The 111598-nt window shown below is 70.4% G+C and carries 104 protein-coding genes, 15 tRNA genes and 3 pseudogenes (1 of these 122 cut by a window edge); 60 read left to right on the forward strand and 62 right to left on the reverse strand.

Going from position 1 to position 111598, the window contains the following annotated elements:
* Positions 1 to 421 precede the first annotated feature (421 nt).
* The gene (locus tag ACGFIQ_RS00005; protein ID WP_393236939.1) at positions 422 to 1678 is read right to left on the reverse strand and encodes a cellulose-binding domain-containing protein; all 1257 of its coding nucleotides are present in this window, start codon (positions 1676 to 1678) and stop codon (positions 422 to 424) included.
* 443 nt (positions 1679 to 2121) lie between these two features.
* Here ACGFIQ_RS00005 and ACGFIQ_RS00010 point away from each other — a divergent pair, with 443 nt between their 5' ends.
* The 4 genes from ACGFIQ_RS00010 to ACGFIQ_RS00025 all read left to right on the forward strand — a co-directional run bounded on the left by ACGFIQ_RS00010 (position 2122) and on the right by ACGFIQ_RS00025 (position 6528).
* A complete protein-coding gene (locus tag ACGFIQ_RS00010; protein ID WP_393236942.1) occupies positions 2122 to 4098 on the forward strand; it encodes a GTP-binding protein in 1977 nt (658 codons plus the stop codon).
* Positions 4099 to 4189: 91 nt separating this feature from the next.
* Positions 4190 to 4885, forward strand: coding sequence for an NADP-dependent oxidoreductase (locus ACGFIQ_RS00015; RefSeq protein WP_393236945.1), 696 nt, complete (start codon positions 4190 to 4192; stop codon positions 4883 to 4885).
* 42 nt (positions 4886 to 4927) lie between these two features.
* Positions 4928 to 5809, forward strand: a complete 882-nt coding sequence (locus ACGFIQ_RS00020) for a fructosamine kinase family protein (protein ID WP_393236948.1) — start codon at positions 4928 to 4930, stop codon at positions 5807 to 5809.
* A gap of 194 nt (positions 5810 to 6003) precedes the next feature.
* Complete coding sequence (locus tag ACGFIQ_RS00025; protein ID WP_393236951.1) at positions 6004 to 6528, forward strand: hypothetical protein; 525 nt, start codon at positions 6004 to 6006, stop codon at positions 6526 to 6528.
* 31 nt (positions 6529 to 6559) lie between these two features.
* Here ACGFIQ_RS00025 and ACGFIQ_RS00030 read toward each other — a convergent pair whose 3' ends face one another.
* Positions 6560 to 6859, reverse strand: a complete 300-nt coding sequence (locus ACGFIQ_RS00030; RefSeq protein ID WP_393236954.1) for a hypothetical protein — start codon at positions 6857 to 6859, stop codon at positions 6560 to 6562.
* A 13-nt stretch (positions 6860 to 6872) separates the two neighbouring features.
* Positions 6873 to 7790, reverse strand: coding sequence for an oxidoreductase (locus ACGFIQ_RS00035; RefSeq protein WP_393236957.1), 918 nt, complete (start codon positions 7788 to 7790; stop codon positions 6873 to 6875).
* 56 nt (positions 7791 to 7846) lie between these two features.
* On the opposite strand from ACGFIQ_RS00035, the gene ACGFIQ_RS00040 reads away from it, so the two are divergent.
* Positions 7847 to 8278: a MerR family transcriptional regulator gene (locus ACGFIQ_RS00040; RefSeq protein WP_393236960.1), complete on the forward strand. Its 432-nt coding sequence runs from the start codon at positions 7847 to 7849 to the stop codon at positions 8276 to 8278.
* A 118-nt stretch (positions 8279 to 8396) separates the two neighbouring features.
* Here ACGFIQ_RS00040 and ACGFIQ_RS00045 read toward each other — a convergent pair whose 3' ends face one another.
* The 6 genes and pseudogenes from ACGFIQ_RS00045 to ACGFIQ_RS00070 all read right to left on the reverse strand — a co-directional run bounded on the left by ACGFIQ_RS00045 (position 8397) and on the right by ACGFIQ_RS00070 (position 14076).
* The gene (locus ACGFIQ_RS00045; RefSeq protein ID WP_393236963.1) at positions 8397 to 9320 is read right to left on the reverse strand and encodes a hypothetical protein; all 924 of its coding nucleotides are present in this window, start codon (positions 9318 to 9320) and stop codon (positions 8397 to 8399) included.
* The gene (locus tag ACGFIQ_RS00050) at positions 9317 to 10417 is read right to left on the reverse strand and encodes a hypothetical protein (protein WP_393236966.1); all 1101 of its coding nucleotides are present in this window, start codon (positions 10415 to 10417) and stop codon (positions 9317 to 9319) included. Before ACGFIQ_RS00050 ends, ACGFIQ_RS00045 begins: the two co-directional genes overlap by 4 nt.
* Positions 10414 to 10860, reverse strand: coding sequence for a DUF4188 domain-containing protein (locus ACGFIQ_RS00055; RefSeq protein WP_393236968.1), 447 nt, complete (start codon positions 10858 to 10860; stop codon positions 10414 to 10416). Before ACGFIQ_RS00055 ends, ACGFIQ_RS00050 begins: the two co-directional genes overlap by 4 nt.
* Positions 10857 to 12395 carry a phenylacetate--CoA ligase family protein gene (locus ACGFIQ_RS00060; RefSeq protein WP_393236971.1) on the reverse strand — a complete coding sequence of 513 codons (1539 nt, stop codon included), beginning with the start codon at positions 12393 to 12395 and terminating at the stop codon, positions 10857 to 10859. Before ACGFIQ_RS00060 ends, ACGFIQ_RS00055 begins: the two co-directional genes overlap by 4 nt.
* Before the next feature lie 74 nt (positions 12396 to 12469).
* Positions 12470 to 12835, reverse strand: a pseudogene (locus ACGFIQ_RS00065) (glycosyl hydrolase 53 family protein); the annotation flags it as partial.
* Positions 12836 to 12885: 50 nt separating this feature from the next.
* The gene (locus ACGFIQ_RS00070) at positions 12886 to 14076 is read right to left on the reverse strand and encodes a cellulose binding domain-containing protein (RefSeq protein WP_393236974.1); all 1191 of its coding nucleotides are present in this window, start codon (positions 14074 to 14076) and stop codon (positions 12886 to 12888) included.
* Positions 14077 to 14293: 217 nt separating this feature from the next.
* Here ACGFIQ_RS00070 and ACGFIQ_RS00075 point away from each other — a divergent pair, with 217 nt between their 5' ends.
* From ACGFIQ_RS00075 to ACGFIQ_RS00085, 3 genes and pseudogenes are all read left to right on the forward strand, one after another.
* Positions 14294 to 16054, forward strand: a complete 1761-nt coding sequence (locus ACGFIQ_RS00075; protein ID WP_393236977.1) for a DUF1996 domain-containing protein — start codon at positions 14294 to 14296, stop codon at positions 16052 to 16054.
* A gap of 88 nt (positions 16055 to 16142) precedes the next feature.
* A pseudogene (locus tag ACGFIQ_RS00080) lies at positions 16143 to 16548 on the forward strand (SMI1/KNR4 family protein).
* A gap of 173 nt (positions 16549 to 16721) precedes the next feature.
* A complete protein-coding gene (locus ACGFIQ_RS00085; protein WP_393236980.1) occupies positions 16722 to 17549 on the forward strand; it encodes an SAM-dependent methyltransferase in 828 nt (275 codons plus the stop codon).
* 147 nt (positions 17550 to 17696) lie between these two features.
* Here ACGFIQ_RS00085 and ACGFIQ_RS00090 read toward each other — a convergent pair whose 3' ends face one another.
* From ACGFIQ_RS00090 to ACGFIQ_RS00100, 3 genes are all read right to left on the reverse strand, one after another.
* Complete coding sequence (locus tag ACGFIQ_RS00090) at positions 17697 to 18404, reverse strand: alpha/beta hydrolase (RefSeq protein WP_393236982.1); 708 nt, start codon at positions 18402 to 18404, stop codon at positions 17697 to 17699.
* A 290-nt stretch (positions 18405 to 18694) separates the two neighbouring features.
* On the reverse strand, positions 18695 to 19045 hold the full coding sequence (locus tag ACGFIQ_RS00095; RefSeq protein WP_393236985.1) for a hypothetical protein: 351 nt from the start codon (positions 19043 to 19045) through the stop codon (positions 18695 to 18697).
* Positions 19046 to 19268: 223 nt separating this feature from the next.
* Entirely contained in the window at positions 19269 to 20504 is a 1236-nt protein-coding gene (locus tag ACGFIQ_RS00100; RefSeq protein ID WP_393236987.1) for a low temperature requirement protein A, read from the reverse strand.
* A 492-nt stretch (positions 20505 to 20996) separates the two neighbouring features.
* On the opposite strand from ACGFIQ_RS00100, the gene ACGFIQ_RS00105 reads away from it, so the two are divergent.
* On the forward strand, positions 20997 to 22217 hold the full coding sequence (locus ACGFIQ_RS00105; protein WP_393236990.1) for a CynX/NimT family MFS transporter: 1221 nt from the start codon (positions 20997 to 20999) through the stop codon (positions 22215 to 22217).
* Positions 22218 to 22319: 102 nt separating this feature from the next.
* Here the strand turns inward: ACGFIQ_RS00105 and ACGFIQ_RS00110 are convergent, their stop codons facing one another.
* A complete protein-coding gene (locus ACGFIQ_RS00110) occupies positions 22320 to 22811 on the reverse strand; it encodes a TetR/AcrR family transcriptional regulator C-terminal domain-containing protein (protein WP_393236993.1) in 492 nt (163 codons plus the stop codon).
* Positions 22812 to 22819: 8 nt separating this feature from the next.
* Between ACGFIQ_RS00110 and ACGFIQ_RS00115 the strand changes: the two genes are divergently transcribed.
* Positions 22820 to 24178, forward strand: coding sequence for a serine hydrolase domain-containing protein (locus ACGFIQ_RS00115; RefSeq protein ID WP_393240199.1), 1359 nt, complete (start codon positions 22820 to 22822; stop codon positions 24176 to 24178).
* Positions 24179 to 24308: 130 nt separating this feature from the next.
* Here the strand turns inward: ACGFIQ_RS00115 and ACGFIQ_RS00120 are convergent, their stop codons facing one another.
* Together ACGFIQ_RS00120 and ACGFIQ_RS00125 are read right to left on the reverse strand one after the other, a co-directional pair.
* Complete coding sequence (locus tag ACGFIQ_RS00120) at positions 24309 to 24536, reverse strand: ferredoxin (protein WP_393236996.1); 228 nt, start codon at positions 24534 to 24536, stop codon at positions 24309 to 24311.
* Complete coding sequence (locus ACGFIQ_RS00125) at positions 24533 to 25762, reverse strand: cytochrome P450 (protein WP_393236999.1); 1230 nt, start codon at positions 25760 to 25762, stop codon at positions 24533 to 24535. Before ACGFIQ_RS00125 ends, ACGFIQ_RS00120 begins: the two co-directional genes overlap by 4 nt.
* A gap of 144 nt (positions 25763 to 25906) precedes the next feature.
* Between ACGFIQ_RS00125 and ACGFIQ_RS00130 the strand changes: the two genes are divergently transcribed.
* The gene (locus tag ACGFIQ_RS00130; RefSeq protein WP_393237002.1) at positions 25907 to 26086 is read left to right on the forward strand and encodes a hypothetical protein; all 180 of its coding nucleotides are present in this window, start codon (positions 25907 to 25909) and stop codon (positions 26084 to 26086) included.
* 31 nt (positions 26087 to 26117) lie between these two features.
* Here ACGFIQ_RS00130 and ACGFIQ_RS00135 read toward each other — a convergent pair.
* The 16 genes from ACGFIQ_RS00135 to ACGFIQ_RS00210 form a co-directional block, all read right to left on the reverse strand.
* Positions 26118 to 26188 (reverse strand) — tRNA-Cys (locus tag ACGFIQ_RS00135).
* Positions 26189 to 26197: 9 nt separating this feature from the next.
* A tRNA-Arg gene (locus tag ACGFIQ_RS00140) sits at positions 26198 to 26270 on the reverse strand.
* Between the two features lie 6 nt (positions 26271 to 26276).
* Positions 26277 to 26360 (reverse strand) — tRNA-Tyr (locus tag ACGFIQ_RS00145).
* A 3-nt stretch (positions 26361 to 26363) separates the two neighbouring features.
* A tRNA-His gene (locus ACGFIQ_RS00150) sits at positions 26364 to 26435 on the reverse strand.
* Positions 26436 to 26483: 48 nt separating this feature from the next.
* Positions 26484 to 26556 (reverse strand) — tRNA-Arg (locus tag ACGFIQ_RS00155).
* Between the two features lies 1 nt (position 26557).
* Positions 26558 to 26634 (reverse strand) — tRNA-Ile (locus tag ACGFIQ_RS00160).
* Position 26635: 1 nt separating this feature from the next.
* Positions 26636 to 26711: transfer RNA gene (locus ACGFIQ_RS00165), tRNA-Asp, on the reverse strand.
* A 101-nt stretch (positions 26712 to 26812) separates the two neighbouring features.
* A tRNA-Leu gene (locus ACGFIQ_RS00170) sits at positions 26813 to 26896 on the reverse strand.
* 1 nt (position 26897) lies between these two features.
* Positions 26898 to 26972 (reverse strand) — tRNA-Met (locus tag ACGFIQ_RS00175).
* A gap of 1 nt (position 26973) precedes the next feature.
* Positions 26974 to 27049, reverse strand: a tRNA-Leu gene (locus ACGFIQ_RS00180).
* A gap of 8 nt (positions 27050 to 27057) precedes the next feature.
* Positions 27058 to 27134 (reverse strand) — tRNA-Gln (locus ACGFIQ_RS00185).
* Between the two features lie 97 nt (positions 27135 to 27231).
* Positions 27232 to 27304 (reverse strand) — tRNA-Ala (locus tag ACGFIQ_RS00190).
* 1 nt (position 27305) lies between these two features.
* A tRNA-Pro gene (locus ACGFIQ_RS00195) sits at positions 27306 to 27381 on the reverse strand.
* 108 nt (positions 27382 to 27489) lie between these two features.
* Positions 27490 to 27562, reverse strand: a tRNA-Trp gene (locus ACGFIQ_RS00200).
* A gap of 73 nt (positions 27563 to 27635) precedes the next feature.
* Positions 27636 to 27767 (reverse strand): hypothetical protein, encoded by a 132-nt coding sequence (locus tag ACGFIQ_RS00205; protein ID WP_357065083.1) that lies wholly within the window; start codon positions 27765 to 27767, stop codon positions 27636 to 27638.
* Positions 27768 to 27980: 213 nt separating this feature from the next.
* Positions 27981 to 29441, reverse strand: coding sequence for an endo-1,4-beta-xylanase (locus ACGFIQ_RS00210; protein ID WP_393237006.1), 1461 nt, complete (start codon positions 29439 to 29441; stop codon positions 27981 to 27983).
* Positions 29442 to 29821: 380 nt separating this feature from the next.
* On the opposite strand from ACGFIQ_RS00210, the gene ACGFIQ_RS00215 reads away from it, so the two are divergent.
* Positions 29822 to 32098 (forward strand): glycoside hydrolase family 44 protein, encoded by a 2277-nt coding sequence (locus tag ACGFIQ_RS00215; protein WP_393237009.1) that lies wholly within the window; start codon positions 29822 to 29824, stop codon positions 32096 to 32098.
* Positions 32099 to 32203: 105 nt separating this feature from the next.
* Here the strand turns inward: ACGFIQ_RS00215 and ACGFIQ_RS00220 are convergent, their stop codons facing one another.
* On the reverse strand, positions 32204 to 32434 hold the full coding sequence (locus ACGFIQ_RS00220; RefSeq protein WP_393237012.1) for a hypothetical protein: 231 nt from the start codon (positions 32432 to 32434) through the stop codon (positions 32204 to 32206).
* A gap of 168 nt (positions 32435 to 32602) precedes the next feature.
* Between ACGFIQ_RS00220 and ACGFIQ_RS00225 the strand changes: the two genes are divergently transcribed.
* The 8 genes from ACGFIQ_RS00225 (at position 32603) to ACGFIQ_RS00260 (ending at position 43632) form a co-directional block, all read left to right on the forward strand.
* Complete coding sequence (locus ACGFIQ_RS00225; RefSeq protein WP_393237015.1) at positions 32603 to 33829, forward strand: sensor histidine kinase; 1227 nt, start codon at positions 32603 to 32605, stop codon at positions 33827 to 33829.
* A complete protein-coding gene (locus tag ACGFIQ_RS00230; RefSeq protein ID WP_393237018.1) occupies positions 33817 to 34473 on the forward strand; it encodes a response regulator in 657 nt (218 codons plus the stop codon). Before ACGFIQ_RS00225 ends, ACGFIQ_RS00230 begins: the two co-directional genes overlap by 13 nt.
* Positions 34474 to 34584: 111 nt before the next feature.
* Complete coding sequence (locus tag ACGFIQ_RS00235; RefSeq protein ID WP_393240202.1) at positions 34585 to 35346, forward strand: ABC transporter ATP-binding protein; 762 nt, start codon at positions 34585 to 34587, stop codon at positions 35344 to 35346.
* Positions 35343 to 37805 carry an FtsX-like permease family protein gene (locus ACGFIQ_RS00240; RefSeq protein WP_393237021.1) on the forward strand — a complete coding sequence of 821 codons (2463 nt, stop codon included), beginning with the start codon at positions 35343 to 35345 and terminating at the stop codon, positions 37803 to 37805. The genes ACGFIQ_RS00235 and ACGFIQ_RS00240 overlap by 4 nt, the downstream gene beginning before the upstream one ends.
* Positions 37806 to 38204: 399 nt before the next feature.
* Complete coding sequence (locus ACGFIQ_RS00245) at positions 38205 to 39455, forward strand: S1 family peptidase (protein ID WP_393237024.1); 1251 nt, start codon at positions 38205 to 38207, stop codon at positions 39453 to 39455.
* Positions 39456 to 39483: 28 nt separating this feature from the next.
* On the forward strand, positions 39484 to 40044 hold the full coding sequence (locus tag ACGFIQ_RS00250; RefSeq protein ID WP_393237027.1) for a hypothetical protein: 561 nt from the start codon (positions 39484 to 39486) through the stop codon (positions 40042 to 40044).
* An 871-nt stretch (positions 40045 to 40915) separates the two neighbouring features.
* Positions 40916 to 42313: an NB-ARC domain-containing protein gene (locus ACGFIQ_RS00255; protein WP_393237030.1), complete on the forward strand. Its 1398-nt coding sequence runs from the start codon at positions 40916 to 40918 to the stop codon at positions 42311 to 42313.
* A complete protein-coding gene (locus ACGFIQ_RS00260) occupies positions 42310 to 43632 on the forward strand; it encodes a tetratricopeptide repeat protein (RefSeq protein ID WP_393237033.1) in 1323 nt (440 codons plus the stop codon). The genes ACGFIQ_RS00255 and ACGFIQ_RS00260 overlap by 4 nt, the downstream gene beginning before the upstream one ends.
* A 142-nt stretch (positions 43633 to 43774) precedes the next feature.
* Here the strand turns inward: ACGFIQ_RS00260 and ACGFIQ_RS00265 are convergent, their stop codons facing one another.
* The 10 genes from ACGFIQ_RS00265 to ACGFIQ_RS00310 all read right to left on the reverse strand — a co-directional run bounded on the left by ACGFIQ_RS00265 (position 43775) and on the right by ACGFIQ_RS00310 (position 50763).
* Positions 43775 to 44416, reverse strand: a complete 642-nt coding sequence (locus ACGFIQ_RS00265; RefSeq protein WP_393237036.1) for an SIMPL domain-containing protein — start codon at positions 44414 to 44416, stop codon at positions 43775 to 43777.
* Positions 44417 to 44645: 229 nt separating this feature from the next.
* Positions 44646 to 45053, reverse strand: a complete 408-nt coding sequence (locus ACGFIQ_RS00270; RefSeq protein ID WP_393237039.1) for a nitroreductase family deazaflavin-dependent oxidoreductase — start codon at positions 45051 to 45053, stop codon at positions 44646 to 44648.
* Positions 45054 to 45211: 158 nt separating this feature from the next.
* Complete coding sequence (locus tag ACGFIQ_RS00275; protein WP_393237042.1) at positions 45212 to 45793, reverse strand: hypothetical protein; 582 nt, start codon at positions 45791 to 45793, stop codon at positions 45212 to 45214.
* Between the two features lie 105 nt (positions 45794 to 45898).
* Entirely contained in the window at positions 45899 to 46126 is a 228-nt protein-coding gene (locus ACGFIQ_RS00280) for a hypothetical protein (RefSeq protein ID WP_393237045.1), read from the reverse strand.
* Positions 46127 to 46511: 385 nt separating this feature from the next.
* Positions 46512 to 46700: a DUF397 domain-containing protein gene (locus tag ACGFIQ_RS00285; RefSeq protein WP_393237048.1), complete on the reverse strand. Its 189-nt coding sequence runs from the start codon at positions 46698 to 46700 to the stop codon at positions 46512 to 46514.
* Between the two features lie 216 nt (positions 46701 to 46916).
* Complete coding sequence (locus ACGFIQ_RS00290; protein WP_393237050.1) at positions 46917 to 47183, reverse strand: hypothetical protein; 267 nt, start codon at positions 47181 to 47183, stop codon at positions 46917 to 46919.
* Positions 47180 to 47344 (reverse strand): hypothetical protein, encoded by a 165-nt coding sequence (locus ACGFIQ_RS00295; RefSeq protein ID WP_393237053.1) that lies wholly within the window; start codon positions 47342 to 47344, stop codon positions 47180 to 47182. Before ACGFIQ_RS00295 ends, ACGFIQ_RS00290 begins: the two co-directional genes overlap by 4 nt.
* A gap of 133 nt (positions 47345 to 47477) precedes the next feature.
* Positions 47478 to 48674, reverse strand: coding sequence for a multiprotein-bridging factor 1 family protein (locus ACGFIQ_RS00300; RefSeq protein ID WP_393237056.1), 1197 nt, complete (start codon positions 48672 to 48674; stop codon positions 47478 to 47480).
* 260 nt (positions 48675 to 48934) lie between these two features.
* Positions 48935 to 49672, reverse strand: coding sequence for a CPBP family intramembrane glutamic endopeptidase (locus ACGFIQ_RS00305; protein ID WP_393237059.1), 738 nt, complete (start codon positions 49670 to 49672; stop codon positions 48935 to 48937).
* A 176-nt stretch (positions 49673 to 49848) separates the two neighbouring features.
* The gene (locus tag ACGFIQ_RS00310) at positions 49849 to 50763 is read right to left on the reverse strand and encodes an alpha/beta hydrolase (RefSeq protein WP_393237062.1); all 915 of its coding nucleotides are present in this window, start codon (positions 50761 to 50763) and stop codon (positions 49849 to 49851) included.
* A gap of 90 nt (positions 50764 to 50853) precedes the next feature.
* Between ACGFIQ_RS00310 and ACGFIQ_RS00315 the strand changes: the two genes are divergently transcribed.
* Both ACGFIQ_RS00315 and ACGFIQ_RS00320 read left to right on the forward strand, forming a co-directional pair.
* Entirely contained in the window at positions 50854 to 51423 is a 570-nt protein-coding gene (locus ACGFIQ_RS00315) for a helix-turn-helix domain-containing protein (protein ID WP_393237065.1), read from the forward strand.
* 116 nt (positions 51424 to 51539) lie between these two features.
* The gene (locus ACGFIQ_RS00320; protein ID WP_393237068.1) at positions 51540 to 52259 is read left to right on the forward strand and encodes a VOC family protein; all 720 of its coding nucleotides are present in this window, start codon (positions 51540 to 51542) and stop codon (positions 52257 to 52259) included.
* Between the two features lie 271 nt (positions 52260 to 52530).
* Here the strand turns inward: ACGFIQ_RS00320 and ACGFIQ_RS00325 are convergent, their stop codons facing one another.
* On the reverse strand, positions 52531 to 53154 hold the full coding sequence (locus ACGFIQ_RS00325) for a DinB family protein (RefSeq protein ID WP_393237072.1): 624 nt from the start codon (positions 53152 to 53154) through the stop codon (positions 52531 to 52533).
* A gap of 321 nt (positions 53155 to 53475) precedes the next feature.
* Here ACGFIQ_RS00325 and ACGFIQ_RS00330 point away from each other — a divergent pair, with 321 nt between their 5' ends.
* A complete protein-coding gene (locus ACGFIQ_RS00330; RefSeq protein ID WP_393237075.1) occupies positions 53476 to 54348 on the forward strand; it encodes a prephenate dehydrogenase in 873 nt (290 codons plus the stop codon).
* Between the two features lie 4 nt (positions 54349 to 54352).
* Positions 54353 to 54955 (forward strand): 4'-phosphopantetheinyl transferase superfamily protein, encoded by a 603-nt coding sequence (locus ACGFIQ_RS00335; protein WP_393237078.1) that lies wholly within the window; start codon positions 54353 to 54355, stop codon positions 54953 to 54955.
* Here ACGFIQ_RS00335 and ACGFIQ_RS00340 read toward each other — a convergent pair.
* Together ACGFIQ_RS00340 and ACGFIQ_RS00345 are read right to left on the reverse strand one after the other, a co-directional pair.
* Entirely contained in the window at positions 54947 to 55801 is an 855-nt protein-coding gene (locus ACGFIQ_RS00340; protein WP_393237080.1) for a MaoC/PaaZ C-terminal domain-containing protein, read from the reverse strand. The genes ACGFIQ_RS00335 and ACGFIQ_RS00340 overlap by 9 nt on opposite strands.
* An 85-nt stretch (positions 55802 to 55886) precedes the next feature.
* Positions 55887 to 56852, reverse strand: coding sequence for an alpha/beta hydrolase (locus tag ACGFIQ_RS00345; protein ID WP_393237083.1), 966 nt, complete (start codon positions 56850 to 56852; stop codon positions 55887 to 55889).
* Positions 56853 to 57168: 316 nt separating this feature from the next.
* Between ACGFIQ_RS00345 and ACGFIQ_RS00350 the strand changes: the two genes are divergently transcribed.
* From ACGFIQ_RS00350 to ACGFIQ_RS00435, 18 genes are all read left to right on the forward strand, one after another.
* The gene (locus ACGFIQ_RS00350) at positions 57169 to 58590 is read left to right on the forward strand and encodes a class I adenylate-forming enzyme family protein (RefSeq protein ID WP_393237086.1); all 1422 of its coding nucleotides are present in this window, start codon (positions 57169 to 57171) and stop codon (positions 58588 to 58590) included.
* Between the two features lie 97 nt (positions 58591 to 58687).
* Positions 58688 to 58939 (forward strand): acyl carrier protein, encoded by a 252-nt coding sequence (locus ACGFIQ_RS00355; protein WP_393237089.1) that lies wholly within the window; start codon positions 58688 to 58690, stop codon positions 58937 to 58939.
* Entirely contained in the window at positions 58936 to 59181 is a 246-nt protein-coding gene (locus ACGFIQ_RS00360) for a phosphopantetheine-binding protein (RefSeq protein ID WP_393237091.1), read from the forward strand. The genes ACGFIQ_RS00355 and ACGFIQ_RS00360 overlap by 4 nt, the downstream gene beginning before the upstream one ends.
* Positions 59178 to 60332, forward strand: coding sequence for a beta-ketoacyl synthase N-terminal-like domain-containing protein (locus ACGFIQ_RS00365; RefSeq protein ID WP_393237093.1), 1155 nt, complete (start codon positions 59178 to 59180; stop codon positions 60330 to 60332). The genes ACGFIQ_RS00360 and ACGFIQ_RS00365 overlap by 4 nt, the downstream gene beginning before the upstream one ends.
* A 47-nt stretch (positions 60333 to 60379) precedes the next feature.
* Positions 60380 to 60946, forward strand: coding sequence for a beta-ketoacyl synthase chain length factor (locus ACGFIQ_RS00370; RefSeq protein WP_393240205.1), 567 nt, complete (start codon positions 60380 to 60382; stop codon positions 60944 to 60946).
* A complete protein-coding gene (locus ACGFIQ_RS00375; RefSeq protein ID WP_393237096.1) occupies positions 60936 to 62579 on the forward strand; it encodes a class I adenylate-forming enzyme family protein in 1644 nt (547 codons plus the stop codon). The genes ACGFIQ_RS00370 and ACGFIQ_RS00375 overlap by 11 nt, the downstream gene beginning before the upstream one ends.
* On the forward strand, positions 62576 to 63847 hold the full coding sequence (locus tag ACGFIQ_RS00380) for a beta-ketoacyl-[acyl-carrier-protein] synthase family protein (RefSeq protein WP_393237099.1): 1272 nt from the start codon (positions 62576 to 62578) through the stop codon (positions 63845 to 63847). Before ACGFIQ_RS00375 ends, ACGFIQ_RS00380 begins: the two co-directional genes overlap by 4 nt.
* Before the next feature lie 37 nt (positions 63848 to 63884).
* The gene (hppD, locus tag ACGFIQ_RS00385) at positions 63885 to 64952 is read left to right on the forward strand and encodes a 4-hydroxyphenylpyruvate dioxygenase (RefSeq protein ID WP_393237102.1); all 1068 of its coding nucleotides are present in this window, start codon (positions 63885 to 63887) and stop codon (positions 64950 to 64952) included.
* 46 nt (positions 64953 to 64998) lie between these two features.
* Complete coding sequence (locus tag ACGFIQ_RS00390; RefSeq protein WP_357522343.1) at positions 64999 to 65910, forward strand: phytanoyl-CoA dioxygenase family protein; 912 nt, start codon at positions 64999 to 65001, stop codon at positions 65908 to 65910.
* A 9-nt stretch (positions 65911 to 65919) separates the two neighbouring features.
* Positions 65920 to 66813, forward strand: a complete 894-nt coding sequence (locus ACGFIQ_RS00395) for an alpha/beta hydrolase (protein ID WP_393237106.1) — start codon at positions 65920 to 65922, stop codon at positions 66811 to 66813.
* Between the two features lie 20 nt (positions 66814 to 66833).
* A complete protein-coding gene (menD, locus tag ACGFIQ_RS00400) occupies positions 66834 to 68495 on the forward strand; it encodes a 2-succinyl-5-enolpyruvyl-6-hydroxy-3-cyclohexene-1-carboxylic-acid synthase (protein ID WP_393237109.1) in 1662 nt (553 codons plus the stop codon).
* Positions 68496 to 68535: 40 nt separating this feature from the next.
* Entirely contained in the window at positions 68536 to 69603 is a 1068-nt protein-coding gene (locus ACGFIQ_RS00405) for a methyltransferase (protein ID WP_393237112.1), read from the forward strand.
* Between the two features lie 72 nt (positions 69604 to 69675).
* Positions 69676 to 70983: a PLP-dependent aminotransferase family protein gene (locus ACGFIQ_RS00410; RefSeq protein WP_393237115.1), complete on the forward strand. Its 1308-nt coding sequence runs from the start codon at positions 69676 to 69678 to the stop codon at positions 70981 to 70983.
* Positions 70980 to 72122 (forward strand): alpha-hydroxy acid oxidase, encoded by a 1143-nt coding sequence (locus tag ACGFIQ_RS00415; RefSeq protein ID WP_393237118.1) that lies wholly within the window; start codon positions 70980 to 70982, stop codon positions 72120 to 72122. Before ACGFIQ_RS00410 ends, ACGFIQ_RS00415 begins: the two co-directional genes overlap by 4 nt.
* A 3-nt stretch (positions 72123 to 72125) precedes the next feature.
* The gene (locus ACGFIQ_RS00420) at positions 72126 to 72941 is read left to right on the forward strand and encodes a maleylpyruvate isomerase N-terminal domain-containing protein (RefSeq protein WP_393237121.1); all 816 of its coding nucleotides are present in this window, start codon (positions 72126 to 72128) and stop codon (positions 72939 to 72941) included.
* Positions 72942 to 72994: 53 nt separating this feature from the next.
* Positions 72995 to 74845: an asparagine synthase (glutamine-hydrolyzing) gene (gene asnB / locus ACGFIQ_RS00425; protein WP_393237124.1), complete on the forward strand. Its 1851-nt coding sequence runs from the start codon at positions 72995 to 72997 to the stop codon at positions 74843 to 74845.
* Between the two features lie 256 nt (positions 74846 to 75101).
* Positions 75102 to 77033 (forward strand): FAD/NAD(P)-binding protein, encoded by a 1932-nt coding sequence (locus ACGFIQ_RS00430; RefSeq protein ID WP_393240207.1) that lies wholly within the window; start codon positions 75102 to 75104, stop codon positions 77031 to 77033.
* Positions 77026 to 78399 carry an adenylosuccinate lyase family protein gene (locus ACGFIQ_RS00435; protein ID WP_393237127.1) on the forward strand — a complete coding sequence of 458 codons (1374 nt, stop codon included), beginning with the start codon at positions 77026 to 77028 and terminating at the stop codon, positions 78397 to 78399. The genes ACGFIQ_RS00430 and ACGFIQ_RS00435 overlap by 8 nt, the downstream gene beginning before the upstream one ends.
* A 245-nt stretch (positions 78400 to 78644) precedes the next feature.
* Here ACGFIQ_RS00435 and ACGFIQ_RS00440 read toward each other — a convergent pair whose 3' ends face one another.
* Positions 78645 to 79703, reverse strand: coding sequence for an SdrD B-like domain-containing protein (locus tag ACGFIQ_RS00440; RefSeq protein WP_393237130.1), 1059 nt, complete (start codon positions 79701 to 79703; stop codon positions 78645 to 78647).
* A gap of 192 nt (positions 79704 to 79895) precedes the next feature.
* On the opposite strand from ACGFIQ_RS00440, the gene ACGFIQ_RS00445 reads away from it, so the two are divergent.
* Entirely contained in the window at positions 79896 to 82193 is a 2298-nt protein-coding gene (locus tag ACGFIQ_RS00445) for a tetratricopeptide repeat protein (protein WP_393237133.1), read from the forward strand.
* 5 nt (positions 82194 to 82198) lie between these two features.
* Here ACGFIQ_RS00445 and ACGFIQ_RS00450 read toward each other — a convergent pair whose 3' ends face one another.
* From ACGFIQ_RS00450 to ACGFIQ_RS00460, 3 genes are all read right to left on the reverse strand, one after another.
* Positions 82199 to 83068 (reverse strand): hypothetical protein, encoded by an 870-nt coding sequence (locus tag ACGFIQ_RS00450; protein WP_393237136.1) that lies wholly within the window; start codon positions 83066 to 83068, stop codon positions 82199 to 82201.
* A complete protein-coding gene (locus ACGFIQ_RS00455; protein WP_393237139.1) occupies positions 83053 to 83544 on the reverse strand; it encodes a peptidase inhibitor family I36 protein in 492 nt (163 codons plus the stop codon). Before ACGFIQ_RS00455 ends, ACGFIQ_RS00450 begins: the two co-directional genes overlap by 16 nt.
* Before the next feature lie 869 nt (positions 83545 to 84413).
* Complete coding sequence (locus ACGFIQ_RS00460) at positions 84414 to 85490, reverse strand: cellulose binding domain-containing protein (RefSeq protein ID WP_393237142.1); 1077 nt, start codon at positions 85488 to 85490, stop codon at positions 84414 to 84416.
* Positions 85491 to 85996: 506 nt separating this feature from the next.
* Here ACGFIQ_RS00460 and ACGFIQ_RS00465 point away from each other — a divergent pair.
* Both ACGFIQ_RS00465 and ACGFIQ_RS00470 read left to right on the forward strand, forming a co-directional pair.
* Positions 85997 to 86290 carry a GNAT family N-acetyltransferase gene (locus ACGFIQ_RS00465; RefSeq protein WP_393237145.1) on the forward strand — a complete coding sequence of 98 codons (294 nt, stop codon included), beginning with the start codon at positions 85997 to 85999 and terminating at the stop codon, positions 86288 to 86290.
* Positions 86291 to 86575: 285 nt separating this feature from the next.
* Entirely contained in the window at positions 86576 to 87073 is a 498-nt protein-coding gene (locus ACGFIQ_RS00470) for a hypothetical protein (RefSeq protein ID WP_393237148.1), read from the forward strand.
* A 179-nt stretch (positions 87074 to 87252) separates the two neighbouring features.
* Here ACGFIQ_RS00470 and ACGFIQ_RS00475 read toward each other — a convergent pair whose 3' ends face one another.
* Positions 87253 to 87837 carry an NADAR family protein gene (locus tag ACGFIQ_RS00475; RefSeq protein ID WP_393237151.1) on the reverse strand — a complete coding sequence of 195 codons (585 nt, stop codon included), beginning with the start codon at positions 87835 to 87837 and terminating at the stop codon, positions 87253 to 87255.
* A gap of 765 nt (positions 87838 to 88602) precedes the next feature.
* Between ACGFIQ_RS00475 and ACGFIQ_RS00480 the strand changes: the two genes are divergently transcribed.
* The 4 genes from ACGFIQ_RS00480 to ACGFIQ_RS00495 all read left to right on the forward strand — a co-directional run bounded on the left by ACGFIQ_RS00480 (position 88603) and on the right by ACGFIQ_RS00495 (position 91832).
* A complete protein-coding gene (locus ACGFIQ_RS00480) occupies positions 88603 to 88794 on the forward strand; it encodes a hypothetical protein (protein ID WP_393237155.1) in 192 nt (63 codons plus the stop codon).
* A gap of 671 nt (positions 88795 to 89465) precedes the next feature.
* Positions 89466 to 90005 (forward strand): RNA 2'-phosphotransferase, encoded by a 540-nt coding sequence (locus tag ACGFIQ_RS00485; protein WP_393237158.1) that lies wholly within the window; start codon positions 89466 to 89468, stop codon positions 90003 to 90005.
* Between the two features lie 199 nt (positions 90006 to 90204).
* Entirely contained in the window at positions 90205 to 90699 is a 495-nt protein-coding gene (locus ACGFIQ_RS00490; RefSeq protein WP_393237161.1) for a hypothetical protein, read from the forward strand.
* Positions 90700 to 90992: 293 nt separating this feature from the next.
* Positions 90993 to 91832 carry a DUF6308 family protein gene (locus tag ACGFIQ_RS00495; protein WP_393237164.1) on the forward strand — a complete coding sequence of 280 codons (840 nt, stop codon included), beginning with the start codon at positions 90993 to 90995 and terminating at the stop codon, positions 91830 to 91832.
* A gap of 586 nt (positions 91833 to 92418) precedes the next feature.
* Here the strand turns inward: ACGFIQ_RS00495 and ACGFIQ_RS00500 are convergent.
* A tRNA-Val gene (locus tag ACGFIQ_RS00500) sits at positions 92419 to 92490 on the reverse strand.
* A 50-nt stretch (positions 92491 to 92540) separates the two neighbouring features.
* Complete coding sequence (locus ACGFIQ_RS00505) at positions 92541 to 93023, reverse strand: TIGR02611 family protein (RefSeq protein WP_393237167.1); 483 nt, start codon at positions 93021 to 93023, stop codon at positions 92541 to 92543.
* Between the two features lie 369 nt (positions 93024 to 93392).
* On the opposite strand from ACGFIQ_RS00505, the gene ACGFIQ_RS00510 reads away from it, so the two are divergent.
* A complete protein-coding gene (locus ACGFIQ_RS00510; RefSeq protein ID WP_007457244.1) occupies positions 93393 to 93824 on the forward strand; it encodes an SsgA family sporulation/cell division regulator in 432 nt (143 codons plus the stop codon).
* 114 nt (positions 93825 to 93938) lie between these two features.
* Here ACGFIQ_RS00510 and ACGFIQ_RS00515 read toward each other — a convergent pair whose 3' ends face one another.
* Positions 93939 to 94715, reverse strand: coding sequence for a glucose 1-dehydrogenase (locus tag ACGFIQ_RS00515; RefSeq protein ID WP_357069990.1), 777 nt, complete (start codon positions 94713 to 94715; stop codon positions 93939 to 93941).
* A gap of 199 nt (positions 94716 to 94914) precedes the next feature.
* Here ACGFIQ_RS00515 and ACGFIQ_RS00520 point away from each other — a divergent pair, with 199 nt between their 5' ends.
* Complete coding sequence (locus tag ACGFIQ_RS00520; RefSeq protein WP_393237171.1) at positions 94915 to 95901, forward strand: helix-turn-helix transcriptional regulator; 987 nt, start codon at positions 94915 to 94917, stop codon at positions 95899 to 95901.
* 7 nt (positions 95902 to 95908) lie between these two features.
* Positions 95909 to 96364, forward strand: coding sequence for an Rrf2 family transcriptional regulator (locus ACGFIQ_RS00525; RefSeq protein ID WP_357069994.1), 456 nt, complete (start codon positions 95909 to 95911; stop codon positions 96362 to 96364).
* Between the two features lie 13 nt (positions 96365 to 96377).
* Here ACGFIQ_RS00525 and ACGFIQ_RS00530 read toward each other — a convergent pair whose 3' ends face one another.
* From ACGFIQ_RS00530 to ACGFIQ_RS00540, 3 genes are all read right to left on the reverse strand, one after another.
* A complete protein-coding gene (locus ACGFIQ_RS00530) occupies positions 96378 to 96989 on the reverse strand; it encodes a malonic semialdehyde reductase (RefSeq protein ID WP_393237174.1) in 612 nt (203 codons plus the stop codon).
* Complete coding sequence (locus tag ACGFIQ_RS00535; protein WP_393237177.1) at positions 96986 to 97555, reverse strand: flavin reductase family protein; 570 nt, start codon at positions 97553 to 97555, stop codon at positions 96986 to 96988. Before ACGFIQ_RS00535 ends, ACGFIQ_RS00530 begins: the two co-directional genes overlap by 4 nt.
* Positions 97556 to 97803: 248 nt before the next feature.
* On the reverse strand, positions 97804 to 97881 hold the full coding sequence (locus ACGFIQ_RS00540) for a putative leader peptide (RefSeq protein WP_350938629.1): 78 nt from the start codon (positions 97879 to 97881) through the stop codon (positions 97804 to 97806).
* A 247-nt stretch (positions 97882 to 98128) separates the two neighbouring features.
* On the opposite strand from ACGFIQ_RS00540, the gene ACGFIQ_RS00545 reads away from it, so the two are divergent.
* Positions 98129 to 98308 carry a DUF4236 domain-containing protein gene (locus ACGFIQ_RS00545; RefSeq protein WP_030333600.1) on the forward strand — a complete coding sequence of 60 codons (180 nt, stop codon included), beginning with the start codon at positions 98129 to 98131 and terminating at the stop codon, positions 98306 to 98308.
* A 54-nt stretch (positions 98309 to 98362) separates the two neighbouring features.
* On the opposite strand, the gene ACGFIQ_RS00550 is transcribed toward ACGFIQ_RS00545, so the two are convergent.
* Both ACGFIQ_RS00550 and ACGFIQ_RS00555 read right to left on the reverse strand, forming a co-directional pair.
* Positions 98363 to 99274: a hypothetical protein gene (locus tag ACGFIQ_RS00550; RefSeq protein WP_393237180.1), complete on the reverse strand. Its 912-nt coding sequence runs from the start codon at positions 99272 to 99274 to the stop codon at positions 98363 to 98365.
* A 25-nt stretch (positions 99275 to 99299) separates the two neighbouring features.
* Positions 99300 to 99821 (reverse strand): VOC family protein, encoded by a 522-nt coding sequence (locus tag ACGFIQ_RS00555; protein ID WP_393237182.1) that lies wholly within the window; start codon positions 99819 to 99821, stop codon positions 99300 to 99302.
* 49 nt (positions 99822 to 99870) lie between these two features.
* Between ACGFIQ_RS00555 and ACGFIQ_RS00560 the strand changes: the two genes are divergently transcribed.
* The gene (locus tag ACGFIQ_RS00560) at positions 99871 to 100332 is read left to right on the forward strand and encodes a MarR family winged helix-turn-helix transcriptional regulator (protein ID WP_393240211.1); all 462 of its coding nucleotides are present in this window, start codon (positions 99871 to 99873) and stop codon (positions 100330 to 100332) included.
* Positions 100333 to 100389: 57 nt separating this feature from the next.
* Positions 100390 to 102075 carry a tetratricopeptide repeat protein gene (locus tag ACGFIQ_RS00565; protein ID WP_393237185.1) on the forward strand — a complete coding sequence of 562 codons (1686 nt, stop codon included), beginning with the start codon at positions 100390 to 100392 and terminating at the stop codon, positions 102073 to 102075.
* Between the two features lie 10 nt (positions 102076 to 102085).
* Here the strand turns inward: ACGFIQ_RS00565 and ACGFIQ_RS00570 are convergent, their stop codons facing one another.
* Positions 102086 to 103450, reverse strand: coding sequence for an ATP-binding protein (locus ACGFIQ_RS00570; RefSeq protein WP_393240214.1), 1365 nt, complete (start codon positions 103448 to 103450; stop codon positions 102086 to 102088).
* Positions 103451 to 103524: 74 nt separating this feature from the next.
* On the reverse strand, positions 103525 to 104181 hold the full coding sequence (locus ACGFIQ_RS00575) for a response regulator transcription factor (protein WP_393237188.1): 657 nt from the start codon (positions 104179 to 104181) through the stop codon (positions 103525 to 103527).
* Between the two features lie 96 nt (positions 104182 to 104277).
* On the opposite strand from ACGFIQ_RS00575, the gene ACGFIQ_RS00580 reads away from it, so the two are divergent.
* A complete protein-coding gene (locus ACGFIQ_RS00580) occupies positions 104278 to 105405 on the forward strand; it encodes an outer membrane lipoprotein carrier protein LolA (protein ID WP_393237190.1) in 1128 nt (375 codons plus the stop codon).
* Between the two features lie 162 nt (positions 105406 to 105567).
* Here ACGFIQ_RS00580 and ACGFIQ_RS00585 read toward each other — a convergent pair whose 3' ends face one another.
* Entirely contained in the window at positions 105568 to 106194 is a 627-nt protein-coding gene (locus tag ACGFIQ_RS00585; protein ID WP_393237193.1) for an SGNH/GDSL hydrolase family protein, read from the reverse strand.
* A gap of 221 nt (positions 106195 to 106415) precedes the next feature.
* Between ACGFIQ_RS00585 and ACGFIQ_RS00590 the strand changes: the two genes are divergently transcribed.
* Positions 106416 to 108647 (forward strand): HelD family protein, encoded by a 2232-nt coding sequence (locus ACGFIQ_RS00590; RefSeq protein WP_393240216.1) that lies wholly within the window; start codon positions 106416 to 106418, stop codon positions 108645 to 108647.
* 62 nt (positions 108648 to 108709) lie between these two features.
* On the opposite strand, the gene ACGFIQ_RS00595 is transcribed toward ACGFIQ_RS00590, so the two are convergent.
* A complete protein-coding gene (locus ACGFIQ_RS00595; RefSeq protein WP_357522381.1) occupies positions 108710 to 109132 on the reverse strand; it encodes a hypothetical protein in 423 nt (140 codons plus the stop codon).
* 332 nt (positions 109133 to 109464) lie between these two features.
* Between ACGFIQ_RS00595 and ACGFIQ_RS00600 the strand changes: the two are divergent.
* The 3 genes and pseudogenes from ACGFIQ_RS00600 to ACGFIQ_RS00610 form a co-directional block, all read left to right on the forward strand.
* Positions 109465 to 110252: pseudogene (locus ACGFIQ_RS00600) on the forward strand (glycerophosphodiester phosphodiesterase family protein); the annotation flags it as partial.
* A 6-nt stretch (positions 110253 to 110258) separates the two neighbouring features.
* Positions 110259 to 111365, forward strand: coding sequence for a glycerophosphodiester phosphodiesterase family protein (locus ACGFIQ_RS00605; protein ID WP_393240219.1), 1107 nt, complete (start codon positions 110259 to 110261; stop codon positions 111363 to 111365).
* A 178-nt stretch (positions 111366 to 111543) separates the two neighbouring features.
* On the forward strand, positions 111544 to 111598 hold the start of the coding sequence (locus ACGFIQ_RS00610; RefSeq protein WP_393237196.1) for a hypothetical protein. It continues 323 nt past the right edge of the window; the window shows 55 of its 378 coding nt (coding positions 1-55); its start codon is at positions 111544 to 111546; its stop codon lies beyond the right edge, outside the window.

Raw genomic sequence — 111598 nt, forward strand, 5'->3', positions numbered from 1 at the left:
CGACTCCTACCAGGCCACACTCGACCTCGCCGAAACCCTCGACTGGCTCCGCGCCGTACCCGACCAAACCCCATGATCCGCCAAGTACGCCCTAGCGCAGTTCCGCGATCCTGGCCCGGGTGTTGGCGGGCGCCTCGGGGTGCCCGCGCTCGACGTCGGCCCGGACGTCGGCCACGGTCCGGCCGGCCAACTCTCACTACCGACTCCTGGACAGGGTGCACCGGGGCGAAGCCACCTGGCAGGACGTCGGCGAGACCCAGGACCGCTACGACAACCACTACGTGGACAGCCCGTTGTGGGCAGGCCGCCGCGGTTGACCACGAGCCGCGTGGGTGGTTCGTCGACCCCGAGGCGGCGACGAGAGGGTGCGGAGATCAGTCGTGGCGACGTTCCCCGCACCCTCCTTCCCGATGGCCAGAGGTCAGCAGCCGATCCGGCTGGACCCGATCGCGACGTCGTCGTACCAGAGGGTGTCGGCCCCGCCGCCGTAGCTCTCCCAGCCCAGCTTGAGGTCGGTGAGCTGCGGCCGCCAGGTGCGGTTGTACCACTGGCCGTCGATGTCGTGCGTCGGTACGCCGTCCGCGGTCAGCCCGGCGATGGCGGTGCCGTCCAGCCAGGTACGGAGCTGACCCGCCGAGCCGTCCACCATGAACTCCAGGCAGGCCCACCGGTTGGTGGGCAGCGGAACGCTCTGCGCCACCCCGGCGGGGCTCTGCTCCGGCAGAGTCGCGTCGTCGGAGGCACGGTTCCACTGCAGGGCGCCGTTCTGGCCGCCGATCCGCAGGTCCTTGTTGCCGTCGGCGGCGTCGGTCATCGCCATCATCGTGGTGTGCTCGGTCGGCTGGGCGGTGGTGTGGCGGACCCAGATCCGGCCGTACCGGACGCTGCCCACGCTGCCGAGATTCTTGGTGGAGCGGATGAAGACGTGGTTGCAGTAGCCGGCCGCGCCGTTGATCCGGACCGCCCGGCTGCCGCTGTGCGTGGTGGTCGTGTCGATGGTGGCCGTGCCGGCGCCGGAACAGTCCGGGCTCACCACGGTCCAGTCGCCGGACGGTGTCGAGCCGGTCTGGTTCTCGAAGCCGTCGCAGAGCACCGCTCCGGCGCACCCGGTCGGCGGCGGCGTGGTGGGCGGGGGCGTCGTCGGCGGTGGGGTGGTCGGCGGGGGCGTCGTCGGCGGTGGGGTTGTGGGCGGCGGTGTCGTCGGCGGCGCACTGGTCGGCGGGGGCGTCGTCGGCGGCGCGCTGGTGGGGGTCGGCCCGACGCCGTTGCACGGTACGCCGTTCAGGCTGAACCCGGTCGGCGCGCCGCCACTGGACCCGAACGTGCCCTGCACACCGAACTCGGTGGCACCGCCGGCCGGGATGCTGCCGTTGTACGACATGTTGCGGGCGGTCACCGTCGAGCCGGACTGGCTGACGGCGGCGTTCCAGCCGTTCGTGACGCGTTCGTCTCCGGCGTACGTCCAGGTGACCGTCCAACTGGAGACGGCGGTGTCGCCGGGTGACACCTTGATGTTGGCGGTGAATCCGCCGGACCACTGGTTGGGCGTGTAGTCGACCCGGCAGCCCTGGGCCGCCGCGGCGGGGCTGGTGAGCAGGGCCGTTCCGGTCGCGGTCACGGCTGCCAGCGCGGCGACGACCGCCAGGGTCGAAGCGCGGCGGGCGCGGAGAATCGTCATGGGAGGTCCTTCTGCCATCGAGCTGAACGGAGGCGGCACGGCGACGCGCGTCCTGGACGGACGCGGCACGGCAGTGCGCCCTGGGTGCGGCGCGGCGGTGCGCCACAACGGCTGGTCGGTGTGTACGACCGCGGTGCCCGGCTCGGGGTGGACCTGTCAGTCGCCGACGGCCCGGTCACCCGGACCCCGGCGGCGCCCACCCTCAATCTATTGATGGAAGACGATCTAATCAAGCGCCACCCGTCCGGGTGGGTGCCGGCCGGCTGACAGTTAACTCGGTGGACCGGCCGACCCCGGCCGTGTCAGCGTTGCCCGGAGACGGATCCGGGCCACCATCGGCCCGGCGCCACGACGGGCACGAACGACCGACGGGAGCACGGCGATGCGAGGACTCGAAATCTTCCCGCCCATCCGGACGCGAGCTTTCGAGGACCCGTCAGCCCATGCAGACCGTCAACCTTGGCATCGTCGCCCACGTCGACGCCGGTAAGACCAGCCTGACCGAACGCCTGCTGCACGCCACCGGCGCCATCGACCGGCTGGGCAGCGTCGATGCGGGCACCACCCAGACCGACACCGGTGAGATCGAACGCCGTCGGGGCATCACCATCCGCAGCGCCGTGGCCGCGTTCGGGCTGGGCGACCGCCAGGTCAACCTGCTCGACACCCCCGGGCACAGCGACTTCGTGGCCGAGGTCGAGCGCGCCCTCGGGGTGCTCGACGCGGCGATCCTGGTGCTGTCGGCCGTCGAGGGGGTGCAGCCGCACAGCCGGCGGATCATGCGGATCCTCCGGTCGCTCCGGCTACCCACGCTGATCTTCGTCAACAAGATCGACCGGGCCGGCGCCCGCCCCGAGGACGTGGTCGGGGACGTGCGCCGGCTGCTCACCCCGGCCGTCGCCCCGCTGGGCACGGTCCGCGCGCCCGGCACCCCCGAGGCCGCCTTCCGCCGTGACGATCCACGGTACGACCACGGCAGCGCCCACCGCCTCGCCGAGACCCTCGCCGAGCACGACGACGAGCTGCTGGCCGACCTGGTGGACGACCTGCCGCCCGACCCGGATCGAATCGACACGGTGCTTCGGGCGCAGGTCGCGGCCGGGCTGGTCCACCCGCTGTTGTTCGGCTCGGCGCTGTCCGGAGCCGGCGTACCGGACCTGCTGGACGCCATCGCGGTTCTGCTCCCGGCGTCGCCTCCCGCGGAGTCCGAGCCGCGGGCCCGGGTCTTCGCCATCGAACGCGACCCCGCCGGGGAACGGGTGGCGTACCTGCGGTCGTACGGCGGGCAACTCCGGGCACGCCAGCGGGTCGTCGCGTACCGCCGGGAGCCGGACGGGCGGACCACCACGACCCGCGCCCGGATCACCCGGCTCGACGTGATCGGCGCGGCCACCCACCACGCCCAGACCGGGGACGATCCGCCGGCCGCGCTGACCGCCGGGCACATCGCCCGGGTGGCCGGCCTGACCGGGGTACGCCTCGGCGACCAGCTCGGCAGCCCGGCCGGCCTCGACGGGCGGTCGCACTTCCCGGCGCCGACCCTGGAGGCGGTGGTCCGACCCCGCGACCCGGCCCGGACGCTGGCGCTGCACGCGGCGTTGCTGGACATCGCGGACACCGACCCGTTCATCCGGACCCGGGTGGCCCCGGACGGCGGCACGAGCGTGCTGCTCTACGGCGAGGTGCAGCGCGAGGTGCTGGCCGCCACGCTGGCCGAGACGTACGGGGTCGAGGCCGAGTTCGGGCCGGGCCGACTCATGCACGTCGAGCGGCCCACCGGCATCGGCACGGCGGTGGAGATCATCGGGCACGGCTTCCTCGGCACTGTCGGGTTCCGGGTCGAGCCCGACTCCGGGGTGCGCTACCGGCTGGAGGTCGAACTCGGCTCGCTGCCGCTGTCGTTCCACAAGGCCATCGAGGAGGCCACCCGGGCCGCTCTCGACCAGGGTCGGCACGGTTGGCCGGTCACCGACATCCGGGTCACCCTCACGCACAGCGGCTACTGGTCGCCGATCACCACGGCCGGGCACTTCCGCGATCTGGCGCCGTACGTCCTCATGCGGGCGCTCGCCGAGGCCGGCACCCGGGTCTTCGAGCCGTGTCGCCGGTTCGAGGCGGAGGTGCCGGCCGACCGGCTCGGCGCGGTCGCGGCGTACCTGGGGCGGCTCGGGGCCCGGATCGACGGCACCGACGAGATCGCGGCCGGCTGGCGGATCGGCGGGGTACTGCCGGCGCGGCTCGAGCCGGAGGCGCAGCGGCGGCTACCGGACCTGTCCAGCGGCGAGGGGCTGTGGTCGTCGACGCCCGGCGGGGACCGCCAGGTGTCCGGTGACCCGCCGTGCCGGCCCCGCACCGACGGCAACCCGTTCGACCGGGTGGAGTATCTGCGCTTCCTCGCCCAGCCACGCAACCGGTCCTGAAGCCGGGCCCTACGGGTGTGCTCCACCCACCTCGCGGGCGCGGCGAGCCGTGCCGAACCGCCGTTGGTAGGCGGCGGGACTGATCGTCCGCGTGCACGCCGCGGGCTTCACTCCCGGAGAGCTCGACTGGCCGGGGACGTGGTCCGACCGCGCCGGCCGCGATCGGACCCCCACCATCCCCGGGCACGAACTGTCCGGGGTCGTGGTCGAGCTCGGCTACGGCACGACCGGCCTCACCGTCGGCCAGCGGGTGTTCGGCCTGACCGACTGGGCCCGTAACGGATCCCTTGCCGAATACTCAGCGGTGGAGGCGCGCAACCTCGCCCCGCTCCCGGCCGGCATCGACCACACCGTGGCCGCGGCGCTGCCCATCTCCGGGCTGACCGCATGGCAGGGACTCTTCGACCACGCCCGCCTCACGACCGGCCAGACCGTCCTCATCCACGGCGCCGCGGGCGGCGTCGGCTCGATCGCCGTCCAACTCGCGCGAGAGGTCGGCGCCCACGTGATCGCGACCGGTCGGGCCGGCGACCGCACTGTCGCGCGCACTCTCGGCGCGCAGACCTTCGTGGACCCGGCCGCCGACGATCTGCGACACGTCGGCGAGGTGGACGTGGTGCTCCATGTCATCGGCGGCGACATCCCCTCGTCGGCGCGGTACGGCCACTTTCCGAAACGGCCGCCGCGTTCGCCCCCGACCGTCGTACACCCGGCAAGACGATCATCCAGCTCGGGGACGAACAGGAGACGCGTTCGCCAGAGTGAGGACGTGTCCCCTGGCACCTAGGATGGGGCGACCGAGCACGCCGACGGTGAGGGGTCCGGCCTGATGCGCTCGACGACGATCCTGCTGGAGCGCCTCCTCGAAGCCGGGATGCACGAGGTCGTCACGGTGCAGCCGGTGGCCGGTGGGCTCGCGGCGCTCGCGGGCATGGTCACCCGCCGGGACGCGCCGCCGGTGTTCGTCAAGGCGTTCGCCGACGAGCCGGACGACGGGGTCTTCCTCGCGGAGGCCGAAGGGCTGGTCGCCCTGCGCGAGCTCGGCGGCGTCGCGACACCCGAGGTGCTCCTGGCCGACCGTCGACTGCTCGTGTTGTCGGTGTTGCGGGAGCGGCCGCACAGCGAGAGCTTCTGGGAACGGCTCGCACACCTCCTGGCCGACATGCACCTGGGCACGACCCATCCTCGCTTCGGATGGCACCACGACAACTGGCTGGGCCGTCGCCGCCAGGTCAACACCTGGCAGGACGACGGCTACGCGTTCTTCGCGGAGCACCGGCTGCTTCGGTGGCTCGGGGAGCCTCGCGTGCGGGCGGCACTCGACGCCGGAGACCGGGCGGCACTGGAACGACTGTGTCACCGGCTGCCCGACCTGCTGCCGGTCCGGCCCGCGTGCCTGACACACGGCGACCTGTGGGTCCAGAACGTGCTGGCCACCCCGGACGGGCAACCCGCGCTGATCGACCCGGCGGTGTCGTACATGTGGGCCGAGGTCGACCTCGCCCACCTGTGGTCGACCTCGCCCCCGCCCGAGGCGCGACGGTTCTTCGAGGTCTACGCGGACCGGACCTCGCTCGACGGCGACTGGCGCGCCCGCATGCCGATCGTCCAGTTGCGACAGCACCTCGCCGTGCTGGCCCAGTTCGACGACGACTGGGGTGCGGCTGACCAGATCCGTGCCGTGCTCGCCCCGTTCCGGCCGCGATCCTGACCCGAGGCCCGACGAACTCCGCCCCACGCGAATCACTCATCCGCCCTCCCGAGCCTCGTCACCCTGCAAGGCACCGGATCGGCTCGCACGGTTACCGGTCGGCGCGACTTTGCTCGGCGAACCCCCGTCGTCGGCGGACGCCCCGGGCTGGCCGCGGGTTTCGCCGGCCGTCGCTTTCGGGTAGCGGATGGTTCATGAACCGTAATCTCGTCAAGGCTTTGCAGGTTGCCTGGGGGCTGCCGGAGTTCCGCAGCGGGTTGCGCCACCTCATCGACCTCGACGAGGTGGCGGTGCTGCTGGCCACGCTGTCCGCCGCGGATCACGATCGTGAGGTGGAGCGCAGCCTGTTGAGCCTGCTGCGGTCCGCCCTGGACACGATCGAGATCCGGGAAGCCGTGTTGCTGCTGCTGGAGCAGGACGAGGTACGCCGGCCACTCGTCGCCGCGGCGCTGGAGCCGCTTGCGGACAAGCCGGGTCAGGTCGCCGCCATCGCCTCCGCGGCCGAGGACCCCGCGGTACGGCGTGAGCTTCGGGCGGTGCTGGACAGCGCCAAGGTGCGCGAGCTGATGTGGCAGGCTGTCGACAACCAGGCGAGCGACAACCGTTTCGGCCTGATCCGCCAGGTGGCGGTGCTGTTCGTCAGGCACCCGAGCGTCCGACGCCTCGCCTGGGCCGCGCGTCGGCACGGCGTGTTGCGCGAACTACGCCGGAAACCCTGATCCGCGTCCACGCGCGATCGTGGTCGCCCCCTCATCGTGGGACGCCGAAGTGGTGGGTCAGCAAGGCGCGCAGCGTAGCGGCGTCCCCAGCGGACCAGGCGACGAAACAGTCGGGGCGTACCAGCATCGCGGTCGCGGTCGTGCCCTCCAGTGGGCCGGTGACCACGTCGACCCGGTCTCGCCACGGCGCGGCGACCCCGGCGTACACGCCCGTGGAGTCCAGGAGAACTGGCCGTCGTAGTAGACGCCGCGCAACGTGCCGCCCGGCGGGTCCGCCGCAGCCGGAGTGGCGCCGAGCGCGCCCGGCAGCACCGCGAGCACCCGTGGCCACGAACGGACGAGGCTCAGCCGACGAGGTCGAGGCCGGTCAGCTCAGCCGACAGCGCCCAGAGTCGGGCTGCCGCGCCGCTGTCGGTGGGGCTGCCGTCGGTGAGCTGGCAGTCCGCGCAGTGGTCGCCACCGTTGGTGTCGAGGTGAGGTGACGTGGCAGCCCAGACCTGGGTCGCCGCGCCCTGCTCGACGGTCTTGAACAGGCCCGGGGCGGGAGTCCCGTCCGCGTCGATCCAGCCGGCGGCGACCATCTCCTCGACGGCGAGGTGTCGTTGCAGGGGGGTGCGGACATAGCCGGGGTTGACCGAGAAGGCGCGGACGCCGTGCGGCCCGCCGAGCAGGTCGAGATGGCGGGCGAACAGGATGTTCGCGAGCTTGGACTGGGCGTAGGCCGCCCACTTGTCGTAGCCGCGCTCGAACTGCACGTCGTCCCACCGGATCCGCCACGACGGGTCGCGCCCGGAGGCGACCGAGACGACCCGAGCAGCGCCGGAGGCGGTGAGCGCGGGCCACAGCAGGTTCGTCAACGCGTAGTGGCCGAGGTGGTTGATCGCGAACTGCGCCTCCCAGCCGGGCCCAACCCGGGTCTGCGGGCAGGCCATGACCCCGGCACCCGCGATCAGGATGTCGAGGGAGCGATGGCGGCGGAGGAACCGTTCGGCGAACGCACGGACGGAGGCGAGGTCGGCGAGGTCGAGGTGACCGATCTCGACGTTGGCCGCGCCGGCGAGCGCCTGCCGCGCTGTTTCCGGCCTGCGGGCTGGAACGACGACCCGAGCCCCGGCTTGCGCGAGCGCGCGGGTCGTGGCGAGACCGAGGCCGGAGTAGCCGCCCGTGACGACGGCGGTCCTACCGCTGAGGTCCATTCCGGCGAGAACGTCTGCGGTCGTGCTGTGGGCGCCGAACATGGTGTGGGTCGTGTCGCTGGTCATGGCGCCGACGCTAGGTGCTAGACCGAGGTCCAGGTCAACGGACTACGGTCGGCACCATGGTGGACATCGGCCTGAGCATCGGACAGGTGGCGCAGCGCACCGGGTTGAGCGTGCACGCCCTGCGGCTCTACGAACGGGAGGGACTGTTCGCCAGCGAGGTGCGGCGTGACAGTGCCGGCCGACGTGTCTACAGCGCCTGGGACGTGGAGTGGGTGGCGAACTGCGTGAAGTTCCGGGCCTCCGGGATGCCACTCGCGACGATCAGCCGCCTCGCCCAGCTCGTTCGGGAGGGCACCGGCAACGAGGCGCAACGGCTCGAACTGTTGCGCGAACACCAGCGCCACATCACCGAGCAGCTCGCGCGTCTGACCGACTGCCTCGATCTCGTCAACGGCAAGGTGTCCAGCTACGAACGACACCTCGCCGACGGCGCTCGCGGCGATCCCTGGCAACAGCAACCCCAGCCCGCCGAGAGGACGGAAGGGTGACGAACCGCGTAGACGCCTGCGGGCCCGTCAGTTCCGACGTGGAGCCGAGGCGTTCGCCGCGAAACTCTGGGACGCGCGGGTCGGCACCACCCGTTACGCGTGCCAAGGTGCGACAGGGCTATTCCGGCTGAGCCGACAACTCCTCGCCGCGTCGGGCGGACCGGACCGGGACGGTGCGGGGTCGGCCGACCCGAAACACCGCGAGCGGTCGGCCGGCGACCCGTTCGGCGAGCCGACCGGCGGTCGCCGGGCAGTCGATGAGCTGGCTGAGCGGGTGGACCGCCAGGCCGTGCCGGGCGAGAGCCAGCCAGGTACGCAGCAGACGTCGACCCGCGCTGACCTGGTCTTCGCCATCGGCGGCGAGGAGGACCAGGACGCTGCCGTCGTAGCGCAACAGGCCGCGGCCGCTGGCGGCCAGCATCGCCGGCAGGCCCAGTCGGCGGGTGACCGGGTACGCGCGCAGCACGGCGGACAGGACGCGCGCTTCGGGCCGGGACAGGCTGAGCGCCCGGTCGGTGAGGCCGTCGAGGTGATATCGAGGATGGCGTGGGCTCAGGCGCAGCCAGTTCCGCAACTCGACGGCGACGGCAGGTGTGCCGAACATCCACCGGTCGGCGACGGCCAGGTCCGCCACGAGATCCCGGGTCGGGACGTGTGCGACACCCGGCTCGAGATCGGCGAGGACGGTGTCGTCGACGTACCCGGGTGCGTATGGACCACGGGCGACCCGGCGCGCCTCGATGTCGGCGATCGTGAACGGAGTCGCGTACCGATGTGTCGCGGGGAGCAGCCGTGGACCGGGCGCCACGGTGACGGTGAGACCGAGTTCGGCGGAGACGACGAGGCAGGTCTCGACGAACGCGCCGATGCCGAGGGCCAGGTCGCGCCCGGTCGGGTCGGAGTCGGGCAGGCGGCAGGCGGGATCGACGGCGATGGTGATCTCGTCGGTGTGGTACTCCGGTCGCCACGGCTGCGTGTTGTGTGCGCTCGGTGCCCGCCGGCAGATCGCCTCGGCGGCCCGTACCTGCTCGACCCAGCTCACACCGCGGTCCCTCGCTCGTAGAAGGTGTACCCGTGCAGTGGCCGTCCACCCGCGCGCCGGTACTGGGCGGCCGAGGCGAGGTTCGTCCGCTCGACGAAGGTGCTGCGCAGCGTCCGGTAGCCGTTGCGGGCGAGGTTGCGGTGCAACTCCCGGGACAGCAGCGTCAGGTACCCGTTGCCCTGCTCGTCGGGCACGGTCCCCTTGATGATGAGGACGGCGTCGCGTCGGTACCGGCCGCGGGTGGCGAGAAGCCGGAGCTGATTGAGTACGCCGAGCCGGCCGCCGACGCGCATGAGGTATTCGGAGATGTCCGGCACGGTGACGACGAACGCGACGGGTCGACCGGCCTTCTCCAACCAGAGCAGCAGCGCCTCGTCGAGCAGGAACGCCAGGCCGTCGGTCTGCTCCGCCAACTGCTCGGCGGAGATGTCGGTGTAGTAGCCCAACTGGGCGAAGCTCTCGTTGAGCATCCGGCGCAGGATCGGCAGTTGGCTGCGCAGGTGCCGCCGGGAGCCGTGCCGGATGACGAGCTGTTCGCTGCCGATCCGGGCGTCGTCGAAGGCGAATCCATGGTCGGCGTCGACGGCCGGCGACGCACCCGTGGCCGTACCGTCGAGGTCGACGAGCCAGGTGTCGGCCTCGAAGCGACGGTGGAAGCCGTGCCGCTCGTACATGTCCGGGTAGTAGGCGGGGTTCCACGCCGAGTCCACGAAGCCACGGTCGGCGAAGCCGGAGGTGATCACCCCTCCGGTCTGGTTGGGCAGCAGGGCCACCGGCCCGAACAGGTGTCGACCGTCGGCCCGGGCCTCGACCGCGTCCATGATGGCGGTGAAGACGTCGTCGTCGTCGACGAACTCGGTGTGCCCGAACAGCTGCCGCGGGCCGACCTTGGCGTCGAAGGGCGTACTGCGGTGCATGCTGGTGCGTCCCACGACCTCGCCGCGCCGGTCGCGGACCACGAACAGCTCGGCGGCGCCGCGGTGGGCCGCGATGACCGATGACACCAGGGGTACGTACCGGTCGGTCGGGTGGAGTCGGAGCGGGAAGTCGACGAAGGCCCGCAGGTCGGCCCGCGACCGCACGGGATCCAGTCTCATCCGCGGTGCACCGGCGGGCCGGACGTCTCCCGGGAGAGCGGGGTGAAGGTCGGTATGTGCGCCATGCCGTCCCCCTCGGCCCGCCAGATGCCGTTGCTGTAGCCCTCGGGCTCGGCGTTGTAGAGGCGGATGTAGCCGCCTGTCGCGTTCTTCGTGCCATGATCTGTCACCCAGCACATGAGGTCACGGTGGTGGCGGCTGCGGGCGAACGTCAGGAGCGCGTCACGGTCGCTGAAGAAGGCGATGGTGCCGAGCGTGAACGGGAACTGGTAATAGACGGTGTGCCACCGGTACCCGTCCATCCGTCTCATCTGCCGGACCATCTTGTACCAGGTCCGGGTGAGCGTAAGGATCGAGCGCAGCCCCCGGTAACGGGTGGCGCCGACGAACATGGCTGTCGCCTGGCCCACCGCGGGCGCGGCGGAGAAGTCGGTGGTCCTCATGCCGGCACGCCCTTCACCAGGTAGACGTTCTTGATTGTGGATGCCGCGCCGGCGAACGGGCCGGTGCCGTACTCGTGGACCTCCACCCGCAGGTCCGCCGCCGACGGATCCTCGGCGAGGGACTCGGCGAAGTCCCGGCTGACCTCGGCCAGGTGGCGCAACACTCCCGCGCGGCAGGTGTCGGTGAGGGTTCGTCGCTGCACCGGGTCGAGCGTCAGGCCCTCGCGGAGTTGCAGGTTGACGACCGGACGGCTCTCCAGGTCGGCCTGCTCGGTCAGCGCGAGGCAGAAGCTCTGCAGCAGGTGTGCCTGGGGATTGCCGGCGTAGAGGCCGTACTCGACGTCCTGTGGGTAGATGTTGGCGCCCATGTAGGAGATCGTGCTGTCCTTGCGGCCGTACAGGAACAGCAGTGGGAGACGCATCCGGTCGACCTGCCACGCGCGGCCCGCGGCGGCCCGCGCCGCGGGGTCGGCGATCGCGGCCAGGACATCCGGGTACGAGATCAGCCGGCCCTCGTCGCCGATGTTGTAGCGGACCCGGGGATTGAGCACCGCCGTCGAGTTGATCGTGCAGAGCACCTCGTGGTCCGCTGTGGTCTCCAGGTAGGTCTCCAGCGGGTTGTACTGGAAGACCATCGGCAGCCGGTGCTCGTCGGCGCCGAGCAGGGCGGTCCGCAGTGCGGCGTCGGTGCGCAGCTGCCGGCGGACCCAGACGCTGAAGTCGCTCTCCCCGGCCATGCCGATGGTGAGGTCGCTGGCCCCGTAGCCGGAGCGCACCTTGACGAAGCGTTCCTCCAGGTAGTCGCGCAGCGCCTCGGTCATCCCCTCACCGCCGACCAGTCCGCTGATGCGGTAGTCGGCCCAGGGGAAGCCGTCGGCGTCGAGCTTGTCGCGGAGGTGCTTGAGGAACGGCGGGTAGGCGGTGACGATGTAGTCGAAGCCGGGGCCGAAGTACGACAGGGTGTCGACGATCTTCCGCAGGTCGGGTCCGGTGTTCTTGACCATCGCGATCTTCGACATGGCGATACCGGTGTTGGTGCCGGTGGCCCAGGCGCCCATCGAGTACGCGTTGATGACAAACCGCCGCTTCGACGGGAACACCATCGTCGCGTAGCCGGCCAGGTTCTTGTGCACCGAGCGCAGCTCGCGGCGGCTGCGGATCCAGTTGAACGGCTGCCCGGACGAGCCCGACGACTCGTCGACCACGCTGCCGGCGATCTCGAGCTCGCCGTGCCAACAACGCTGCGCCTCCGGGTACGCCTGTACGTACGAACGCTTGTCGGTGGGCGGGTACGACGACAGGTCGAACCAGCGGAAGCGCCAGTGGTGGCGGCGGAGGAAGTCGCCGTACGCGGGGACGTCGATCGCGGCGAACTGGCAGGTCATCCAGGCGTGCAGCCGAGCGAAGCGCCCCAGGTAGGGACGGTACTGACGGGCCGTGAGCCGCCACACCGCCGGATGGATCCGGTAGAGGGTGTAGAGCCAGGTCAGGGCGAAGCTCGCGGTCCGCAGGGTCCACCGACGCAGGAATGTCACCACACGGCAACACTATTGGTCGGTCGAGCCGGCCACCTGATGGCGGGTACTCAGCTGTCCTGAGTATCCGAACGAGGCGTGTACCTGCTGACCCCGTCGGCCCAGGTGTCGGAGTAGTGGAAGTCGATGAGCACCCGGAGGCCCTTCGCCCTGGCCGCCCTCGCCTGGCCCAACACCCTGTTCTTGTTGTTGTAGCCGCTGATCGGGTTGTTCCAGACGCGCAGTCGGACGTAGTTGACGCCGACGGACTTCAGGATGTCCAGTGGGTCGCGGGCGACGCCGCCGGCGTCGTAGTACCTGGCGCCCAGGTCCAGGCTGCGCTGCAACGAGGAGACGTCGGCACCCCGCATGCTCAGCGTGTTCGCGGCGGAGGCAGGCGCGGGCGTGCCGCCGAGCGTGGCGCAGACGAGCAGAATGCCGGCCGTGAGGGCCCCGGTCAGGGCCCTGCGGTGGCGCGAATACCTGCTCACGAGACTCCTTCTCGGGCCAGTCAGCCGACGGCGCAGGGGGCGCCGTTCAGCGAGAAGCCGGTCGGCGCCAGGTCGCTGGCGGCCCACCGCCCCTGCAGGCCGAAGCTCGTGGAGCCGCCTGGCGCGAGGACGCGGTTCCAGTCGACGTTACGGGCGGTCACGGTGGCACCGGTCTGGCCGACCGTGGCGTTCCACGCCGAGGTGACCTGCTGGTCTCCCGGGTAGCTGAAGGTGACGATCCAACCGTCGACAGGTGCCGTGCCGGTGTTCTGGAGCGTCACCGTGGCCACGAAGCCGCCCTGCCACTCGGACTGGTTGCGGTAGGTCACCCGGCAGGTCGAGGGCGGCGGTGGCGTCGGGGTGGACGTCGTGGGCACGGTGACCGTGTTGGACGCGATCGACACGTTGCCCACCGCGTCCCGGGCCCGCACGTAGTACAGGTTGCGCAGCGGCGTCGACGGGGGCAGCGACGTCGTGTATGTCGTCCCCGCCACGGTGGCGACAAGTGTCGAGCTGAACCAGCCGTCGAACCGGTAGACGTTGTAGCCGAGCACCCCGACGTTGTCCGTCGACGGCGACCAGGACAGCGCGGCGGTCGAGGCGGTGACCTCGCCGAGGGTCAGATTCTGCGGGGCGCTCGGCGGGGTGGTGTCCGGGCCGGTGTCCGTCACCGGGGTGACCACGGTCAGTGTGTCGGTCGATGGGGAGCGGTGGCCGAGGCTGTCCCGGGCGGTCACCCGGAACGAGTACTGCCGGCCCGGCCCGATGTAGTTGGTGATCGTGGTGGTGGTGACGGCCGCGACGCTGGCGCTGTAGACGACGTCGTCGAACGCCTGGTAGTACGTGATGTCGTAGCCGGTGACGGCGCAGCAGCCGGGTCTGGCGGCCGTCCAGCTGAGGGTGACCGACCCGGTCCGTACCTCGCTGGCGGTCAGGTTCGTGGGCGCACTCGGCGGGAAGGGTGAGGTGTTCGGCGTGCTGGGCGCCGTCGTCGGCGCCGGCGGCGCGGTGCTGGTGGGCTCCGCGGCGGACCGCGCGGCCCCACCGGGCGCCGGGGCGACCCCCGGGTACGCGGCGGGCGCCGCAGTGCCGGCATCGGCCGCTGGTGCGGCGCTCAGAGCGGTTGCGAGCACCGCCGTCGCCAGCACGACGGCGGCCAGCGGGCCCGGCCGCGGACGGCGGATCAGCGAGGACGAACGGACGCCTGTCATACCCCCGACGATGCCGCAACAGATCGATGATCGCCAACGTATCTCACGCCTCGGCCAGCGCGGCACCGCTGCTGCCGTGCGTCACGGACCGAGCGGTTCACCCCACCCGCCGGGACTTCTTACCGAATCATGACGTGCCCGTCGACAGTTGACCGTTGACCGTGCGCCGGCCCGTACCGACTGGAGACAGCCGTTTCCGGCGATGAGGAGATTCCGGATGAACCGCAGAAAGAGCGGGACCCCACTGGCACAGACCCGGCCGGCCAGGCTCGCCCTGGCCGCGCTCGTGCTGGCCGCCAGCGGTGCGCTCACCGCCACCTTCGTCTCCGGTGGCGGCAAGGACACCGCGGATGCCGCCACCAACCTGGACCAGTTCGTGGCGATCGAGAAGGTGCCGCCGAACGTGCAGAACCCGACGCCGGCCGCCGGTGCGTCGACCGGCCGGTTCACCGTCGACTGCGGCACGAACGGCAACGGCAAGTTCAGCCCGGACAATCCGGTGGCCCAGCCCGGCATCCGCAACGGCGCCGAACACGTCCACGACTTCGTCGGCAACCTGGCCATCACCGCGAACTCCTCCAACGCCGATCTGGACGCCTCTGGCACCACCTGCCGCAACGGCGACAAGTCGTCCTACTTCTGGCCGGTGGTGCGCATCGACAAGACCGTCCGCAGCGGCAAACAGATCCAGCAGGCCCTCGCCCAGACCCAGCCGATGGTCGTCTGCCCCTCGGTCGGCAAACGGCTGCGGGCCGTTCCCACCGGGGCCCGCGGCACCGTCGACCGCCTGTTGGCGGAACTGGATCGCCAGCAGGCCGCCGCGAACCAGCGGATGACCGGCACCCGGGGCCGCATCGACGCCGCGTTCAACCGGGAGGTCATCGACGCGCTGCGGGCCCGCCGCGCCGACATGCTCAGGGAGATCAGCACCACGATCACCGCCGCCGGCGGCAACCAGCCCGGCCTGGTCTCGCTTGTCGAGTGTGACGTCAGCTACGACGACATGCACGCCCGGATGCCCGACAGCGCCCACCGGGCGAGCGCCACGGCGGCCCAGGCCGCGAATCCGCGGATTCAGTGCCCCAGCGTGCGGGACAAGCTGCCGGGCGTGCCCGATCGGGCCCTCGCCGAGGTGAACCGCAACCTCGACGACCTCGACCGGCAGATTTCCGAGGCCAACGAACGACTCGTCAGCAGTCGCGGCCAGGGCGGCCCCGCCTTCGTCGACAACGCCATCCTCGGACCGCTGCGCGACAAGCGGGTCGCCGCGCTCGACCGGATCGCCACCGCGATCGGGCGGCAGGCCACCCGCCCGCAGGGTCTCGACGCGCTCGCCGCGTGCAGGCTGGACCAGGCCCCCAGCACCCCGGCGGCACCGAGCAGCGCGCCCAGCACCGCCACCGCGCTCCCCGATCCGCAGGGACCCAACTTCGAACTGCCCGGCAACACCGGCGGCATCGTCCGCCCGGCGCAGGTGCTGATCGAGTACCGCGGCAACCCGGTCAGCAAGGTGGTGCCGATGCCGAAGTTCCTCCGGGCCCTCACCGGCGACGCCAAGCCCACCAGCCGCGGGCCGGCCAACGCCCGTGCCACCTGGACCTGCTCGGGCTTCACCGACCGCCTCTCCGACAAGTACCCGATCTGCCCCGCCGGCAGTCAGGTGCAGCGCGTGCACGACTTCCCCGGCTGCTGGGACGGCAGCAACATCGACAGCGACAACCACCGCAAGCACGTCGCGTTCGCCGACAGGGCCACCGGCGCCTGCCCGCAGGGCTTCCAGGCGATCCCGCAACTGCGGATCACCGTGGGATATGACATCGCCCGTAAGGTGCAGGTCAAAGGCCAGTACGCCCTCGACTCCTTCCCGGAGGAGAACCACAACCCCTTCTCCGACCACAACGACTTCGTCAACGTCAACTCCGCCCAGACCATGCAACGCATCGTCACCTGCATCAACAAGGGCAAGAACTGCTCCTGACGGCCTCCCCAGGAGCAGGACGGCCGACCGGCACACACCGGACCGGCTCCCCCATCTCGGAGGCGAACGCCACGAGGTCCGTTACCGGTTGTTCTCCGGTGACGGGCCTCTCGGCCCCGCACACCCGCACACCCGGCGAGATGCTGCGGGCGGTGCAGGAGCAGCTCGGGCACCAACTGCCCACCGCGTACGTCGACCTGGCCCGTCGGCACAACGGCGGCCTGTTCCTCGGTGACGCCCACCCCGCACCCAGCCGAACCTCGTGGGCCGAGGACCACGTTGGCGTGTACACGCTGGCGGCGGTCGGTCGAACCGCGCGGTTCGGTCTCTGCGGCGAAATCGGCAGCGCGTGCTGGGTAGCGGAATGGGGCTACCCAGACATCGGCGTCTACATCGCCGATTGTCCGTCGGCGGGCCACGACATGACCGCCCCCGACTTCGAGTCGTTCGTGGCGGGTCTGGTCGACGAATCCGGGTACGACGTCGAGGACTGATCGCCGGATCAACGACGGCGCGTCGCTCGCGAGTGTGCTGTGCGGCGCCGATTCACTGGGAGCGATACCAGTCGGGGGCGAAAATCGACTGTCCCGATCGCTACACTCGCCGCAAACGCCGGCACCGCCCGCAGATCTCTGCCTGCGCCCATCCCCGACGAATGGAGACGCCTGTGACCCCCGACAAGGCGGCACCCCCCGGCATCGATCCCCGCATTCCCAGCGTGGCCCGGGTCTATGACTTCTTCCTGGGCGGCAAGGACAACTTCGAGGTCGACCGGGAGGTCGCCCAGCACGCCCTGCGGATCACACCGGACGGGCCGGCGGCCGGCCAGGCGAACCGGGCCTTTCTACGTCGAGTGATTCGCTTCCTCGTCGCCGAGGCGGGCATCGACCAGTTCCTCGACATCGGCTCGGGGCTGCCCACCCAGGGCAACGTGCACGAGGTCGCCACCGAGCAGAACCCGAAGGCTCAGGTGGTGTATGTGGACAATGACCCGATCGTCCTTACCCACGGGCGGGCCCTGCTCGCCGCCGAGGGCACCGCGACGGTGATCCAGGCGGACATTCGGGCACCGCAGGAGATCCTCAACCACCCGGACGTACGTCGGTTCCTCGATTTCGACAGGCCGGTCGGGTTGTTGCTCTTCGCGATCCTGCACCACCTCGGCGACGACGAGGACCCGCGAGCGGTGGCGGCGGCGTTGATCGACGCGCTGCCCTCCGGCAGCTACGTGGCGGTGTCACACTTCCGCGACCCGGGCGAGCGAGACCCCGAGGGTTCCCGCAAGGCCCGCGAGGTCGAGCGGGTCTTCAACGAGTCGCTGGGCACCGGCCGCTGGCGCACCGACGAGGAGATCCTGTCGTTCGTCGACGGGCTGACGGTGCTGGACCCGGGGCTGGTGCCGCTGGCCGAGTGGCGTCCTGAGCCGGGCGCGCCCGCTCCGCACCAGACCGACACCTATCACACCTTCGTCGGGCTCCTCGCCCGCAAACCGTAGGCTCCGTCGCCGGTGCGGTCCGTCGGCGAGAACGCGTCCCGCCGACGGACCGCACCACGTCGATGCGGTGCCGCCGCTGCGCCGGCGGATGACCGCCCAACTCGGCCGGTGACCCCGCCACGACAGGTTGCGGAAGGCGCTCCCCGGTCAGACTGTCGCGCGGGCGGCGGAGTCGATGAAGTCTGCGACCGGGCCGGGCTGCGAGACGGCCACCGCGTGGGAAGCCTCGATCTCGACAGTGGTGGATCCGGCCCGCTTGGCCATGAAGCGTTGCAGGTCCGGCGGGATCCCCCGGTCCTGGGTGCTGATCAGGGTCCAGGAGGGAATCGTCTTCCAGGCGGCTTTGGTCACGCTCTCCGTCTGGGCGTCCGCGGTGGGCGGCCGCTGCGTCACCGCCATCAGCGCGGCGACGTCGGGGTCGACGTCGGCGGCGAACACCTCCGGGAACTTCTCCTGATAGATGTACTGCTCCATGGCCGTGCCACCCCCGTCGACGGCGTACGGCACCATCTTGATGGAGGTGAGGAGCGCGCTTCCCGGAAACTTGGTGGTCAACTCGGCTATGCTCTCGCCGACGTCCGGGCTCACGCTGGCGACGTACACCAGAGCCTTGACGTTGGAGGCACCGTCCGCAGCCTCGGTCATCACCGATCCGCCGTAGGAGTGAGCGGCCATCACGACCGGTCCGGACACGCTGTCCACCACAGACCGCACGTAGGCGGCATCCTTCTGCACTCCGCGCAGCGGATTCGCGACGGCAAGGACCGGATAACCTCGGCGCTTGAGGTGAGCGATCACCCCATTCCAACTCGACGAATCGGCGAATGCGCCATGGACCAGCACGATGGTGGGCATCCCTGCCTCCTGGGCAGACATGTCAGAGGCAGCATTCATCTGGCATTCCTTTCGAGAGGCCCGCTATTGCTGGACGTGTCGGGGCAGACCGGACGACGCGCACGTGTTGACCGGGCTTTTCCCTTGACGGCCGCCCACCTGTCTTCATTCCCGGTCTGGGAGCGGTGCAGCATCCAGTATTCAGAGTGGTCGGACCGCTGTCCGCGAGATCCGGAAAGCCGGCTGTAGGGGACCTCGGCACTCAGCCCTTCACGGAGTTCGGCCGCCATGGGGGCGACCGGGGCAACGGGTCAGCCGATCGCGTCGAGATAGTGCGATACCGCCGAGACGTCACCGGCATCGGAGATCAGCGCGAGATAGCCGTCGGGACGGATGAGCACGAGGGTACGATCGCCCGCGCCGTAGGCGCTGGCAAGATGACCCTCGGTGTCGGCGATGTCGTCGGGGCCGGTCGGTTGCCCGACGACACGAAGAGTCCTGAGGCCAGACGGAGGAGCCGCGACCGCAGGTTCGCCCCGCGTGCCCCCGAAACTCAGCAGCGTGAACTGTCCGCCTCGGGTCAGGTCGAACAGCCGCCGTTCGCCTTCCCTCGTCCGACTGCACGAAGCTGTGCAGCGCGGTGCCGAACTCGACGGTGCCACCGAGCTCCGCCAGCCGCAGCCTCAGCGCTTCCTCGACCCGCCATTCGGGCGTGATCAGGCTCGCCGGATAGGGGATGTTCGGGCGCTCCTTCAACGCTTCGTCGAGTCGGCCATCCCATCTCCAGCTCAAGAAAGGAATCCCTCTCCAACGACAGTAGGGCCCCCAACCGTCCGCCCTGGCCGACACGGCAAACAGCTCGGGCCAGCACACGGTCGCGCGCGGTCACGCCTCGGAGTCGCGGTCGTGGGACGTCTCCCGCCCGATCGGCGACGCGGGAACATCCCGCGGCCGGCCCCGGTTCCACAGCGCGTCGCGCAGCGCGATCAGGGCCAGCACCCCGGCCACCACGCTCAGCCCGGCCATCGGCGCCCAACGGGCCAACGCCGGCGTGACCAGCAGCAGGGCCACCAGGCCGATCAACAGGGAACGGGAATGCCGGCCGAAGATCTCGTACTCCAGCCGCATACGGGCGACGAGAAAGAGCATCGGGCCGCCCACCACGAACAGGAGCCAACCGGGCCGAACCAGCCCGTACGGGTGATCGATCACCAGCTCGTACCCGACCGAGGTGACGAGCACGCTGAGCACGATCAGCAGATGAGTGCGTTCCGACGCCGCGCCCAGCCGACCGGGCATGCCCGCCCGCTCCAACGCATCGGTCAACAACAGGCCGGCGCGGTGAAAGTAGATCCGCCAGAGCAGCGCGCTGGTGACGAACGCGATCCCGAAGGCGGCTGCCCGCCCGGCGGAGTAGTCCGTGCCGCTGAAGACCACGCCGATGATCAGGATGGACTCACCGAGCGCGATGAGAAACACCTGCTGGTAACGATCGGCGAGGTGCGTCCCGGCGATCCGCCAACGGCCGATCTTCGAGGCTCCGAGCCACGGCAACGGCCAGCCCAGTGTCCAGGCGAGGTAGTCGACGGCAAGGGCGACAGCCCACAGCGGCAGGCGGAGTCGGTCCGGCCCCAGCGCGCCGCCCAGCCAGAGCGGTGCGCTCGCCGCCGCCCACACCGAAAGCCGGAACGGCACCAGCCGTCGCGGATGGCCACGCAGCGCGGCGGCGACCACCATTGGCCGCACCACCATCACCGTCAGGTACGCGATCGCGAACGGCAGCGCTCGCTCCTCCATGGCGCGTGGGAGCGCCACCGCCATGACCAGGCCGGCGAACATGGTGCCGACCACGACGGCCTGGATGATCGACCGCTCTGGTTCGTATCGACTGGTGATCCAGGCGGTGTGTGACCAGATCAGCCAGAGCGCCAGGAAGAGCAGCAGCGTACGACCGAACCCGCTGACGAGCGCCCAGCCAGTGTCGTCGTTCAGGCCGGCGAATCGTTCCGAGACCCGGGTGAGAGCCACGACGAAGGCCAGATCGAAGAAGAGCTCCAGGAACGTGGCGCGACCCGAACTCGTGGGAGGGCGCAGCAGGTCAGCGCCGTGCCCCGCCGCCATCGCCCGCCTCCGTCCGCCCCTTGTCGCACCAACGAGTCGGTCGTCAGAGGGTTGCGTCAGGCCCCGACGGCGGCCCGCGTCTAACGGCTCGCTGCGAGAGCGACGATCATCGTCGTTATCGCCGCCACGAGTCCCGCCAGTGCGGTCAGCAGTGCGCTGATCTCCCCGATCCACCCACGTGCACCGCGGGCTGGGGCCTCATCGCCGACGTGCGGGCACTGTCGATCGTCCATGCCTGGCCACTCCCCTTGACGTCTCGCCACCAGATTGCCAAGCGATCTTCGGGCTTCCTCCAGGCCACCCGCGAGGACCTGTGGACAACACGCCTGTTGTCCACAGACACGCAACGCATTCTCAGAGGTCAACGCCTTCCCGGGGCGCGCGCAGTGGTTGCCCTGTGGCAGCGATGGCGACTGTCTTCGCCTTCTCGTCACCCGACGTGTGGGCTCGGCCAAGGTCAACATCCCCGGGGTGGAGTACTAGAGTCGGGGGATGTCCGAGCACCGCCGCCTTCCGCTGTGGGCGGGACGCACGGCCGCGCTGCTGGGCATCGGGCTCGTCGCATTCACCCTGCGCCAGGCGGTTGCCACGATATCGCCGATCCTCGCCGACATCCGGGTGGACATCCCAATATCGAACATCGGCGTCGGGCTGCTCGGCACGTTGCCACCGATCCTGCTGGCGGCATCTGGGTTCGTCGCGCCGCGCGTCGCCCGCGGCTTCGGCCTCGACGGCGGCATCGTGCTCGCGCTGCTGCTCATGACCCTCGGCCATCTCGTGCGCGCGTTCGCCCCGGGCTTCGCGGTGCTGCTCGCCGGCAGCGTCGTCGCGCTCGCCGGTACGGGCATCGGCAACGTGCTGCTGCCGCCGATCGTGCGGCGGCACTTCCCCGACCGGGTAGCACTGCTGACCGCCGTCTACGTCTGCGTCGTGGGCGTGGGCACGGCCGTGCCCGCCGCGGTCGCCGCCCCGGTCTCCGCGCAGATCGGCTGGCGGTTCTCGCTCGGCATCTGGTCGGTGACCTCGATGGTCGCGCTCGTTCCGTGGCTCGTCATCATCGCGCGGGAGCGCCGCCAGCGACTCTCGGATGCCGGCGCCGTCGAGTCCCCGCCTACCGCCCTCGTCTCGCGACTGTGGCGGTCACGCGTGGCCCTGTCGATCACCGTCGTATTCTCGACCAGCACGATCTGTACCTACGCGGCTTTCGCGTGGCTGCCCGAGATCCTCGGCGACATCGCCGGCTCGACGCCGACCGAGGCCGGCGTGCTGCTCGCCGCCACCGGCATCATCAGCGTGCCCGGCGCATTCGTCGCGCCCCTACTCGTCGCGCGGCTGCGCAACGTCGGGTGGCTGATCGCCGCCGGTGTCGTGAGCTTCTTGTCCGGCTACCTCGGCCTGCTGCTCGCGCCCACGACACTCACACTGCTCTGGGTGCTGCTCATCGGCTCAGGGTCGATCCTGTTCCCGGTCTGCCTCGTGCTCATCAACGTTCGCACCCGTTCCCACGGCGGCACCGTCGCGCTGAGCGGCTTCGCCCAGGGGGTCGCGTACGCGCTCGGCGCGCTCGGTCCGCTGCTCGTCGGGCTGCTGCACGACGTGAGCGGCGGGTGGACCCTGCCGCTGCTGTTCCTGCTCGCTGTCACCCTCGTGGCGACCATCCCGGCGATCACGCTTGCGAGGCCCGCGTTCGTCGAGGACGAGCTCGCTCGCTGACGCACCGCTGGGACGATCACCCTGGCGCTCCTCGTCCACGCCGCGAAGCATGATCACGATCCCCGGCTGGAGTACCAGGCGGTCGGTAGGAGCAGCAGAGATTCACGTAACTGATCCGTACCCCATTGGAGGTGTGGAACCCGGGAGCCCGTTGTTCAGGGCTTGGAGAATCAGATCTAGCCCGAACTCGAATTCCTCGTCCAGCGGACGGGGCAGGAGGTGCACGACCGAAGCCGTGGCAGGGTACCGGTCCCCGTCTCCGCCCAGAAAGGTGTCCTCCAGCGTCGAACGGCTGACCGTGGCGTCGTTCTGCATCGCGAATCCCACCACGTAATGGGAGATCATCGCGACCGTGTTCACGGACACCACAGGGGGAAACCCGGCCTGCAACAGGGCCGCCAGCATCCGTTCCCGGACGACCAGGCCGTTCGGGCCGAGCGGAAACTTGTTGGTGAACAGGTGCGCTGAGGCGTTGTGGCTCGACAGGACCCGGTACGAGATTCTGGCGGAGTTGCGGCAGACCTCGTCCCAGATCCGGACACGTCGGATCGTTCCGGGCCGCGCGGGCCGCCCGGTAGGTTGCCCACATGTCACCGATACCGATGCCGCTGCTACCCGAAACCCGGCGCGCGCTTGTCCACCGGCTGGCCACTGGCCAGGTGGCGGGTCGGGCGCCTTCGGTCGTCGCTGCCGTGGTGCGTGATGGCCGTCCTGTGTGGGTGGACGGGCGGGGCACGGTGGACGGCAGGGTGCCGGATGGCGATCTCCAATACCGGATCGGCTCGATCACCAAGACTTTTCTGGCGGTGCTGGTGCTGCGCCTGCGCGACGAGGGGCGGCTCGCGCTTACCGACCCGCTGGCCGAGCACCTGCCGGGCACGGCGGCGGGCCAGGCCACGGTCGGTGCGCTGCTGGCGCACACCGCCGGGCTGATCGCCGAGGCGCCCGGCCCGTGGTGGGAACGAACCCCGGGTACGCTGCGGCCCGACCTGACCGATGTGCTGGGCAGCGAACCGCAGGTACATCCGGCCGGACAGCGCCACCACTACTCCAACCCCGGCTATGCGCTGCTCGGCGCGCTGGTGCAGCGGGTTCGGGGGCAGGCGTGGGGCGAGGTGCTGCGGCGCGAGGTGCTGGAGCCACTCGAGATGACCCGGACCACCCTGCTGCCGGTCGCGCCGCATGCCACGGGCTGGGCGGTGCACCCCTGGGCCGATGTGCTCCTGGCGGAGCCCGCCGTGGACACCGGTCTGATGGCCCCTGCCGGGCAGCTGTGGTCGACAGTTGCGGATCTGGCCCGGTTCGCCGCGTTCCTCATCGACGGCGACGACCGGGTGTTGCATCCGGACACCGTCGCGCAGATGCGCACCCCGGCGAGCCCACCGGAGGCGACGGACCGGGACAGCGGCTACGGGCTCGGCATGCAGCTGCTGCGCCGCGACGGCCGGTTGTTGGCCGGGCACACCGGCTCGATGCCGGGCTTCGTCGCGGCCGTCTGGGTCAGCCCCGATGAGGCTCTGGGCGCGGTCGTGATGGGTAACGTGACAGCCGGCCTGTCCGCCGGTGCACTCGCCGCTGATCTGCTGCAGACGGTCGCCGAGCGGGAGCCGCGGATCCCTGCGCCGTGGCGACCGCTGCCCGCGGTTGACCCACAACTACTGGATCTCGCCGGCCCGTGGTATTGGGGGCCGGCCCCGTATGTGCTGCGCCCGCAGGCTGATGACTTCCTGGAGTTGACCCCACTGTCCGGCGGGCGCGGCACCCGGTTGCGCCCCACCGGCGACGGCGGCTGGGAGGGGCTCAACGGCTACTTCGCCGGCGAACGGCTGCGGGTGCACCGCGACGCGACCGGCGCCGTCAGCCACCTCGATCTTGGCACCTTCGTCTTCACCCGGCAGCCCTACGACCCTACGGCGCCAGTGCCCGGCGGCGTCGACCCGGCCGGTTGGCGGGCCGGCTGACCTCACGGGCGCGCTGATCTCGGCTGTGCGCGGACCATGGCTGGCATCTTCGGACCCGCCGAAGAAGTCGACCCCGGCCAGGAGGCACCGAAGCAGTCGTCACCCAGCACCGGCAGAATCCGATCTCGGGTCACTCCTCCGGGGCGATCAGCCGGTCGTCGGTGGCGTCGCGGACCGTGATCGCCTCCACCGGGCACGAGTTGGCGGCGTCGACGATGACCTCGGCCGGGGCGACGACGTCGGCCAGCGGCGCGGACAGGTCGCCGACCAGGTGGAAGTGCTCGGGTGCGGTCCCGGCGCAGATGCCCGTGCCCATGCAGCGACGGACGTCCACCCCGATCCGCCACGCGGTGCTCACCACGCCACCGGCATGTTGAGCAGGCCCCGCACCAACATGCCCCGCTTCCACTCCAGCTCGGTTTCTGCAACGGCGAGCCGCAATCCGGGTAGGCGAGTCACGAGGGTGGCGACAGCCACCTGCAACTCCATGCGGGCCAGCTGCGCGCCGACGCAGTGGTGCACGCCGTGCCCGAAGCCCAGGTGCGGGTTCTGCTCGCGGTCGAGATCCAGCTGGTCCGGGTCGGCGAAGATCGTACCGTCCCGATTCGCCGACGACAGTGAGCCGAGGACCGGCTCACCTGCCCGGACCAGCACCCCGCCTACCTCGATGTCCTCCTTGGCGTACCGGGCGAAGGAGGAGCCGACGCCGAGGGGCACGTACCGCAACAGTTCCTCGACCGCGGCCGGCACCAGCGACGGGTCGGCCCGCAGCCGAGCGAGCTGGTCCGGATTGTGCAGCAGGACGTAGACGAAGTTGGGGATCTGGGTCACCGTGGTCTCGTGGCCGGCCGCGAGCAGCCCGCCGGCCAGCTCCACCAGCTCGGTCTCGCTGAGCCGATCCTGATTCTCGTCGCGGGCCCGCACCATCGCGCCGAGCAGGTCGTCGATCCCCGGCTCGCGGCGGCGCTCGGCGACCAGGTCACCCATGTAGCCCCAGAGACTGTTCAGGTACTCCTGGATCGTTTCCGGAGGCAGGGAGGTGGTCGAGACGATCGCCTCGGACCAGATGTGGAAGCGGTCGCGGTCGGCGTACGGGACGCCGAGCAGCTCGCAGATCACCTGGATCGGCAGCGGCGTGGCGACGTGCTCCACCAGGTCGGCCGGAGAACCCAGCCGGATCATGTTGTCGACAAGCGCGTCGGCGATCTCCTGGGTCCGGGGTCGCAGCGCCTCCACCCGACGTGCCGTGAACGCCTTCGCCACCAGCCGGCGCAGCCGAGTGTGCTCGGGCGGGTCCATGGTCAGCATGCCGCTGTCCTGCTGGCGCTGGGTGAGCCTGGGCTCGTCGCGCTGGACGGCCGGCGCGCGCCCGAACCGCACGTCGCCGAGGACCGTACGGACGTCCTCGTACCGAGTGGCGAGCCACGCCTCCTCGCCGTAGGGGAGCCTTACCCGGGTCATCGGCTCGGTCTCGCGCAGCTCGCCATAGGTCGGATCGACGACGAGGCGGTCGGGAACACTGAACGGGTACGACCGTGCGGGCGGAACGGTTCGACTCTCGGTGGTCTGCGCGCTCTCCGTCATCCGGATTTCCTTCGTCGAGACGGCGTGATCCTCAGGCCGGCGCCATGTGCGTAGCGGTGCCGGATTGCCAGCGGCCAGGTCTTACCAACAGCACACATCAACGCTCGGTGATTCACCGATACCGGATCGTAGCGGCAGGCGTCGATGATCGCCATGGAGGCTGGTCCGCGTCGAGGCACGAGGGTGGGGTCGGGGGTGCCGACCTGTTGGTGGTTGCTGGACCGGAGCATGGAGTGCGTCGATCTGGTCGTGGACGCCAGCCAGGTGACGATCATCCTGTCCGGCAATCGGGACGACCTCCGACATGTGACGACAGTCAACTGACCGGCGCACTCCGCACAGTGGATGGCAGTCGAGGCCGTGACCGGAATCGAACCGGCGTGCGCGGTTTTGCAGACCGCTCCCTCACCACTCGGGCACACGACCAGGCAGAAGCGCCCGCGGAGGGAATCGAACCCCCGCCACCCAGCTCCGGAAGCTGGTGCTTTGTCCCCTGAGCTACGCGGGCAAGGCGTGGGAGTGGAGAGATTCGAACTCCCTGAGCGCGAACGCACCGGGGTTACAGCCCGGCCCACCTCACCATCGGTGGCGCACTCCCTTGGGTGACTGGCGGGTACCGACCCCGCGACCTCCCGGGCCACAACCGGGCGCTCTACCACTGAGCTACAGCCACAACTACGGCCCGAAGGCCAGTGCCGTACCTGCGCCACATCCCGATGCGTACCCCCGGCGCGATTCGAACGCGCGACCCCCAGATCCGTAATCTGGTGCTCTATCCGCTGAGCCACGGGGGCATGGTGTCGTCGGAGGGAGTTGAACCCACGATCTCTGCGTTATCAGCGCAGTGCCTTAACCAGCTTGGCCACGACGACGTGGCGCTGACGACGGGACTCGAACCCGCGACCGCCTCGCTGACAACGAGGTGCTCAAGCCGCTGAGCTACGCCAGCATGGAACCGGCCGGCGGCCGGTGAGTGGAATCGGGCGGAGTCGAAACGTTCCTCCCTTGGGTGGCGCGGGCCGGCGGCTCCACTCCGCCGTCGGCCTTGTGTGCGCTCGGAGGGAGTCGAACCCCCACGCCTTTCGGCACACGGACCTGAGCCGTGCGTGTCTACCTGAGTTCCACCACGAGCGCGTGGTGCCGACGCCCGGGGTCGATCCGGGGGCCTTCCGGTTATGAGCCGGATGCTCTGCCGTTGAGCTACGTCGGCTTGGTGCCCTCGACACGAGTCGAACGTGCAACTACGGCCGCCTCACGACCGCGCCTCTTCCGTTGGGCTACGAGGGCATGATGAGCTCCGGGAGCAGGAATCGAACCTGCGACTGTACCGGGATCCAAATTCCCGTCGCCCCTGCCAGCAGAGCATCCCGGAACGGTGGAGCGGCCGGCGGGGATCGCGGTCGCGTCCACGATCGCCGCCAATGTGCCCTCCCCTGCGTTACCAGTTATGCCAGGAGGGCACGAATGCGTGGAGAAGAAGGGATTCGAACCCTCGACCTCCGGTCTGCCGAACCGGCGCTCTCCCAACTGAGCTACAACCCCGTGGTCCGGGACCGGGGTGTCGAACCCCGTGTCTCTCGCTCCCAAAGCGAGCGGGTCAGCCGTCTCCCTCGTCCCGGAGGTAGTGCCCCCGGCCTGCCCGGGCAGGCGCCGGCCGGGTTTTGCTCATGCCATCCACTGTGGAGTTGAGAATTTGCGACGCCACCGGCCGCAGCCGTGACGAAAAGCAGGGGCGGCAGGACTCGAACCTGCAACCGTCGGTTTTGGAGGCCGGTGCTCTCCCAGTTGAGCTACGCCCCTATCGAGGTGCTCCAGCAACGAGAAAGCCGCCCTGCCCCGGTCGGGGTGGGCGGCTTCGCAGCTTGCGCTGGCGCTATTCGCGCCGCCACCCCGGCTTCCAGTTTTGCTCACTCGCGCACAGATCGTGGGCTCGCCCGATCGAGGGCAGCACGACACCGCCGCGCGGCGTGAACCGCGTGGTTTCGGTGTAGGCATACTGCGACACGGGGAACTCCTTGGGTTGGTCGGAACGGCCTTGCTCATTCAAGGTAGGCGCTGTGCCGATCGAATGGCAACGGATATTCCGAGCCGCCTTCGTCCTGGTGGCCGGCACCGCTCATGGTCGAGAAGAGGCCGACCAGGACGGCATCCGGGCCCGGAGCCGGTGGCTCCGGGCCCGGTCAGCGTCCTGAGGCGGAGGGCCGGTACGTGTTGCCGGTCAGGGGCTGGTGCAGGAGAGGCTGCCAGGCGCCGCGCTGCTGCTGCCGTTGACCAGGAAGCCGAAGGTGGTCGAGGCGTTCGCGCCGAGAGACCCGTTGTATTCGGCGTTGCGGACGCTGATTGTCCCGCTGGTGCCGGTGTTGATGCCGCTCCAGACATTGGCGATGGTCTGCCCACCGGCCAGCGTCAGCCGGACGGTCCAGCCGCTGAGGGTGGCGGAGCCGTTGTTGGCCACGGTGACCTCGCCCTGGAATCCACCGTTCCAGTCGTTGACCATGCGGTACGTCGCACTACAGCCACCCGGCGGCGGCGTGGTCGGCGGTGCGGTCGTCGGTGGAGCGGTCGTCGGCGGGGCGGTGGTCGGTGGGGCGGTCGTCGGCGGGGCCGTGGTCGGCGGCGTGCCCGGCACGGTGGTGGAGGCGGCGTTGAGAGCGTTGAGGACTGCGGTGTACGCCGGCTTGGGGTTGCTGTTGCGGTCGAAGAGCAGCGGGTTCTCGTTGCCGCGCCAGGAGTCGCTGTCCCGGATGCCCCACGTGGTGATGCCGACGCAGCGGGGGACGTTCATGCAGGCCTGGGTCAGGCCCTGGTACTGGCTGGTCGAGGCGTTGGTGACGTCGGCCTCGGTCAACGCCACGTCGACCCCGAGGGCGGCGAAGCTGGACAGCGTCTGCTGGAAGTTGCCTGGCAGCGAGCTGCCACCGGTGAAGTGGGTCTGGAGGCCGACGCAGTCGACTGGGACGCCCCGGGACTTGAAGTCCCTGATCATGTTGTAGACGCCCTGCGTCTTGGCGTACGTCCAGTTCTCGATGTTGTAGTCGTTGTAGCACAGTTGCGCGCTCGGGTCAGCGGCGCGCGCGGTCCGGAACGCCACCTCGATCCAGTCGTTCCCGGTGGACTGCAGGTTCGACGACCGCCGGCTGCCGTTCTCGGCGAAGGCCTCGTTCACCACGTCCCAGGCGTAGAGCTTGCCCTTGTAGTGGGCCATGACGCCGTTGATGTGGTCGATCATCGCGGTTCGCAGGGCGTTGCCGCTGAGACTGCCCCAGAACCTCGGCTGCTGGGCGTGCCAGGCCAGGGTGTGACCCCGGAACCGCATGCCGCGTTGGGTGGCCCAGTTGTAGATCGCATCACCGCGACGGAAGTCGAACTGGCCGGGGTTGGGCTGGGTCGCGTCGGGCTTCATCTCGTTGACGGCCGTCATCATGTCGAACTCGCGGTTCGCGATGGTCAGGAAGCCGGAGTCGGTGAGACGGTCCGACCCCATGGCGGCGCCGAAGTACCGGCCGCTGCGCTCGGCGGCGGCTTTCAGGGTGGTCCCGGGCGGACCGCTGAGGTCGGCGCGGGCGAAGGTCGCCAGGGCCATCGAGGACACGGTGATCGCCAGGGCGCAGGCCCCGCCCAGAAGCAGCCTGGCGGCGCCCCTGGTTCGGCGTTTCGGTTGAGCGGGTACGTCGTTCATCTGTGCGTTCTCCTCGGTGTGCTGTCTGGTCCATTGCCGATGCGAGGCACGGAACCGACGTTCGCTGCACGGCCGACGAACGGAGCACCGCGCTCGCCACTGGACCAGCACGCCGCAGGTAACGCCGAGCCGGCGCCAACCCAGCCGCGCCCGAATCGGTGGCCACCGCCGGATGCCCGGCCCGCCCGGTGGATGGCGAGCACTCCGCGCCGTACGCCCGTGCGGAGTGACACTGCCCTGCCGGGATAATATATCGAATCAATTCGATCCGCGCGGTCGGATTCGACATGATCCACGGCGGGTGTTCCGGCGTTGACTCGGAGGCAGGAAGACGCAACCCTGTGGAAGCGCTCCCATCGTCGAGCTCCTATGCGAAAGGAATGCTCGTGCGTCCCACCACCGCTCTACTCCCGGTCGTGCTCGCCACGGCCCTCGCCGGTCTGGCCCTGCCAGAACCCGCCCTGGCCGCGGCCGGCCCGGCGCTCACCGTGGACACCACCGCCGCCCGCCACCAGATCAGTCCGTACATCTACGGCATGAACTTCGCCGACCAGGCTCTCGCCCAAGACCTGCGGCTGCCGGTGCACCGCTACGGCGGCAACGCCACCACCCGCTACAACTTCCGGGCCGACACCACCAACCGCGCGGCGGACTGGTTTTTCGAGAACATCCCCAACGACAACCCAAGTCCGGACGACCTCCCGGAAGGCTCGGAGACCGACCGGTTCGTGCAGCAGAACAAGGCCACCGGCGCCGCCACGGTCATGACCATGCCGATGCTCGGCTGGATCGCCAAGGACCGGTCCCGGGCGTGTGGCTTCAGCGTCGCCAAGTACGGCCCGCAGCAGTCCACCGACACCTGGGCACCGGACTGCGGCAACGGCATCAAGCCGGATGGGTCGCCGGTCACCGGCACCGATCCGGAGGACACCAGCGTCGCCGTCGGTGCCGAGTACGCCACCGACTTCGTCAACCACCTCAAGGGGCAGTTCGGCGCCGCCGCCGACGGTGGGGTCCAGTTCTACAACCTGGACAACGAGCCGGACCTGTGGCACTCCACCCACCGCGACGTCCGCCCGACCGGGCTGGGCTACGACGAGCTACGCGACCGCACCTACGAGTACGCCGCCGCGATCAAGGCTGCCGACCCCGGCGCGAAGACGCTCGGTCCCGTCGGCTGGGGCCTGAACTCGATCCTCTACTCGGGCCTCGACCAGGACACCTGCTCGCGCACCGGCTGCTGGTCGAACCCGCCGGACAAGGCCGCGCACGGCGGCCAGGACCTCGGGCCGTGGTATCTGGACCGGATGCGTGAGTACGAGCAGCAGCACGGCACACGCATCCTCGACTACTTCGACGTCCACCTCTACCCGCAGCAGGCCGGCGTGTTGGGCGAGGCGGCCGGCGACGCCAACACCCAGGCGCTGCGACTGCGCTCGACCCGCCAACTCTGGGACCCGACCTACGTGGACGAGAGCTGGATCAACAGCCCGGTCCGGTACATTCCGCGCCTGCGCGAGCTGGTCGACCAGCACTACCCGGGCACGAAGATCGCGATGACCGAATACAACTGGGGCGCCTTCGGGTCGCTCAACGGCGCGCTCGCCCAGGCCGACGTCCTCGGCATCTTCGGCCGCGAAGGGCTCGACCTGGCCACCCTCTGGACCGCACCCACGGCCGACCAGCCGGTGGCCAACGCGTTCCGCGTCTTCCGCAACTACGACGGCAAGGGCGGCACGTTCGGCGAGACCTCCGTCCAGGCGACAAGCGCCGACCAGGGCAGACTGGCGGTGTACGCCGCCGAGCGCAGCGCCGACAAGGCGCTCACCCTGGTCGTCGTGAACAAGACCGGCGACGACCTGACCAGCCCGGTCGCACTCACCGGCGCCTCCGCCAGCACCGCCCAGGTCTACCGTTACAGCGGGGCGAACCTCGCCGGCGTCGTCCGGGAGGCCGACCTGCCGGTGACCGCCAGCGGCCTCACGGCCACCTTCCCGGCCAACTCGATCACCCACCTGGTGCTGCCGCGCGGCACCACGCCCGGCGACACCCAGGCGCCCACCGCCCCGGGCAAGCCGACCGCCGGCACGATCACCGGCGACAGCGTCGCGCTGGCCTGGACGCCGTCCACCGACGACACCGCCGTCACCGGCTACGACGTGCACCGGGTCGACACCACCGGCCCGGTGAAGGTGGGCAGCGCCACCGGCACCACGTACACCGTGACCGGGCTGACGCCGGACACCCCGTACACCTTCGTGGTGACCGCCCGTGACGCGGCGGGCAACGTCTCGGCGGCCTCGCCCGGCCTGGCCGTGCGGACCGCGCCCACCACACCGACCGTCGGCTGCACGGTCGGCTACACGGCGACCAGTTGGCCGGGCGGCTTCACCGCGGCCGTGACGATCAAGAACACCGGTACCACCGCGATCGACGGCTGGAAACTCGGCTTCGACTTCCCCACCGCCGGTCAGAAGGTCGACCAGGGCTGGTCGGCCACCTGGAAACAGAACGGAACGAGCGTCACCGCGGACAGCATGAGTTGGAACGGCAAGCTCGCTCCCGGCGCGTCCACAAGCATTGGCTTCAACGGCACGTGGAGCGGCACCAATCCGGCACCAACCACCTTCACCGTCAACGGTCAACGCTGCGGGTGAGCTGAGAGACCCTGCTCCGTGCCACACCGGCGGAGCAGGCACGAGGGGTCCGGGGTGCTGCCGCGCCCCGGACCCCTCCAGGTCTGCAGGGATCGCCCGCCATCCCTACGACTCCCGGGCGCGGCTACGGCGGTGGTGGACGATCAGCGCGACCGCGCAGAGCAGCGCCACCAGGCCGAACGCCGAGCTGATCCACGGGTTGTCCGCCGCGGTCGACAGCACCACGTTGGCCGCCGCGCTGACGAAGAGCACCAGCCACAGCAGCGGGCGTAGCAGGCCGCCCGGCTTCTTCGCTCCGGGGACCGGGGCCTCGGTGATGCGGTACGGATCGGGCATGACTGCCTCCTTCGGCAAACGTTCCTCGACGCCGTCAACGCTAGGCACGCGACGCGGCGGGGACGATCCCACCAGGTCGACAACCGTGGTACAGCAGGCTGTACCTTCTGCTCCGGGTGTCGCCGGGCGGGGCCCGCGGTGGCCTATGTTGGCGGGGGAGGTGGGTCGATGGCGTACGTGCGGGGCCGGGTTCGCGCGTCGGTCGACGCCCTGACGCACCTCGCCGGCGGGCTCGGCACCGCCACGCTGGCGCTGGGCGCGCTGCTCTGGGCGGCGATCGTGGCGGTGGCCTGCCTGGGCGGGGTGGGGCTGCTGGCAGCGCCCGGTGCGTTGCGGGCGGTGCGTTCGGTGGCCGACCGCGAGCGCGCCCGGCTGTCCCGCTGGGGCGAGCCGATCCCCACGCCGGGGCCGGGGCCGGCCGGGTTGCGGACGGCGATGCGTGATCCCTTCGTGCGCCGGGAGCTCGGCTGGGTCGGGTTGCACTCGCTCATCGGCCTGGTGAGCGGGCTGGTCGGCCTCACGCTGCCACTCAATGCCGTGCAGTACGTCACGTTCCCGCTGTGGTACCGGCTGATCCCTGCCGACGCCGACGCGCCGGTGAGCGTCTGGTGGCGCATCGACGGGTTGTCCGACGCACTCGCGGTCGGGTTGCTCGGGGTGGGCTGCCTGGCCGCCGCGATCTGGTTCAGCCCGGTCCTGGCCCGTCTCCAGGCATGGCCGGGCCGATTGCTGCTGCCTCCGCCGCCGGGTGTCGACCTGTCGCTGCGGGTGGCCGAGCTGACCGCCACCCGCGCCGCGGCGCTGGACGCCCACGCGGTCGAACTGCGCCGGATCGAGCGGTCGCTGCACGACGGCACCCAGAACCGGTTGGTCGCGGTCAACGTGTTGCTGGGTGCCGCGCGGCGGGCCGTACGCCGCAATCCGGACCGCGCCGACGAGATCCTCGGGCAGGCCCAGGACGCTGCCGAACAGGCACTCGGCGAGCTGCGTACGGTGGTGCGCGGAATCCTGCCGCCGGTGCTGGACGACCGGGGGCTCGCCGGCGCGCTGGCGGGCCTGGCCGGCAGCTGCGTGGTGCCCTGCCGACTCGAGGTGGACGTGGCGGTGCGGTGCGCGGCCTCGGTCGAGGCCACCGCGTACTTCGTGGTGGCCGAGGCGCTGACCAACGTCGTCCGGCACAGCGGTGCGAGCCAGGTGGACGTCGCCGTGCGCCGCGAGCGCGGCCGGCTGCTGGTGTGCGTCGAGGACGACGGGCACGGCGACGCGGACGAGAAACGTGGCTCGGGGCTCACCGGCATCCGCCGGCGGGTCGAGGCGTACGACGGCCGGATGACACTGACGAGCCCACCGGGAGGGCCGACGAGAATGGACGTGGAGCTGCCATGCGGATCGTGATCGCCGAGGACGACCCGCTGCTGCGTGAGGGGTTGGCTCTGCTGCTGCGGGCGGAGGATCTGGACGTGGTCGCCACGGCCGGCACTCCGGGCGAGTTCCTGGTCGCCGTCGACGAACACGCGCCGGATGTCGCGATCGTGGACGTACGGATGCCGCCGACCCACACCGACGAGGGCATCGTGGCCGCGGTGGAGGCCCGGCGGCGCCGCCCCGGCCTCGCGGTGCTGGTCCTGTCGGCGTACGTGGAGCAGGCGTTCGCCACCGACCTGTTCTCGGTCGGCGCCGTCGGACTCGGTTACCTGTTGAAGGAGCGGGTGGGCCGGGTCGAGGAGTTCCTCACCGCGCTGCACCGCGTCGCGGACGGCGGCAGCGTGATCGACCCGGAGGTGGTGGCGCAGTTGCTCGCCCGCAACCGCCGGACGGACACGGCGCTGAGCGAGCTGTCGCCGCGTGAGCGTGAGGTGCTGGGGCTGATGGCCGAGGGGCTCGGCAACAGCGCGATCGCCGAGCGGCTGTTCGTCACCGACGGCGCGGTGCACAAGCACATCCGCAGCATCTTCTCGAAGCTTCAGCTTCCACCGGACGACCATGCCGACCGCCGGGTCACCGCGGTGCTGCGCTACCTGGACGGCGACCGGCGGTAGCGCCTGCTGTACCCGGACCTGGCAGCCCACGGGATGGTCGCCGTTCTCGCACGTCAATAGCGTTTCTGGTGCGCGCAGTTCTTGCCGATGACACGGAGAGAGGCCACCAGAATGCCGGACTATCCGGGACAGACCACCGAACCGGCGGTACGCGTCGAACACCTCACCCGGGTGTACGGCGCCGGCCGTAACCAGGTGACCGCGCTAGCGGGCATCGATGTCGGCTTCGACCGCGGCACCTTCACCGCGGTGATGGGGCCCTCGGGCTCCGGCAAGAGCACGCTGCTGCAGACCGCGGCCGGGCTCGACCGGCCCACCTCCGGTCGGGTGGTCATCGGAGGCACCGACCTGTCGGGGCTGTCCGAGACCCGCCTGACCGAGCTGCGTCGTACCCGGATCGGGTTTGTCTTTCAGGCGTTCAACCTGATCGGCGCGCTCACCGTCGAGGAGAACATCGTGCTGCCCCTGCGCCTGGCCGGCGTCCGTCCGGACCGGGCCTGGCTGGCCCAGGTGGTCGAGCGGGTCGGCCTCACCGACCGGCTGCACCACCGGCCGGCCGCGCTCTCCGGCGGCCAGCAGCAGCGGGTGGCGATCGCCCGGGCGCTGGCCACCCGCCCCGAGGTGATCTTCTCGGACGAGCCCACCGGCGCCCTCGACTCGCGGACCGCCGCGGAGGTGTTGACACTGCTTCGCGCGGTCGTGGACGAACACGGGCTGACCGTGGTGATGGTGACCCACGATCCGATCGCCGCGTCGTACGCGGACCGCGTGCTCGTGTTGGCCGACGGTGCGCTCGTCGCCGACCTTCCGCAGCTCGGAGCCGCAGGTATCGCCGAGCACCTGGCCTCGCTGGATCGGCGGGTCCTGCGATGACCGGGCTGGCCGCCCGCCTGCTGCGGCACCGCGCCGGCCCCGCCGCCGCGACCCTGCTGGCCCTGATCGCCGGCGTGCTGATCCTGGTGGCGATGGGCACCCTCGTCGAGTCCGGGCTGCGGTTCCGCCCGGAGCCACGGCTCTGGGCCACCGCCGACGTGGTCGTCGCCAACCGCACGATCACCTACACGTTCGAGGAGTTCGACGGCGAGACGAGCACCGTCACGCTGCCCGAGGGCGGCACGGTGGACGCCGCCCTGGTGGACCGGATCCGCCAGGTGCCGGGCGTCGCGGCCGTCACCGGCGACGACGGGGTGCTGATCGGCTCACCCGCTGCCCTGGGACACGGCTGGGACACGTACGCCTTCACCGGTCGTCCCATCGCCGCGGGTGCCGCGCCACGGGCCGACGACGAGGTGTTGGTCGACACCCGGCTCGGCGTGGCGCCGGGCGAGCGCATCGACCTGGTCATCGGCGGGGTCGGGCGGTCGTACCGGGTGAGCGGAACCGCCGAGACCGGTTCGGCGGCGGTGTTCTTCACCGACGCGCAGGCCGCCCGGTTGTCCGCCCACCCGGGCCGGGTGGATGCGATCGGCGTGCGGATGGTGCCCGGCGCCGACCTCGGCGCGGTACGCGAGATCGCGTCGGCGGCCGGCGCCACGACGTACGTCGGAAAAGACCGTGGGAACGTCGAGCAGTCGGAGAACCAGGCTGCCCGGACGTTGCTGGTCGAGGTCGGATCGGCTTTCGGGGGGTACGTCGTCCTGCTGATCGTCTTCGTGGTGGCCGGCACCATCGGGCTGTCCGTCCGGCACCGTCGACGTGACCTGGCGTTGCTGCGCGCGGTCGCGGCCACGCCGGGGCAGGTGCGTCGCATGCTGCTCGCCGAGGCCGTGCTGCTCGCCCTGGTCGGCTCCGCGATCGGCGGCCCGGCCGGCCTGCTGGCGGCCCGCTGGGTGCACGGCGAGTTGGTCGGGCGGGGGTTCCTGCCGGCCAGCTTCCCGATGGCCGACGGCCTGTTCGCGGTGCCGGCCGCAGTCGGTACGGCGGTCCTCGTGGCGGTGCTCGCCGCGTTGGTCGCCGCACGCCGGATCACCGGGATCAAGCCGATCGAGGCGCTCGGCGAGATCGCTGTCGAGCCTCGGCGTAGCGGCCGGGTGCGGCTGATCGCCGGCGTGCTGACGCTGGCGGCGGCCGGCGCCTCCGGGGCGTTCACGCTCGGTACCGCCGGGTCGGCCGGGGCACTGGCCGGCGCGGTCGGCATGCTGTACCTGTTCCTCATCGCGGTGGCGCTGCTCGCACCGAGGATCAACGCGTACGCGGCACGCCTGCTCACACCGTTGTTGCCGCGGGTGTGGGGGGTCAGCGGCCACCTGGCTGCGGCCAATCTGCGGGCCAACGCGCAGGGCATGGCGACAGTCCTGACCGCCCTCGTGCTGTCCGTGGGGTTCGGCGGCTCGGTCTGGTTCCTGCAGACCAACCTGGAACGGCAGACCACCACGCAGAGCAGTGCGGGAACCCTCGCCGAGCGGGTGCTTGTCGCTCCGGGAGGACTACCCGCGGACGCTGCACGGGAGATCCGCGAGTTGGCCGGGGTGCAGGCGGCCACCGGTGTGCGCCGTACGCAGGTGCTGGTACGGACGCTCGACGGAATCCCGGTCAGCGCGCAGTCGGTCGACCCGGCGGGCATCACGTCGACGATGGACCTCGCCGTGCGCGAGGGCAACCTGACCGACCTACGGGCGGGCACTGTCGCCCTGTCGGCGATGCAGGCGTCCTCATCCGGCTGGGACGTCGGCGACCAGGCGGAACTCTGGCTGGGCGACGGCACCCCTGTCACGTTGGACGTCATCGCGATCTACGGCCGTGGCCTCGGCTTCGGCGACGTCACCCTGGCTGCCGAGACGGTCGCCGGGCACACGGCCGGTAATACCAGCGACGAGATCCTGGTCCGCGCCGGCCCGGAGGCCGACACCGCGTTGGCCGCGTGGGCGGCTGGGCATCCGGGCACCGAGGTACTCGACGCCGCCACCCGTACGCGCCTGATGAGCACCGACCTGGCGCTCGGCGCCTGGCTGAACCGGCTGCTGATCGGCGTGATGGTGGGGTACGCGGCGCTGGCGGCGGCCACCACGATGGTGATGGCCGCGCTGGCCCGCCGCCGCGAGTTGGCGTTGCTGCAACTGGTCGGGGTCACCCGCCGTCAGATTCGCGCGATGGTCCAGGCCGAACAGGCCGGACTGCTCGGCACCGCGGTGCTGATCGGCGCGACGATCGCGGCGCTGACCCTGAGCGCGATCGTCAACGGACTGACCGGCAGCCCGATCCCGTACGTCCCGCCGCTCGGTTGGGTGGCGGTGCTCGGCGGTACGACACTGTTGGCGTTGGCAACCACTGTGTTGCCCGTCCGGCGGCTGCTCAGCGCTCCTCCGATCGACAACATCGGTGTGAAGGAGTAGGCGTCGCGGCTCGGATATCGGCGGGGGGGGGGGGGGGGCGGGCCCCCCCGGCGGGGGGGCCCCCCCCCCCGCCGGGGGGGCGGGGGGGGCGGGGCGCGCCGCCCCCCCCCGCCCCCCCCCCCCCCCCCGGCGGGGGGGGCGGGCCGGTGCCCCCGCGCGGGTCCGGGTGCGGGGGGGGGGGGGGGGCGCCGGGGGGGGGCGCCGGGGCGCGCCCCGCCCCCCCGCCCCCCCCCCCCCCCCCCCCCCCCCCCCCCCCCCCCCCGCCCTGGTGTCCAGCCGTGTCCAGTCGCGTCCAACATCCGACTCGCGGTCCCCGCCCCGTTGCGAGGATTGCCGTCCGGCCCGGGGCCGTCCAGCTCCTGACCCGGCCGGCCAGTCCCCTCGTGATGGGAGCGGTGCATGTCAGAACGTATTGTCAGCCACCCGCGTACGACAAGACCAAGCCGCAGGTCCCTGCTCGCAACGACACTCGTCGTCGTGGCGTCGGTGGCCTTCGTCCCGACGGCCGCAGCGGCCGGGCCGGTCGACCGACCGGCCCGGCCCGGGGGCGCGGCGGATCCGGCCCGCACCGAGGGCCGGGCAACCCTGGCTTCCGCCGGCGGCGTCGCCGACCGGAATCGGGCGGGCGGGTCGGCGGACATGGCCGAGGCGATCGCCGAGCAACGAGGCATCAGCCGCGATGCCGCCGAGAAGCTGCTCAGTGCCGAGGACGCCAGTGTGCGACTCGCCAACCGGTTGACCACCGAGTTGGGTGCCAGCTCGGGTGGCGCGTACCTGTCCAACGGGGACCTCGTCGTCACGGTCACCGACGCCGCGGCTGCCAAGAAGGTGACCGCCGCTGGCGCCAAGGCACGCCTCGTCGCTCGTGGCGAACGGCAACTCCAGAAGATCCAGCGGGCGCTGGAGGCCGCGCCGAGCGAACCGAACACGACCTGGGGGGTGGACCCGGAGACCAACCAGGTGGTGGTGAGCCTGCCGGCGTCCGGGGCGAAGAACGCCGCGCAAAGCTCGGTGGCGCGCACGTTCGGCGCGGCAGTGCGGTTCGAGACCACCGCCGGCGAGATCCAGCCGAACGTGGGGATCTCCAGCGCGGACGCGTTGGGCGGTTGCTCGGTCGGCTTCACCGCCACCGACTACACCTTCAACTACATCATCACGGCCGGCCACTGCACCCAGGGCTACCCGCACTGGACACTGCCCAACGGCCAGGACGTCGGGCCGTCGCTGGAGAGCAACTATCCGGAGGACGACTACGGCCTCATCTGGATGAACGGTCCGTCGGTCTGGGCGACCGGCACCATCAACCTGTGGAACAACACGAGCCGCAGTATCCACGGTTGGGCGACGGCCGTGAGCGGGCTGTCGGTGTGCAACTCGGGCAAGACCACCGGATTCAGGTGCGGCTCGGTGCTCAGGACCAACGTGACGGTCAACGGCGCGGGCGGCACCGTTCGCCAGATGGTCGAGACCAACATCTGCACCCTCGGCGGCGACAGCGGTGGGCCGCTGTTCGCCAGCAACACCGCGTACGGGCTGAACTCGCACGCCAACCGGGTCGGCAGCCAGTGCAACTCCACGCCGAAAACCTGGCACCAGCCAGTGGGAGAGGCGATCACCGGATACCAGGTCGTCATCTACGGCGCGCCGTGACGAACGGCGACGAGCGAAGGAGGCAGGGATGAGAAAAGCATTCACCAGAGCCGCACGCCTCACCACCGCGGCCGTCATGGCGACGACGGTGGCCCTGACCGTGGCCGTCGGCCCCGCTCACGCGGACCTCTGGCAGCACACCGACGGGTTCGAGGGGAACCCGGCAGCGGTGTGGGAGTTCCACCGCTCCGGCGCCGGGAGCGGAGCCTACGAGCTGGGCACCGGAACGGCCCGGTCCGGTTGGAACAACGCCATTCTCACGACCTCGGCCGGCGGCTGGTCCGGGGTGGGCAAGCTACTCACCGTGGGGCCGCGTACCGCCGGACACAACACCACCTGCGGCGGCGGGTTCTTCGTCCGGGCGGTCAGCGGGTCGGCGGTGCTCAACGTCGAGGTGATCGACCCGGCGAGCTGGACCTACCTCGCGTTGCGCACCGTCCGGATCACCGACACCGCCTGGCGGCGGCATGACGTGGCCAGCTACGCGAACGGTCCGACGCAGGTGTTCTTCCGGATCTCCCTGCTCGGTGGCAGCGGTGCCGCGCGGGTGGACGACATGGCCTTCCAGTGCTCCTTCTACCGCTCCTGAGCAGGTAAACCACAGCGGGGGGGGGGGGGGGGGGGGGGGGGCCCCCCCGGGCGGGGGGGGGGGGGGGGGGGGGGGCGCGCGGGCGGGGGGGGGCCCCGGGGGGCCCCCCCCGGGGGGGGGGCCCGGGGGCCGGGGGGGGTGCCCCACTGGCCGTCCCTGGGCTCCTTCCCCCGCCCCCCCCCCGCAACCCCCCCGGGGGGCCGGGGGGGGGGCCCCCCCCCCCGCGAGGTACGCCTGCCTGGTCGGCGTCAACAGGTACCGGCTCCGCGATCCGGCCGGGTTCCTGTCGGAGCCCTCGTGACTGTCGGAGCTGGCATCTAAACGGAGGCGGTAGAACGGAGTGCCAGGTTCGGTTCGTGTCGCTCTGCGAGGCCACCTGGCGCGCCGGCTTACCGCTGATCGTCGTCGGCTGCGCCGCAGCCGCTGTGTCCGTCGCATTGTCCGACCCGCCCGGAAAATTCTCTCGGCCACACGGCTGGCAATGGGCGTGGGTGGGGCTATGGCTGATGACTGCCGGTGAGGCGGCGTTCGACGACAACCGATCGTGGTTCGAACGTGCACGGAAGGGCGGTGCCGCATTGCTCGTTGCCGTGGCCGTCACAGTCGCCGCACGGCGCCACTATCGGTCGCAAAAACGTGTCCGGCTTGCGGACGGCTCACCTCCGCAGACAAATCCGACGGTTCGTACGTCGATCAAGGCCAACCCATCCGGATACACCAGAAGGAAACGTATTGCTTCATACGGATACAGCCGAGACGCAGAACTGAGTTGTTGACCGCGCGATCACGCGTACCGCCGACTGGCGGTTCGTTCGGCCCGAGTAGTGGATGTGGATAGACGTTGCGGCACACGGCAGGCGATGATGCTGCGATGACGACCAGACGGTGGGTGATCATCGGCTCGGCCGGGCTCAGCGCGACGGCGCTCGCGGTGGCTGCCGTGATCGTCGATGAGCACTGGCTTGAAGTAGCCAGTTGGGCTGCGGGTGTCGGCAGCCTGGGGGTGGCGATCATCACACTCATGCTGTCCCGATCCGCCGAGCCAAATCCCGACACGGTGGCTACGCCTCCGACTCCATCCTCTTCGGTCATGTCCAGCATGGAGATCCGCAGGAGCATTTCCGGGGATGAGGGGCACAGCACCGGACGGGCATCGTCGTTAGACGCCGAAGCGGCCCGCAGCCCACAACCGACGGCGTGGAAGCGATATGTACAAGTGGAGTCGGCCGAGCTGATACACGTCGATCAGCTTCTGAACGACCTGGTGAAGATGCTGCAAGAAACCTCAGCCGCGGCGCGGTCGGCCATCGCAGTGTGGGGCCCAGGTGGCATTGGCAAGACCGCCATCACATTCGCGGCAGTGGAGCAGGTAGCGGCTCGGAACGTATACACCGACATTGCGTGGGCCTCCGCAAGGAACACGCGATTCTCCACGTTAGACGCCGGTGATCCGACGGTCGACTCGATTTACTGGCTGGATTTGCTGTCTATGATTGCCCGACAGTTGGAGTGCCCTCTGCCACCCAGCCAGGCCCTTTGGGAACGCGACCTGCGCGCGCATCTCGATGACCTGCCGATCAACCGACGGATTTTGGTGGTCATCGACAACCTTGAGTATGTTGAAGCGGCCGACGACGTCATCGAACGGCTGCGTGCTCTGGGATTCGGTCGCCCACACCGCATCGTCACGACCACACGCTGGATGTCGCGACGTGAGGACTTCGACGTGCGGAACGTCCAGATCGATCCGCTCGGCGAGCAGGAGACCTATGATCTCATACGGCTGACTGCCAGGGATTTTAGTTCAGACCTGACCAAGGCGAGCAACAAGCAACTGAAACCGGTATATCCCATTACCGAAGGAAACCCTTTCCTTATCAAGCTGATCACACGTCGGTATGCAATGAGCGGCAAGGCACTCCCCGCCATCCTGGAGGAGATCCGCCCGGTATCGCTGAATCCGCTCGCCGACAGGGTTCGGACATGGCTATTCGAACGCTCGTTGGACGAGTTCAGCGAGCGCACCTCCGAACGTGAGGCCGTCTCGCTTTTATTCTCTTTCTGCGCCACGGGTCGCGGTGAAGCCATGACGAACGACGAGCTACGCGCGGCAAGCGTCGATATCACCGACCAGCGATTCTCGGCGGTGCTGGAGGTTGCCCGAGGCCTCGGGCTTGTGCGACCGTCGGACCTCAACCGACGGTACTCGATCCACAGCCTGCTGTACGAACACACCTGTCCATTGACACGGCTACGGTCGACCCGGTGACCTCGGAGACGGCCGTCCGCACGACTTGGCAACGACGTTTCGACGCGGAGGGTGAGCGGCAGTTTCCGCGACTGGCGCAGGAAGCCCTTGCCGACCCCAGAAAGCACGCTTCCACTCAAGGCGTGCGAAAGCTGGTGACCCTCACCAGCGGCGTTCTTTTCGCCGCGGATCAGATGGACAGCAGCACGATAGGCCGGTTCATCACCCTGTCGATCGACACGCTACTGACCGTCGGCGCCGGTACCGACTTCCGCGACTACGAGGAATTCCTCACCAACGCCATGGACCTTATCCATCTACTCGAGAAACGAGGCGTGTCCGTCTCCGGTCACTACCTCTCCGCGGCACGGTTCCAGGCCGGCATCGCCAACGGCGCCGCATTGCGCCGAGACTTCATCGAAAAGGCGGTTACCACGAGTCACACCACCGACGAAGAAGCGACGGCACTACTTACTCTCGCTAAGTACCTCGTCGACGTGAGTGACTACGACGGCGCCCGCGCGGCTTTGCTCCGCTGTAAGGTGGCGATGGGTGAGGCCGGCGAGGCCCACCTGCGGGTCGACCACGACATGACCCTGGGACTGACCTACTACTTCTCCGATCCGGAAACCTCGCGAGCCCACTTCCAGTCCGCTGTCACGATCGGCAGGAACCACTCGGCTGACCGGCGCTTCCGCCAGCCGCTCGCCACGGCACTGCACTACCTTGGTCGACTCTCGGTCGATCGTGGGGAACCCGCCGACGCGATCCGGCTTCTCTGCGAGGCGGAGGCCTTCTCCGACGACTACCTGACGGGTCACGGGTACTTCCACCAGCGCCTCGCCGAGGTGCTTGTCGACCACGGGTCCGTCCGCGAGGCGGAGTACCACCTCAGAGCAGCGGAACGCACATTCGCAATCGTAGGACAGGCGAGCAGCGGTGTGCATGTACTGCACGGCACGTGGGCACGGTGGTTCGTCCGCACTGGCGACCTCAGATCAGCGGTAGACACCCTGCGGGCGGCCGTTCAGCAGAGCCGGCGACACGGCGCTCCACGCGTTGAGCTCATCCTGCTGGCCGAGATGCTTCGGGTACAACTCAAACGGCGTCGGGTCGACGCGGCGATCCCAATCCTGGCTCGTGCCGGCGTCGTCTATCTAGGCTCGGAGTCGATACGCGGCCCGGCGCAGTTCGTCCGGCAGGCACTGACGGTGTTCCAGCGTGCTGTCAGGATGCTGCGAGCACCCCGGACCGTCGGCACCGCTGGTTCGGAGGGCCGCCCCGTGCCCGTCCAGTGCCTCTGCGGCGCCGACCACGATCCAAGCCAGGAAGAAGCCTAGCCAGCGCGCCCGCTCGCCGACAGATCCGCGCATGAGTGGATCTACGCTAACGGCCTTGGCACGTTCTTGCCGAGCCCTCATGGCCTCCCGCCTAACGGCATCTGGCGCACATCATGTTGAGCGACCACCCTGACGCATTTGGTCAGACCCGGGCTACTGCGTAGCCGAGGACCACGGCGGCGGACACGACGACGTGGCCTGGGGCGAGGTCTTGGGCGCTCGTAGCGGCGGCTTCGGCGTGGCTGCGGTAGCGGGAAGCCCCCGGCTGTTCCGGGTCCACGTCCTCGATGTGCAGGACCGCACCGATGCTTACGCCGGCGGCCTCGGCGTACAGCTCGACTTTTGCACGGGCAGCGGCCACCGCCTCGCGCCGAGCCTGGGCCCGTAGTTCGCGCTTGCCGGTGACGTCGAAGTCGACGCCCTCGATCTCATTGGCGCCCGCCGCGACGATGTCGATCAGCAGTGGCTCGACGTCGTCCAGTACGCCGGACTGGACCGCGAAGGCCGCCTGGCATTGGTAGCCGATGAACCTGCGTGACCCGTCCGCGTACTCGGTGGCGGTCTTCAGGTCCAGGCGCGAACCCTCGACCGCCGCATCGCCTATCCCGTGCTCGCGCAGCGCGCCGCGCACGGCCCGCACGGCTATGCGAGCTGCCTCGAACGCGGCCGCCGGAGCCTGCTCTACCCGTACGATTTTGAACCTTACGCGCACAAGATTCGGTAGAGCCTTCACGCTCGCCGCACCGAACGCGCTGATGCCCCAGGGGTGTTCCACCATCTGCATGAACGCCGATCCAACCAGACTGTCCCCCGCCCCGTACTCCCGGTACGCCGACCGCGCGGAGTGAGCTGCCGCCCTGGCTTTGTCTGGTGCCAATGCCGGTTGCCATTTGGATCGATCGGTTGGTGAGTGTCCCCCAACGAACATCGGCCTGGTTAGCCGCTTGAGCGGACGAACACCGCAGCAACGGCGTGGCCCGCACCGGCGGGCAGTGCGGTTGTGCCGTCTCCGCCTACGGCGCGGGCTCCAGTACGACGACGGGAATCTGGCGGCTGGTCTTCCGCTCGTAGTCGGCGAAGCCTGGATACGCGGCCTTCTGCGCGCTCCAGATCCGTTCCCGCTCGTCCCCGGTGGCAACCCTGGCGACCAAGTCGACCTTGTCGGTACCGATCTCCGCTTGGGCCTGCGGGTGCGCGAGCAGGTTGTGGTACCAGTCGGGATTGGTGGGCGCACCGCCCTTGGACGCGAACACGGCGTAGCCGCCGTCCACCTTCTGGTACATCATCGGGCTCACGCGGGGTTGGCCGCTCTTGGCGCCGACCGTGTGCAACAGCAGCAGCGGCGCGCCAGCGAACTGGCCACCGACCTGCCCACCGTTAGCGCGAAACTCAGCGATGATCTTGTCGTTCCAGTCGCTCACACCTTCTCCTTGCCTCCACACACCGGCTCCGTCGACGCAATTCTGACAGGCTCAACCGGCGCGCGACACTGCCCGCAGCACCAGCGAATCCCGCGCCTACAGTGCGTAGCGCTCGGTGCGGACGTCGAAGGGTGCGACGGGTAGCGGCCCCGAAGCTGTTATGCGTTGTCGTGCTGGCGCGACAGCGCTTTTGCCGAACTGTCGTTCAGGCCGAGCTCGGCGGGATAGCTGCCGAAGCTCCTGAGGTTGAACCTGCGTACCGCCGCGGCCCACGGGTTGTGCGTGGCCGTGTGGACCAGGTGCTCGAAGTGGGACAGGTACGTCTCGCCACGCTGGGCACGCTCGGCGAGGATGTAGGGCTCCAGGACGCGCCAGGCCTGCCGGGAGCGGTAGCTGACCGTACCCACAAGGAGCCGCGGATCGACCGCCGCGAAAGCGAGCATCTGGCCCAGACCGTTGTAGTAGAGGGACAGCCGGACCACCTGGTGGCGGGCTTCGGCCGGCAGGTCACTGACGCTGACACCGGGTGGCGGGTGGCGGAGGGTCAGCTCCTTGAGGACGAAGTCCTCAGCATGCAGAAACTCGTCGCTGGAACGGTCCCGGGTCAGCAGTTCGATCGCGACGAGGGTCTGGTTGGCGGTCTGCGCCGAGCGCAGTTGGCGCAGCGCGAACACGACAGTCACGACAACCGCGATCGCCGAGCCACCCGCCGCGACGACATCCGCCAGGTCAGATATCACAAGCCCCGAGGGTAGTAGGCCGAGGCGAGCGCCTGTATCTCCGCCGCCCTTGCTGGCCCCGAGGTGGAGTCGGGGCCATCGCGCAGGTGCGGGCATCCGCCGAGGTCAACCCTTGATTCGGTACGCGCGGACGATGGTCTGGCGCAAGGTCTGGCCGTCGTCGTACGACACCGGCTCGCGGCAGTAACACCACCACAACACGCCCGCGTCGTGGATCTTGTCGCCGACGCAGTCATGTTTGGACCCGGGGAGGATTCGGGGCATGCAGCCCAGGCACGTCGCCCGGCCGATCGGGATGGGCTGACCGCCCGAGGTGTCGACCGGTCCGTCCATCATCGGTCAGGCGTGTGCCGCTCAGCAGCACCGAACGCGACTACCCACTCCGGCATCGGCTGGCCGCGACCGCTCGTGACCCCCGCAGCGGCAGGACCGGACCAGACATGGTTGACCCATGGGCCCCGCCCGCCTGCCTCGTCGAGCGTTGGTCCCGACACCTGCAAACTCAGCAGGCGCCCGTTGAACAGCCTTACGCGCACATCTGTCGGCTGCCAGGTCGTCCCCCGGTTGTCCGTCAACGTGGACACGCCGGTGATGCGGTAGTACCGGACGACGTCGACGGTCTCCGTGGACTGGACGATTTCTATGCGGCGGTCCTCCAGGGGCGGCGGGAGAGGCGAGGGGCCGAGGCGAAGTTGGCGGCCGGGCCCTCGCTCAGCGGTCAGAAGTCCTGGCCGGCGCGGATGCTCGCCACGAACGGCGCCCACTCGTCCTGATCGACGATGATCTGCTCGCCTGGGCGCTTGGAGCTGCGGACGATCCGGTTGAGGTTGGCGTCGATGGCGACCTCGACGCAGTTCGGGCCGGAGTTGTCGCACCGGTTCGGGCGAACGAAGGTGAGTTGATCCATGGTGTGTTGCTCCTTCACGTCAGCCGGCCGTCGGGTGCGGCCGGTCGTCGGGTTATCGGGGCAGCAGGAGATCGTGGGCGACCAGCTGGGCGAACGCCTCTGCCCATTCCCAACAGCGGCCAGCGGTCTGGCAGATCGGGCATCGGCCGTCCACGGCCTGGTGCTCGACGAGGGTCCGCCGCCACCGCGCCACGGGCTGGACGGGTTGGGCCACGGTCATGGCCGCTCACCGGCTGCGGTAGCTACCAGGACGTCAACGCTGATCAGCACCTCGAAGCACCACGGCTGGGCGCAGTCGGCGGACTCCCACGCACAGTCCGGCCCGTGCCCGTACACCCAGGCGTACGCGGGGTCGTGCGACTCGTGGACGGAGACGATGACGATGTCGTGGTAAGTGTGGCCCTCACCGTCGGGGTCGGGTTTCCACTCGCCGGGCCGCACGGAAACCCGGGCACCCGGTCCGGGCATCGTCCGGGCAGTCATCGGGTCAGCCCGTCGCGCAGGTGCGCGGTCTGCCGCTGGCGGGCCTGCGCGAGCACCCGTTCCTGGGCGGCGGCCCGCTCACGGGCCTGGATGGGCGGGCCGACCGGCGGTGTCGCAGCTTCGCCGGCCAGCAGTTGCCGCAGTTTGAGGACGATGTGCACGGTGTCGCCTCCCCGGTCCGGGGGCGCGGCGATCCTCGCGACAGCGCTTCAGTCGATCCGCGCCCGACTCAGTGACCAGGACGTTAGGTATGCACACGGACCGCGATGGGGACTAACTGTCCCCTTGGCACAGTTACCCCTCGACGCCGATGGCGAGCGCCAGGTCCCGCGCGTCCTCGCCCACCGTCCCCGGCCGCGACGACAGCTCCAGGGCGGCAACTCGGGAGTACGGGTTGTGCCGGACCGTGTCGACGCTCTCCCGCAGAGCCCGGCCGAGCAGGTGCACTGCCGCGACTTCCTCACGGCGTAACAGGTGAGCCCGGGCGGCCTCGATCAGGTGACCAGCACGGCGCGTACGTGACGGCAGCGCGGTGTAGTTCGTCGAGTCGGCGCGCCGCACCGCTTCCCCCGCGTGGCACAGGTCCGTCTCCAGCGTCACCGCGTACGCGGCGCAGGCAGCAGGGCCGAACATCAGCCACGGGTGGGCGTAGTCGGCACCCAGGCGGCCGGCTGCGGCGTCAGCGGCGTCCCAGGCCCGCCACGCCTGACCATCCCGGCCCGCCTTCGCGTGCCCAAGCGCACGGCCGAGTTGAAGCTGCGCCCACCGTGCGTACGGCTCGGCGCCCGCCTCCCGGTCGACGAGCCGCTCGGCGTCGACGAGCACCAACTCGGCCGCGTCGACCTGGTTCGCCGACCGGTAGACGTGCGCGTAGTACCACGCCGCGGCGGCTATCGCGTTCGGGTCGTCGGCGTCGTGCGCGGCGCTCATGGCCCGGTCCGCAGCCAGCCACACCAACTCCGGGTACGGCTGGTGGGCAACAAACAGCTGCGCCAGGTGGTAGACGCGTGCCAGCTCGGCCAGTGCGGCCCGTCGGTCGTTGCCGTCGAGTCGTCTCGCCGAGCGACGGGCGTCGTCGAGTAGCCCGGGCAACACCGCGGCGACAGCGGTCCGTTCGGTGCTGGACCTGTGCCACAGCGTCCACGCCTGGTCGACCAGGCCGCGCAGGACGTCGACGGGCATCGGTTCGCCGACGGTGACGGTGGTGCGCTGCATGGCGGCGGCGACGTTGTCGACGGCCGGATGCCCGGCTCGGGTCACGGACGCGACCGGCAGCGACTGGTCGCCGGTCAGCTCGGCCAGGTCCACGATGTCGAGGACTTCGGCCAGACGCAGCAGCATCGGCAGCCGCGGGGTGAGCAGCCGGCCGGACTCCAATGCCTTGACCCAGTCGGCGCTTCGGCCGACCAGGCCACCGAGGACAGCGCGCGTCTTCCCGGCTCGTTCGCGGTGGGCGCGTAGGCGGGTGCCGAAGGTCGTTGGCTCGGTCATGGCCGCTCCCAGGTAGAGGGCTGGGCGGCGGCCCTGCCGGCCTCTACACCGGGCGGGCCGCCACATAAGACCGTACGACTATGGCGTCGCCAACGCACTCGATTCGGATAGCCAACTGGGTCACCTGTGTCGATTGAGACGTCACTACCCTGCACGCCCGGATCGCGTCTGGGCAGCTCAGGCCGGGTGACCGCCTACTGTGCCCGCGTCAGACGTACGGCCCGTCCTACCGCTGGCGTCACCCGCGCTCGGCCACCCGTTCACCGCAGGTCGGCCATTTCGCGGTGGTCCAGCGCCGGTCGGTCCTGCCCACGGTCGCGTGATGAGGCGAGCAGCGCGGTCGCCACGATGATCTGTACCGCCAGGACGAGCGCCTGGGCGGCGGGTGCCTTGACGGTGAGCAGCGCGATGGTGGTGTTCACGCCGAAGTGGACCGCGACCGATGCCGCGACCCCGGCGAGTTCGTAGGCGTAGCCGGTGAGCAGTGCCATCGGGAAGACGCTGAGCGTGAACAACAGGCCACTCCAGCTGACCAGGCCGAATTCGGACTGAAGTGTCCCGTTGATGAAGAACAGCGGCAGGTGCCACACCGCCCAGGCGACGCCCAGCAACAGACCGGCGCGCAGGCGGCTCATCGACGCGCGCAGGCGGGGATAGGCCGTGCCACGCCAACCGGGTTCCTCGGCCAGCGGGCCGCCGACCAGCATGCTGATCAGGAACGGTACGGTTCCGCCCGCCGTCGCGATCAACTCGCGCCCTTCGGTCAGGCTCATCGCGGGTCCGCCCAGGAACTCCGCGAGCAGGGCGGCTGCCAGCACGGTCCCCGATGCCAGGGCCAGCATCGGCAGCGCCCAGAACAGCCGTGGGCGCAGCCGAAGTCGCACCGTGTGGGCGGGGATCGGTTGACGACGGCGATGGCGCCGTATCCGGACAGCGATCGCGCCGATCGCCGGGCCGAATCCACCGAGAAGGTACGGGACGAGGGTGGGGGACGTCATCGCCGGTCCATCGAGTGTGCTCGCGAAAAGCCAGAAGGCGAAGGTCCATGCGAACGTGACGATCCAGAAGGTGGTGAGGCCATCGTGTTGGCGAGCAGAGGTTGCGGGGGTCACGCCGTTTCCCTTCGGGGGTTAGGAACAGGGGCTGAGGGCTCTGTGTGGGGGTGAGCCATCGGTCAACCGGCACGAACCGTGTCGGGCGTCTCGTGTAGTCGGTGGGCAAGCCAGCCGGCCACCTGCGCGAGCAGGTCGGGGTCGACCGGCTGGCGGAGCAGCCGCCGGTAGGAGCGCACCGACGGACGGCCGAAGTCGCGGCGCAGCACATGGGTGAGGTCGGGAATCCGACGGACGGTGATGTCGCCGGGCACCAGCCGGCGGATCTCGTCCAGGTCCGCCGGGTCGACCTGGATGTCCTTGTCGCCAGTGATGGCCAGGACAGGAGCCTTGATGTTCGCCAGGTCGGAGCGCGGGTCGTGGTCGAGCAGCTCCCGCAGCCACCGGGCGTTGGTCGGCCTCCCGAGGATGCGCACCACGTCCGTGCTGGTGGTCTTGATCCGGGTGAGTTGCCTGTTGGCCAGGGATCGCAGGATCGGTAGCAGCGGTCGTACGGGAGCGGGGAGGTCGCGGGCGATCATTGCGGCCTGCCAGCGCAGGGCGTCCTCCCCTGGGCGGGCGAACCCGGCCAGCAACACCACCGCCGCCACCTCCGGGCGTGCCCCGAGGGACATGGCGTGAAGGGCACCCTCGCTGTGCCCGAGCACGCCAACGGCGTCCGCCCGAATATCGGGTCGCACAGCGAGGGCGCGTAGTGCGGCGGCGGCGTCGTGCCGACCGGCGGCGAATCCGGTCGCGTGCCAGTCGCCGCCCGTGGCGCCGACACCGCGCCGGTCGTAACGCAACGTGGCGATCCCGGCGTCTGCCAGCTTTTTGGCCAGTGGTGGTCCGAACTCCATCCGGAGCCGCGCGGTGTTGGAATCGCGATCCAGTCGCCCGGAGCCGTGCAGGAGCAGGACCGCCGGGTGCGGTCCGGGGCCGACGGGCAGGGTCAGCGTGCCGACCAGGGGAAGTCCGTCGTCTGCGACGGCCGTCATGTCGACAATCCGCACGAGCCACCTCCGATTATTCTCAGTGACCGCGAACATTATCAGATCTGGGAACATTATCGTTGGGAAGATGGGTCCATGGCAACCGCAGACCTTCTCCTGCACCCCGTCCGGATGCGCATCCTGCAAACGCTGTTCGACACCGACCCGCTGACCACCACACAGTTGCGTGACCGCCTACCCGACATCCCCCCGGCGACGATGTACCGGCACATCGCCGTGTTGGCCGAGGCGGGCGTGCTGGAGGTGGTCGACGAGCGGCGAGTACGCGGCACGGTGGAACGCAGCTACCGGGTACGCCAAGACCAGGGCACGGTCAGCCCCGCCGCCCGGGCCGAGATGACCCGCGACGACCACCGACGCGCCTTCACCACGTTCGCGGCGTCACTGCTTGGCGACTTCGACCGCTACCTCGCCCACGAGCACGCCGACCCCCACCGCGACGGCGTGGTCTACCGACAGGCCGCCGTCTGGCTCACCGACGAAGAGTTCGCCACGATGGTCGCCGAGATCGAAGACGCCGTCGTCAGTCGGACCGGCAACACCCGCGACGGCCGGACCCGCCGCGTCGTCAGCCTCGTCGTCGTACCGGACACGCCATCGACCCCACCTGGACCGGCCACAGTCACCCGACCCTCGACCGAGTGACGCGGCAGGAGCGCGCGCAGCGCTGCGTTCTGAGTCATCAGCCGATCGGATGACCTGAGGCGATGATCGGCTATTTCTATGTGCGACGGACACCCTGCGACGCCTAGGAAGGAGGCATGGCCAACGAGCGGACCGTTCCCCTGCTGCCCTGCGCATCCATCGACGACATCGAAACCTTCTACGGAGTTCTCGGTTTCCGCACCACGTACAGGCAACGCAAGCCCTACGCGTGTGTGGGGGTGCAGCGGGAAGACCTGCATCTGCAGTTCTTCGAGATCGCCGGATTCGACCCGGAGCAGTCCTACGGCTCCTGCCTCGTGATCACCGCGGACATCGAGGGACTGCATCGGGCTTTCGCAGCCGGCATGCGCGCCGCGTACGGCAAGGTACTGGTGTCCGGAACGCCGCGGATGACCCGGCCCAGGGCGCGGAAGAACGCCGACGGGTTGGGCGGATTCAGCGTCATCGACCCGGGCGGCAACTGGATCCGCGTCTTTCGGGACGCCGACACCGCGCCCATGCCGGCCGCCACGCCTGGCGGGCGACTGGCCAAGGCCCTGGCGAACGCTGTCGTGCAGGCCGATTCCAGGGGAAGCGTCGGACAGGCCGTTCGGATCCTCGACAGCGCGTTGGCTCGGCCGCAAGCCGACGACGACCCGGTCGAGCAGGTAGAGGTCCTGGTCTACCGCGCCGAACTCGCGATGGTGCTGCACGATCCACAGACCGCGGCCGAGATGCTGGCCCGCGCCCGGTCCGTCACGCTCACCGAGGACGAATCCGACAGGGCGGCACCCGCGTTCGACAACGCCGCCGAACTCGCGGCAGCACTGCGGTGACTCACCACACGAACGCCGGGCGCTGCTGTTCGCCCTCTCTGACGAAGCCCGCAGCCGGCTCAACACGGTGCTGGCTGCCGGCAACTTCATCGGCGGCGCGATCGGCTCCGCCGCCGCGACCGCTCTGGTCCGCCGGCGGCTGGGCAGCGGTCACGATCACGGAAGCGGCACTTGCTGTTGGCGCCAGCGCTGGCGCCCGCGGCGGTGGCGGTGGCGGTGGCGCTGCTCGGGTAGGTCCGTCAGCTGCGCCAGCACGCGGGAGGCTTGTTGATTAGGGGATGGGCCCGACCGTGCCGTGCGAGACGGACAGGCCAGCATGATCTGACGCAAAGGCAACTGCCTTGGCAGCACGCTCGATCTTCGCCCGATGGGCCTCGCGGGCCGCGGTGTCGATCTGCTCCTCGTATCCGGCTGCTACCCCGGTCCGGCCGTCGAGATGCTCGCGCAGGATATCGGCGTGTCCGGCGTGCCGGGTGGTGTCGTTGAGGACGTGGACCATGATGTTGAACAGTTTCACGTCGGGGCGCGGCCACCACGGCACGTGGCCTGGGGCATCGACGGGAAGTCCTGTGATCGTCGCGTCCGCGTGACCGCACGCGCGGCGGTAGAAGCCGATGACTTGTTCGCGGGTCTCGTCCTGGGTCACCCACAGGTCGCTACCGTCCGAGTCCTGCCATCGGGGCAGTGGCTCCGGGAACGGGCGGTCGAAGATCTCCCCAAGGTATCTGGCCTCCCACGTCGCCAGGTGTTTGACCAGGCCGAGGAGGTTGGTCCCGGTCGCCGTCAGGGGGCGCCGGATGTCGTACTCGGACAGACCATCAAGCTTCCAGAGCAACGCCTGACGGGTGAACCGCAGTTCGTCGTGCAGGTAGTCCTTCGCGAAGTCATCGATCACGGAGAACGAGCCTGCCAGGCGACGGCAAGAGGCGCAGCCCCTGGAGCCGCAGGCAGGGGTCGCAGTTCAAGGCCGTTCAGGGGCGTTGTCTGTTCTGGACGGCGCTGCCGTTGCTCCGCACGGCGGCGCCCGGCGCGACGTGCCGGTGCGGTCGGGCGCGGGCGGGCGGCGGGGCCGAACGGTGCCCCCCGCCGGGCGCGCGGCCCGCGTAGGGTCCGTATCGATAGGCGTCCGACGATGGACTGCCACCGAGCCCAGGGTGCTCATTCCGTCAGCCCACGATCCGGAACATCAGCCGGCCGTACCGCGGAGGAGAATCGGATGGGAGAAATCCGTCAAGTCGTCGTCATCGGCACCGGGCTGATGGGGACCTCGGTGGCGCTGGCCCTGCGCAGAGCCGGGATCGGGGTGTGGCTGCGGGACCGCGATCCGGCCGCCCTGGAGCAGGCCGTCCGGCTTGGCGCCGGTCTGGCGTCCGACCCGGGCGCGCCGGTGGACCTCGCCGTCCTGGCCGTGCCGCCGGCGGCCGTCGCGGCGACGCTTCACGACTCCCAGCGAGACCGGATCGCCGAGTTCTACACCGATGTCGCGAGCGTCAAGTCATCGGTGTTCGCCGCGGCCGCAGCACGCGGCTGTGACCTGGCGACGTATGTTCCGGGCCACCCGATGGCCGGTGGGGAGAAGACCGGGCCCGCAGCGGCGCGCGCGGATCTGTTCGACGGTCGCACCTGGGCCATCTGCCCCACCGCCGCGGTCCGTGCACGGGCCATCGCGGTGGTGCGCCGGGCCGCCGAGCTCACCGGGGCGGTGCCGTACGAGATCGGCGCCGAGGAGCACGACCGGGCCGCCGCCCTGGTGTCACACCTGCCGCACCTGGTCTCCAGCGTCCTCGCGGCACAGCTCACCGCGGCCGACCCGGCGGCGCTGCGGTTGACCGGCGCCGGCGTGCGCGACGTAACCCGGGTCGCGGCCGGTGACGTCCGACTCTGGGTGGACATCCTCTGCCACAACGCCGACCGGGTGGCGGAACGGATCGAGGCCGTCGTCGAGGACCTGCAATCGGCGGCGACCGAGCTGCGGGCGCACGCCGCCAATCCCGTTGAGGCACCGGCCGACCGCGTGACGGCCTTGGCAGCGTTGTTGCGCCGGGGCAACGACGGGCACCGGCGCCTGGTGGCCGGGCAGGTCGCCTGACCAGATGTCCGTGACCGTGGTGATCCAGCGGACGGACCGGGTGCCGCGCGAGGCGGCACGGGCGCTGCTGCTGCGTACCGTGTCGGACCGCACCGGTCGCCCGATCCGCACCATCGAGGTCGCCCACGAGCCGGGTGGGCGGCCGTACCTGACCGGCATCGACCTGAACGTGAGCGTCAGTCACACCCGCGGCGCGGTGGCCGTCGCCCTCAGCACCCGGGCGGCGGTCGGTGTCGACGTCGAGCCGATCCGCCCGCTGCCCGTCGTCGCCCTGGCCCGCCGATGGCTGCCGCCCGTCGAGGCCGAATGGTTGACGGCTCAGCCGGAGGACCGCCGGGTGGCCGCCTTCTTGCGGCTCTGGACCGTCAAGGAGGCGATCGGCAAGGCGCACGGGCGAGGGCTCGGCGGTGGATCGCTGCTGCGCCGGCCCGTACCACTGCCGGAGGGCGACACGGCTCTCCGCCCCGTGCCGGGCTTCCCCGGGACCGTGGTGGCCACGCCGGGCGTCGGCGACGGCCTCGTCCTTGCGGTCGCCTGCCACGGCGGCGACCAGGCGCCGGCCGAGGTCGCCGTCCGGCACGAGGCGGCGTACGAATCCTCAGCGTAGGGTCACCTCGGCGTCGGCCAGCACCGGTGCGTCCTCGCGTTGCGCGGCGGTGGCGGTGAGGCGGATGCCGGCCGGCTCCGCCCACAGGCGTACCCGGAGGGTCTCGCCCGGATAGAACACGCCGGCGAACCGCGCCGTGTAACCGGCCATCCGCGTCACCTCCCCGTCGAGCAGCGTGTCGGCGGTTGCTTTGAGGGCGATGCCGTAGGAGCACAGTCCATGCAGGACCGGTCGGCTGAATCCGGCGGCCACCGCGGTCGCCGGGTCGGCGTGCAGAGGATTCAGATCGCCGCACAACCGGTAGAGCAAAGCCTGGCTCGTTCTGGTCGGGCACTCCACCACCAGGTCCGGCTCTCGGCCCGGCGGGGGCACCCGGCGGAACGGGCGGCGGACGGCGCCGGGTGCCCGCTCGCCACGCACGATCAGCTCCGACTCGCTGCTCCACAGGGGGCCGGCATCGTCGTCGACGTCCGAGCGCAGTGCGAGAACCGTCGTCCGTCCCGCGTCCCAGACGCCGGTCACCCGGGTGCGCCGGCGTGCCGAACCGGACCGGGGCAGCGGCCGGTGCACCACCAGCCGCTGCGCGCCGTGCAGCACTGCCCCCTGATCGACGTCGATGCCCGGCAGGGACAACCTGCCCGCCTCGAACGGGCTGCCGACCACCGCGGTGCCGAAGCTCGGCAACACCTGCAAGCGGTCCTCGAGCACATAGCGCAGTTCGCTCTCGTCGGCGACCTGCTCGCCGGCGCCGATGGCCAGGTGGTAGAGCTGCACGTCGCGAGCGCTCCAGGTGAGCGTGGCGTCGCGGGCGTCGCCGGACAGGGCCAGGTCCGTTTCGATCGTCATCGCGACCTCCCGTTCGTTCGCACCGCCGCCGGTGTCTCCCGATGCGGACGTGCCGGCGGCGAGCGCCGAGGCGGCTTCGGCCGGCTCATGACGGCTCCGCACCGCGATGCCCGGGTGTGCCGTGGAGCCGACCGGCCAGCCAGTCGACCGCCTGCCGCACTGCCCGGGCGCCGGCGTCGACGACACCGCCCATGGCGAAGAAGCCGTGCACCATGCCTGGGTAACGGGTCAGCTCGACCGGGACGCCACTGTCGCGCAGCCGGTCCGCGTACTGCTCGCCCTGGTCCCGGAGGGGGTCGTACTCGGCGGTGATGACCAGGGCGGCCGGCAGGCCGGACAGGTCCGGGGCGCGCAGCGGCGAGACGAGCGGATCGTTGCCGTCGGCCGGATCGGCGAGGTAGTGGGACCAGTACCAGTCCACGGATCGCCGGTTGAAGAACGCGTCGTCGTCGTTCTGCCGCATCGACGGTGTGTCCGACCGGAAGTCGGTGTTCGGATAGACCAGCAACTGGGCGGCGATGGACGGACCGCCGTCGTCGCGCGCGAGGAGGGTGACCGCGGCGGCCAGGTTGCCGCCCGCGCTGTCGCCGCCGACCGCGATCCTGCCCGGGTCGGCCCCCAGTTCGGCGGCGTGGGCGGCGATCCACCGGACTGCCGCGTGGCAGTCGTGGACCGCGGCCGGGTATCGGTGCTCCGGAGCCAGCCGGTAGCCCACGGACACAGTGACACAGCCCACACCGTTGGTGAGCGAACGGCAGATCGCGTCCGAGGTGTCCAGGTTTCCCAGGGTCCAGCCGCCGCCGTAGAAGTAGGCGAGCACGGGGAAAGGGCCTGCTCCGGACGGTCGGTAGATCCGGATCGGAAGCGGGCCGCCGGGGCCGGGGATCTCGCGGTCGAGGACGCTCGCCACCGGCTCCGGCGTGCCGGCGCCGGCGCGGATGTCGGCCAGGTCGGCGATCCGGGCCTCCTGCAGGCTCATCTCGTAGAGCGGTGGGCGCCGATCGGTAAGGCGTTGTCGCCGCAGCGCCTCCACCTGCGGGTCCATTGGCATCAAACACTCCCGAGATCGGAACATTCGGATGGGCGATTTGCATTTCACTGGGGGTGGACCCGGATGCTACACGGTGGTCCCACTTCCCGAAGGCCCGCTTTTAACACGACTTTCCTAATTGATGGATCGCCCGTCCAGAACTTGACAAATGGGTCCACCGTTGACTCCCGCAGACGGCCGCTGCTACAGTCGATTCAGATTGACCTATGTGATCTTGTGCGGTCTAATGTGGGTGCGCCGCTCGACGCTGCTGCGTTCGAGTGCGAGGCAGCGAAGCCCGTCGCATCTTTGCAGGTCATCACATTACGGGGAATATATGAATAGCGTTTCACTCTTAGCCGACGGGCCGGTCCCGCCGGACGGCCCGTGGGTGGACGACATCCTCCTGGCCGGACCCGACGACGAGTGCTGCCTGGTCCTCGACCAGCCGATCACCCGGGCAACCCTGCGCAACCTGGTGACGGAACGCCAGACCCACCTGCACGCCGCCGGGCTTCGCGCCGGCGGGACTGTGGCGCTCTGCCTGCCACCTTCACTGACGGGCATCACCACGATGCTGGCCGCCTGGCGAGCCGGCGCCCAGGTCACGCTCCTCGATCACCGCCTGGCCGCTGCCGAGATCTCCCAGGCGCTGTCCCGGCTCGCCCCACAGTTCCTCGTGCGGCCGACGACGCCGGTGGCCGGGGTGTTCCGCGGTTTCTACGAGGTGGAGTCCGACGTCGTCGCGCAGCCCGGCGGGCTGCCGGCTGCCACGCCGCACGTGCTCTACCAGCTCAGCTCCGGCTCGACCGGGCCGTCGAAGATCATCGGGCGGACGGCGGCGAGCCTCGTCGCCGAGGTGCGGCGATACGCGCGGCTCGACGACTTCCCGCACCCCGGGGAGCGGGTCGTGCTGCTCGGTTCCATCGTCCATGTCCTGGGCCTGGTCGGTGGGCTGCTGTACGCGCTCGCCGCCCGGGTCCGTCTGGTGATCCCGGCGCGGGTCAAGGCCGATGCCGTGCTGGCCGCGATCACCGCCGAGGACCTGCCCACCACGGTGATCGGCGTCCCGTTCCACGCCGAGATGCTGGCCAGCGTCCAGAACCCCGGCGCGACGGCCCGGTTCCACCGGATGATCACCGCTGGTGAGCTGGTCCGCGACGGCCTCCGGGATGCGTTCCGGGAGCGCTACCCGGCAACGCTTCTCGGCAACATGTACGGGATGACGGAGGTCGGGGTGATCGCCACCGATCTGTCCGGACGGCACACCCCCGCCGTTCAGCCGGCGCCCGGCATGGAGGTGAGTGTCGCGGCGGGCCAGGTGCTGGTGCGCACCGAGACGTCGCCGTACGTCGGCCCGGTCGACCCGTCCCGCTGGGTGGACGGCTGGCTGCGCACTCGGGACGCTGGCACGTTCGACGCGGCGACCGGCCTGCTCACCATCAACGGCCGGCTGGACTCGCAGATCTCCATCGGTGGTCTGAAGGTCGACCTGGCCGAGGTGGAGGCCGTGCTGGCCGGCCTGCCCGGGGTCACCAGCGCGATCGTGCTGTACGACAAGGTCATCACGGCCTACGTGACAGTCGTCGGCGGCCGGACGGCCGAGGAGATCCAGGCGGACCTCGGCGAGCGTCTGGCCGCTTACAAGCGGCCACGTTCGCTGCGTGTTCTGGGCGATCTTCCCCGCACCGCCACCGGCAAAGTTGTCCGGGATCCAGCCGCACTGCGCAGCGTGGCACGGGACGCCGTTGTCCGCTGACCGGCTTGGGTAGCGCACGTTCCGAGTTAGCCGACAGTTCACCGAAAATGGCCCGCCGATTCAGACGGTCGCGCCATTCCAACCGAAGGGAATCCGTATGTCTGCCGACGTATTCGCGTTTCTTGTCGACGCGCTCAAGAACATGAACTATGACATCTCATCGGTGACTCGGGAAACGGCGTTGGGCGCCAACGGTCTGGAATTGGAATCCCTGGCGGTCGCCGAGATCTCCATTCAGGTGGAGGACGCCTACGGCGTGCGGTTCGACGAGGACGAGGCCGAGCGGCTGGCCATGATGACCGTGGGTGACCTAGCGGATGAGATCACCGCGCGCATGGAGCAGAAATGACCGCTGCCGCGTCTCTGGACCGGCAAGGCGTCATTGAGATCCTCGCCGAATATCACCAGCGCCCGGCCGACGAGGAGGACGCCGACGCCATCGACTCGCTCGAGTTGGCCTGGCTGATCCATCAGGTCGAGCAACGGTACGGGGTCGAACTCGATCTGCCCGACGAAACGTTGCTCCAAATGTCCACTGTGGACGAGGCTGCCCGTCTGCTCCGACAGTCGCTGGACGGATCATCGAGATGACCTCAGGGAAGGCGGAAGCGGTCACGCCGCCCCGGTGCCGTCCGGTGTCGATCACCGGTCTGGACGCCATGACCGCCTGCGGACGGGGCGTCTCACCGCTGGCGTCGGCTGCCTTCGCCGGGGAGCCGGCGTTCTCGTCGGTGAGCCGGTTCGCCACGGACGGCCGCCGCGCCGGGCACGCCGCCGAGCGGAACGACGCCGGCTCCCTCTTCGACGAGCTGACCAGGGTGACACAGAACGCGTGCGAGGCCGCCGAGCTGGCAGCCGGCGCACGCGCGGAGGTCCCGTTGTTGCTGGCGATGAGCACCGATCCGGCGGTCGCCTGGCCGCCGGGGACGGCGGACCGTGGCGCCGGGGCGACCGCCGCCGAGCTGGCGCGCCGCTGCGGGCTGGCCGAGGCGACACGCGCGTACACCACCGCCTGCGTCGCGGCGAGTACGGCGGTGATCGACGCCGCCGTCATGATCGGCACGGGACGCGCCGAGCGGGTGCTCGTCGCGGCGGGGTATCTCGTCGACCCGAACCGCTTCGCGCTCTTCGACGCGGGCCGGGCCCTCGCGCTGGACGGCCAGCAGCGGCCGTTCGACGCCGGGCGCGGCGGGATGCTCCTCGGCGACGCGGCGGTGGCCGTCCTGCTCGAGTCGGAGGCGGCCGCCGCCCGGCGCGGCGCCCAGGTGCTGGCCCGGCTCACCGGCTGGGGCAGGTCCGGCGACGCGTACCACGTGACCCAGCCCCGCCCCGACGGCGCCGGACAGGCCCGGGCCATCACCACGGCGCTGCGGCGGGCCGGCCGGACCCCGGCGGACCTCGGCTACGTCAACGCCCACGGCACCGGTACGCCGGCCAGCGACCGTGCCGAGAGCGTCGGCCTGCGCCGGGCGCTGGGTGTCCACGCGGACGTGGTGCCGGTCAGCTCCTCCAAGTCCGTCCACGGCCACACGCTGGAAGCCAGTGCCCTGGTCGAACTGGTCGTGACGACCGAGACGATCCGGCAGGGCAGGCTGCCCGTCAACGCCGGCCTGCTGACGCCGGCGGACGGCTGCCCGGGCGGTCTGGTGGACCGGCCCCGCTCCCGCGAGGTCACCTCGGCGTTGACCGTCAACTTCGCGTTCGGTGGCGCGAACACCGCACTCCTGGTCGAGGCGGCATGAGCCGGCAGACCTGGACCGCGGCGCACGCGGCTCGCGACATCCCGGCCATGACCACGCTGGCGGTGCTCGGCTCCGGGCACTGGCCGGCCGAGCGGGATCACGGGTCGCCCACCCCGCCGCCGGGCTTCATCGGATCCTCCTTCATCGCGCTGGCGGCGGAGCTCGCCCGGCGCTGCCTCGCGGGGCAGCACACCGAGAAGCCGCTGCCGCCGGCGGAGACCCCGCGGACGGCGGTGGTGCTGGTGAGTCCCCGGGGCGACGTCGCGACGGCCGCCGCCGTCGCGCGGGCCGTCGACACCGGCGGGCGGGTGTCTCCGCTGCTCTTCTTCCAGTCGGTGCCGAACTCGGTGGCCGGCTGGGTCGCGGCCCACTGGGGGCTGGACGGGCCGGTCGTCTGCACCAGCCCGGCCGCGGACCCGGTGGCCGATGCGGTCAGGACGGCGGAGTTGCTGCTCGACGACGGCGAGGCGGACCGGGTCCTGTTACTCCTCGTGGACCAGGCCGACCCGGAACACGAGTCCGACCAGGGTGCCGGCGTGCTGCTCGCGAGGCGTCCGGCCCTGCTGACGAACGCCCCCACGACATCTTCCAGGGAGCCGAGACATGGACGTTAAGAAAATGCGGGCCGAGCTCGCCGCGGATCCGGCGCTGGGCACCGGAAACCTGCTGACCACGCTGATCGCGCGCGGTGAAGGGCTGGACGACCCGGCGCTGACCTTCGACACCCCGGTGGACGACCACCCAGCCTGGCAGTCGATGTCGCTGAACGAGCTGGAGCATCGGGTCACCGCCCGAGCCGCCGAGCTGCACCGGCTGGGCATCCGGCCGCGGGATCCGGTGGCGGTCTACGTCCGCGCCTCGGCCGACCAGGCGCTGAGTTTCCTCGCGCTGGCCCGGATCGGCGCCATTCCGGCCCTGATCAACGGCAACCTCGGCAGTGGTCTCGCCGCCGAGTACATCCGGAAGCGGCTGGCCTCGCCCGTGGTCATCACCGACGCGGCGCACCGGCAGGCACTGCGCGACGAGGGGCTCGCCAACCAGTCGATGGTCGATGTCGCGACGCTCGGCGCCGGCGACCCGCGGCTGGCGCCACCGCCGTTCCAGCACCACCCCGACGATCCGGTCGTCATCACCCACTCGTCCGGGACCACCGGTCTGCCCAAGGCGGTGGCCCACTCGCACCACAGCCTCTTCGCGGCCGTACGGCACCGCCTGACCCTGCCGAAGGCGGCGGCGCTGGACCGGATGCTGGTGATCCTGCCACCCGGGCACGCGGCCATGGTGATCGCGCTCAGCGTGGCGCTGTGCAATCACGTGGAGCTGGCGTTGTGCTCCCGGCAGAACGGCGCGTACGTCCTCGACGTGATCGAGAAGTGGCGCCCGATCAGTGTGCTCGGCTTCTCGACGACGTGGTCGGATCTGGCCGGCGTCGACCTCGCCACCCGGGACCTCAGCTCGGTGCAGGCCTGGTGGAACACCGGGGACAGCGCGCACGAGCCGCACATCCGCCACCTCGTCAGCGCCGGCCGGCGGTACGTGATGACGAGCGAGGGCGTGACCCAGAAACCCGGTTCGGTCTTCATCGACGGGCTCGGCTCCTCGGAGATGGGTCATTCGCAGTTCTTCATCACGCACACCCCGGAGAGCGACAAGTACCGGCGTTGCATCGGCCGGCCGCACGTCTACACGGACGCCGTGGTGTACGACGACGAGGCCCGCGAGCTACCGGTCGGGCAGGTCGGTCAGCTCGGCATCAAGGCACCCACCCTCTCGCTCGGCTACTGGAACGACTCGGAGCTGACCTACCGGACCCGCCGCAACGGCTACTTCCTCACCGGCGACCTGGTCTTCCGGAACGAGGCGGGCTACTTCTTCCACGTCGACCGGCTTGTCGACGCGGTCGACATCGGCGACGGGAACTGGGTGTACACCGCCCTCAGCGAGGAGCGCATCCTGGCCGCCTGCCCGGAGGTGCTCGAGTGCACGGTGGTGGCCGTCGGCGAGCCCGGCGAGGTCCGTACGGTGATTCTGCTGACGCTGCGTGACGGCGGCAAGCCGGAACCGGACCTGGTGGCCAAGGTCACCGCGGCGCTCGAACCCGCGGTGGCGGCGACCGTGGCAGGCGTACTGACGGCCGACGACGGCGTGCTGCCGTTCGGTGCCACCGGCAAGGTGCGCAAGGCGTTGCTGCGCGAGCGGCTGCTTAGCGGGGAACTGCTCGGCGCGGCCGCGGCGGCAGTGCGGTGACGAGCGCCCGTCCCGTCATCACCGGCATCGGTCTGTTCACCCCGGTCGGGCGTGCCGTCGATACGGTGTGGGATGCGGTCTGCGCCGGCAGGTCCGGCATCCGGCAGGTGCCCGCCGACCATCGGCTCGCCCCGGCCATCGACTACGCGGGCTTCGCGCCGGAGATCAACGCGTCCGAGGTGCTACCCCCCGCCGAGGGCCGGCTCGTCGACCGGTTCGTGCTGATGGCTCTCGCCGCCGCCGCGGACGCGATGGCCGACGCCGGGCTGACCGTCGGCACCGACGTGGATCCCGACCGGGTGGCCGTGGTCGTCAGCAGCGGTGCGGGCGGCCTGGACATCTTCGAGGAGCAGAGCCACGCGTACGCCGCCCGCGGCCGTACCGCGGTGAGCCCGTACATGCTGCCGGGCTTCCTGGGGAACATGGCGGCGGCCCGCATCGCGATCCGGTACGGAGCGCACGGCTTCAGCTCCGCCATGTCGACGGCGTGCTCGGCCGGCGCCCACGCGATAGCGGAGGCGTTCCGCCTGATCGCACACGGGGACGCCGACATGGTGATCTGCGGAGCGTCCGAGGCGCCACTGAACCCGACCGGCTCACTGAGCTTCCGGCACGCCCGCGCGCTGGCGACGAAGTGGACGGATCCCACCGCCGCGAGCCGTCCCTTCGACGTACGCCGCAACGGTTTCGTGCTCGCCGAGGGCGCGGGCATCCTGGTGGTCGAGCGGGCCAGCGACGTGGACGCCCGGGGCGCGGCCGGTTACGCCGACCTGCTGGGCTGGGGTGTCACGACCGACGCGCACCGGCCGACGACGCCCCTTCCGGACGGCACCTACGCGGCCAAGGCGATGGCGGCGGCCCTGCGTCGCGCCGACCTCCCACCCGGTGAGGTCGACTACGTCAACGCGCACGGAACCAGCACCAAGCTGGGTGACGTGGCCGAGGTCAAGGCGCTGCGCACGGTCTTCGGCGCGGCACCGCCGGCGCTCAGCAGCACCAAGTCGGTGACCGGTCACCTGCTCGGCGGATCAGGTGCGGTGGAGGCCGCGATCACGGCGCTGGCCGTGTCCCGGGGCGTGCTGCCGCCGACGTACAACCTGGACGAAATCGACCCCGAGTGCGAGGCGGACCACGTACGGAAGCAGCCGCGCACCGGCCGGGTGCGCAACGCGATCTCGAACTCCTTCGCCTTCGGCGGCCACAACGTGAGCCTGCTCATGGGTGAGGCCAGCACGCGCCGTCGTCGCAGCGCGGTGACCGACGGCTGACCCGCGCCAAACCCGACATCGTGAAGAGGAGCCAGCAATGCAGATCAACGACATCGACCACATCGAGTTCTATGTCGGTGATGCCCAGCAATCGGCCTTCTACTGGTGCACCGCCTTCGGATTCCAACTGTGCGGCCAGGCCGGGCCGGAGACCGGCCTCGCGGACCAGCGGTCGCTGCTGCTGCGGCAGGGCAACGCGCGGTTCCTGCTCACCTCGGGCCTGACGCCCGCCCACCCGGCGGCTCGCTACGTCGCCAGGCACGGCGACGGCGTGGCGAACATCGCCCTCGCGACGCCGGATGCCGGCGAAGCGTTCGAGGAGGCCGTCGCCCGCGGGGCGAGAGCCGTCGAGCCGTTGTCCACGGCCGTCGACGACGAGGCACGGGTGGTGACCGCGACCGTCGGCGGCTTCGGCGACGTCCATCACCGCCTCGTCGAGCGGCACGGCTCGGAACACGCCTTCCTTCCGGGGGTCATGGACATCCTCACGTCCGAGCCGGAGCCCCGTGAGCAGCATTTCTCCCTGGTCGACCACGCGGCGGTGTGCCTTCCCACCGGAGACCTCGGACGGACCGTCCAGTACTACCGTGACGTGTTCGGCTTCCGCCAGATCTTCGAGGAGTTCATCGAGGTCGGCGCCCAGGCCATGGACTCCAAGGTGGTACAGAACGACGCGGGGACCGTGACGTTCACCCTGATCGAGCCGGTGCCCGGATACCGGGCGGGCCAGATCGACAGGTTCCTGGAGCAGCACCAGGGCGCGGGCGTACAGCATCTGGCGTTGCTGACCAACGACATCGTGGCCGCGGTGAGCGACCTGGACGTCCGCGGCGTCCAGTTCCTGAGCACACCTGCCAGCTACTACCGCTCCATCGAGGACCGCCTCGGCCGGACCGACGTCCCCGTCGAGCGGCTGCGGGCCACCAACGTCCTGGTCGACCGGGACCACTGGGGCGAGCTGTTCCAGATCTTCACCAAGCCCGTGCACGTCCGGGGCACCTACTTCACCGAGCTCGTCGACCGGCACGGCGCCCGCTCGTTCGGCAGCAACAACATCAAGGCGCTGTACGAGGCCGTCGCCCAGGACACCGAGGTGAGCGCGTGACCCTCGACCACGACACGACCCGGCGCTCTCGCAGAAAGGTATCCCGATGACCTCGCAAGTTGACTCGTTCGCGCTGACCGACGAGGAGCGCGACCTGCTGCCGTCCGACTCCGACGTGCAGTTCTACCTCGAGCACGGCTGGTTCCTCTCCCCTCGGATCTTCAGCGACGCCGAGGTCGACCTCCTGGTGACGGCCAGCGAACAGTTCTACGCCGGTCATCGCGATCGGGTCCTGCCGGTACGCCCGGCGAGGCTGGCCTACTGGGAACCATCCGCCGGCGCCGTCCAGCGCCACAACGACTACATCCACTACGAGTCGGCCGCCATCGGCGAGATCCTGCGCAAGCCGCTCATCGGTGCCATCGCGGCGCGACTGGCACAGGCCGACGCGATCCGCATCTTCCAGTCCACCCTGATCTACAAGCCGGCCCGGCCCGCGGAGGAGACGAACATCGTTCCGTGGCACTTCGACAGGCACTACTGGGCGACGTCCACGTCCGAGCGCATGCTCACCGCGTTCCTCCCCTTCCACGACTGTGACGAGGAGATGGGCACCATCACCATGGTAGACGGCAGCCACCGGTGGCAGGAGATCGGTGGGAACGACGAGACCTCCCGGCACTTCGCCGACCGCGACCGGACGCAGCTCGAGGAGATGCTGCGGGAGAACGCCGAGGCGAACGGCACCGAGGTCCGCAAGGTCCCGATGATCATCCCGAAGGGGCATGTCAGCTTCCACCACTGCCGCACCTACCACGGCAGCGGGGCCAACGTCAGCGACCGTCCCCGCCGGGCGATCTCCCTGCACCTGCAGGACGGGGACAACGCGTACCGGAAGTTCAAGCTGTCGGACGGGTCCCAGGTCAGCTATAACCACGACGTGCTGGTGCGTCGCCAGGCGGACGGCACTCCCGACTACTCCGACCCGGAGTACTGCCCGACGATCTGGCGCGGATAGCCGTCCACGATGGCCAGGAGACTACTGACCGCCTCGTCCGTCCGGACGGGCCTCAACATCGCGTCCTGGATAGCGCCGGCGCTCGCCGGCCACGGCGCGTACGTCACCTTCTGCAAGACCTGGAAGCGGGCGAACCTGCGGGTCACCGAACAGGAGGTGCACGCGTCGGCCATCCGGGACGTCGTGGTGGTCAGGGGGAAGCGGGTCGTCACGTACCGCTGGGGTGACGGCGTGAAGCCGGTGCTGCTGCTGCACGGGTGGCGCTCGCGGGCGTCACGGTTCGCTTCCTTCGTTCCCCGGCTGCTCGCCCACGGGTACAGCCCGCTGAGTTTCGACGCCCCCGGCCACGGCCACTCGGGCGGCGAAGCCACCACCGTGGCGGAGTACGGCCGCGTCATCGACGAGGTGCAGCGGTCCTTCGGAACCTTCGAGGCGATCGTCGCCCATTCGTACGGCGTGCCGTGCGCCCTGCTCGCCGTACGCAACGGCGTGCGGACCCGGAGACTCGTGGCCATCAGCGGTGTCGCGGACCTCGGGTTCCTGGTCGACGAGTTCCACCGGCGGCTGGGGGTGAACGAACGGGTCGTGCGCCGCCTGCACCGGCGCGTCCAGCAGGAGGTCTTCTCGGCCGGGCAGGGCGGCGGACACCTGTCGCCCGGCGCGCGAGCCGAGGCCGCCGTCCCGATGCTCGTGATCCACGACGGCTCCGACACCACGGTCGGCATGGATCACGCGAACCGGCTCATCGCCGACTACGCCGGCCCGGCCCGGCTGCTCGTCACCGACCGGCTGGGCCACCAGCGCATTCTCATCGCCCGTGAGGTGGTGCAGGCGGTGGTCGAGTTCGTGGACGAGGCGCCGAGCGCGGCGTCGCTGGCCCTTGCTCCAGAAGCCGACGACTGATCGTCTCCGGAAAGGACATCGTGCACTTCTCGGATCCCCTGGCCAGCACCGTCGCCGACGAACTGGCGCGGTGCGGTGTCACCGACGTGGTCGCCTCGCCCGGCTTGCACTCCGGAGTGCTCGCGCACGCCGTCCACCAGTGCCCGGGCATGCGGCTGCACGTACGCATCGACGAACGGTCCGCGGCCTTCCTCGCGCTGGGGCTCGCCCGGGCGAGCGGCCGCCCCGCCGCCGTGGTGTGCACGTCGGGCACGGCGGCAGCCAACCTGCATCCCGCCGTGCTGGAGGCCCGGCACAGCCGCGTGCCGCTGGTCGTCATCACCACCGATCGGCTGCCCGCGCTGCGCGGCACGGGAGCCAACCAGGCGACCGACCAGGTACGGCTGTACGGGACGGCGACGCCCCACTACACCGAACTGCACACCGAGCCACCCACCACGGCCACGGTGCGGTACTGGCGCTCCGCGGTGTCCCGGGCCCTCGGCAACTCCGCCTCCGGGCCGGTGCATCTCAACATCGGCCTGCACGAGCCGTACGACGCACCGGCCCCACTGCCGGACGAGGCGGCCCTCCTGGCGTCGGTGCGCCCACCGGGGGAACCCTGGACCCGGGTCCGGCATGCTCCGGAGCCACCGCGCACGCTGGACGTGCCCGCCCGCGGGGTGATCGTCGTCGGTGACGGCGCGAGCGATCCGCACGCCGCTGTCACCTTCGCCGAGCAGGCCGGGTGGCCGTTGCTCGCCGAGCCGCAGAGCGGTGCGCGCTACGGCGCCAACGCCATCCGGACGTACGGCGACCTGCTCAGCCATCAGAAGTTCCGGAAGGGGGCCGAGCCGGAGATGGTGATCACCATGGGGCGGCCCGGCGTCCACCTCGCGGTTCTCGACTACCTCGGGCAGTCCCGCGACCATCTCGTCGTCGATCCGTCCGCTGACTGGGCCGACCCCACCCGCGGCGCCAGCGAGGTGCTGTCCCGGCTCGGTACGCCGAGGCTGCGTGGCCAGGATCCGGATTGGCTGCGCCGGTGGCAGGACGCCGACAAGGCCGCCAGTGCCGCGCTCGACGTGATGCTGGACCGCACCGATCTCAGCGAGCCGCGTATCGCCCGCGACCTGGTGGCGGCGCTCCCGGACGGGTCGCTGCTCTTCGCCGGCTCCAGCATGCCGATTCGCGATCTGGAACAGACCATGCGACCGCGTCAGGACGTCCGGATCCTCGCCAACCGGGGACTCAGCGGCATCGACGGAGCGGTGTCCAGTGCGATCGGTGCCGCGCTGGCGCACCAGGCGCAGGGCGGCGGCCGAGCCTACGCGCTGCTCGGCGACCTGTCGCTGCTGCACGACCAGAACGGACTCGTCACCGGCCTCGGCTCACCGCGGCCGGACCTCACCATCGTCGTGGTCAACAACAACGGCGGCGGCATCTTCTCGCTGCTCCCGATGCGGCGGCCGATCGACGACTTCGAGGTGCTCTTCGGTACGCCGCACGGCGTCTCGTTCGAACAGGTGGCGGCCGCGGCTGGCTGGCCGTACACGCGGGCCGCCGGCACGGCCGATCTGCTCGCGGTGCTCGACCAGCCCGGTCCCCGGCTGGTCGAGGTGGTCACCGATCGCCGGGACAACGCGTCGCTGCACCGGCGCCTCACGGTGGCCGTCACGTCCGCCGTCGGAGCGGCCCTGTGAGCGGAGCTTCCACCCACTCCACGTCTGCCCGCTGGGGGAAATGATGTCGACCTTCCACGCTCAACCGGACCACACCGTGGCCGCGGCCCCGCCACGGGTACGACTGAGTGACGCCGCGCTGGTACAGAGCCTGCTCTCCGGGGCGTGGCTGGGCCAGGCCTGCTACACGGTCGCGAAGCTCGGCATCGCCGACCTGCTGGCGGACGGTCCGGAGACCGCGCCGAACCTGGCCGCGCGGTGCGGCGCCGATCCGGACGCGCTGCTGCGTCTGCTGCGGGCACTGGCTTCCGTCGGACTCTTCACCCAGCGGGGACGCGAGACGTTCGAGCTCACCGGCGCTGGCTCGCTGTTACGAAGCGACGTGCCCCAATCCGCCCGGGCCAGCGCCATCATGCTGGGCGAGGAGGTGTTCCGCTCCTTCGCCGAGCTGCCGCACGCGGTCCGGACCGGCACCCCGGCCTTCGACCAGGCGTACGGGCAGCCCATGTACACCTACCTCGCCACTCACCCCGAGGTCGCGCGTACGTTCCACGCCGCCCTCGGCAGCCATCGGACGGTACCCGCCGCCCTGTCGCGGTGTGACGTCGACGGGGCCCGCACCATGGTCGATGTCGGTGGCGGCGACGGCGCGCTGCTCGCCGCCCTCCTCACCGGCCGGCCGGAGACCCGCGGCGTCCTGCTCGAACTGCCGGAGGCGATCCGGCAGGCGAGCACCCGCTTCGCCGAGGCCGGTGTCGCGGACCGGGTGACACTTGTGGAGGGCAGTTTCTTCGACCGGGTGCCCGGCGATGGCGATCTCTACCTACTGGCGCGCTGCCTGCACAACTGGAGCGACGACAAGGCCCTCGCCATCCTGCGGACCGTACGCGAGGCGATGCGACCCGGAGCGCGCCTGGTGGTGCTGGAGAAGGTGGTCCCGGACGGCCCCGGACCGAGCCAGGCCAAGATCTTCGATCTGCTCATGCTGGCCATGGTGGAGGGGCGCAACCGGACCGACGGCGAGTACCGGGAGCTGATCGGCCGCAGCGGCTTCGACGTAGTGGCCGTACATCCGGCGTCCCGCCACGATCCGCGGGCCGAGAGCGCGATCGAGGCCGTCGCGGTGTGAGACCCGCAGCAGTCGCTGTCCTGAACGCGCTGTGCCGGCGCGCTGACACCGGCACGGTCGAGAGGAGATCGCATGTCCGTACGGAAGGCCGACTTGCACCGGAGTCTCGCCGACCCGGTGCTCGACACGATGACGTTCCTGAACGAGATCACCATGCGCTATCCCGAAGCGATCTCCTTCGCCCCCGGCAGGCCGTACGAGGACTTCTTCGACACCGAGGACATCTTCACCTACCTGCGCCGCTACCTGGCTCACCTGGAGCAGGACGGCTGTTCGCCGGAGCAGATCCGCACCACGATGTGCCAGTACGGCAACACCGCCGGGCAGATCCGTGACATCGTCGCCGCCGCACTGCGCACCGACGAGGGGATCGACGTGCCGGCCCGGTCGATCGTGATCACGGTGGGCGCACAGGAGGGGATGCTCCTGGTGCTGCGGGCGTTGTTCGCCGGGCCGCGGGACGTGCTGCTGGTCTCCAGCCCCTGCTACATGGGTATCACCGGGGCGGCGAGCCTGCTGGACATCCCGGTCGTCGAGGTCGAGGAGCCGGAGAGCGGCTTCTCCGCCGCGGTGGTCGCGGAGGCGATCCGCCGGGAACAGGCCGCCGGACGCCGGCCGACGGCGTTCTACCTGGTGCCCGACCACTCCAACCCCTCCGGGCGTACGGTCGGCGAGCGGGAGCGGGCCGAGCTGCTGGCCGTGGCTGAGCGACACGGGGTGCTGATTCTCGAAGACAGCCCGTACCGGATGGTCAGCCCCGGCGACCGGGTTCCCGCGCTGAAGGCCATGGACCGCGCCGGGGTGGTGGTGCACCTGGGTTCCTACTCCAAGACGGTGTTCCCCGGTGCCCGGGTCGGTTACGTGATCGCCGACCAGCCGGTCGACGGCGGTGCGGGCGGTTTGCTCGCCGACCAGCTCGTCAAGCTCAAGAGCATGACGACGGTCAACACGTCGCCGTTGAGTCAGGCCGTGGTGGCCGGTGCGCTGTTGGCGGCGGACGGCCGGTTGTCCGAACGCAACGCCAAGGCGGCCGACCACTACGCCGCCGCGATGGACGCCACCCTGCGCGAGCTGGACCTGCGGCTGCCGGCTGAGCGGCGGGCCGCGCTGGGTGTCAGCTGGAACAGCCCGGCCGGCGGCTTCTTCCTGACCATGCGGGTGCCGTTCGCGGCCGACGAGGCCGCGCTGGCCCGCTCGGCCGACGAGTTCGGCGTCGTCTGGACGCCGTTGCGATACTTCTACCTCGACGGCGGGGGTGCGGACACGCTGCGGCTCTCGATCAGCTATCTGTCCGAGGAAGAGGTCGTCGAGGGCGTACGCCGGCTGGCCGACTTCGTCGTCGCCGAGGCCGGGCGCGCACGCCGGGAGGCCGACCGATGACCTACCCGGCCGCGCCGGAGCCGCCGCGCCTGGACACCGTCGACGACTACCGGGCGCTCGCCGAGGCGATGCTCCCGGACGCGGTACGCGATTTCGTGGCGGGCGGCAGCGGGTCGGAGACCACCCTGGCAGCCAATCGGCGGGCCCTGGACCGCGTGACCGTGCTGCCCCGGGTGCTGCGCGGCGCGGAGCGGGCTGATCCGTGCACCACGCTCGCCGGAACGCCTGCCGCCTTGCCGCTGGCTGTGGCACCGATGGCCTACCAGCAGCTCTACCACCCCGATGGTGAGATGGCGACCGCCCGGGCCGCCGCGTCAGCCGGAGTGCCCTTCATCAGCAGCACGCTGAGCAGCGTGAGCGTCGAGGAGGTGGCCGGGGTCGGCGGTGAGCACTGGTTCCAGCTCTACTGGCTCAAGGACGACCGTGAGACGTTCGGGCTGGTGGAGCGGGCCGAGGCGGCCGGTTGCCGGGTGCTGGTGGTCACCGTCGACGTGCCGATCATGGGGCGCCGGCTGCGGGACGTGCGCAACCTGTTCACGCTGCCCGCTGGTGTGCGGTCGGCGAACGTCCGGTCCGGCGCGCAGAGCGTGGCCCACCGGGGCAACGGTGCCGGCTCGGCGCTGGCCACCCACACGGCCGCCGAGTTCCACCCGGGTCTGGGCTGGGAACACATCGAGCTGCTGCGGTCGCGTACCTCGCTGCCGATCGTGGTCAAGGGAATCCTCGACCCGGGCGACGCCCGCCGGGCGGCCGAGGCGGGCGCCACCGGGGTGGTGATCTCCAACCACGGTGGCCGGCAACTGGACGGGGCGCCGGCCAGCGTCACCATGCTTCCGGCGGCCGTCGAGGCGGTTCCGGCGGGCTGTCAGGTCTACCTGGACAGCGGTATCCGTGGAGGAACCGACATCCTGCGGGCGCTGGCGCTCGGCGCGGACGGTGTGCTGATCGGCCGGCCGGTGATCTGGGCACTGGCGGCCGGTGGCCAGGCGGGCGTGACCGGGCTGCTGGGGCTGCTGGCGGCCGAGCTGCACGCCGCGATGCGGCTCGCGGGCTGCGCGGACGTCGCCGCGGTCCGGGAACTCAGCGCGGTCCTCACCGGATCAGGCGATCGGTGTCCGCTCGACGAAACGATGGGATGACTCATGCCGGAAATCAACGCTCTGCCCGATGTCGGACGAGCGGCATTGTCCGACGCGATCCGCGGTGCCGCTGTTCGCGCGGCAGCGGTGATCCGGGCCGCCAAGTCTCCGGACGCCATGGTTCCCGGGCTGAGCTGGACCGTCGGCGAGACCGCGGCGCACCTGGTGAACGAGTTCGTCGACTACACCGCGTACGCGCAGGGACGGAACAACCCCGCCGCGGGCGACCACCCGTCGCGGCGCAACGCCGAGGCGAACGCCGCGCAGTTGCGTACCGATCCCGATCGTGACCTCGCCTCGCTGGCCGATCGGCTGCTGCCGGCGGTGACGGGATTCCTGGCCGTGGAGCCTCCGGCGCAACCGCTGATCGTCAGCAACGGCCTCGCGTTGAGCTGGTCGACGATGAGCTCGGCGCTGCTCGGCGAACTGGTCGTGCACGGGCTGGACATCGCGCGGGCGAGCGGACAGCCGTGGCGCATCGACCGGTCGGACGCGTTGCTGGTGCTCGACGGCGTCCTGACGATGATGCCGCGATACCTGAACCCGAAACGCGCCGCGAACGTCCGCGCGAGCATCGAGATCAGGTTGCGTGGCGGCCCGCGCTATCTGGTGGAGATCGACCACGGGACCGCGGTGAGCGGCAGGTCGGCCGCGCAGACCAGGCCGGACTGCTGGGTCTCCGCAGACCCCGTCGCGTTCCTCAAGGTCGGCTTCGGTCGCACCGGCCAGTGGGGCCAGATCGCCCGCGGCAAGCTGCTGGCCGGCGGTCGCAAGCCCTGGCTCGCCACCACCTTCGGCACTGTGGTCACCAGGCCATGAGCGCTCGCACCGGTAACCATCACCACGATTGATCAATCAACGGGAGGCATACTGTGTGTGGAATTGTCGGATGGGTGGACTTTGCCCGTGACCTGCGCCGCGAGGGCGCGGTGCTGCGGGCGATGACGGCGACGATGAGCCTGCGCGGGCCGGACGCCGAGGGCGTGTGGCTCGACGAGCATGTCGGCCTCGGGCACCGCCGGCTCGCCGTCATCGACCTGTCGACCGGGGCGCAGCCGATGACCGTCGAGCACGACGGCGCCGCCATCGCCGTGATCACCTACAGCGGTGAGGTCTACAACTATCGCGAGTTGCGCACCCAGTTGCGCGGGCTGGGCCACGAGTTCCGCACCGAGAGCGACACCGAGGTGGTCCTGCACGCCTACCTGGAGTGGGGCGAAAATTTCGCCGGGCACCTCAACGGCATGTACGCCTTCGGCCTCTGGGACCCGCGCGAGCAGGCGCTGCTGCTGGTCCGTGACCGCATGGGCATCAAGCCGCTCTATTACCGGCCGATGCCGGACGGCGTGGTCTTCGCCTCCGAGCCCAAGGGTGTGCTCGCCCACCCGCAGGTGCCGGCCGTCGTCGACACCGACGGGCTGCGCGAGCTGCTCGCCTTCACCAAGACGCCTGGACACGGCATCTACCGGGACCTGCGCGAAGTGCGCCCCGGCGAGATCGTCCGGGTGGACCGGTCCGGGCTGCGCGCCCGCCGCTACTGGTCCCTCACCCCCCGGGAGCACACCGACGATCGGGACACCACCGTACGGACCGTGCGCGAACTGCTCGACGACATCGTTCAGCGGCAGCTCATCGCCGACGTGCCGCTGGGCGTACTGCTCTCCGGTGGCCTCGACTCGTCGGTGATCACCGCACTGGCCGCCCGCGCCCTCGCGGCGCAGGGTGCCGGGCCGGTGCGCTCGTTCGCGGTCGACTTCGCCGGGCAGACCGAGCACTTCCAGCAAACCGGGATGCATCTGACGCCCGACGCGCCGTTCGTGCACGAGGTCGCGCAGCACGTCGGCTCCGACCACACCGACATCGTGCTGGACTCGCCCGCCCTCATGGACCCTCTCTACCGCGCCGGAGTGCTCACCGCGGCCGACGTACCCCCCGCGCTCGGCGACATGTACACCTCGCTCTACCTGCTCTTCCGCGCCGTCCGGGAGCGGTCGACAGTGGCATTGTCCGGCGAGTCCGCGGACGAGGTCTTCGGCGGTTACGCCTGGTTCCACGATCCGGCCGTGATCCGTGCGGACACGTTCCCCTGGATGGCCGCGATCCGTGGCGCCCCGGGTGACCCCCAACCGCCGAGCCTGTTCGCGCCCGATCTGAAGCTCGACCTGCCGGGCTACCAGGACGCGGCGTACCGGCAGGCGCTGACCGAGGTCGACCACCTGCCCGGCGAGTCGCCGGAGGAGTACCGGATGCGCGAGATGTTCTACCTCAACCTCACCCGCTTCCTGCAGGTACTTCTCGACCGCAAGGACCGGATGAGCATGGCCCACGGCCTCGAGGTGCGGGTGCCGTTCTGCGACCACCGGCTCGTCGAGTACGTCTACAACGTCCCGTGGAGCCTCAAGTCCTTCGACGGGCGGGAGAAGAGCCTGCTCCGCGCCGCCACCGCCGACGTGCTGCCCGCCTCGGTGGTGGCCCGGCGCAAGAGCCCCTACCCGAGCACTCAGGACCCGGCCTACGAGCGCATGCTGGCCGACCGGACCAGGGCTGTGCTGACCGACCCCGGCGCGCCGGTGCGGGCACTGCTCGACGACAACCGCGCCCGCGCACTCGCCGGTGCCAAGCTCGAGGGCGGCGCGCTGGCGGTGGCCCGGCGCAGCGTGGAGATGCTGCTGGGGCTCAACGAGTGGTTGAGTCGCTATCCCGTCCGCCTGGAGCTGAACTGACCGGCGCACCGCCACCCTGGAGTCCGAATGGAGCTGATCATGCGGGTGGTGGTGATCGGCAGCGCTTCAGGCGGGGTGGCTCAGCACAGCTGACATAGACCGCGATCGATCAGCTTGTTTTCTCTGCGTAACGTCTCCGGCTCCTCCCGCTGCCGTCGACACGACCCGACGCCTGCGACCACCGGATGCCGGAGACCGGCCCTCAAACCGACCGACGGGGAAGAAGCACGCCTTGATCAAGCCAACAAGCATTGCCGTGGTCGGCGTCGGACCACGCGGACTAGCCACCCTCGAACGCATCAGTGCCAGCCTCCGCGACGACGACCCGCCCGTAAGAGTGCACCTCATCGATCCCTATCTCGGGTCGGGCGGGCGCGTCTGGCGTACTGACCAGTCACCCGAACTCCTCCTCAATACGGTGGCCTCGCAGGTCACCATGTACACCGACGACAGCGTGGGCTGCGCCGGCCCGGTCCGACCTGGCCCCAGCCTCTACACGTGGGCGAAGACCAGCCCCGATCTGCCACCCCTCTTCGCGACCGAGGCCGCCGCCCTGGGTCCGAACGCCTATCCGAGTCGCGCGCTCTACGGCCACTACCTCGTGCATGTGCTCAACGCGGTCCTTCTGAACCGGCCGGCGAGCCTGACCGTCGAGCTACATCGGACCACTGTTGTCGACCTCCGTGACGGCCCCGACGAACACCAGGAGATTGACCTCCTTGATGGCGGTCGACTGCAGTCGCTTGACGCGGTGGTACTCACACTGGGACACCTACCGACCCAACCGACCGACGAGGAGGCCGCCATCGCGACGTTCGCCGGCCACCGTGGACTGGCCTACGTCCCACCGGACAACGCCGCCGACGTGCGGCTCGGCCACATCGCTGCCGGAGAGCCGGTGATCCTGCGTGGCCTCGGCCTCAGCTTCTTCGACTACCTGGCGCTGCTGACCACCGGCCGAGGGGGCGTCTTCGACCGCCGGTCCGACGGGCGGCTCCAGTATCGTCCCTCCCGACAGGAGCCTCGGCTGATCGGGTTCTCCCGCCGCGGCATTCCGCACCAGGCCCGCGGGGAGAACGAGAAGGGAGTATCGGGTCGGCATCAACCGCTCGTGCTGACCATGGAAACGGTCGACCGCCTGCGCGAACGGCGACAGCGAGGTGACTCCGTACGCTTCGGCTCTGATGTCTGGCCCCTGGTCGACCGCGAGGTGCGCTTGGTCTACTACGCGACACTGATCTGTGGTGAACACGGCCCAGCTGCAGCCCAACAGTTTCGCAGCGACTACGCCTGTCTGGCGGGGCCAGAGCCTGTCGCTGGGCCTCTCGACCGTCCGGAGAGCAACGAGGCAGTCCAGCTACTACGAAGGTTCGGCGTCGCACAGGGAGCCTTCTGGTCCTGGCAGCGGATAGTCGCGCCGCACGCCGGCGAAAGCTTCGCCACCGAGGCAGAATATCGCAAATGGCTCGTGTCCTACCTGGAGGACGACGTCCGGCAGGCACGGCTCGGCAACGTCAGTGGCCCGGTCAAGGCCGCCCTCGACGTACTGCGCGATCTACGCAACGAGATACGGCTGGTCGTCGACCACGCAGGTGTCAGCGGCGACTCATACCGCGACGAGGTCCAAAGATGGTTCACTCCACTGAACGCCTACCTCTCGATCGGGCCACCGGCACGCCGTATCGAGGAAATGATCGCGCTCATCGGGGCCGGCATCCTGCACGTCGCCGCGCCCGGCGCCACACTCGATTACACCGGCCGGGAGTTCCGGCTGCGCTCCGCGGTGGAACCGGGGCATACGATCCAGGCGCGGACGCTCATCGAGGCCCGCATACCGGATCCGGACCTGCGACGCAGCGCCGATCTACTGACCCAGAACCTGAGCCGGCGGGGTGAGTGCGGCGGCTACCGGATCCCCATCCCGGGCGGCGGAGAGCACCGAACCACAGGACTCGCCGTGACCACCCGGCCCTATCACCTGATCGACAACGCGGGGCGTCCGCATCCGCACCGGTACGCGTTCGGCGTCCCGACCGAGGCTGTCCACTGGGCCACCGCCGCGGGCATCCGCCCCGGCCTCGGCTCGGTCATCCTGCAGGACGCGGACGCCATCGCCCAGGCCTGCCTGCACCGGACCATCGCAACTCGGATGCTCCGAAGCACCGACGAAAGGCGAACCGATGAGTGACGACAGCATCCTCTCACCAGCCTGGGCCGGCACTGACGTGGGAGTGCACCTCAACGACACCGCGTGGATACGCGCCATGCTGGACGTCGAGATCGCACTCGCCCGAGCCCAGGCGAAACTCGGTGTCATCCCCGCCTCTGCCGTCACGGCGATCACCGCCGCGGCGGTCCCCGAACACATCGATCTCGAAGCGATAGCAGAGGGCGTACACGCCACCGCCAACCCGGTGGTCGCTCTTGTCAGCGAGCTGACCAGGGCGGTCCGCGCCATCGACCCAGACGCCGCTGAATATGTCCACCGCGGCAGCACCAGCCAGGACATCGTCGACTCCGCCGCGATGCTGGTATGCCAACGGGTACTGACGCACGTCGAGATCGACCTGAACCGGACAGCGAAAGCACTGGCCACGCTGGCCGAAGAACACCGCCTCACCCCGATGGCCGGCCGCACCCTGACCCAGCACGCGGTCCCGACCACCTTCGGTCTCAAAGCCGTAACCTGGAGGCACGGTGTCCTGGACGCACTACAACGGTCCCAACACATACGTACGTCAGGTCTTCTGGCATCGCTCGGTGGTGCCGCCGGCACCCTGGCCGCCTACGACGAGTACGCCACCATGGCCGGAGCCGACTCGGATTCTCTTTCGCTGTGCGCCGTCTTCGCCGCCGAACTGGGCCTCACCGAATCCCGCCTTCCCTGGCACGGAGTCCGGACTCCCTACGCCGACGTCGCAGCCGTGCTGTGCGTCGTCAGCGGTGTCCTCGGCAAATTCGCTGCCGACGTGCTCGTACTGAGCCGAACCGAGATCGCCGAGGTCGCCGAGCCGGCGGCGGACGGCCGGGGCGCATCGTCGGCAATGCCGCAGAAACGCAACCCGGTCCTTGCCACCATGATCGCCACGGCTGCCCGGCAGGTCCCGCCGACGGCGCTGATCCTCTTCCAGTCGATGGTGGCCGAGGACGAACGCTCGTCCGGCGCCTGGCACGCCGAATGGCAGCCGCTACGCGACTGCCTGCGGATGGTTGCCGGCGCGGCCCGCAACGCTGCTGACCTCGCCGAGGGCCTGACGATCGACCCGGACCGGATGCGCGCCAACCTGGCCATGACCGGCGGTGCCGTGGTGGCCGAGAGGCTCAGCGCGCGCTTCGCTCCGCTGCTGGGCAAGTCGTCCTCAAAGAAGGCGCTAACCATCGCGGTCGCCGAGCACGCCGACTCCGCCGCTGACCTGACAGCCGCGCTGGCCGCCCTCGCACCAGGCGGGCCGACCAACGACGATCTGCGGAACTGGCTCGACCCAGACGGATATATCGGTGCTGCCGGAAAGCTCGTGGACGAGGCCCTGCGGCGTCATCGCGACACACCATGAGCACGAGAGACAAGTCGCCGACGATGGCTCCACATCCGGATCCACCTTGTGCGGCGCCGGTACCGCACGTCACTGACCCAGGGATGGCAGCACCGTTCGAGCCGGCCCAGGCTCCGGGAGCCCGCTCATCGTGAGCGGGCTCCCGAAACGGCTCAACCAGGCGTCAAACGGTTCAGTTGCAGTCGCGCGGATCGCGCCATGAGCACGGCCTGCGTGTGTTCGGCCGCTGGAGCGACCTCGGTCGATCAGGCCTGCAGGCGTACGCGGCGACGCCGTGCGACAAGCACCAGCGTGATGCCGACCGCGACGGCGATCGCAGCAGCGCCGACGTACAGCATGATGTTGTCGCCGGTGACCGGCAGGCCCGGGCCGGTCGACGCCGACGGTGACGGCGTCGTCGTCGAAATCGGCGTCGAGGTCGGCGTCGAAGTCGGCGTCGGCGTCGAGGTCGGCGTCGTCGTCGGCGTCGAAGTCGGCGTCGTCGTCGGCGTCGAAGTCGGCGTCGTCGTCGGCGTCGAAGTCGAAGTCGAAGTCGGCGTCGCGCTCGGCGAGTTCACGGCGACCTTCTTCGCCGCCACAAAGACGCGCGGCTCGTCGCTGTCGTCGGCTCTGACCTGCGCCAGAGTGTGGTTGTCCTCGCCGTTCTCGCCGGCCAGGATCTTCCAGCCCGCCGGGGCGGTGAAGGTCAGCAGGACGTCGCCGGCGGGGAGGCGCGCAAAACGGAACAGGCCCTTGGCGTCCGTGCTGGCCTCGGCGTACTTCGTCTTGCCGTCGGCACTGGTGGCGACGACCTTGACACCCGGGACGCCAGGCGTGCGGGGCGTCCACTCGGCGTCATAGGACTCACCCTGGAAGACGTAGCCGCCGAGATCGTCGAAGACGCCCGCCACCAGCAGCCGCACGCTGGTGATGTTGTCGGCGTCGTTGGCCTCGCCGTTGTCGGCGGCAAGCGAGAAGGCAACGAACCCGTAGCCGGACTGCCACGCCACGTGGTTGGTCTTGCCGGTGATCTGCACGGTCTTGGTGACGCCGGCGGCGAGGTCGAAGCCGGTCGACAGCTCACCGTAGGCGACACCGTCGACACCCTCGCTGTCGCCGCCGGTGTAGTGCACGTGTTTGGCGTCGACGGAGCTCTTGTTCCGCACCGTGACCGTGATGGTGAAGGTCTCGCCCTCGGCGTAGTTGGCCTTGTCGGCTGCGGAGGTCACCGCGATATCCGGCATGGGCTCGGCGGCCAGGGCGGCCGCTGCCGGAAGGACGGCCACGAGCGCGCCCACGAGGGCGGCGGCGGCAAGTTTGCGCATGGAGGTCTCCGTAATGGGGGCGGGAATCAGCCGATGCTAGCGGCTGGGCGAGTCGCTCCGCTGCCCCAAGATCACTGGAAACACCAAGAGTGACCGAAGTCCCCGCCTGAGGGACGCGGTGACTCTGGGGGCGGAGCGTGCGGACCTGTCGTACCTGCGCCAGTCACCACACGGTCACTAGGATGTTCATCGATGCGGGCGCACCGAGGGCGCCGCCTGACGCGTCCGGGGGCCCTCGTGTTCGGCGAAATCGTCCGCAGGCACCGCACCAGATTGTTGATGACCCAGGAAGAGTTGGCCGAGAAGGCCGGCCTGAGTGTTCGCCATATCCGCCATATCGAGTCCGGCCGGGTCGCAGCGCCACGCGCCGGCACCGTTCGGCTGCTGGCCCAGGCGTTCAGGCTGACCGACACCGACCGGACCGCGTTTGAGATGGCCGCACACGCGGCTGAGGACCGTATCGCTACCGCTGTTAGGCAACACGCGGCGCCGCCGCCGGCGCAGATCCGTCCGGCCCAGCTACCCGCTCCGGTGTCCGGCTTCGCGGGGCGCGCCGCACAACTACTCGCCCTCGACGCCGCAGAAGGCCCGGTCGTCCTGGTAGTTGGCACTGGCGGCGTCGGCAAGACCACCCCCATCCTGCACTGGGCGCACCAGTCCGCGGAGCGCTTTCCGGACGGGCAACTGCACGTGAACCTGCTCGGCTTCGACCCGTCCCGCGCGCCGGTCGACCCGACCGACGTGTTGCACGGCTTCCTCGATGCTCTGGGTGTCGCCGGTCCACAGATTCCCGCCACCCAGCAGGGGCGCGCCGCGCTGTACCGGTCGCTGCTGAACCGGCGGCGGATGCTGATCGTGCTCGACAACGCCAGCGACGCCGACCAGGTCCGTCCACTACTGCCCGGCAACCACGCCTGCCGGGTGCTGGTGAGTAGCCGGGACAGCCTCACCGGTCTGATCGTCAGCGACTCGGCGAGCGTGCTCCCGCTGTCCCCGATGGAGGTCGCCGAGGCCCGGGAGTTGCTCGGCCTGCGACTGGGGCACCGACGGGTGGCTGCGGAGCCGACCTCGGTGGACCGACTCATCGACCGATGCGATGGCCTGCCGATCGCGCTCGCACTGGTGGCCGCTCGGCTCGCGACAAACCCCACGGCCACCGTCGGCGGCCTCACCGCCGAGATCGACGATCCGGCGCGTACGCTCGACGGCCTCACCATCGGCGACGCGAGGACCGACATCCGTGCGGTTTTCTCCTGGTCGTATCGCGTCCTGTCCCGTCCGGCGGCGCGCCTGTTCCGGCTGCTGGGCGTGCATCCGGGGCCGGACGTCTCGGTGGACGCGGCCGCCAGCCTCGCCGGCTTCGAGACGCCCGCGGTACGGACATGGCTCGCCGAGTTGGCCCGATGTCATCTCGTGCGCGAACACCGCCCCGGGCGCTACGAGTTGCACGACCTGCTGCGCGCCTACGCGGCGGAGCTCGCCAGCACCGAGGAGACCGCCCAGGACCGTGCCGACGCGCTGCGTCGGATCCTCGACCACTACGTCCACATCGCCGCCGCAGCAGCCGGCCTGCTGCTGCCGCACCGCGACGAGGTGGTCGTGCCCGACCGCCAACCGAGGGTGGTGCGGGTCCGCCTTGAGAACCGCGACGCCGCAATGGACTGGTTCACCGCCGAACACCAGGTGCTGCTCGCCGTACTCGAGATCGCGACGCTGCCGGAGTTCGACGCGTACGTCGACCCGTGGTGTCAGTCGTTCGTGGCCTTCGCGTCGCTGCGCGGGCACTGGCAGGAGGAGCTGCGTGGCCATCGGGCCGCCCTCACCGTCGCCCACCGGCGTGGTGACGCGGCGCGGCAGGCGCGCGGACATCTGGGCATCGCGGTCGTGCACAGCCGACTCACCGAGGCCGAGACGGCCGAGCGGCACTTCCGGCTCGCGCTCGACGCGTACGAGAAGGTTGGTGATCTGATCGGTGCCGGCCACGTATACAGCAATCTGGCCCGCATCCAGGATGCGGACGGCCGGCACGACGACGCGTTGCGCCTGGCCGAGGAGGCGCTGCGGCGGTACACGGCCGCCGACCACCGCCCGTTCCGGGCCCGCGCGTTGAGTGGTGTCGGCTGGTACCAGGCAAAGATCGGCGATCGTGAGGGCGCGCTGCGCTCTGGGATTGAGGCGCTCGCGCTGCTGCGCGAGATCGGGGATCGGGATGGCGAGGCCGCGACACTGGACACCCTCGGGTACGCGTACAGCCAGGCCGGTGACCACAGTAAGGCGGTCGTCCACTACCAGCAGGCCGCGACGGTGCACCACGACATGGGTGACCGGTACAACGAGGCATTGGTCCTCTCCCACATCGGTGACAGTGAACGGGAACTCGGCAAGACCGAGGAGGCGCGAGTCACCTGGACCGCGGCACTGGAGATCCTCCTCGACCTGAATCACCAGGATGCCGAGGGTCTACGGCTCCGGCTGGCCGCCCTCAACTGAGCATTTCAGCAGGTCGGCACGGGACGGATCAGGATGTGGGCGGCCTCCTTGGCGGCGGTGCAGGCCGTCGACGCCAGATCGTTCAGTTCCCGACGGTCGGCTGCGGGCAACCTGGTCGCCGCCTGGCGACGCAGCGCCAGCTCGGTGCCCGTGAGGTGTGCCTGCAGATCGCATTCGCCGTCTGCGACCGCGATCGTGACCTCTCGCGCCGGCACACCAGCCGCTTCGCGCGCCGCGGCCGGTCTGGCGTACGGGAGGCCCTTCGACCGCATGCAGCTCGCCCAGCGGCGGGTGGCCGCTGCAAGCTCCGGGCTGCCCGACACCTGGTCCCGCAACCTGTTGCCGATGACCTGTGGGATCGAGTCGACGCGCGCCCATCGGACGACGTCGGTGTACACCGCGGCGCGGCCCTGTGCGACGCAGCCGGAGGAGGGGAAACTCACCACCGACGCGTCCGGCAGGGTGAGGCCGAGATCCCGCGAGCCGTCGCCGAACAACGCCTTCTGGAACGCGGGGCGCTTTGCATCCGGGCCGACGCTCGGCGGATTCACCGGGCTGGTGAACTCGTATCCGCGGGACCGACGCTTCGGCAGGTCGACCAGCCGGTGCTCGTCATCGCCGGCAGCGAGCGGTGGCACGTAGGGCCGGTAGGTCTCGCCCAGCGCCGCCATGCAACGACGGGTGACCTCCTCCTCGGCCGCCGTCGTGAACAGCCGCCGAGCCGGCTGCGCGCCAGAGTCGGTGACCAGGTCGACGGCTTGTTCGGTGAGCGCATCCGCAGGCGGCGGGGTGGTGCCCGGCCCCGGCGCGCACGCGCCAGAGACGAGCACCACGACCACGGCCAGGGCCGCCGACCGATTTACCACGTGCACCACTTGTGCGATGAGAGCCGGTTGTCCATCGGGTTCCCATCGGTCATCTTGTCGAGCTTGAGGTTCGCGAGGTGGCCGCCCTTCGCGAGGTTGTAGTAGCCGCGACCGGTGCCGTAGTTGACGTCGTCATAGAGCTGGATGTTGCAGTTCTGTCCGTTGTTGAAGACGGAGCTGGCGCAGTTGTTCCACGTCCCTCCGTTGATTGGGCCGCAGCTCTTGTGTGCCCACCCGAAATAGGAGCTGGTGCTGTTCGGCCACTGGCCCGGTCCGTCGCTGTAGTTGGGGTTGACCCAGACGCAGAACGAGCCCGGATCGCACGCCGCCATCCCGCCGGACGCCAGCAGGTTGTCGACGGGCACGACTGCCCGTCCCCCGTTCGACGCCTTCGTCGCCGCCAGTTCCGCAGCCGCTGCAGCGGAGTTGTCTCCGGCGGCCGACAGGTGCGCCGCGTTCGCCGGCCCTGCCAGAACCGTCGTCATCAGGATGACGCCGGCTCCGACGGCCCCCACGCGCCGTAGCAGTGTTCGCATTTCATGACCCCCACAGTGTCTCGATCGTTCTGCGTCGATCTGGCTTGGTCCATCGTCGATCCCTGGCTCGGCCGCGCACAGGAAAGCAACCGGCAAGCGACCGGCACTTTGGTTCGCGTAGAAGGCTTCCTCGGCACGAGCGGCTGTTCGGCATCGAGCAGGGCTTAGAGATTGGCTACGCAGCGCGACTGGCGGACATGGGTGTGACGCCGCTTCTCCCCCACGCTCGGCGGTCGCGACCCACAGGTGACTCATGATCTCTGCGGGCGGGTAGCGAAGAGGCCGGCTGGACTGTGTCCAACCGACCTCTGACCTGCTGCGGAATGTGGTGGGCGATGCTGGTATCGAACCAGCGACCGTTGAACCGCGAACAACTACGTGAACCTGCGCACCACTATCGGCTGCGCGTGGCCCAGACCGGACCCACGTATCGCATCGGCGTCAGCTTCCGACGGGCGCGACGCCGCTGGCGTTAGGACGTTCGGCCCGTGCGGGCGCCGCCCGATCGACGGCCGGGAACACCACACTGACACCGTCGGGGACGACCGAAGAGGTCTCCAGCCTGAAGGTCCTGGTCAGGGCACTGCCCGTGGATCGGTGTCTCGAATGACGGAACTACGGCGGACTCCAGCAAGCTCACCCGCAACGCCAAAGCTCCAGCAAGCTGTTTGCGGCGACCGCCGCAGGTTCACCCACCACGACGGTCACCGCCAACCCCGATGGCCTGGCCGAATTGACCCAGAGCGCCGTGCCGACTCGCAAACGTATCGACGGCCAGTGAAAGGACCTTGGTCAGCCCTTAACGGAGGGCCGAGGCGCTAACGGATGGTGAAGGTCAGCGGGTTCGAGATGCCGAGGCCGCCGTGGGAATCGTGGACCCGCACGGTGAAGGTGGACGACGTGCCGGCCGACAGGGCCGTCTGGAACTGGTAGCGCTGTCCGCTGTTGGTCGGCGTCACGGCCAGCCGGGTTGCGCCGAGGTACAACTCCACCCGGCTGACGAGGTCCCCGGGATCGGTGTCGGCGACGTCGGCGACCAGCGTGACGGTCGTCGGCTCGAGGAAGTAGGTCTGCCCGCCGGGGGTGCTCAACGCCACCGCCGGCGGGTGGTTGGTGCCGGTGGACGCCGGCGTCACCACCGTGACCAGCAACGGCGGCGCAGCGCCAGACAGCGACTGGTCGGTGCCGGCCGAGACGTACAGCACGAAGGTGGTGCTGGTGCCGGGCTCCCCGATCGGTGGTGTCCACAGCGCCTCGTACCGGTCACCGGTCGTCCTCACCCCCCGGGCCACCGTGACGCCGTCCACCCGGAACGACACCGAGGTGATGCTGTGGCCGCCTCCCACGGTCGCGGTCGCCGCCAGCGGGACGGTGCCCGGCGTGGTGTACACCGCGCCGGCGGTCGGGCTGAGCCAGGTGACGATCGCCGGGTAGTCAGCGACCGGCGGTGTGGTCGTCCGGGTCGGCGTCACGCTGGGCAGGACGCCGCCGGTGCACGTGACGCCGTTGAGCGTGAACGACGCCGGTATGGGGTTGCTGCCCGACCAGGCGCCAACGAAACCGATGTTCGCGGAGCCATTGGTGCCCAGCGTCGCGTTCCAGCCCAGATTGGTCGCGCTGACCTGCTGGCCCGCCTGGGCCCAGGTGGCGCTCCAGGTCTGCGTGAGCCGCTGGTCGACTGCAGGGAACGCGAACCGCAGCGTCCACCCGTTGACCAGGTCACCCAAGTTGGTGACCGCGATGTCGGCGTGGAAGCCACCGGCCCACTGGCTGGTGACGACGTAGTTCACCCGACACCCGGCCGCCGCGTTCGCCGCACTGGCGTGTGAGATCGCGGCCATCATCGCGACCATGGCAACAGCGATGGCGGCCACAGCAGTCAGCGACTTCCGCATGGCACACCTCGCCGTAGATAGTTGGGCGTCTATGAATATGTCGACTGTCCTGCCGCTCCGCCTTCCTGTCAAGGCACGCACGGCAGTCCTGCCGCCGGCAGGACAACGGACAGCCCACCCATGGCTGATCGGTGGCGGCCACAGCGCCGAGCAGGCAGAAGAGTGGATAGCGCAGCTTCCCGGCTGGACCGCGACTGACCGCCAGGTCCTGGACGACTTCGCGTCAAAGAACGCAACGAAGTGGGCGGCCAAGTCCCGGCAGAGAACCGAGCGCCGGGTACGCGACCTCGCAATGTGGACCGGCGAGTGGGCAGATCACCAGACCGACGGCCATCAGTCAGCCCCGAGCCACAGCGCGGGGCACCCTCGTGATGTGGGCGCCGGTGCCGCTCTCCCGCCACAGTGGAAGCTGGCCGACACCGGCTACCTCATGACGACGACCTACCGGGCCGATTCCGACACAACTCCTCCATCGCCGTACACCGCACGGCTTCAGACCTCCGGCGATGTTGTCACCGCCATCGTTCTCGACCTTGAGCGGCAGGTCGCCGCGTCCGGCAGGCTCACGACCGCCGACGCATTCGGGATCGTCGACCAGGGTCGAAACCGCACCTGCACACCGGAGCCGCGGACTGGGCAACGTGGCCATGCGCTCGCTCGCGCCGCACGCCCTCCAACTCGGCGCGGACACCGGTGTCCTGGTCGCTACTGACGACGGCCACCGTCTTTATCGAGCTCTCGGATGGACAGTACGCACACCCGTCGCGGCCGCGTACATACCAGAGCCCAGAAGTGCCTGATCCACGCACGCTCGTCGGCATGACCGAACGTCCCGACTGGATAACCGAAAGCAGCATGCCTGATATCTTCGGTGCCGCCGAAGAGGTCAATGCCGGCAGAAGGCGCGGGGACAGTCGTCACACAGTGCCGGGAGAATCCGCACCGGCGGCTGTCGGCGCTGCTGCCGACTCACGGTATCGACGTTGCCCCGCCAACCGATCGGGGTTGGGTAAGGTCAGTCGAATGATCTTCAGGATCGCCCGCGGCCGGCAGGGCTTGCCGTGAGGATGGCATCGCGGTGGACCGTGCTGGCGCCGACGGTCGCGGTTGGCCTTGTGATACTCGGCTTGGCGCTCACCGGAGCAACCGCCATCTACCACCTCACCTCCGCGAACGTGGCCGCCTACGTGACTCCCGCAGAGGCAGCCAACGGAAATGGTCTCGCGGACCTCGGCCGCGACGTGATTGACCAACTGACCATGGCAGTGACCGGCCTGGCCGCAGCCGTTCTGCTCCTATCGATGACGGGGATCATGCGCGGCAAGACGTGGGCACATGCAACGACGTGCATCGTGACCGCACCTTTTGCCTTATGCGGCGGGCTGGCGTTCATCAACAGCCAAGGACCTCCCGCCGGAGACCCCGGCGAACTGGGCAACCTCACGCTCGGACATACTTCCGCGCCGACCTGGGTCCTCGTCGGCGACACACTGGGACCGGCTCTCCTAGTCGGTGGGGCAGTCGTCGCCATGATCCTGCTACAGCTTCCCGCCGTCTACCGACGCTTCCACCCCTCCCGTTAGCTGCGCGACTTACACGGGCTTGCATCATGAGTGGCGTCGAGGTCTAGCGGACTACCAGCGCCGGCCGTTTGGCCAGAAGCGCGAGACCGGATGACGCCCCTCACGCCGGCCAGGCCATGAACGGCATCAGCGGTCCGTCAACATCGAGGAAGATCAAGGGCAGTTGGCAACGCCGCGTGTCACGCACGAACCGTAGCGTGAGACGGTCGTTCCCTGAGCACCTCACGCACCTGCATGAGCGCGAATCCGAGCAGGTTGAGGCCTCGCCAAGAGCCGGGGTCGGCAGCAGCGGGATCGTCGCGGTTCAGGCCGATACCCCAGATCCGGTCGACTGGGCTGGCCTCCACGAGAACCCGCTGCCCCGTATCCAGCAGGAATGCCCGTAGCGCGGGATGCTGGTCGAACTTGGCGAGGTTCCCGGCCACCACGATCGCGCAGCGGTGTTCGCTCCAGGTCTGCTGATCAAAACCTGCGACACGTCCTCCCAGCGTCTTGGCGGCGTGAGGATGCGGCGCGGCAAGAATCTCTTCGGCCATCGCACGGTCGCCGAACAACATGGCCTTGCGCCACATCATGTAGTGCTCCGCAGTGGCGAACCCTAGGCCGTCGGCGGTGAACGCCGCCGGCCACCACTGGCTCAAACAGCCCGCGCCGACACGCCCGTCCCGCTCGGGCTGGTGCCCCCAGAAGAACAGGAACTTGACCCGATGACCCTGCGCCTGCGCAGCGGCCAGATCCGCGACGCTACGAACCGATGCCAGCATGGTCCGAGTGTGCGCTACTGGCGCTCTACGCACCCTCGCATTTCGGCTGCGGCGACGCGCCCAAGAGCGGACGGTGGGTGACACACTCCACCCGAACAACCCAGCACGATCATCATGACCTGCACGCATTGCGGAGACCGCCGGATGGTTCGGGGAAACCCTCTCGTCGCAGTTGGGGACGCCCGCGGGACAACGAGAGCGAGCTACCGTCCTGACCCCTTCGGGTCCGCCAAAGGCGCCAACACAGAGGACGCGCCGGTCACCGCGTTGCGGGTGGGATCGGAGCCCTTCCAACCTGATGCCACGGCCCGGCCATCACGACCGTCTTCTCGGACACCGCGCGCACTTCGCGGAACGCGCCCGCGCCGCCGGCACCGTGGTGCTCCCGGCGATGGCCTTTTTCGGCGGCCTCGGCGACCTGCTGGTCACTACCGCGATGGGCGACTGGACGGCTACGGACGAGGTGCACGTCGCCTACGGCCTGAGCAGCTGGCACCCGACCGACGACGCGCTGCCGACCCTGGAGTGGTCCTTCCCGGCCCCACTCGGCCCGCAGAGCGTCATCGGTGAGTTCACCATGGCCGACGTCGTCACCGTCCCCAGCCACCTGGACGTGCCGGAGGTCCGCACCTACATGACCTCCAAGGCGGCCTCGGACCTGTTCTCTCCCGACCCACGACACCGACAGCCGTCGACGATCGCAACCGCTCCGCACAGACGTTCGTCATCGACGTCTTCGTCCGCTCCGGCGACACGGAACGCCGCGTGGCCGCCACCGGTCAGGACATCTACGCCATCAGCGCGCCGCTCGCGGTGGAGGCCGTCGACCGCCTCCTCACCGGCCGGACCCGGGCAACCGGCGTCGTCTCCGCCGGCGCGGTCTTCGACGCCCCCAACTTCCTCAATGCCCTGTCCGCGCACCTCACGCTGCACGTGCCGGCCGGCGCCCGCAGCTGACCAGCGACTCGTGCCGGCCCAGTCCTGGAACAGATCGTGCAGCCCGGCGCCAAGGCCTCGGTGCCACGCACCCAGTCGAACCATCACCATCACGGCTGAGCCCAGACGCTCCGCGCAGATGGGCTCGGCCGGACTTAACAGGCCCTCGTGGTTGAGCAACATCCGTCGTTGGATGTCGGCCGGTTCGGTCTCGACCAGCCCTCAGACTCGACGGCTTCGCGCACCGGCTCAAAGCGCGTCGGATACATCCGCTCATCGGCATGTCGCCCGAGCACGACCAGGACCGCCAGTGCTGACGCCTTCGGATTCGCCGAAGAGGTCTCTGGGCAAGAAGCTCTGGTCCGAAGGTCGCGGGGAGGACTTGAGTCTCAGCTCCCGGAATCCATACCGACGGCACCACGGGCGGCCCGCAGCGTCACTGCCTGGTCCAGTACACGCACTACCCTCGGCCTGAGCGCGGACCTCGTCGGCCAGGTTCCCGCCGATCACCCGGGCAGCGAAGTGGGCCTCCATGAGGGTCCGGGACGCGATGATCTCCGGGTGGCCCGCCTTTCAATCAAAGGTTTCGAGCCGCGGGCCGGTACCCGACAAGCCCACCGGCGGAGAACCCGTCTTCGTCGTCGCAAGAAAACCCTTCGATACGAGCGAAGGGGATCGACCACAATGCCACGGTGGAACGCGAGCACCTGGTGAAGTTGAGCAAACGGATGTCGAAGGCACTCCGGCACGATCCCGACCGGGTCGGCCTGGTGCTCGACCCGGCCGGTTGGACTCCCGTCGACGCTCTGCTCGCGGCCCTACGGATCGAGCGGGCCGAGCTGGACGCGGTCGTCGTCGGCAACGACAAGCAGCGGTTCGCTGTCGAGCGCGGCCCCGACGGGGTGCTGCGGATCCGGGCCAACCAGGGTCACTCGGTCCCGGTGGACCTCGGGCTGCCCCCGGTGGCCCCACCGGACCGGCTCTATCACGGCACCAGCGCCAGTGCGCTGGAGTCGATCCGGGCCACCGGCCTGCACCGCGGTGGCCGGCACCACGTCCATCTCTCCGCCGACACCGAGACCGCCCACCGGGTCGGCACCCGACGGGCCGGTCGGGTCGTGATCCTCACCATCGACGCGGCGGCGATGGCCGCCGACGGGCACGTGTTCCACCGCAGCGCCAACGGCGTCTGGCTCACCGACGCGGTTCCTGCCAGCTATCTGCTCGACTGAGCCGCGGCCAGGCCGGGGCCGCTGATCGGCAGGAATCAGATCACACGACGGCTCTCCTCGCTGCCGCGGTCTCCTGCCGCCCGCTGGCGGTCTCGTTTCGGGGCTGAGGTAGCCCAGTAACGGCTCGTCTTCACCTACGCCCACGGCCCGCGGCAGAAGGTCGTGCGAAGCCTTTGCATGCCGATGGCACTCTGCAAGGGTGACGGCCGCCGATCTACCCGCAGCAAAAGAGGCTCACCACGCTCCGGCTCAGCCCGACGACGCCGTGATGTATGCGGCGGTTGCCGCTCGACGCCTGCAATGGGACAACATGCTGTGGCAGGTCCCGACTCTCAGTCTGACCGGTCAAGCCTTCCTGTTCACGATCGCGTTGGGGGCGGACAGCAGCCGCTTGGCGCGGATCGTGGCTTCGACGCTGTCCATCGTCATGACCATTCTGTCGATGCACCTGATGTCACGCCACCGGCAGGCTGAACATACAGATGCTCACTGGATCGAGGACTACGAACTTGCCCATTTCGGGCGAGCCTGGCATGGCCACACCTGGGCCGAACACCGCAACCAAGAGCAAGGAAGCGGCCTCCTAGCACACTTCAAAGGGTTCCAGGTATGGATGGCGGGCCTCTCTGTATTCGGTCTTGCAGCCGTCGCCGTCCTGATCATCACCGCGGTGAAGCCCTCGATCCTGAAGTAGCAGGACATGTGCCGTCGGGGCTGGCCGCTTCCCACGCTACCGGCGGCAGATCACTGCGTTCCTCGCCGTCGCGCTCGTCATGTGGGCGAGCACTCAGCGAAGCGTACGAGGCGACTCACCGACCGCCTGACCAGTGTGGAGCCGGCGACCGACCCGTGGCGAACAGAGGCGACGGTCGAGCGAACGACGCGACACCGGACGAGGAATGCCTGTCCGAGTTGACTCAGGCAGAGCCGGCAGCGCGGCCGGGCAACGGCCGACCGACCGCTCCCCTGGCCGGTACGGTGCCACCCATGACAACTGAGGTGGCCATCGACGTAACGGCGGGCTTCCCCGGAGATGTCCTGCCCCCGGTTCCGATCGACGATGCCGCGAGCAGGATCCTTGCGTACTGCACATCCCAACACAGTGGATGGGCTGTCTACGATCTGGCTGGCATCGGCGCGCGATCTGCGGGGCTACTCGACGAAGTCTCCACCTGGTCGCTGTTGTTCGCCAACGCCCTCAACGGCCGGATCGAACTCAAGCATATCGCCGACTTCAATCTCACACGCCGACGCGAATTCGCCCAACGGATTGCTCGCATCCCAGCAGACCAGGACCTGCACCACCTCACTCACGACCAACTGAACGCGGTCATCCACGCGTGCCAGTTCGGGTTCGACGGCGCCTGGACCCCTAGGATCACGAAGCTCGCCGCACTGTACCGACCTCAGGCCATCCCCGTGCTAGATGGTTACGTCGGAATGGCCTTCGGCTACCAGCGTGACGATCTCAGCCTCAAGGTTCAGCGGTTCGGCCTCAATCGCGAAGAACGGATCGCCGCGATCGTGCGAGCGATGGCGGCGTACCTCTGCGACCGCCCCGGCCCGTTGGCTCAACTACGAGCGGAAGTCTCGCTGACCGTACCCGAGCTAGCGGCATCGCGGCCAGGAAACAAGCGCCCTCTGATCGCGGACCTCCGGCTACTGGACATGGTCGTGTGGACGGCGATGGACGACCGCCTCGCTCTCGGCAAAGGGCTGCCACCGAGATGGCTCGGCCGGCCACTCGGTGCCCGCATTCCTTGCGAGGCCGTCGCTCCGGTGCCCATCACCGCACCAACTGCGAGCGGCGAAGACCCCCACAGGTGATATCGCAAACCATCTAAACGGACCGCGGACGCCCATATCCCGACCACACCGCCGCGGCGACCGCCCCAGCCCATCACGGCGCACCGGTACGACAGGGACCGTCGCCGCACCTAATTGCTCGCACCACAGCATCTATGCCCTGGGCACCGTGGACAGTTCACGCACAACTGGGCGTTCATGCTCAACGAAGGCTGCGGCACGGGTCGCTTGCCCATCCCATGGCTGATCGGCAGCGGGCACAGCGCCAAACAGGCAGAGCAGTGGCTACCCAGATTCCCGCCGGACCGCGACTGGTCATCAGGTCCTGGACGACTTCGCGTCAAGGATCGCAACGACGTGGTCCGCCAGGTCCCGGCGAAGCACCGGGACCTGGGTATACGACCTCGCAAAGGGGCCAGCGAGTGGGCGGACCACCGGACCGACTGTCATCAGTCAGCTCACGAGCCGGTACCCGGGGGGCACCCTCGGGATGTGGACACCGGCCGCGCCGAGACACACCCGCGCTGCTCCCAATGTAAGCCGCACACGCGACAAAGCCCGTTACCGCAACTCCGGTAACGGGCTTCTGACCTGCACAAACCAAGGGTGGGCGATGCTGGTATCGAACCAGCGACCTCTTCGGTGTGAACGAAGCGCTCTCCCACTGAGCTAATCGCCCTCAGCGCCACTGACTCTACCCGATCGTGGAACCGGACCGGAAATCCGGGGTCAGTGCGTCGCGAGGTAGTGCATCACCTTGGCGACCAGGTCGATGCCGAGGCTGAACTTGAGCGACAGCCAGACCACGGTGGCCACGAAGACCAGGCCGACGGACCCGAGCACGATTCGCACCAACAGTGACTGTCGCGTCACCCAGTGCGTCCAGCCGTAGACGTGCCGGCGGGTGAAGCCGAGCAGCCGGCGCGCCCAGTGGTACTCCACCGCCCAGATGCCCAACCCGGCGATCACCAACAGCCAACCCGGCCCGGGCAGCGGGATGAGTGCGATGCCGATGGTCACCACGATTGCGCCTGCGATGGCAATGAAGATCTTGAGGGCAATCCGGCCGGTGGGGTTGGCTCGGATGAGGTCGAGAGTCAGCGAGATCTGCTCCCGCCAGCGGCGGCGGCGCGGTGGGTCTCCGACGACCAGGACACCGCCGGGACGATCGGCGTCGGGCGTCGGCCGATCGGCGCGTTCGGGCTGCTCCATCGGTACTCCGTACCCCCGCTTTTCGGTTGCTCGGACCGCGACCTTCGGCGGGCCGGGCGCCGCGGTCGGATCCACTGAGGATTTCTTCGTCACCATTTCACCCCCCAGTGTCGCTCACGCCCGTCACTGCAACGGTCGACTGGACGTTACCGGAGTAAGTCGACGACTGAACCACCCGATGCCGGGCGGGATCACGCACTGGGCAGAACCGGAAATCCTACATGAATGCTCACATTCACGCGGCCTTTCCGTCCCCCTTCCCACCACTGGGTGAAGTCAGCGTATGGCGGAGCGTAGCCAGGAGTAGCACCTGAGTATGGGAAAAGCGGGACACGCGCGTTCCGCAGCGGTGCCGGGGGGAGAACGTCCATGAGTGTCATTCGACCGACGACCGTAGAGGTCGAGACGTCGCTAAGGCTCGTCGCACCTGACGCCACGGCCTTGCCGGTGCGTGCCAGTCTGCGTTACGACCCTGCTGACCCGTATGCGGTCCATGTCCTGTTCCATGCCGAATCTGCCGGCGGCGAGGCGGTGAGCTGGTCCTTCGCCCGCGAACTGCTGGTCACCGGCCTGGACGAGCCAGCCGGTATCGGTGATGTGCGGGTCTGGCCCTGGGCCACACCGCGCGGCGACTTCGTCGCGCTGGCCCTCTCGTCACCGGACGGCAACGCCCTCTTCGAGGTGCCGCGCAGTGTTCTGGTGCGTTTCCTTCGACGGACCTACGTCGTCGTCCCGCGCGGTCGTGAGGCCGAGCACCTGGACGTCGACACGGCGGTGAACCGGCTGCTCGCCGGTCGCTGACCACCGCCCGAACGGGCAACACCGGCCAACCCGGGGCCGCGCGGATCTGCCGAGTCCGCGCGGCCCCGGCACACCCGGGGGTACGCGGGCAGCCCGACCCGGGATCGTCGGTGCTCAGCCGTGCGTGGTGATGCCTCCGTCGACCGGGATGACCGCACCGGTGAGGTACGCGCCGGCGCGCGACGACAGGTAGATGGCGGTCCCGGCCATGTCCTCGGGGCGTCCGATGCGGCCCAGCGGCACCTGCTGTTCGATGGCGGCCCGGCTGGCGGGGTCGTCCAGCGCGAACGCCATCATCTTGCTCTCGAACGGGCCGGGTGCGATCGCGTTGACGGTGATCTGCTCACCGGCCAGCTGGTGGGCCAGGCCGCGGGTGAGCATGTGCACGGCCGCCTTGGTGGCCGAGTACGCGTACACCTCCATCATCGGCACCCGGATGCCGTCGATCGACCCGATGTTGATCACGCGGGCCGGGTCGTCGGCGCTGGCGGCGGCGCGCAGCGCCGGCAGCAGCGCGGTGGTGAGCCGGAAGACGGCCTTGACGTTGACGGCCCAGAGCTTGTCGAACGCGGCCTCCGGGTAGTTTTCCAGCGGGGCGCCCCAGGTCGCGCCGGCGTTGTTGACAAGCACGTCCAGGCGGTCGAAGCGCTCGCGTACGGCGGCGGCCAGCGCCTCGGCCCCGGCGTCGTCGCCCAGGTCGGCGGGGATGGCCTCGCAGTGGCCCTCGGCGGAGAGTTCCTTCGCGACCGCCGCGCAGACATCGGCCTTCCGAGACGAGATGATCACGTGTGCGCCGGCCCGTACGAAGCCCTGGGCGATCATCAGACCGATCCCCCGCGACCCGCCGGTGACCAGGACCGTCTTGCCTTCGACCGAGAACAGCTGCGTCATGCCCATCCCATCGCGAGTCGGCGAGGTCCGCCGGTCGGGTGTCCGGCGAGCGCCGGGCGGACCGTGGCCCGGACAGCGCTACCGCCGGGTAACGTAGCCCGGCCGCCGGGATCGCGACAAGCCCGGTGTGCGGCGCCGATTCCGCTACCTGCGTCGATTGGGATGCGGTGACCTGCGGTTCGGGCTACCGTCGCAGGCGATGGTCTCCACCGGTCCCACCCCCGCGCCACCGATCGGTTCGGCTCCACCCGTGCCCGACGAGATCGCCACGTTCGCGCTGGCCGACCTTGCCGGCGACCCGGGCTGGCGTCGGCCGGTGATCGTCGAGCAGGAGCTGCTGATCCTCACCACACGGGGGCACGGCGACGCGGAGCTCGACTTCCATCTCCTGCCCTGCCGGCCCGGCACGCTGCTGCGGGTCCGAGCCGGCCAGGTGTTGCGCTGTGCCGGCCCGCAGTTCGACGCCACGGTGGTCTCCTGGGTTCCCGAGGCGCTGCGCGGCTTCGACGTCGACCTGGACGCGCCCGTGACGTGGCGGCAGTTGGCCGGCGAGGACGAGGACGCGGTGATCAGCGAGGTGAGCCAGTTGGCGGTGGACTGTCAGCGGCACCCCGACAGCCGCATCGCCCGTGCGCTGCTTCGTCACCAACTGGCCGTGTTGCTGCTCCGGCTGACCCTGGCCGGTGCCGACCGCTCGACGCCCCGGCCCGAGGACGAGACGTTCCACAGGTTCTGCCAGGAGGTGGAGCACGGCTACCCGCGCAGCCGGCGGGTGGAGGACTACGCCGCCGGGCTGCGCTGCTCGGTGCGTACCCTGACCCGGGCTTGTCTGGCCGTCACCGGCCGCAGCGCCAAGCAGGTCATCGACGAGCGGGTCGCGTTGCAGGCCGGCCGGTTGCTCGCCGCGACCGATCAGCCGATCGCCCAGATCGGCCGGCAGCTCGGCTTCTCCGAGCCGACGAACTTCGGCCGTTTCTTCACCCGCGAGGTCGGGGTGAGCCCCGGCGCGTTTCGGGCCGCCCGGGACCAGCCGGCGGCCAGCCGGGTGGTCCGGCCCCGAGCGCCGGCTGAGCCGACCGGCGCCAACGGCGGCCGGTTCCGCACCCTCGCCGAACCGGCCAACGGCGGCCACGCCGGGCGGTCCGGGTCGCCCACCGGACCGGCCCTCGACACCGGCCGGGCATGATGACAGGGTGCAGATCTCCGCGCGCGGCGACTACGCGGTACGGGCGGCGCTGAGCCTGGCCACCGCGTACCCTTCTCTGCTGTCCACCCAGGCCATCGCCGGGGAGCAGGACATGCCCCGCAAGTTCCTGGAGGCCGTCCTGGCGGATCTACGCCGGGCCGGCATCGTCCGCGCCCAGCGTGGCGCCGAGGGCGGCTACACACTGGCCCGTCCACCACGCGAGGTGACCGTCGGCGCGGTGCTGCGCGCGGTGGACGGCCCGCTGGCCGGGGTACGCGGGCTGCGCCCCGAGGAAACCCAGTACGAGGGTGCGGCGGAGAACCTGCCCGGCCTGTGGGTGGCCGTGCGCGCGGCGGTGCGGCGCGTGGTCGACGAGGTGAGCCTCGCCGAGATCGTCAACGGTCGGCTGCCCGCCCACGTCCGCAAGCTCACCGCGCTGCCCGACGCGTGGGAGCCGCGCTGATCCACCTCGCGGGTCAGAGCGTCCGGACCACGTCCTCGGTGCTCAGCCGGGGCAGCCGTGCGCGCCAGGAGTCTGGGCCAGGGTGGCCCACGTTCATGACCAGCAACGTCTCGTGCCGCCCGTCGGGAAAGAACTCCCGGGTCACGCCGGCCGCGTCGAACCCGGCCATCGGGCCGGCGGCCAGCCCTGCCGCGCGAACGCCCACCAGCAGGTAGCCGATCTGCAGGGTCGCGTTGAGCCGGGCCTGCTCGGCCCGCGCCACCCGGTCGCCGAGCCAGTCCCGAGCCTGCGGGCGGTGCGGGTACAACTCGGGCAACCGCTCGTGGAAGTCCAGATCGGCGGCGAGCACCGCCACCAGCGGCGCGGCGGCGGTCTTCGCCCGGTTGCTCGACGAGAGGTGCGGCAGTAGTCGCGCCCGTGCCGCCGCGCTGCGCAGCAGCAGCACCCGCAGCGGCTGGCCGTTGTACGCGGTCGGCCCGTACCGGATCAGGTCGTGGATGGCCGCGACCTGTTCGTCGGTGACCGGCTCGTCGGTGAACGTGTTGGCCGTGCGGGCCGCCCGGAACAGCAGGTCCTGGGCGGCCCGGTCCAACGCGAGCAGGCCCGGTGTGGCCAGCGCCGTCACCGCGGCACCGGCGCGACGGCGGTCGTGTAGCCGCCGTGGTGGTGCACCAGCGGCGCGGCGTCGCCACCAGCACCGAGCGCCAACGGCTCGGCGATGACGAGCGTGTGGTCGCCGGCGGGCACCCGGTGCACCACCCGGCAGAACAGCCGGGCCAACACGCCGGTCAGCAGCGGCACCCCGAACGGTCCGGACGTCCAGTCCGGGTACGCGGCGAACCGGTCGATGCCACTGGTGGCGAAGATCGTCGCGGCGTCCCGCTGCCCCGCGGTCAGCAGGTGCACCGCGACGTGCTCGGCGCGAGCCAGCACCGGCCAGCTCGACGACGCCGTCCCGAGGCAGAACGAGACGAGCGGCGGGTCCAGCGACACCGACGTGAACGAGGTGGCGGTGAAACCCGCCCGGATCGGCGCGCCGATCCCACCCAGGCAGGCGGGGTCGGTGGCGCGGGCGACGGCGGTGACCACGGTGACGCTCGTAGCCTGCCGACGCAGCAGGGCACGGAACAGGTCCGCACTCACCGGTCGCAGCTCGGCCGCGTCCGGCGCGGGACGCTCCACGGTGGTCACGCCGACACCGGGGTCGACGCCGCGTACGTGCGGGCCGGTCGGGATGGGGCGGAGCAGCTGGTCACGGCGGTGGTCGGGGCGTTGGCGGCGGCTCGGGGACGGAGGACGGCACGACGGGGTGGGGACATGCGGAGTCTCCTGATCTGTCCACGGTGGGAGTGAGGAGGGTGAGAAGGCACGCTGCTCCGCGTTGAGCGGGCCGGCGGTGTGCGTGCGTCGCTGGAGTCGAACCGGATGGACCGGTCGACTCAACAGAGCGCGCTCGCGTGCCGGACCAGGTCGACGTGCACACGAGCGGTGAGGTGAAGCTCATCCCGCTGCGACATGACCTCATGTTGCCGGGACCGGATCGACCGGTCAACGGTCTTCCAGAAGATGAGAATTCCATCGATGCCGAGGGAAAATAGCGTGCCTAGCAGTCTTTACCGTGCCACAAGACCTATCTGGTGAGTAGAGATTGGCCGCGCTCGGCCGAGACCGTCCAGGACGGACACCGTGCGGGTTTCAAAAGCTGCCGGTCCGGGCATGTTCGATCTCGACACGGCAGGGAACGGTGACGAGGGGAGTCCTCCGATGGGCCTCATGTTTCGCAAGCGCAAGAAGTACGGTCCGATCATCCTGAACTTCACCGAGAACGGCTTCTCCTCCTGGAGCATCAAGATCGGGCGCTGGTCCTGGAACTCCAAGGCACGGGCGCACCGCGTCGACCTGCCGGGTCCACTGTCCTGGAAGCAGGACAAGTCCCGGTCGTAACCTCCCGGGAGTCGAGCGGGGTGCCGGTGATCTCACCGGCACCCCGCTCGGCGTCTACGGAGTCCCGCCCCGCCCCGGCGGGCTCAGGGTCTGTGTGATCAGCTCGTCGCCGGCCAGCTTGCCGTTCTCGCGGTCGCGTCGCACTTCGCCTTCGTCCAGCAGGTCGGCCAGCGCGCGGTTCGCGTCGGCGGCACGGTAGACGGTCGCGGTGAGGGTGTGCCGGCGCAGCTCGGTGACCTGTCGTGGACCGCCGCGACGCAGCTCGGCCAGCAGCGCCTGGGCCAGCGGTGCGACGTCGGGCTCGCCGGCCACGTCGACAGGTGCGCTCATCGGGTCGGCCGGGTCGCGGTAGCGCACGCCGAGGTCCGCGCCGACCGACCAGAGGGCGTCACGCACCGCCTCCAGGCTCCGGTCCGAACGACTGCCGAACGCGACCACTCCGGCGACCTCGTCGTCCGGCAGCACCGGTGCCAGCTCGGCGACCAGGGGGAAGCCGGCCGAGACGAGCGCGGCACGGGCACTGCTGCCCCCGTGCAGCAGCACCTCGCCGGTGCGGCCGTTGGCGGCGGCCGTGAGCAGCTTCGGGCCCACCGCACCTGGCACGTCCACGAAGGAGAACAGCGGTGAGCCCGCCGCGCCGGCCGCCTTGACGGCGACCGGCAGCCGATCCGGGTTGCCGGGCAGCAGGTGCACGGTGACCTCGGCGGGCAACTCCGCCTCGATCGAGCCGAGTCGGGCCGGCAGGTCGGGCGCGCCGTCGGTGAGCACCAGCACCGTCACCTGCCGGCCGCGCAGCTGGTCGGCGTGCGCGCCGACCAGCTGCAGTGCGGCCACCGCGCCGCCCGCGTCGGTGCCGGCGAGTGCGATGGTGGCCCGCCGGGAGCGGTGCAGGGCCGTGGGCAGCCAGGTGGTCAGCTGGCGGACCAGCAGCGCACGAAGGAAATCGGTGGTCCGGTCGGTCGGCATCGGTCCGTTCTACCGTATGACCTGCTCAGGCCGGGACGGAGATCCCCACCCCGCCCCGGGTCTGCCCGCCGTAGCGCTGCCGCTCGGCGTCCAGGTCGAGCCGACCGATCTGCTTGCGCGCGCTCAGCGCGGCGTCGTCGAGGAGGCTGGCGGGGACCAGCCAGACGATCTCGAACTCCAGGCCGTCCGGGTCCTTGCCATAGAGGCTCTTGGTCGTGCCGTGGTCGGAAGTGCCGACCAGAGCCCCGGCGGCGGCGAGCCGCTCGGCGGTGACGGCCAGCTCGTCGAGCGTGTCCACCTCCCAGGCGAGGTGGTAGAGACCGACGGTGGCCCGGCCGGCTGTCGACCGCCCGGCGCCGGCGCCGATCTCGAACAGACCGAGGTCGTGGTCGTTGGTGGAGTCGGGAGCCTGGAGGAAGGTGGCGCCCCGGAATCCGTCCGGGGTCATCGCCACCGCACGGAAGCCCAGCACGTCCCGGTAGAACGCGACGCTGCGGGCGAGGTCACTGACGTAGAGGACCGCGTGGTTGAGCCGGTGGATACCCATGACCCCAGGTTAGCTCGCTTTGGTTGAACGTTCAATTATCCGCGTTATGATGGCCGTCATGACCCGCTGGCTGGACCCCGACGAACAGCGCACGTGGCGCGCGTACCTCGCCGCGTCCCGGATGCTGATGGACACCCTCGACCGCGAGCTACAGCGCGAGGCGGGCATGCCGCACGCGTACTACGAGATCCTGGTCCGGCTCTCCGAGGCCCCCGGTCGCCAACTACGGATGAGCGAACTCGCCCAGGCGGCGGGGTCGTCGCGCAGCCGGCTCTCGCACGCCGTGGCCCGGCTGGAGGCGGCCGGATGGGTGCGCCGCGAGGAATGCCCCACCGACCGGCGCGGGCAGATCGCCCTGCTCACCGACGAGGGTTTCGCCACCCTCGCGGCCGCCGCACCCGGCCACGTCGAAGGGGTACGCCGGCACCTGTTCGACGCGTTGAGCCCCGCCCAGGTCGACCAACTGCGCCGAATCAGCGAAACCCTGGCCGACCACCTGAGGAGATCCTGACCAATCGACACCGGCGCGGGTCTTGTACTTAACGTCGTCGAATGAGCACGATGGGGCGTGTCTTCCGGCTTCGGTGAACTGACTGACCAGGCGCACCATCTCGTGTCGGCCGGCGATCTGGCCGGCGCGCAGCAACTGCTCGCCGACGCGCTCACCGACGCCGACCCCCGCCCCGCCAACGCCACCGGCGAGTTGGCCGAGGCGGCCAGCCTCCAGGCGCGGGTGTTGGTCGCCCTCGGTGAGCCGCACTCGGCCCGGGGCTGGGCCGCCTTCGCGTACGCGGCCACCACCCGCCTGCACGGCCGTTCCGACCCGCGCACGGTGGCCGCCGCGGCGACCCTGGCCGCGGTGCTGCACCGGGTCGGCAGCCACTCCCGGGCCGCTCGGCTCTACCAGGAAGTCATCATCGAGCTGACCGCACAGGATGGCCCGGAGTCACTGCGGGTGCTCGCCGCACACGCCGACCTGGCCACCGTCGAGTACGCCCGCGGCCAGTGCACGGTTGCCCGGGACCGGCTCCAGGACGCCTGGGAGCTGCACCGGGAGATCTATGGCGACGGGCACCCCAGCGGCATCAAGATGCTGGCGCGGCTCGGGGCGATGCAGCGTGACTGCGGGCAGTTCACCGAGGCACACGACAACCTGGCACTGGCACGGGAGCTGTGCCGGCAGCACCTGCCCGCCGACGACCCGCTGGCCGCGCAGGTGGCGGCCCTGGCCCGGGCGGCTGCCAATCCCGACCACGCCTGCACCGACAACGCGCCCACCGCCCGGGACACCCCGGCGGTGCCGGCCGCCCGCGTCCCACCGCACGACGACGACCCGACCGCATTCGGCCGCCACCCGTCGGCACCCGCGCCACACCAGGCCGGGCCGGCAGCCGGCGGGACGGTGCCGAGCCCTCGAACGCCCGCCGACGAACCGGTCGGACCGGCGGGCACCACGTGGCCACCCGAGGCGGCGGAGGAGCCCACGCCCTACAGCACCGACGCTCCGGTGCCCCCGTCGGTGATCGGGCTGGCCGGCGGCACCGAGGAGCAGCCCGGGGTATACCGGCTGCACCGCTCCGCCACGCCGTCCGACCCGCACGCGGCGCCCGACCCGTACGCGGCCTCCGACCCGTACACGGGATCCGACCCGCACGGGGCGTCCGACCCGTACCGGCCGCCGGACCCGTACGCGCCGCTTGAGCCCTACACACCGTCCCGGTTGCTGCCGGTCCCCGTGCACCGGGCGCCGTCGCCGCCGCGCAACCGGCTGGTGCCGGTGCTGGTGGCCGGCGTGGTCGTGGTGCTGCTCGGTGCGGCCGCGGTGATCGCCGGGGTGGCCCGGGTCGACGACGAGCCGACGCCGCCGCCGGCCAGCGGCTCCCCCACCGCCGGCCCGCCGGCCACGACCGCGCCCAACCCGGGCGGCACCGCACCCAACCCGGGCGGCGCAGCACCCACGCCGGCCGGCACCGGAGCACCGCCCGGTAGCCCGCCCGGCGCGGTGACCCTGCGCGACACCCGGGACAGCATCGCGCTGAACTGGAGCTATCCGGCCGGCAGCGAGGGCCCGGTGGTCATCGCGGGTGGCCGCACCGGTCAGGACCGCAACGTCTTCGCGACCCTGCCCGCCGGCACCACCAGCTACGTCATCTACGCGCTCAACCGCACCAACGACTACTGCTTCACCGTCGCCGTCGTCTGGTCCACCGACACCGTCGCCAACTCCGAGCAGGTCTGCACCCGCCGCCGCTGAGCCGACCGACTCAGGCAGACGCCGGCGGGTTCAGGCCCGGGTCGGCCGGCAGCAGCAGACACACCCGCAGCCCGTGCTGCTCCGGCGCGTCGGTCAGGGTGATGCTGCCGCCGGCCCGTCGCACCAACTCCCGGACGATGGCCAGCCCCAGGCCGGCGCCGCCGTCGTCGCGGGCCCGACCGTCGTCCAACCGGGTGAACCGGTCGAACACCCGCTCCCGGTCCGCCGCCGGCACCCCCGGGCCGTCGTCGGTCACCGTCACCAGGTGGTACGCCCCGACCGTCCGCCGCGTCACCGGCGCCGCCTCGGCGGCGAGCACCACCGTGCCGTACGCGTGGCGTACCGCGTTGTCGACCAGGTTTGCCAGCACGCGCCTCAGCTCGTCGGCGTTGCCGGTCGTCCACAGCGGGCCCGGCGGCATCGTCACCCGCACCGGCGGCGACGGGTAGCGGGCGGCGACCTCGGTCAGCAACGCGCCCAGCTCCACCGGGCCGGTCCCCCGGGCCGGCGGAGCCTCGTCCAGGCGGGCCAGCAGCAGGAGATCGTCGACAAGTCGGCTCAGCCGGTCGGTGTCGGCGAGCAGGTTGGCGGTCACCGCCGTCCAGTCCGTGCGGTCCGCGAGGCGCTGGGCCACCTCCAGCTCGGTCCGGATGTTGGTCAACGGACTGCGCAGCTCGTGTGCGGCGTCGGAGACGAACGCCCGTTGCCGCACCCGACCGGATTCCAGCCGGTCCAGCATGCCGTTGAGGGTGACCGCCAACCGGTGGATCTCGTCGGCCGACGCGGGCACCGGCAGCCGGCCGGTACCGGCCCGCCCGGTGATCTCCTCGGCGCCCCGACGGAGCGCCTCGACCGGCCGCAGAGTCGCGCCCACCACCCGCCACGCCACCCCGGCCAGCACGGCCACCAGCAGTGGGAACGCCACCAGCAGGATGACCCGGACCGCGTGGGTGCTGTGTCGCACGTCGGCCATCGACCGGGCGACCAGCACGGTCAGCGGGTCGGCCGCGGTGCCGGCGGGTACGGCGACCACCCGGACCGGGCCGACCAGCCCGACCCGCTCCGCCGGCACCTCCAGCCGCTGCCGACCGTCGTGGTCCAGCCGCTCGGGGCGGACCATCGGGACCAGCCGGTCGGCATCGATCGAGGCGGCCCGGATCCGCCCCTGCCCGTCGACGACCTGGACGCGGACCTGCCCGCCGGCCACCGGCAGCGGGTCGGGCAACGCGTCCTCGGCGGCGAGCAGCGCGACCGCGTCGGCGGTCCGGAACGCCTCGGTGTCGACAGTTCGTTGGAGCACGAAGCCGAGCGCGCCGAGCAGCACCACCCCGCCCAGGGCAAGCCCGATGGTGAGGCCGAGCACGCCGATCACCATGAGCCGCCCCCGCAGCCCCAGCACCGGCATCCAGCCGGCCCACGCCCGGCGGGCGGGCACCGGACCGTCGGCTGTCACATCGCCAGCCGGTAACCGACGCCCCGGACCGTCTCCAGCCGGTCCCGACCGAGCTTGCGGCGCAGGTAGCCGACGTACACCTCGACGATGTTCGGAGCGGTCTCCAGGCTCGCGTTCCACACGTGGTCCAGCAACTCGATCTTGGAGATGACCTGGCCGGGCCGGCGCATCAGATAGTTCAGCAGCGCGAACTCCCGCGCGGTCAGCGTCACCTCGGTGTCGGCCCGGGTCACCCGTCGGCGGGCCGGGTCCAGCCGCAGGTCACCGACCTCCAGCACCGTCGGGCGCTCCGGTGCGCCCCGACGCAGCAGCGCCCGCAGCCGGGCCAGCAACACCACGTACGAGAAGGGTTTGGTCAGGTAGTCGTCCGCGCCACAGTCGAGGCCGTCGGCCTGGTCGTACTCGCCGTCCTTGGCGGAGAGCATCAGCACCGGCAACCAGTGCTGCTCCGCTCGCAGTTGGCGGACCAGCTCGTAGCCGGAGAGGCCGGGGAGCATCACGTCGAGGATCATGGCGTCGTACTCGCCGTGCCGGGCCGCGTCCAGCCCGGCCGGGCCGGTCCGCGCCACGTCCACCGCGAACCCCTCCGCCTCCAGGCCCCGTTGTAGGGCAGCCGCCAACCGGGCCTCGTCCTCCACCACAAGCAACCGCACAGTTCAAGGGTGCCACTCGGGTCAACCGAGGGCGGTTCGGCGTCCTCAGCCCGTTCTCAGGGCCGAGGGGGGAGGATGGTCGCAGGAGGTGCCACCATGTCCGTTCTGAGAAGCCGTCCCGTCCTGCGTTGGCTGGTCCCGGCCACCGCCGCCGTCGCCGTCATCGGCGGTGGAGCGGCGATCGGCACGTTCGCCGCCGAGGCCGAGCCGAGCCTGCCGCCGCGTACCGCCGCCCAACTCCTGGTCGACCTGCAGACCTCCCGGCTGGAGGGGGTCTCCGGGACCGTCGTGCAGCGCGCCGACCTCGGCCTGCCGCCGCTCGTCGGGCTGGCCCCCGGCAACGAGCTGACAAGCATGTTGACCGGCACCCACACCCTGCGGGTCTGGTATTCCGGGCCGGAGCGGCAGCGGGTCGCGTTGCTGGACACCCTCGGCGAGCAGGACGTGATCCGCAACGGCCGGGACGTGTGGACCTGGGAGAGTCGCACCAACACGGCCCGCCATCGCACGCTCGGCGACACCGAGGCCACAAAGGCCGCTCCCGAGGCCCGGCCGAACCTGCCGGCCACCCCGCAGCAGGCCGCCGACCTCGCGTTGGCCGCGATCGACCCGAGCACCGAGGTGAGCGTCGGCCGCTCGGCGACGGTGGCCGGCCAGGACGCGTACGAGCTGGTGCTCCAGCCGCGCGACAAGGACTCCCTGGTGCACCAGCTGCGGATCGCCATCGACGCCAAGCAGCATGTGCCGCTGCGCTTCGAGGTGCTCGCCAAGGGCAGCGACCAGCCGGCGTTCGAGATGGCCTTCACCCAGATCGACTACCGCCGGCCGGCCGACGACCAGTTCACCTTCAACCCACCGCCCGGTGTGACGGTCACCGAGGAGAAGGCCGAGCGACCGGGCGCGGGCAAGCCCGAGCACGCCAAGCCGGCGGGCGATCCGCAGGTACGCGCGGTGGGCACCGGCTGGACGACGGTGCTCGTCGCCCGCCTCGACGGGGCTCTCGGCGGCAAGCCGACCGACGCGAAGCCGGCCGTGCCACCGGCCGGCGCCGCACCCGACATGGACCTGTCGAAGCTGCTCGGCGGGCTCGCGGCGGTCAAGGGCGACTGGGGTAGCGGTCGCCTGCTCACCGGCAAGCTGTTCAGTGTGCTGCTCACCGACGACGGCCGGGTGCTCGCCGGCGCTGTCACTCCCGAGCGGCTCTACCAGGCCGCTCGCGGCTGATCATTCGGTGTGCGCGCCGGGTCGACCCTCGCGGTTGGCCCGGCGCGTCATCGTGTCCGACCCTGTCGCGCGCCAGCGGGAGCCACCGGTGTCGACGGGTGCCGAGTCAGCGGCCGTTCGCGCCGAGGATGCTCAGTCAGCGGGCGCCGAGGGCGCGCTCAGTCAGCGGGCGCCGAGGGCGCTCAGGTAGGCGTCGGCGAGGACCGCGTGGCCGGGCAGGTGCGGGTGGACGCGGTCGTCGGCCCAGCGCGCCGACGGGCTGACCGCCAGCACCCGGTCGAACGCCGCCTGGTTGGGCACGTGCACCGCGTCGAACTCGGCGGCCAGCCCCGCCACCACGGCCGCGTACCGGTCGGTGTCGGCGCGCTGCGGCACGCCGCGGTCCGCCTCGATGAGGAACGGGTCACCGAGGATCAGCCGGCAGCCGGTGGCGGCGACCGCTCGACCCAGCAGGTCGCGCAGGGTGCGCTCGTACTCCTCGATGCCGACGGCCTCGTGCGGGCGATCGCCGTAGTGCCGCCAGATGTCGTTGATGCCGATCAGCACCGACAGCCAGTCCGGGCGCTCGGCGATCGCGTCGTCGTCCCAGCGGGCGGCCAGGTCCCGGACGGTGTCGCCGCCCACACCCCGGTTGACCCACCCCAGCTCCAGCTCCGGGTGCCGCGCGTCGACAAACGCACGGACGAGGCTCACATATCCAGAGCCGTAGGGCGCGGCGACGTCGCGTCGGCCACAATCGGTGATGCTGTCGCCGATGAAGACCACCCGTTGCCCGGCCCGCAGGATCATCCGACGCCACCTCGCGATCACCGGCGCGCCGGCTCGCCTGGCTTGGTGAGAACCGGCGCAACGCGCTATCTTCAACAGTTCGAGGACACAAAAAAGAACGGCTAAAAGCCGTTCCTGCAAGCGATTCTAATCTTTAGGGAGACGGCTTGTCAAGGCACTCCGGCGGTTCCGGCGAATTGCCGCTCGACGACGAGATCGGTCGCGAGCAGGAGTACGTCTCGATGCTCTACGACCGGCTGGACGGGCTGCGTGAGCAGGCCGCCCAGCGGCTCACCGCCGAGCTGCGCAACACCGGCGGCACCCTCCAGGACCGCTCCCAGCGCGACAGCTCGGTAGCGATGTACGCCGATCAGGTCGAGCAGTTCTCCGCCGTGGAGAACGGGCTCTGCTTTGGCCGTCTCGACGGTGACGACGACTCCCGCCACTACATCGGCCGGATCGGCATCTTCGACAGCAGCGGTGACTACGACCCGCTGCTGATGGACTGGCGCGCCCCCGCCGCCCGCGCCTTCTACCTCGCGACCGCCGCCAACCCGCAGGGCGTCCGCCGCCGCCGGCACCTGCGTACCCGGCAGCGCAAGGTGACCGGCCTCAACGACGAGGTGCTGGACATCGACACCGCCTCCCCCGGCGGCCACGAGGAGCTGACCGGCGAGGCGTCGCTGCTCGCGGCCCTCAACGCGGGCCGGACCGGCCGGATGCGCGACATCGTCGAGACCATCCAGGCCGAACAGGACGAGATCATCCGCGCCGAACTGCCGGGCGTCATGGTGGTCCAGGGCGGTCCTGGCACCGGCAAGACCGCCGTCGCGCTGCACCGGGCGGCGTATCTGCTCTACACGCACCGGCGCGAACTCTCCAGCCGGGGCGTGCTGCTGGTCGGCCCGAACGCGACATTCCTGCGCTACATCTCCCAGGTGCTGCCGACGCTGGCCGAGACCGGCGTGCTGCTGCGTACCCAGGGTGATCTTTTTCCCGGGGTGAGCGCCCAACGGACCGAGCCGGCCGAGACCGCGGCGCTCAAGGGCCGGGCCGTGTTGGCCGAGGTCCTGGCGTTGGCCGTCCGGGACCGGCAGTGGGTGCCGGACGAGCCGCTGGAGATCGAGGTCGAGCGGGAGACGCTGACCCTCGACCCGGAGATCGTGCGGGCCGCGCGGGACCGGGTGCGTCGCGTCGGCCGGCCGCACAACCTGGCCCGGACGCTGTTCGACACGGAGGTCGTGCACGCGCTCGCCGACCAGGTGGCCGAACGGATCGGCGCCGACCCGCTGGGTGGGGACAACCTGCTCGACGAGGCGGACCGGGCCGAGATCCGCCGCGAGCTGCGCGAGGAAACGGAGATCCAGGCCGCCCTGGACCGGCTGTGGCCGGTGCTCACCCCACAGCGGCTGCTCGCCGACCTGTACGCGAACCCGGACCGGATCGCCGCCGCCGCGCCGATGCTCACCGATGAGGAGCGGGCGCTGCTGCGGCGGGAGCCGGGCGGCTGGACGCCGGCCGACGTACCGCTGCTGGACGAGGCCGCCGAGCTGCTCGGCGAGGACGAGCGGGCCGCCGCCGCCCGCCGGGACCGGATCCGCATGATGGAACGGGAGTACGCCGAGGGCGTGCTCGAGATCGCCCGGGGTTCCCGCTCGATCGACGTCGAGGACGAGGCCGAGGGCGGTGAGATCCTCGGCGTGACCGACCTGATCGACGCGGACCGGTTGCTGGAACGGCAGGAGGAGGCCGACCGCCTCACCACCGCGCAGCGGGCCGCCGCCGACCGGAGTTGGGCGTTCGGCCACGTGATAGTGGACGAGGCGCAGGAGCTGTCGCCCATGGCGTGGCGGCTGCTGATGCGCCGCTGCCCGAGCCGGTCGATGACGATCGTCGGGGACGTGGCACAGACCGGCGCGCTCAGCGGCACACCCTCGTGGGCGGATGCTCTCGCCCCGTACGTGGCGCAGCGGTGGCGGCTGACCGAGTTGACGGTCAGCTACCGCACGCCCGCCGAGATCATGACTGTCGCCGCCGACGTCCTGGCGCAGATCGACCCGGCGCTGCGTCCGCCGCGCTCGGTACGGGAGAGCGGCGTACCCCCGTGGGACCGGACGGTGCCCGACGGGCGGCTGGCGGCGGAACTCGTCGCGGAGGCCACCCGGGAGGCCGCGGCGCTGACCGAGGGTCGGCTCGGTGTGCTCGTGCCGGCCGGCCGGGTGGGCGAGTTGGGCGCCGCGGTGACCGGCGCGCTGCCGGAGGCCGCCGTGGGTGAGCACCCGGAGCTGGAGAGCCGGGTGGTGGTGTTGACAGTCGCGCAGGCCAAGGGGCTGGAGTTCGACTCGGTGCTTGTCGTCGACCCGGACCGGATGGTGGCCGAGTCCCCGCGCGGCCGCAGCGACCTGTACGTGGCCCTGACCCGCGCCACCCAGCGCCTGGGCGTCCTCCGACCCACCCCCATCGCCGACCGCTGAATTGATCATGAGGTTGACGTGGACCGTGGTCTCCCACAGCCACGTCAACCTCATGATCGCGGTTAGTCAGTGACGGAGCGGTCCTGGACAGTCTTCGCCGGCTCCGGTGCCGACGTCGACTGGTCGCTGGTGTTGCCGCTCATCGGCGTGCTCAGGCCGCCGGTGGTGGCGTCGCCGGTCGTCGTCGGGGCCACCTTGCCCCGGTGCCGCTCCGGCTGGCGGGCCACCCGGCGTACGCTCGCCGGCCCGGCGGTGCCACCGGTGGTGGTCACCGCGCCCTGCCCGCCCACCGGGCCACCGTCGCGCAGCACCTGCGGATCGATCCGTTCCTTCGCCGGATCGAACGGGTCGTCGCGCTGGATCTGACTCTCCACATCGGTGCGGGGCACCGTCACCTCGTCGAGGGCGCCCTTGCCGTACACGCCGCCGGCGATCCGATCCTCGGCCTCGCGGGCGGCGTCCTGCCGCATGTCGTCCTCACGCACGCTCATCACCTCGCAGAAGCTGTGGAACTGACTGCGTGCCCGGCCACCGGCCGGCCAAACCCGGCCTGACCGGGAGGTCGTCCACCGCGGTTCACCGTCGCGCCGCCCACTGGCCGCCTGCCCGCAGTCCGAGATGTCCATGCTGTCCCGCGACCGGTGGGAGATGCCCGCCGGCAGGAGGGGATGACAGCGTGCGCACAGTACGCCGTACCGCCGTCGCGGCCCTGGTGGCCGCGACGGTGACGACCGGGCTCGCGGTGCCCGCCCAGGCGAAACCGCGACCGGACCGGACATTCGACGTGCAGGCCCACCGGGGCGGCCTCGGGCTGCGGGTGGAGAACACCCTGGCCTCCTTCGGCAACGCCCTCCAACTCGGGGTGAGCACCCTCGAACTGGACGTGCAGATCACCGAGGACGTCAGGCCGTCGTCACCCACGACCGCAAGGTCAGTGGCACCAAGTGCGCCGACACCGCCCCCGTGACGCCCGGCGACCCGGAGTTCCCGTACGTCGGGAAGTACGTCAACACGCTCAGCCTGGCCCAGGTGCGCACGCTCGACTGCGGCTCGAAGACGCTGCCGGACAAGCCCGGCCAGCTCGCCGTCCCCGGTGCCCGGATGCCGCTGCTGCGTGAGGTCTTCGCGCTGGTCAACCGCTACCGGGCGAAGGACGTGACGCTCAACGTCGAGACCAAGGTCGAGGCCGGCGCGCCGACCGAGACCGCGCCGCGCGAGCAGTTCGTCCGGGTCACCGCGGCCGAGGTCCGCGCCGCCGGGCTGCTCAGGCAGGTCACCATCCAGAGCTTCGACTGGGGCGCGCTGATGCGCATGCGTCAGGTCGAGCCGAAGCTGCCGCTTGTCGCCCTGACCAACTACGACTTCCTCCAGACCGGCCAGCCGGGTGCCTCGCCGTGGCTGGGCGGGCTGGACATCGACGACTTCGGCGGCGACCCGATCAGGGCGATCCGCAGCTTCGGCGCCAGCGCCTTCTCCCCGGTGCACGGCATGCCCCAGAACGGCACGGTCACCGACCCCGGCTACCAGCCGTACGTCACCAAGGAGATGGTCGCCCGGGCGCACCGCTACGGGATCAAGGTGATCCCGTGGACCGTCGACGACCTGCCGACCATGGCCAAGCTGATCGACGACGGCGTGGACGGCCTGATCACCGACTATCCGGACCGGCTGCGGGGCCTGCTGGCGCAGCGCGGCTACCGGCTGCCGAAGGCGTACGCCGCGCCGTTCGACATCCAGGCGCACCGCGGCGGCCGGGCCACCCGGCCGGAGAACACCCTCCCGGCGTTCGCGAACGCGTTGTCCAACCGGGCCATCTCCACCCTGGAGCTGGACACCGGCGTGACCGCCGACGGCAAGCTCGTGGTGCTGCACGACCGCACCGTCAACGGGTCACACTGCGTCGACACCGCCCCGGTACGCCGCGGCGACCCGAAGTTCCCGTACGTGGGCAAGCCGGTGCACGAACTGACCCTGGCGCAGCTCAAGACCGTCGACTGCGGCACGAAGACGCTGCCCGAACTGCCCGCGCAGGTGCCCGCGCCGGGTGCCCGGATCCCGACCCTGGACGAGGTCTTCGCCCTGGTGAAGGCGAGTGGCCGCGCCGACATCGGCATGAACATCGAGACGAAGATCAGCCCGGTGGTGAACGACACCGAGCCGTACCGCAGCTTCACCCGCAAGCTGGTCGACGCCATCCAGCGCGCCGGCTTCACCAACCGGGCCACCATCCAGTCGTTCGACTGGCGCACCATCACGTACGCCCGGCAGCTCGACCGGCGGATCGGCACTGTCGCGCTCGTCTGGCAGTACGGCCCGGCCGAGTGCGCGACGCTCGCCGACGAGTGCTCGCTGCAGGCCGTGTACGGCAACCCGGCGGTGAAGAGCCCGTGGACCGGTGGACTGGACTGGTGGAAGTACCGGGACCTGGGCAAGCTGACCCGGGCCGCCGGTGCGGGCACGGTGTCGGCCAACTGGCAGGTGCACGACCCGAAGCAGGGCACTGTCGCCTCGGACGACTGGTACCTGCGGGAGAACCCGGCATACTTCCACGGACCGGACGTACGCACGCTGCAGGCGCGCGACGGACTGAAGGTGATCCCGTACACCGTCGATGACTCGACGGTGATGCAGCGGGTCATCGACCTCGGCGTCGACGGCATCATCACCGACGACCCGGACCTGTTGGTGAGCGTGGCCATCCGCAACGGCCTGCGCTGACCCACCGACCCCACTGATCGCCGGCCGGGTTTTCCGGCCGGCGATCAGTGTTACCTGCTCCGTGGCCTCGGGTAGTCGGGGGTCGTCCCCGCCGTGCAAGCGAACCGTGCCGTGGCCGACACGCGGTAGCGGGGCGAGGGAACGCAGGTACGACTCATCGCATCCTGAGGAGGACCAGATGAGCACGCAGGCTGCTTCCACCCGGCCGATGAACCGGCCCATGAACGACCCGC

This window comes from Micromonospora sp. NPDC048898 (assembly GCF_043198035.1).
Lineage (GTDB): Bacteria > Actinomycetota > Actinomycetes > Mycobacteriales > Micromonosporaceae > Micromonospora.

Excerpts from the sequence above, each read along its gene's own strand:
- ACGFIQ_RS00115 (WP_393240199.1), top strand. The coding sequence starts at position 22,820 with ATGCCGCTGCTACCCGAAACCCGGCGCGCGCTTGTCCACCGGCTGGCC.
- ACGFIQ_RS00455 (WP_393237139.1), bottom strand. The coding sequence starts at position 83,544 with ATGACGACGGTTCTGGCAGGGCCGGCGAACGCGGCGCACCTGTCGGCC.
- ACGFIQ_RS00315 (WP_393237065.1), top strand. The coding sequence starts at position 50,854 with ATGGCAACCGCAGACCTTCTCCTGCACCCCGTCCGGATGCGCATCCTG.
- ACGFIQ_RS00210 (WP_393237006.1), bottom strand. The coding sequence starts at position 29,441 with ATGAACGACGTACCCGCTCAACCGAAACGCCGAACCAGGGGCGCCGCC.
- ACGFIQ_RS00265 (WP_393237036.1), bottom strand. The coding sequence starts at position 44,416 with ATGCAGATGGTGGAACACCCCTGGGGCATCAGCGCGTTCGGTGCGGCG.
- ACGFIQ_RS00395 (WP_393237106.1), top strand. The coding sequence starts at position 65,920 with ATGGCCAGGAGACTACTGACCGCCTCGTCCGTCCGGACGGGCCTCAAC.
- ACGFIQ_RS00340 (WP_393237080.1), bottom strand. The coding sequence starts at position 55,801 with ATGACGATCGAAACGGACCTGGCCCTGTCCGGCGACGCCCGCGACGCC.
- ACGFIQ_RS00100 (WP_393236987.1), bottom strand. The coding sequence starts at position 20,504 with ATGGCGGCGGGGCACGGCGCTGACCTGCTGCGCCCTCCCACGAGTTCG.
- ACGFIQ_RS00010 (WP_393236942.1), top strand. The coding sequence starts at position 2,122 with ATGCAGACCGTCAACCTTGGCATCGTCGCCCACGTCGACGCCGGTAAG.
- ACGFIQ_RS00300 (WP_393237056.1), bottom strand. The coding sequence starts at position 48,674 with ATGACCGAGCCAACGACCTTCGGCACCCGCCTACGCGCCCACCGCGAA.
- ACGFIQ_RS00510 (WP_007457244.1), top strand. The coding sequence starts at position 93,393 with ATGAGTGTCATTCGACCGACGACCGTAGAGGTCGAGACGTCGCTAAGG.
- ACGFIQ_RS00405 (WP_393237112.1), top strand. The coding sequence starts at position 68,536 with ATGATGTCGACCTTCCACGCTCAACCGGACCACACCGTGGCCGCGGCC.
- ACGFIQ_RS00230 (WP_393237018.1), top strand. The coding sequence starts at position 33,817 with ATGCGGATCGTGATCGCCGAGGACGACCCGCTGCTGCGTGAGGGGTTG.
- ACGFIQ_RS00415 (WP_393237118.1), top strand. The coding sequence starts at position 70,980 with ATGACCTACCCGGCCGCGCCGGAGCCGCCGCGCCTGGACACCGTCGAC.
- ACGFIQ_RS00040 (WP_393236960.1), top strand. The coding sequence starts at position 7,847 with ATGGTGGACATCGGCCTGAGCATCGGACAGGTGGCGCAGCGCACCGGG.
- ACGFIQ_RS00605 (WP_393240219.1), top strand. The coding sequence starts at position 110,259 with ATGGCCAAGCTGATCGACGACGGCGTGGACGGCCTGATCACCGACTAT.
- ACGFIQ_RS00250 (WP_393237027.1), top strand. The coding sequence starts at position 39,484 with ATGAGAAAAGCATTCACCAGAGCCGCACGCCTCACCACCGCGGCCGTC.
- ACGFIQ_RS00515 (WP_357069990.1), bottom strand. The coding sequence starts at position 94,715 with ATGACGCAGCTGTTCTCGGTCGAAGGCAAGACGGTCCTGGTCACCGGC.
- ACGFIQ_RS00310 (WP_393237062.1), bottom strand. The coding sequence starts at position 50,763 with ATGACGGCCGTCGCAGACGACGGACTTCCCCTGGTCGGCACGCTGACC.
- ACGFIQ_RS00125 (WP_393236999.1), bottom strand. The coding sequence starts at position 25,762 with ATGACGGAGAGCGCGCAGACCACCGAGAGTCGAACCGTTCCGCCCGCA.
- ACGFIQ_RS00070 (WP_393236974.1), bottom strand. The coding sequence starts at position 14,076 with ATGACAGGCGTCCGTTCGTCCTCGCTGATCCGCCGTCCGCGGCCGGGC.
- ACGFIQ_RS00305 (WP_393237059.1), bottom strand. The coding sequence starts at position 49,672 with ATGACGTCCCCCACCCTCGTCCCGTACCTTCTCGGTGGATTCGGCCCG.
- ACGFIQ_RS00495 (WP_393237164.1), top strand. The coding sequence starts at position 90,993 with ATGACAACTGAGGTGGCCATCGACGTAACGGCGGGCTTCCCCGGAGAT.
- ACGFIQ_RS00225 (WP_393237015.1), top strand. The coding sequence starts at position 32,603 with ATGGCGTACGTGCGGGGCCGGGTTCGCGCGTCGGTCGACGCCCTGACG.
- ACGFIQ_RS00540 (WP_350938629.1), bottom strand. The coding sequence starts at position 97,881 with ATGTCGCAGCGGGATGAGCTTCACCTCACCGCTCGTGTGCACGTCGAC.
- ACGFIQ_RS00215 (WP_393237009.1), top strand. The coding sequence starts at position 29,822 with ATGCTCGTGCGTCCCACCACCGCTCTACTCCCGGTCGTGCTCGCCACG.
- ACGFIQ_RS00035 (WP_393236957.1), bottom strand. The coding sequence starts at position 7,790 with ATGACCAGCGACACGACCCACACCATGTTCGGCGCCCACAGCACGACC.
- ACGFIQ_RS00320 (WP_393237068.1), top strand. The coding sequence starts at position 51,540 with ATGGCCAACGAGCGGACCGTTCCCCTGCTGCCCTGCGCATCCATCGAC.
- ACGFIQ_RS00020 (WP_393236948.1), top strand. The coding sequence starts at position 4,928 with ATGCGCTCGACGACGATCCTGCTGGAGCGCCTCCTCGAAGCCGGGATG.
- ACGFIQ_RS00005 (WP_393236939.1), bottom strand. The coding sequence starts at position 1,678 with ATGACGATTCTCCGCGCCCGCCGCGCTTCGACCCTGGCGGTCGTCGCC.
- ACGFIQ_RS00335 (WP_393237078.1), top strand. The coding sequence starts at position 54,353 with ATGTCCGTGACCGTGGTGATCCAGCGGACGGACCGGGTGCCGCGCGAG.
- ACGFIQ_RS00545 (WP_030333600.1), top strand. The coding sequence starts at position 98,129 with ATGGGCCTCATGTTTCGCAAGCGCAAGAAGTACGGTCCGATCATCCTG.
- ACGFIQ_RS00590 (WP_393240216.1), top strand. The coding sequence starts at position 106,416 with ATGCTCTACGACCGGCTGGACGGGCTGCGTGAGCAGGCCGCCCAGCGG.
- ACGFIQ_RS00355 (WP_393237089.1), top strand. The coding sequence starts at position 58,688 with ATGTCTGCCGACGTATTCGCGTTTCTTGTCGACGCGCTCAAGAACATG.
- ACGFIQ_RS00130 (WP_393237002.1), top strand. The coding sequence starts at position 25,907 with ATGATCGCCATGGAGGCTGGTCCGCGTCGAGGCACGAGGGTGGGGTCG.
- ACGFIQ_RS00410 (WP_393237115.1), top strand. The coding sequence starts at position 69,676 with ATGTCCGTACGGAAGGCCGACTTGCACCGGAGTCTCGCCGACCCGGTG.
- ACGFIQ_RS00475 (WP_393237151.1), bottom strand. The coding sequence starts at position 87,837 with ATGCTGGCATCGGTTCGTAGCGTCGCGGATCTGGCCGCTGCGCAGGCG.
- ACGFIQ_RS00465 (WP_393237145.1), top strand. The coding sequence starts at position 85,997 with ATGTTGTCACCGCCATCGTTCTCGACCTTGAGCGGCAGGTCGCCGCGT.
- ACGFIQ_RS00365 (WP_393237093.1), top strand. The coding sequence starts at position 59,178 with ATGACCTCAGGGAAGGCGGAAGCGGTCACGCCGCCCCGGTGCCGTCCG.
- ACGFIQ_RS00570 (WP_393240214.1), bottom strand. The coding sequence starts at position 103,450 with ATGGTGATCGGCGTGCTCGGCCTCACCATCGGGCTTGCCCTGGGCGGG.
- ACGFIQ_RS00440 (WP_393237130.1), bottom strand. The coding sequence starts at position 79,703 with ATGCGCAAACTTGCCGCCGCCGCCCTCGTGGGCGCGCTCGTGGCCGTC.
- ACGFIQ_RS00330 (WP_393237075.1), top strand. The coding sequence starts at position 53,476 with ATGGGAGAAATCCGTCAAGTCGTCGTCATCGGCACCGGGCTGATGGGG.
- ACGFIQ_RS00520 (WP_393237171.1), top strand. The coding sequence starts at position 94,915 with ATGGTCTCCACCGGTCCCACCCCCGCGCCACCGATCGGTTCGGCTCCA.
- ACGFIQ_RS00245 (WP_393237024.1), top strand. The coding sequence starts at position 38,205 with ATGTCAGAACGTATTGTCAGCCACCCGCGTACGACAAGACCAAGCCGC.
- ACGFIQ_RS00505 (WP_393237167.1), bottom strand. The coding sequence starts at position 93,023 with ATGGAGCAGCCCGAACGCGCCGATCGGCCGACGCCCGACGCCGATCGT.
- ACGFIQ_RS00580 (WP_393237190.1), top strand. The coding sequence starts at position 104,278 with ATGTCCGTTCTGAGAAGCCGTCCCGTCCTGCGTTGGCTGGTCCCGGCC.
- ACGFIQ_RS00235 (WP_393240202.1), top strand. The coding sequence starts at position 34,585 with ATGCCGGACTATCCGGGACAGACCACCGAACCGGCGGTACGCGTCGAA.
- ACGFIQ_RS00280 (WP_393237045.1), bottom strand. The coding sequence starts at position 46,126 with ATGGACGGACCGGTCGACACCTCGGGCGGTCAGCCCATCCCGATCGGC.
- ACGFIQ_RS00220 (WP_393237012.1), bottom strand. The coding sequence starts at position 32,434 with ATGCCCGATCCGTACCGCATCACCGAGGCCCCGGTCCCCGGAGCGAAG.
- ACGFIQ_RS00435 (WP_393237127.1), top strand. The coding sequence starts at position 77,026 with ATGAGTGACGACAGCATCCTCTCACCAGCCTGGGCCGGCACTGACGTG.
- ACGFIQ_RS00350 (WP_393237086.1), top strand. The coding sequence starts at position 57,169 with ATGAATAGCGTTTCACTCTTAGCCGACGGGCCGGTCCCGCCGGACGGC.
- ACGFIQ_RS00370 (WP_393240205.1), top strand. The coding sequence starts at position 60,380 with ATGACCACGCTGGCGGTGCTCGGCTCCGGGCACTGGCCGGCCGAGCGG.
- ACGFIQ_RS00375 (WP_393237096.1), top strand. The coding sequence starts at position 60,936 with ATGGACGTTAAGAAAATGCGGGCCGAGCTCGCCGCGGATCCGGCGCTG.
- ACGFIQ_RS00075 (WP_393236977.1), top strand. The coding sequence starts at position 14,294 with ATGAACCGCAGAAAGAGCGGGACCCCACTGGCACAGACCCGGCCGGCC.
- ACGFIQ_RS00025 (WP_393236951.1), top strand. The coding sequence starts at position 6,004 with ATGAACCGTAATCTCGTCAAGGCTTTGCAGGTTGCCTGGGGGCTGCCG.
- ACGFIQ_RS00550 (WP_393237180.1), bottom strand. The coding sequence starts at position 99,274 with ATGCCGACCGACCGGACCACCGATTTCCTTCGTGCGCTGCTGGTCCGC.
- ACGFIQ_RS00420 (WP_393237121.1), top strand. The coding sequence starts at position 72,126 with ATGCCGGAAATCAACGCTCTGCCCGATGTCGGACGAGCGGCATTGTCC.
- ACGFIQ_RS00240 (WP_393237021.1), top strand. The coding sequence starts at position 35,343 with ATGACCGGGCTGGCCGCCCGCCTGCTGCGGCACCGCGCCGGCCCCGCC.
- hppD (WP_393237102.1), top strand. The coding sequence starts at position 63,885 with ATGCAGATCAACGACATCGACCACATCGAGTTCTATGTCGGTGATGCC.
- ACGFIQ_RS00090 (WP_393236982.1), bottom strand. The coding sequence starts at position 18,404 with ATGCCCACCATCGTGCTGGTCCATGGCGCATTCGCCGATTCGTCGAGT.
- ACGFIQ_RS00555 (WP_393237182.1), bottom strand. The coding sequence starts at position 99,821 with ATGGGTATCCACCGGCTCAACCACGCGGTCCTCTACGTCAGTGACCTC.
- ACGFIQ_RS00445 (WP_393237133.1), top strand. The coding sequence starts at position 79,896 with ATGCGGGCGCACCGAGGGCGCCGCCTGACGCGTCCGGGGGCCCTCGTG.
- ACGFIQ_RS00345 (WP_393237083.1), bottom strand. The coding sequence starts at position 56,852 with ATGCCAATGGACCCGCAGGTGGAGGCGCTGCGGCGACAACGCCTTACC.
- ACGFIQ_RS00585 (WP_393237193.1), bottom strand. The coding sequence starts at position 106,194 with ATGATCCTGCGGGCCGGGCAACGGGTGGTCTTCATCGGCGACAGCATC.
- ACGFIQ_RS00055 (WP_393236968.1), bottom strand. The coding sequence starts at position 10,860 with ATGAGGACCACCGACTTCTCCGCCGCGCCCGCGGTGGGCCAGGCGACA.
- ACGFIQ_RS00290 (WP_393237050.1), bottom strand. The coding sequence starts at position 47,183 with ATGACTGCCCGGACGATGCCCGGACCGGGTGCCCGGGTTTCCGTGCGG.
- ACGFIQ_RS00285 (WP_393237048.1), bottom strand. The coding sequence starts at position 46,700 with ATGGATCAACTCACCTTCGTTCGCCCGAACCGGTGCGACAACTCCGGC.
- ACGFIQ_RS00460 (WP_393237142.1), bottom strand. The coding sequence starts at position 85,490 with ATGCGGAAGTCGCTGACTGCTGTGGCCGCCATCGCTGTTGCCATGGTC.
- ACGFIQ_RS00255 (WP_393237030.1), top strand. The coding sequence starts at position 40,916 with ATGACGACCAGACGGTGGGTGATCATCGGCTCGGCCGGGCTCAGCGCG.
- ACGFIQ_RS00105 (WP_393236990.1), top strand. The coding sequence starts at position 20,997 with ATGTCCGAGCACCGCCGCCTTCCGCTGTGGGCGGGACGCACGGCCGCG.
- ACGFIQ_RS00560 (WP_393240211.1), top strand. The coding sequence starts at position 99,871 with ATGGCCGTCATGACCCGCTGGCTGGACCCCGACGAACAGCGCACGTGG.
- ACGFIQ_RS00050 (WP_393236966.1), bottom strand. The coding sequence starts at position 10,417 with ATGAGACTGGATCCCGTGCGGTCGCGGGCCGACCTGCGGGCCTTCGTC.
- ACGFIQ_RS00390 (WP_357522343.1), top strand. The coding sequence starts at position 64,999 with ATGACCTCGCAAGTTGACTCGTTCGCGCTGACCGACGAGGAGCGCGAC.
- ACGFIQ_RS00360 (WP_393237091.1), top strand. The coding sequence starts at position 58,936 with ATGACCGCTGCCGCGTCTCTGGACCGGCAAGGCGTCATTGAGATCCTC.